At 65.0% G+C, this 115343-nt stretch carries 90 protein-coding genes, 7 other RNA genes and 2 pseudogenes (2 of these 99 running past the window's edge); 51 read left to right on the top strand and 48 right to left on the bottom strand.

The annotated features are described in order from the left end of the window. Both ASF90_RS12000 and ASF90_RS22205 read left to right on the top strand, forming a co-directional pair. On the top strand, positions 1–623 hold the 3' portion of the coding sequence (locus ASF90_RS12000) for a hypothetical protein (protein WP_236699245.1). It extends 361 nt beyond the left edge of the window; the window shows 623 of its 984 coding nt (coding positions 362–984); its start codon lies off the left edge, out of view; it ends in the stop codon at positions 621–623. Positions 624–683: 60 nt separating this feature from the next. After that, positions 684–760, top strand: a non-coding RNA gene (locus tag ASF90_RS22205) — sX9 sRNA. A 44-nt stretch (positions 761–804) separates the two neighbouring features. Here ASF90_RS22205 and ASF90_RS11995 read toward each other — a convergent pair. Beyond that, the gene (locus ASF90_RS11995) at positions 805–2385 is read right to left on the bottom strand and encodes a transglycosylase SLT domain-containing protein (RefSeq protein WP_055850021.1); all 1581 of its coding nucleotides are present in this window, start codon (positions 2383–2385) and stop codon (positions 805–807) included. Between the two features lie 283 nt (positions 2386–2668). On the opposite strand from ASF90_RS11995, the gene ASF90_RS11990 reads away from it, so the two are divergent. Continuing rightward, positions 2669–4174 (top strand): helicase HerA-like domain-containing protein, encoded by a 1506-nt coding sequence (locus ASF90_RS11990; RefSeq protein WP_055850019.1) that lies wholly within the window; start codon positions 2669–2671, stop codon positions 4172–4174. A 30-nt stretch (positions 4175–4204) separates the two neighbouring features. Beyond that, a complete protein-coding gene (locus ASF90_RS22195; protein WP_082473497.1) occupies positions 4205–4765 on the top strand; it encodes a hypothetical protein in 561 nt (186 codons plus the stop codon). A 70-nt stretch (positions 4766–4835) separates the two neighbouring features. Here the strand turns inward: ASF90_RS22195 and nudK are convergent, their stop codons facing one another. Continuing rightward, complete coding sequence (gene nudK, locus ASF90_RS11985) at positions 4836–5435, bottom strand: GDP-mannose pyrophosphatase NudK (RefSeq protein ID WP_055850418.1); 600 nt, start codon at positions 5433–5435, stop codon at positions 4836–4838. 432 nt (positions 5436–5867) lie between these two features. On the opposite strand from nudK, the gene ASF90_RS11980 reads away from it, so the two are divergent. Both ASF90_RS11980 and ASF90_RS22190 read left to right on the top strand, forming a co-directional pair. After that, positions 5868–7142, top strand: a complete 1275-nt coding sequence (locus ASF90_RS11980) for a hypothetical protein (protein ID WP_055850417.1) — start codon at positions 5868–5870, stop codon at positions 7140–7142. A gap of 60 nt (positions 7143–7202) precedes the next feature. Then, positions 7203–7273: non-coding RNA, sX9 sRNA (locus ASF90_RS22190), on the top strand. A 256-nt stretch (positions 7274–7529) separates the two neighbouring features. Here the strand turns inward: ASF90_RS22190 and ASF90_RS11975 are convergent. Further along, complete coding sequence (locus tag ASF90_RS11975; protein ID WP_055850017.1) at positions 7530–8996, bottom strand: rhomboid family intramembrane serine protease; 1467 nt, start codon at positions 8994–8996, stop codon at positions 7530–7532. Between the two features lie 112 nt (positions 8997–9108). Here ASF90_RS11975 and greB point away from each other — a divergent pair, with 112 nt between their 5' ends. Further along, entirely contained in the window at positions 9109–9615 is a 507-nt protein-coding gene (gene greB / locus ASF90_RS11970) for a transcription elongation factor GreB (protein ID WP_055850016.1), read from the top strand. Between the two features lie 282 nt (positions 9616–9897). Here the strand turns inward: greB and rimO are convergent, their stop codons facing one another. Then, positions 9898–11271, bottom strand: coding sequence for a 30S ribosomal protein S12 methylthiotransferase RimO (gene rimO, locus ASF90_RS11965; protein WP_055850014.1), 1374 nt, complete (start codon positions 11269–11271; stop codon positions 9898–9900). 183 nt (positions 11272–11454) lie between these two features. Here rimO and ASF90_RS11960 point away from each other — a divergent pair, with 183 nt between their 5' ends. From ASF90_RS11960 to ASF90_RS11950, 4 genes are all read left to right on the top strand, one after another. After that, positions 11455–12117: a dienelactone hydrolase family protein gene (locus ASF90_RS11960; RefSeq protein WP_055850012.1), complete on the top strand. Its 663-nt coding sequence runs from the start codon at positions 11455–11457 to the stop codon at positions 12115–12117. Then, the gene (locus ASF90_RS11955) at positions 12114–12551 is read left to right on the top strand and encodes an HIT family protein (protein ID WP_055850009.1); all 438 of its coding nucleotides are present in this window, start codon (positions 12114–12116) and stop codon (positions 12549–12551) included. The genes ASF90_RS11960 and ASF90_RS11955 overlap by 4 nt, the downstream gene beginning before the upstream one ends. A 28-nt stretch (positions 12552–12579) precedes the next feature. After that, a complete protein-coding gene (locus ASF90_RS23445) occupies positions 12580–12747 on the top strand; it encodes a DUF5668 domain-containing protein (RefSeq protein WP_005994260.1) in 168 nt (55 codons plus the stop codon). 395 nt (positions 12748–13142) lie between these two features. Next, positions 13143–13328, top strand: a complete 186-nt coding sequence (locus ASF90_RS11950; RefSeq protein WP_055850008.1) for a DUF5668 domain-containing protein — start codon at positions 13143–13145, stop codon at positions 13326–13328. A gap of 161 nt (positions 13329–13489) precedes the next feature. Here ASF90_RS11950 and dcd read toward each other — a convergent pair whose 3' ends face one another. Both dcd and apbC read right to left on the bottom strand, forming a co-directional pair. Beyond that, a complete protein-coding gene (gene dcd / locus ASF90_RS11945; protein WP_055850006.1) occupies positions 13490–14059 on the bottom strand; it encodes a dCTP deaminase in 570 nt (189 codons plus the stop codon). Positions 14060–14155: 96 nt separating this feature from the next. Continuing rightward, a complete protein-coding gene (gene apbC / locus ASF90_RS11940) occupies positions 14156–15007 on the bottom strand; it encodes an iron-sulfur cluster carrier protein ApbC (RefSeq protein ID WP_055850004.1) in 852 nt (283 codons plus the stop codon). Positions 15008–15338: 331 nt separating this feature from the next. Here apbC and ASF90_RS11935 point away from each other — a divergent pair, with 331 nt between their 5' ends. Further along, entirely contained in the window at positions 15339–18329 is a 2991-nt protein-coding gene (locus tag ASF90_RS11935) for a TonB-dependent receptor (protein WP_055850003.1), read from the top strand. A 373-nt stretch (positions 18330–18702) separates the two neighbouring features. Then, positions 18703–21777, top strand: a complete 3075-nt coding sequence (locus ASF90_RS11930; RefSeq protein ID WP_055850002.1) for a TonB-dependent receptor — start codon at positions 18703–18705, stop codon at positions 21775–21777. A 114-nt stretch (positions 21778–21891) separates the two neighbouring features. On the opposite strand, the gene ASF90_RS11925 is transcribed toward ASF90_RS11930, so the two are convergent. Continuing rightward, positions 21892–23487, bottom strand: a complete 1596-nt coding sequence (locus ASF90_RS11925; protein WP_055850000.1) for an NAD(P)/FAD-dependent oxidoreductase — start codon at positions 23485–23487, stop codon at positions 21892–21894. A gap of 362 nt (positions 23488–23849) precedes the next feature. Here ASF90_RS11925 and ASF90_RS11920 point away from each other — a divergent pair, with 362 nt between their 5' ends. From ASF90_RS11920 to ASF90_RS11900, 4 genes are all read left to right on the top strand, one after another. Next, the gene (locus ASF90_RS11920; RefSeq protein ID WP_055849999.1) at positions 23850–25952 is read left to right on the top strand and encodes a M13-type metalloendopeptidase; all 2103 of its coding nucleotides are present in this window, start codon (positions 23850–23852) and stop codon (positions 25950–25952) included. Between the two features lie 305 nt (positions 25953–26257). Beyond that, positions 26258–28360 (top strand): M13 family metallopeptidase, encoded by a 2103-nt coding sequence (locus tag ASF90_RS11915; protein ID WP_055849998.1) that lies wholly within the window; start codon positions 26258–26260, stop codon positions 28358–28360. A 394-nt stretch (positions 28361–28754) separates the two neighbouring features. Continuing rightward, positions 28755–30857 carry a M13 family metallopeptidase gene (locus ASF90_RS11905; RefSeq protein WP_055849995.1) on the top strand — a complete coding sequence of 701 codons (2103 nt, stop codon included), beginning with the start codon at positions 28755–28757 and terminating at the stop codon, positions 30855–30857. A 186-nt stretch (positions 30858–31043) separates the two neighbouring features. Further along, the gene (locus ASF90_RS11900) at positions 31044–33056 is read left to right on the top strand and encodes a M13 family metallopeptidase (RefSeq protein WP_055849993.1); all 2013 of its coding nucleotides are present in this window, start codon (positions 31044–31046) and stop codon (positions 33054–33056) included. A gap of 489 nt (positions 33057–33545) precedes the next feature. On the opposite strand, the gene ASF90_RS11895 is transcribed toward ASF90_RS11900, so the two are convergent. Together ASF90_RS11895 and ASF90_RS11890 are read right to left on the bottom strand one after the other, a co-directional pair. Then, positions 33546–34247: a rhomboid family intramembrane serine protease gene (locus tag ASF90_RS11895; protein ID WP_055849991.1), complete on the bottom strand. Its 702-nt coding sequence runs from the start codon at positions 34245–34247 to the stop codon at positions 33546–33548. Between the two features lie 41 nt (positions 34248–34288). Beyond that, on the bottom strand, positions 34289–34702 hold the full coding sequence (locus ASF90_RS11890) for an MGMT family protein (protein ID WP_055849990.1): 414 nt from the start codon (positions 34700–34702) through the stop codon (positions 34289–34291). Positions 34703–34792: 90 nt separating this feature from the next. Here ASF90_RS11890 and ASF90_RS22180 point away from each other — a divergent pair. After that, positions 34793–34870, top strand: a non-coding RNA gene (locus tag ASF90_RS22180) — sX9 sRNA. Positions 34871–35415: 545 nt separating this feature from the next. On the opposite strand, the gene gorA is transcribed toward ASF90_RS22180, so the two are convergent. From gorA to ASF90_RS11870, 4 genes are all read right to left on the bottom strand, one after another. After that, complete coding sequence (gorA, locus tag ASF90_RS11885) at positions 35416–36786, bottom strand: glutathione-disulfide reductase (RefSeq protein ID WP_055849988.1); 1371 nt, start codon at positions 36784–36786, stop codon at positions 35416–35418. Positions 36787–36907: 121 nt separating this feature from the next. Further along, a complete protein-coding gene (locus ASF90_RS11880; RefSeq protein ID WP_055849986.1) occupies positions 36908–37834 on the bottom strand; it encodes a hypothetical protein in 927 nt (308 codons plus the stop codon). Positions 37835–37864: 30 nt separating this feature from the next. Further along, complete coding sequence (locus ASF90_RS11875) at positions 37865–39109, bottom strand: DUF418 domain-containing protein (RefSeq protein WP_055849984.1); 1245 nt, start codon at positions 39107–39109, stop codon at positions 37865–37867. A gap of 233 nt (positions 39110–39342) precedes the next feature. Further along, a complete protein-coding gene (locus tag ASF90_RS11870; protein ID WP_055849982.1) occupies positions 39343–39822 on the bottom strand; it encodes a peptidylprolyl isomerase in 480 nt (159 codons plus the stop codon). Here ASF90_RS11870 and ASF90_RS11865 point away from each other — a divergent pair. After that, on the top strand, positions 39821–40474 hold the full coding sequence (locus tag ASF90_RS11865) for a C40 family peptidase (RefSeq protein WP_193553003.1): 654 nt from the start codon (positions 39821–39823) through the stop codon (positions 40472–40474). The two genes, ASF90_RS11870 and ASF90_RS11865, sit on opposite strands and share 2 nt — an antisense overlap. A gap of 196 nt (positions 40475–40670) precedes the next feature. Then, positions 40671–41333, top strand: coding sequence for a C40 family peptidase (locus tag ASF90_RS11860; protein WP_311238410.1), 663 nt, complete (start codon positions 40671–40673; stop codon positions 41331–41333). A 199-nt stretch (positions 41334–41532) separates the two neighbouring features. Here ASF90_RS11860 and ASF90_RS11855 read toward each other — a convergent pair whose 3' ends face one another. Beyond that, positions 41533–42024: an acyl-CoA thioesterase gene (locus ASF90_RS11855; protein ID WP_055849978.1), complete on the bottom strand. Its 492-nt coding sequence runs from the start codon at positions 42022–42024 to the stop codon at positions 41533–41535. 340 nt (positions 42025–42364) lie between these two features. On the opposite strand from ASF90_RS11855, the gene ASF90_RS11850 reads away from it, so the two are divergent. Then, positions 42365–43096, top strand: coding sequence for a hypothetical protein (locus ASF90_RS11850; RefSeq protein WP_055849976.1), 732 nt, complete (start codon positions 42365–42367; stop codon positions 43094–43096). Between the two features lie 10 nt (positions 43097–43106). Here ASF90_RS11850 and ASF90_RS11845 read toward each other — a convergent pair whose 3' ends face one another. After that, positions 43107–43946: a class I SAM-dependent methyltransferase gene (locus ASF90_RS11845; RefSeq protein WP_055849973.1), complete on the bottom strand. Its 840-nt coding sequence runs from the start codon at positions 43944–43946 to the stop codon at positions 43107–43109. Between the two features lie 9 nt (positions 43947–43955). Continuing rightward, entirely contained in the window at positions 43956–45296 is a 1341-nt protein-coding gene (locus tag ASF90_RS11840; protein ID WP_055849972.1) for a dicarboxylate/amino acid:cation symporter, read from the bottom strand. Between the two features lie 115 nt (positions 45297–45411). Between ASF90_RS11840 and ASF90_RS11835 the strand changes: the two genes are divergently transcribed. From ASF90_RS11835 to ASF90_RS11815, 5 genes are all read left to right on the top strand, one after another. After that, on the top strand, positions 45412–47145 hold the full coding sequence (locus ASF90_RS11835; RefSeq protein WP_055849969.1) for an alkaline phosphatase: 1734 nt from the start codon (positions 45412–45414) through the stop codon (positions 47143–47145). A gap of 329 nt (positions 47146–47474) precedes the next feature. Further along, positions 47475–48776 carry a tRNA lysidine(34) synthetase TilS gene (gene tilS, locus ASF90_RS11830; RefSeq protein WP_082473496.1) on the top strand — a complete coding sequence of 434 codons (1302 nt, stop codon included), beginning with the start codon at positions 47475–47477 and terminating at the stop codon, positions 48774–48776. 31 nt (positions 48777–48807) lie between these two features. Further along, positions 48808–49071: an exodeoxyribonuclease VII small subunit gene (locus ASF90_RS11825; protein WP_005995187.1), complete on the top strand. Its 264-nt coding sequence runs from the start codon at positions 48808–48810 to the stop codon at positions 49069–49071. Position 49072: 1 nt separating this feature from the next. Further along, entirely contained in the window at positions 49073–49948 is an 876-nt protein-coding gene (locus tag ASF90_RS11820) for a polyprenyl synthetase family protein (RefSeq protein ID WP_055849964.1), read from the top strand. Between the two features lie 473 nt (positions 49949–50421). Beyond that, positions 50422–51519 carry a M35 family metallo-endopeptidase gene (locus tag ASF90_RS11815; RefSeq protein ID WP_055849962.1) on the top strand — a complete coding sequence of 366 codons (1098 nt, stop codon included), beginning with the start codon at positions 50422–50424 and terminating at the stop codon, positions 51517–51519. 67 nt (positions 51520–51586) lie between these two features. On the opposite strand, the gene ASF90_RS11810 is transcribed toward ASF90_RS11815, so the two are convergent. Next, positions 51587–51976, bottom strand: coding sequence for a DUF4870 domain-containing protein (locus ASF90_RS11810; RefSeq protein WP_055849960.1), 390 nt, complete (start codon positions 51974–51976; stop codon positions 51587–51589). Between the two features lie 343 nt (positions 51977–52319). Continuing rightward, positions 52320–53687 (bottom strand): metalloprotease PmbA, encoded by a 1368-nt coding sequence (gene pmbA, locus ASF90_RS11805; RefSeq protein ID WP_055849958.1) that lies wholly within the window; start codon positions 53685–53687, stop codon positions 52320–52322. Between the two features lie 199 nt (positions 53688–53886). Here pmbA and yjgA point away from each other — a divergent pair, with 199 nt between their 5' ends. Then, a complete protein-coding gene (yjgA, locus tag ASF90_RS11800) occupies positions 53887–54465 on the top strand; it encodes a ribosome biogenesis factor YjgA (RefSeq protein WP_055849956.1) in 579 nt (192 codons plus the stop codon). A gap of 349 nt (positions 54466–54814) precedes the next feature. Here yjgA and tldD read toward each other — a convergent pair whose 3' ends face one another. After that, entirely contained in the window at positions 54815–56260 is a 1446-nt protein-coding gene (tldD, locus tag ASF90_RS11795; protein ID WP_055849954.1) for a metalloprotease TldD, read from the bottom strand. 99 nt (positions 56261–56359) lie between these two features. Here tldD and ASF90_RS11790 point away from each other — a divergent pair, with 99 nt between their 5' ends. Next, entirely contained in the window at positions 56360–57115 is a 756-nt protein-coding gene (locus ASF90_RS11790; protein WP_055849952.1) for a DUF6065 family protein, read from the top strand. 5 nt (positions 57116–57120) lie between these two features. Here the strand turns inward: ASF90_RS11790 and ASF90_RS11785 are convergent, their stop codons facing one another. The 3 genes from ASF90_RS11785 to ASF90_RS11775 form a co-directional block, all read right to left on the bottom strand. Continuing rightward, complete coding sequence (locus tag ASF90_RS11785) at positions 57121–61026, bottom strand: YhdP family protein (protein ID WP_055849950.1); 3906 nt, start codon at positions 61024–61026, stop codon at positions 57121–57123. Positions 61027–61198: 172 nt separating this feature from the next. Next, on the bottom strand, positions 61199–62698 hold the full coding sequence (gene rng, locus ASF90_RS11780) for a ribonuclease G (RefSeq protein WP_055849948.1): 1500 nt from the start codon (positions 62696–62698) through the stop codon (positions 61199–61201). Then, positions 62698–63270, bottom strand: coding sequence for a Maf-like protein (locus tag ASF90_RS11775; RefSeq protein WP_055849947.1), 573 nt, complete (start codon positions 63268–63270; stop codon positions 62698–62700). The genes rng and ASF90_RS11775 overlap by 1 nt, the downstream gene beginning before the upstream one ends. Before the next feature lie 130 nt (positions 63271–63400). On the opposite strand from ASF90_RS11775, the gene ASF90_RS11770 reads away from it, so the two are divergent. The 3 genes from ASF90_RS11770 (at position 63401) to ASF90_RS11760 (ending at position 68552) form a co-directional block, all read left to right on the top strand. Continuing rightward, on the top strand, positions 63401–64138 hold the full coding sequence (locus ASF90_RS11770; RefSeq protein ID WP_055849945.1) for an SIMPL domain-containing protein: 738 nt from the start codon (positions 63401–63403) through the stop codon (positions 64136–64138). A 325-nt stretch (positions 64139–64463) separates the two neighbouring features. Further along, positions 64464–67568 carry a TonB-dependent receptor gene (locus ASF90_RS11765; RefSeq protein WP_055850415.1) on the top strand — a complete coding sequence of 1035 codons (3105 nt, stop codon included), beginning with the start codon at positions 64464–64466 and terminating at the stop codon, positions 67566–67568. Between the two features lie 309 nt (positions 67569–67877). Then, positions 67878–68552, top strand: coding sequence for an energy transducer TonB (locus tag ASF90_RS11760; protein WP_055849943.1), 675 nt, complete (start codon positions 67878–67880; stop codon positions 68550–68552). Between the two features lie 405 nt (positions 68553–68957). On the opposite strand, the pseudogene ASF90_RS23440 reads toward ASF90_RS11760, so the two are convergent. Both ASF90_RS23440 and rlmH read right to left on the bottom strand, forming a co-directional pair. Beyond that, a pseudogene (locus tag ASF90_RS23440) lies at positions 68958–69044 on the bottom strand (23S rRNA (pseudouridine(1915)-N(3))-methyltransferase RlmH); the annotation flags it as partial. 64 nt (positions 69045–69108) lie between these two features. Continuing rightward, positions 69109–69579, bottom strand: coding sequence for a 23S rRNA (pseudouridine(1915)-N(3))-methyltransferase RlmH (gene rlmH / locus ASF90_RS11750; RefSeq protein WP_055849938.1), 471 nt, complete (start codon positions 69577–69579; stop codon positions 69109–69111). Positions 69580–69700: 121 nt separating this feature from the next. Between rlmH and ASF90_RS11745 the strand changes: the two genes are divergently transcribed. Then, entirely contained in the window at positions 69701–71236 is a 1536-nt protein-coding gene (locus ASF90_RS11745; RefSeq protein WP_055849936.1) for an alkaline phosphatase PhoX, read from the top strand. Between the two features lie 201 nt (positions 71237–71437). On the opposite strand, the gene ASF90_RS22175 is transcribed toward ASF90_RS11745, so the two are convergent. From ASF90_RS22175 to ASF90_RS11710, 8 genes are all read right to left on the bottom strand, one after another. Then, positions 71438–71514, bottom strand: a non-coding RNA gene (locus tag ASF90_RS22175) — sX9 sRNA. Between the two features lie 182 nt (positions 71515–71696). Beyond that, complete coding sequence (locus tag ASF90_RS11740) at positions 71697–72812, bottom strand: J domain-containing protein (RefSeq protein WP_055849934.1); 1116 nt, start codon at positions 72810–72812, stop codon at positions 71697–71699. Between the two features lie 11 nt (positions 72813–72823). Continuing rightward, positions 72824–73234, bottom strand: a complete 411-nt coding sequence (gene rsfS, locus ASF90_RS11735; RefSeq protein WP_055849932.1) for a ribosome silencing factor — start codon at positions 73232–73234, stop codon at positions 72824–72826. A gap of 57 nt (positions 73235–73291) precedes the next feature. Continuing rightward, on the bottom strand, positions 73292–73969 hold the full coding sequence (gene nadD, locus ASF90_RS11730; protein WP_055850413.1) for a nicotinate-nucleotide adenylyltransferase: 678 nt from the start codon (positions 73967–73969) through the stop codon (positions 73292–73294). Between the two features lie 188 nt (positions 73970–74157). Further along, positions 74158–75186 (bottom strand): DNA polymerase III subunit delta, encoded by a 1029-nt coding sequence (holA, locus tag ASF90_RS11725; RefSeq protein ID WP_055849929.1) that lies wholly within the window; start codon positions 75184–75186, stop codon positions 74158–74160. A 166-nt stretch (positions 75187–75352) separates the two neighbouring features. After that, positions 75353–76000, bottom strand: coding sequence for an LPS assembly lipoprotein LptE (gene lptE, locus ASF90_RS11720; RefSeq protein WP_055849928.1), 648 nt, complete (start codon positions 75998–76000; stop codon positions 75353–75355). 412 nt (positions 76001–76412) lie between these two features. Beyond that, entirely contained in the window at positions 76413–79055 is a 2643-nt protein-coding gene (gene leuS, locus ASF90_RS11715) for a leucine--tRNA ligase (protein WP_055849926.1), read from the bottom strand. A 72-nt stretch (positions 79056–79127) separates the two neighbouring features. After that, positions 79128–79739: a DUF998 domain-containing protein gene (locus ASF90_RS11710; protein WP_055849924.1), complete on the bottom strand. Its 612-nt coding sequence runs from the start codon at positions 79737–79739 to the stop codon at positions 79128–79130. Positions 79740–79901: 162 nt separating this feature from the next. On the opposite strand from ASF90_RS11710, the gene trxA reads away from it, so the two are divergent. From trxA to ASF90_RS11695, 3 genes are all read left to right on the top strand, one after another. Further along, positions 79902–80762, top strand: coding sequence for a thioredoxin (trxA, locus tag ASF90_RS11705; RefSeq protein ID WP_055849921.1), 861 nt, complete (start codon positions 79902–79904; stop codon positions 80760–80762). A gap of 1002 nt (positions 80763–81764) precedes the next feature. Continuing rightward, the gene (locus ASF90_RS11700; protein WP_055849919.1) at positions 81765–82214 is read left to right on the top strand and encodes a DUF4442 domain-containing protein; all 450 of its coding nucleotides are present in this window, start codon (positions 81765–81767) and stop codon (positions 82212–82214) included. A 197-nt stretch (positions 82215–82411) separates the two neighbouring features. Beyond that, entirely contained in the window at positions 82412–83359 is a 948-nt protein-coding gene (locus tag ASF90_RS11695) for a peptidylprolyl isomerase (RefSeq protein WP_193552623.1), read from the top strand. A 45-nt stretch (positions 83360–83404) separates the two neighbouring features. Here the strand turns inward: ASF90_RS11695 and ASF90_RS11690 are convergent, their stop codons facing one another. Continuing rightward, positions 83405–84292 carry a DMT family transporter gene (locus tag ASF90_RS11690; protein ID WP_055849914.1) on the bottom strand — a complete coding sequence of 296 codons (888 nt, stop codon included), beginning with the start codon at positions 84290–84292 and terminating at the stop codon, positions 83405–83407. Between the two features lie 170 nt (positions 84293–84462). On the opposite strand from ASF90_RS11690, the gene ASF90_RS11685 reads away from it, so the two are divergent. The 4 genes from ASF90_RS11685 (at position 84463) to ASF90_RS11670 (ending at position 87907) form a co-directional block, all read left to right on the top strand. Further along, a complete protein-coding gene (locus ASF90_RS11685; protein WP_055849912.1) occupies positions 84463–85398 on the top strand; it encodes a LysR substrate-binding domain-containing protein in 936 nt (311 codons plus the stop codon). Positions 85399–85753: 355 nt separating this feature from the next. After that, the gene (locus tag ASF90_RS11680) at positions 85754–86068 is read left to right on the top strand and encodes a metalloregulator ArsR/SmtB family transcription factor (RefSeq protein WP_055849910.1); all 315 of its coding nucleotides are present in this window, start codon (positions 85754–85756) and stop codon (positions 86066–86068) included. A gap of 30 nt (positions 86069–86098) precedes the next feature. Then, positions 86099–87532 (top strand): DUF2867 domain-containing protein, encoded by a 1434-nt coding sequence (locus ASF90_RS11675; protein ID WP_055849908.1) that lies wholly within the window; start codon positions 86099–86101, stop codon positions 87530–87532. An 81-nt stretch (positions 87533–87613) separates the two neighbouring features. After that, a complete protein-coding gene (locus tag ASF90_RS11670) occupies positions 87614–87907 on the top strand; it encodes a hypothetical protein (protein ID WP_023903350.1) in 294 nt (97 codons plus the stop codon). 323 nt (positions 87908–88230) lie between these two features. Here ASF90_RS11670 and ASF90_RS11665 read toward each other — a convergent pair whose 3' ends face one another. Together ASF90_RS11665 and ASF90_RS11660 are read right to left on the bottom strand one after the other, a co-directional pair. Further along, a complete protein-coding gene (locus ASF90_RS11665; RefSeq protein ID WP_055849906.1) occupies positions 88231–89034 on the bottom strand; it encodes a DUF4349 domain-containing protein in 804 nt (267 codons plus the stop codon). Beyond that, positions 89031–89387 carry a GFA family protein gene (locus tag ASF90_RS11660; protein ID WP_055849904.1) on the bottom strand — a complete coding sequence of 119 codons (357 nt, stop codon included), beginning with the start codon at positions 89385–89387 and terminating at the stop codon, positions 89031–89033. The genes ASF90_RS11665 and ASF90_RS11660 overlap by 4 nt, the downstream gene beginning before the upstream one ends. 234 nt (positions 89388–89621) lie before the next feature. Between ASF90_RS11660 and ASF90_RS11655 the strand changes: the two genes are divergently transcribed. Further along, complete coding sequence (locus tag ASF90_RS11655) at positions 89622–91430, top strand: DUF885 domain-containing protein (protein ID WP_055850411.1); 1809 nt, start codon at positions 89622–89624, stop codon at positions 91428–91430. A gap of 814 nt (positions 91431–92244) precedes the next feature. Here the strand turns inward: ASF90_RS11655 and ASF90_RS11650 are convergent. From ASF90_RS11650 to rraA, 6 genes are all read right to left on the bottom strand, one after another. After that, a complete protein-coding gene (locus tag ASF90_RS11650; protein WP_055849903.1) occupies positions 92245–94077 on the bottom strand; it encodes an ABC transporter ATP-binding protein in 1833 nt (610 codons plus the stop codon). Positions 94078–94251: 174 nt separating this feature from the next. Continuing rightward, positions 94252–94327: non-coding RNA, sX9 sRNA (locus tag ASF90_RS22170), on the bottom strand. Positions 94328–94402: 75 nt separating this feature from the next. Further along, a complete protein-coding gene (locus tag ASF90_RS11645; protein ID WP_055849901.1) occupies positions 94403–94999 on the bottom strand; it encodes a plasmid pRiA4b ORF-3 family protein in 597 nt (198 codons plus the stop codon). 288 nt (positions 95000–95287) lie between these two features. Beyond that, positions 95288–96553 carry a cation:proton antiporter gene (locus ASF90_RS11640; RefSeq protein WP_055849898.1) on the bottom strand — a complete coding sequence of 422 codons (1266 nt, stop codon included), beginning with the start codon at positions 96551–96553 and terminating at the stop codon, positions 95288–95290. Positions 96554–96747: 194 nt separating this feature from the next. Then, positions 96748–98343, bottom strand: a complete 1596-nt coding sequence (locus ASF90_RS11635) for a serine hydrolase (RefSeq protein WP_055849897.1) — start codon at positions 98341–98343, stop codon at positions 96748–96750. A gap of 22 nt (positions 98344–98365) precedes the next feature. After that, positions 98366–98866 carry a ribonuclease E activity regulator RraA gene (gene rraA, locus ASF90_RS11630; protein ID WP_055849895.1) on the bottom strand — a complete coding sequence of 167 codons (501 nt, stop codon included), beginning with the start codon at positions 98864–98866 and terminating at the stop codon, positions 98366–98368. 487 nt (positions 98867–99353) lie between these two features. Here rraA and ASF90_RS11625 point away from each other — a divergent pair, with 487 nt between their 5' ends. From ASF90_RS11625 to ASF90_RS11620, 4 genes are all read left to right on the top strand, one after another. After that, on the top strand, positions 99354–100187 hold the full coding sequence (locus ASF90_RS11625; protein WP_055849893.1) for a DUF72 domain-containing protein: 834 nt from the start codon (positions 99354–99356) through the stop codon (positions 100185–100187). 112 nt (positions 100188–100299) lie between these two features. Next, positions 100300–100375, top strand: a non-coding RNA gene (locus tag ASF90_RS22165) — sX9 sRNA. A 311-nt stretch (positions 100376–100686) separates the two neighbouring features. Continuing rightward, positions 100687–100763: non-coding RNA, sX9 sRNA (locus ASF90_RS22160), on the top strand. Positions 100764–100820: 57 nt separating this feature from the next. Beyond that, positions 100821–101768, top strand: coding sequence for a DMT family transporter (locus ASF90_RS11620; protein ID WP_055849891.1), 948 nt, complete (start codon positions 100821–100823; stop codon positions 101766–101768). A gap of 280 nt (positions 101769–102048) precedes the next feature. Here ASF90_RS11620 and ASF90_RS11615 read toward each other — a convergent pair whose 3' ends face one another. The 3 genes from ASF90_RS11615 to ASF90_RS11605 form a co-directional block, all read right to left on the bottom strand. Further along, positions 102049–102771, bottom strand: a complete 723-nt coding sequence (locus ASF90_RS11615; RefSeq protein WP_055849889.1) for a pseudouridine synthase — start codon at positions 102769–102771, stop codon at positions 102049–102051. Between the two features lie 79 nt (positions 102772–102850). Continuing rightward, the gene (locus ASF90_RS11610; protein WP_055849886.1) at positions 102851–105256 is read right to left on the bottom strand and encodes an EAL domain-containing protein; all 2406 of its coding nucleotides are present in this window, start codon (positions 105254–105256) and stop codon (positions 102851–102853) included. Positions 105257–105520: 264 nt separating this feature from the next. Beyond that, positions 105521–107440 carry a DEAD/DEAH box helicase gene (locus tag ASF90_RS11605; protein ID WP_055849884.1) on the bottom strand — a complete coding sequence of 640 codons (1920 nt, stop codon included), beginning with the start codon at positions 107438–107440 and terminating at the stop codon, positions 105521–105523. Positions 107441–107616: 176 nt separating this feature from the next. Here ASF90_RS11605 and ASF90_RS11600 point away from each other — a divergent pair, with 176 nt between their 5' ends. The 4 genes from ASF90_RS11600 (at position 107617) to ASF90_RS11585 (ending at position 109493) form a co-directional block, all read left to right on the top strand. Next, a complete protein-coding gene (locus ASF90_RS11600; protein ID WP_055849882.1) occupies positions 107617–108111 on the top strand; it encodes a sigma-70 family RNA polymerase sigma factor in 495 nt (164 codons plus the stop codon). 23 nt (positions 108112–108134) lie between these two features. Beyond that, positions 108135–108782, top strand: a complete 648-nt coding sequence (locus tag ASF90_RS11595; RefSeq protein ID WP_055849881.1) for a hypothetical protein — start codon at positions 108135–108137, stop codon at positions 108780–108782. Positions 108783–108933: 151 nt separating this feature from the next. Further along, positions 108934–109176, top strand: a complete 243-nt coding sequence (locus tag ASF90_RS11590; RefSeq protein ID WP_055849878.1) for an RNA-binding S4 domain-containing protein — start codon at positions 108934–108936, stop codon at positions 109174–109176. Beyond that, positions 109173–109493, top strand: coding sequence for a hypothetical protein (locus ASF90_RS11585; protein WP_055849876.1), 321 nt, complete (start codon positions 109173–109175; stop codon positions 109491–109493). Before ASF90_RS11590 ends, ASF90_RS11585 begins: the two co-directional genes overlap by 4 nt. A gap of 209 nt (positions 109494–109702) precedes the next feature. Here the strand turns inward: ASF90_RS11585 and ASF90_RS11580 are convergent, their stop codons facing one another. The 4 genes and pseudogenes from ASF90_RS11580 to ASF90_RS11565 all read right to left on the bottom strand — a co-directional run. Beyond that, on the bottom strand, positions 109703–110104 hold the full coding sequence (locus tag ASF90_RS11580) for an MAPEG family protein (RefSeq protein WP_055849874.1): 402 nt from the start codon (positions 110102–110104) through the stop codon (positions 109703–109705). A 25-nt stretch (positions 110105–110129) separates the two neighbouring features. Continuing rightward, a complete protein-coding gene (locus ASF90_RS11575) occupies positions 110130–110669 on the bottom strand; it encodes a DUF4019 domain-containing protein (RefSeq protein ID WP_055849873.1) in 540 nt (179 codons plus the stop codon). 268 nt (positions 110670–110937) lie between these two features. Further along, on the bottom strand, positions 110938–111192 hold the full coding sequence (locus ASF90_RS11570) for a hypothetical protein (RefSeq protein ID WP_055849871.1): 255 nt from the start codon (positions 111190–111192) through the stop codon (positions 110938–110940). 180 nt (positions 111193–111372) lie between these two features. Further along, a pseudogene (locus ASF90_RS11565) lies at positions 111373–112455 on the bottom strand (hypothetical protein); the annotation flags it as partial. Positions 112456–112600: 145 nt separating this feature from the next. Here ASF90_RS11565 and ASF90_RS11560 point away from each other — a divergent pair. The 3 genes in view from ASF90_RS11560 to ASF90_RS11550 are tightly spaced (at most 36 nt apart) and all read left to right on the top strand, a layout consistent with a single transcriptional unit that may run on beyond the window. Next, the gene (locus ASF90_RS11560) at positions 112601–114064 is read left to right on the top strand and encodes a DNA-3-methyladenine glycosylase 2 (protein WP_055849867.1); all 1464 of its coding nucleotides are present in this window, start codon (positions 112601–112603) and stop codon (positions 114062–114064) included. Beyond that, entirely contained in the window at positions 114061–114606 is a 546-nt protein-coding gene (locus tag ASF90_RS11555; protein WP_055849864.1) for a methylated-DNA--[protein]-cysteine S-methyltransferase, read from the top strand. The genes ASF90_RS11560 and ASF90_RS11555 overlap by 4 nt, the downstream gene beginning before the upstream one ends. A gap of 36 nt (positions 114607–114642) precedes the next feature. Further along, positions 114643–115343, top strand: the 5' portion of a protein-coding gene (locus ASF90_RS11550; RefSeq protein WP_055849862.1) for an ectonucleotide pyrophosphatase/phosphodiesterase. The gene runs 604 nt beyond the window's last position; only the first 701 of its 1305 coding nucleotides appear in the window; it begins with the start codon at positions 114643–114645; the stop codon falls past the right edge of the window.

Raw genomic sequence — 115343 nt, 5'->3', positions numbered from 1 at the left:
TGGCCTACGAACGCAAGCAATGGCCGCAACTGGCGCAACAGTCCAGCGACAGCCTGTGGAAAAACAGCACCGATCCGGAAGGCGACTTCGCCACCTTGGTGATGCTGCACGTGGTGATGGCCTATGCCGCGATGCAGGACAAGCGCTGGGAAAACGTGGTGCTGCATGTCGATGCGATTGCGCTGGCGGTGCGTGCACCGTGGCTGGGCGAACTGGCACGCGCCGGGCTGGACCTGGCCGAGCACCGTTATCTGGCTGGCTTACGCCGTCTGAAACGGCTCAGCGAAAATCCCGGCGTACCGCCGGAGGTGCGCGCCGAACTGCAGACCTTGATCCTGCATGTGGAAGCAGAGAGCGGCGACCTGGATTCCAATCTGGTCATCGCCCGCATCCTCAGCCGTTTCATGTGGCAGGCGATCAAGCAGAACGGCTCGCCGGTGATGCAACAGGCGATGCAGTTTGCAGAGCAGCAGGCGCAGCGCTTTGGTCCCGAGGCGTTGCGCCAGAGCTGGCGTGCGCGGTGGACGCAATGGTGGGACGGCCTCAAGGCACGCTGGAGCGAGGACGGCGGCTCGCCGCCCTCCTCGCAGACAGGTATGGCACCATCTGCGCGACCTGCTTAAACGCCGCTGACAAACGACTGCGCTCGCTGCCAGGCGGGCGCAGCCGATGCTCGGTGCGGCATGGACCACGCGTACACGTTGTTCCTGAGCGCCCCGTCGATACCCACCTGACGGCTGCTCGCCACATTTTTTCAACCGCTCCAAGTGAGGTGCTGCAATCTGCGATCGCAGCACCTCACACTCAGCGGTCGCAGCCTGTCAGCTTGATGCTCTGCCCTGGCTTTAACGCATAGGCCGGTGCCTTCAGGCCATTGGCCTTGGCCAGTTCCTTGATCTCGCACTGGTACTTCTGCGCCACGCGGCCGAGCGTGTCGCCCTTGGCGATGGTGTAGCTGCGTGCCTGCTTTGCCTTCGGTTTGGCGACCACCGGCTGGCCGGTGGCCACGGTGGTCGGCACGCCAGCCATCGGGCTGACATCGCCCACCGCCACGGTGGGCGTGTACTCGGTTGCGCTGCTGCGCACGATGGCGCTGTTGAGATCGGCAGTGATCAAGGTGCGCGCCAGGTCCGCACGTGGACCATTCACGCAGTAACGCGTGTACAGGCTGGCGATGCGGTTGGTGGCATTGATGACGGTGCCGGCCGGAATCCAGCCATCGGGTTCATAGCGCGGGTTGAGGTTGCGCAGTGCGCGCATATAGCCCTCGCGGACGCCCATGCCGCCCAGGCAGATGGTCAGCTCATAGATCGTGGTGGACTTGGCGAGCTTGAGCGTGGCCGGCTGCGCGTCGAGCTTGGGGAAATCGACGCCGTACTGGCGCGGGTGCAGGAAGATCCACGCCGCCGCGATCACCATCGGCACGTAGTCCTTGGTTTCGGCCGGGAACTGGTTGTAGACGTCCTGCTCCCAGAATCCGCGCCCGCCGGTCTGCGAAAACACCCGTGCAGCACGGCCTTCGCCACCGTTGTAGGCAGCCAGCGCCAACTCGATACTGCGGTTGAGGCCGGCCATGCGCTCGTTGAGATAGGCGGCGCTGGCTTCGGCGGCGCTGCGTGCATCGAAGCGCGTGTCGAAGCCGCTGCCGTCCGGGCCCAGCCCGAAACGCCGCCCGGTGGCCGGCATGAACTGCATCAGCCCGGCCGCACCGGCGCGCGAATTGGCGTGCACCTTGCCGTTGGATTCCTTGGCCATGATGCCGAACAGCAACGCTTCGGGCAGGCCGCGTTTCTGCCATTCCGGCCACATCACGCCGCGCAGGTTGCTGTAGTTGTCGTAGCTGGTCATCAACGCCGGGCGCATATCGGTCAGCCAGCGACGGATGCCGGCCTGCACGGCCGGGTTGTACTGCACCATCTTGTCGAACTCGTGGCGCTGGTCGTTGAGCAGGGTGGCCGCACGCGCCGCCTCGGGCACGCCATTGGCGGCCGGGCCGAGATGATCCGGGTCGGCCTGCAGCAGGGTGTCGTCGTCTTCCGGGTCTTCGGCGGCAGGCGCTTCGGCATCGGCACGCGCCTTGAGCAGACGCTTATAGGTAGCCAGCTGATTGGCAACCAGACAGCCGCGCTGCTTGATGCAGGCGTCGATGACATCCTCCATGTCCTCCAGTGCGGCGTCGCCTTCGGCGGTGCCCTTGGGGTCGGAGTTGTTCACCAGCACCAGCGCATCGCGGTAGCGCTTTTCGGCCGCGGCCATGCGTGTATCGAGCACGGCAGCCTTCTCCGTGTCGCGCTTGGAGATGGCGTGGGCGGCGGGGACGACAGACATCAGCGCCACCACAGCCAGGACAGGCCATGGGCGCAAACCAAAATGAGCGAGCGGCATCGGAGACAGTGCAGCGGAAAGGCAGGCAGGGTAGCCGCCGGGACGACACCGGGGCAAGGCGATGCCGCCGGCAGGTCAGTGGCGCGTTAGCTTGGCGCGCCTGCCCGATCCATTGAAAACGGGCGAAGCCGGTTGTCTGGCAGCGGCGAGCACGGTGTCGACCTTGCTGGAGACAGGCGCCGGCTCGCCGCACAGCCTGACTGTCAGAACTCATACGTCGCCCGCCGATTTGTGCGGCAACGTTGCCCGCTAGAATCCGGTCTTTCCTCACCGGATCTGCCCAATGGCCTCTTTCCTGCTCGGCAAAGGTGTCACCGACGATATCCCGGTCGTGCTCGAAGGCCGCTTCGGCAACCGCCATGGTCTGGTGGCCGGCGCCACCGGCACCGGCAAGACCGTGACCCTGATGACCCTGGCCGAAGGCTTCTCGCGCTTGGGGGTGCCGGTGTTCCTGGCCGATGTGAAAGGCGACGTGGCCGGCCTGGCTGTGGCCGGCGACGGCGCGCCCGGCGTGCTGCAGCGCGCCACGGATGTAGGCATCGCCGATTACGCGCCGGCCGCCAGCCCAGTGGTGTTCTGGGACCTGTACGGGCAGTTCGGCCACCCGGTGCGCACCACGGTCAGCGAAATGGGCCCGACCCTGCTCGCCCGCATCCTGGAACTCAACGACACCCAATCCGGCGTGCTGGACATCGTGTTCAAGCTGGCCGACGACCGCGGCCTGCTGCTGCTGGATCTGGACGATCTGCGTGCCCTGCTCGCGCTGGTGGTGGAAGAACGCAAGGAGCTGTCCACCAGTTACGGGTTGGTCTCGGCGCAATCGGTGGCCGCGATCCAGCGCGCGCTGCTGCGGCTGTCGCAGGACGGCGGCGAGCAGTTCTTCGGCGAACCGGCGCTGGAACTGGCCGAGCTGATGCGCGTCGCGCCAGACGGACGCGGAGTAATCGGCATCCTGGCGGCCAACCAGTTGGTGCTCAAGCCGCGGCTGTACTCGACCTTTCTGCTATGGCTGCTGTCGGAGTTGTTCGAAGGCCTGCCGGAAGTGGGCGATCTGGACCAGCCCAAGCTGGTGTTCGTCTTCGACGAGGCGCATTTGCTGTTCGAGGACGCGCCTGCGGCGCTAGTGCAACGCATCGAGCAGGTGGTGCGATTGATCCGCTCCAAGGGCGTGGGCATCTATTTCTGCTCGCAGTTTCCCGATGACATTCCCGACAATATTCTTGGCCAGCTCGGCAACCGCGTGCAGCATGCGCTGCGTGCCTACACGCCGCGCGACCAGAAAGCGGTCAAGACCGCGGCGCAGACCTTCGTGGCAAATCCCAAGCTCGACGTGGCCACCGCCATCTCCAGCCTGGGCACCGGCGAGGCGCTGGTGTCGCCACTGCAGGGCAAGGGCGTGCCAGCGCCGGTGCAGCAAACCCTGATCGCCCCGCCGCGCTGCCGCATGGGCGCCATCAGCGCACCCGAACGCGCGCAGGTACGCGCGGCCAGCCCGGTGGGCACGCGCTACGACACCGCGATCAACCGCGAATCGGCAGCCGAGCTGTTGGCACGCCGCGTCGAACAGGTCGCCGCGCAGACCGCCGCCCCGCCCGCCCGCACCCGCGAGCAAGAGGAAACCCAGGACAGCGGTTTCGGAAAAGCGGTCAAGGACGCGGTGTTCGGCACCGGCCGCCGCCAGGGCATGTTGGAAACGATGGCCAAACAAACATCGCGCACCATCGGCAGCAAGATCGGGCAGCAGATCGTGCGCGGGATTTTCGGCAGTATTTTTGGTGGGAGGCGTTGAGGGCTTTCGAACATGACAAGGACGTAAATCATGCAACGCATCTACCGGTATCGCCTGGGATTTGGCCTATTGCTGCTCATCGCAGCAACCTGCTCCGCACAGCAGTTACGCAATCCCGATTACGACGATACAACTGGTTCCGACTATGAACCGATCGAATGGTCATTACGCAGACAGCATCTGCTGGCCGGACACTACAACGGAAAAATCCAGGTAACGGTAGATCGAACAGACTGCGCTGCAGCCACTGCAGATTTGCGCCTTGACGCGATCAAAGGACGCCCAGAGAGTCGTCACTACACATTGAGTTACACATGTTTATCGGGACAGGATCCGGACTACCGCAAACGAACCGTGACGTTGCGTAGCACCTGGTGGATAGATGAGATCGCAGGTAGCTGCCTGATACTCGAACGGGAGCCGGACGCAGCGCGCAACCCTCCCCTCGCCTATCCGTTATATGGCTTCCGTATCAGCGAAAACACACATCCCAAAGCCGTCACGTGCATCCTGCTCTCGCAGGATGGCTCGGACTGCCAGAGTGGCGGCGCGTCCGAATACGTCGACAAAACACTCAAACGTGTGCGCTGAGCTCAGCGCCACTATTGACTGGCTCCGGCAACCCGCAAGTTGCCGGACGATACGATTGACCGAACTCTGATTACTCCAGCACGCCATGCAATTTGGCGTACTGCAGCAACATGATGGTCTTGGCGTCGGCAATCTCGCCGGATGCGATCATCAACAGCGCAGAGTCGAGCGACAGTTCCAGCACCTCGATCTCTTCGCCGTCTTCTTCCACGCCGCCACCGTCGCTCACCTTGTCGCCGTCGAAGTATTCGCCGACGAAGAAGTACAGGCGTTCGGTGACCGAGCCCGGGCTCATGAAGGCCTCGAATACCTTGCGCACGTTGTCGATGCGGTAGCCGGTTTCTTCTTCGGTTTCCTTGCGGATGCAGGTCAGCGCATCGTCGTGGTCGAGCAAGCCGGCGCAGGCTTCGATCAGCATGCCATCCGGGTTGCCATTGAGCAGCGTCGGCAGGCGGAATTGCCGGGTCAGCATCACCGTCTGCTTGGCACGACTGTAGAGCAGGATGGTGGCGCCGTTACCGCGGTCATACGCCTCGCGCGACACCGTCTGCCAGCGGCCGTCCTTGCGCTGGAAGTCGAAGGTGACCTTGCGCAGCACATACCAGTTGTCGGACAACACATCGATGCTGCGAATGCGAACCTGCGGGGTGTCGGCGACAGATGGATTCAAGCAGAACTCCTTGCGATAGGGGGAATGACTGAGCCACCGCGATTGCACGGCAGCGCGTGCCGCCTGCAGCAACGTCGCCACATGGCCGGCAGCCGACCGGTAGCGAACCATAGGTTCCACGCAGAAGTCCATTGCGCGGCCGATGGTTCCTGATGCCCGATGGCTCGCCCGTCGCAATGCGTTCAATCGTTGTAAGCCAGCTACATGCCGGCGGCACCATCGGCGCTTTTTTGCAGCTGACCATGCAGGACCCGCCTACGCCGCCTGTTAACGCCACGATATCCACGGCGCCAGGCAGCGCAGCCGCAGGATTGCGTGCGGCAGGCAGCGGATCCCACCCAGATCGACGTCCCCGGGCAGCCGCGCTATCCCAATTGCACCCAGCCGCGCATCGCCGCACAATCCCGGCACATCACACGCTTGGGGAGCGTCATGGAAGACCGTTTTCGCGCGCACAGGGTTGCCGCACAGGCTGCACCTGCACCGTTTTGGACCCGCATCCCGGCGATCGCCACTTATCCGCTGCGCGGCTCGGCACTGTATGCGTTGATCGCACTGACGCTGTGCAGCGCGCTGCTGGTGTTGCCGGGCATCCTCAAACTGGTGGTCATGGGCGTGCTGGGTATGGCGACCTACACCTATGCCTTCGACATCCTGCGCCATACCGCCGATGGTCAGCCCGATGCGCCAAGGCTCGGCTACAACAGCTTCGACAGTGCGGTGCTGCGTTTGATCCTGCTGGCCTTTGCACTGGGCATCGTGATCGGCGTCGCCGCCGCGCTTGCAGGTAAATTCGGGCTGACCATCGCTTATCTGGGCACCATGCTGTTGCTGCCCGGCATGCTGATCTCGCTCGCCATCGATGGCAGCCTGCGCCGCGCGCTCAATCCGGCGGTGTCGATCGACATGGCGCTGCGGATCGGCTGGCCGTATCTGGCCGCCTACGGCTTGCTTTACGTGATCCAGGGCAGCGGTACCGCAGCGGTCTTCGTCGCACTGAAATATCTGCCGCCGCTGGTACGCGAGGCGACGGTGATGATGACCTCGATCTGGACCCTGTTCGCCAGTTTTCATCTGCTCGGGTATCTGGTGTACCAGTACCACGAAGCGCTGGGCTATGTCCCTAGCGGCGGGGCTGCGCACGAACGCGCCGACCCGGATCAGCGCCTGCTCGACGAGGCCGAACAGTACGTGCGCGACGGGCATTCCGACGAGGCGTTCCAAGCCCTGCGTGGCGCGGTCCGCTCGCGCGCAGTGAGCCTGGCAGTGCACGAGCTGTATCAACGCCTGCTGCGCCAGCACCATCGCAACGACGAGCTGCGCGAGCACACCCGGCAGTACATCAACCGCTTGTTGCAGGAGAAGCAGGAGCGCCGCGCGCTTGCGTTGCAGCGCGAAGCCCTGGACAGCGACGCCGCGTTTACCCCGCTGCTCCCGGGACAGGCCACGCTGCTGGCCGAGCGCGCCAAGATGGCCGGGCAGTTTCAGCTTGCGACCGATGGGCTACTGGCCGCCATCGCAGGCTGGCCACGCGATCCGATGCTGCCCAGCTGGTCGCTGGATGCCGGGCTGATGCTGGCCGAGCGTTTCGGCCGCGATGAGCAGGCGCGCGTCATCCTGCAAAGCGCCTTGGGGCATTGCGACGATGCCGCACAACGCGCAAAGCTGGATGCGGCGTTACGGGCGGTTGCGATCCAACCGGCGTAGCGCATCTAACAAAAGGAATGCGCTCACCGCCAGGCGCGCGCGGCCGGTGCGCGGTGCGGCATGGACCACTCGTACGCCCTCTCCGCGCAGTCCACACCCACCTGACGACTACTGGCTACATTCTGTTAGCCGCTCTTGGCAGTCCAACACACATCGCCGCAGCCGGACGGTGGCGGCCAGCCCTCAAAACCGGTTTGACCCACCTCATAAAGCGCCTGCATAGCCGAAAGTGCGCGCGCTCGGCTCTCAGAACGGCATGTAGTGAGTACTGAGCGCACCATCCAATCGTACCGACGACCGCTCGCTGGGCTCGGCTGGCCGCTGCTGATACGGCTTTAAAACGCCTGCCACCGATACCTCCGAAATCCACTCGAACACGCAGCTGCGTCAACCGTTCTCAAGCAGGAAACGCGCTTTGACCGCCTGCCCCTGCTCCGGAAATTGATCGCGCACCAGCTGCAACACCCGCGTGCCCTGTTCGCCGGCCTGCAGTTCGCCGTGCCGCAACGCCAGCACAAACCACTGCTGGGCCAGTTCGGCGCGTGGCGCCTCGATGTCGCACTCCTTCAACAAACGTTCGGCATCGGCCAGCAACCCGGTACGCAGGCACGCGCCGACCAGGGCCATGCGTGCCGGTAGCGCAACGGCGATCGTGTCCTTGCTCAGTTCTGCTGCCACGCCCAGCTGGACGCGTGTCTGTTGTGCGTTATGGCTGGGCAGGTGCAACAGCGTCTGCGCGTGGCGCACGGCGTCCTGCGTGCGTCCGGCGTTGCGGGCCACGCGGTAACGGGCCAGCGCAACGTCCGGGCTGTGTGGCGTCTCGCTGGCAAGCTCGGCGAGCAGCCGCTCGGCTTCAAGGTTCTCCATGCGACCCAGATGGCGCTGCGCCCGCTCCCAGCGGTCGTCCACCTGTGCGGCGGCGTCCTCGTCCATGAAGGCCGGGCGGGTTTGCCGCACCGCCACCAGCAACGCACCGAGCAGCGCACCGCTGACCAAGCCGCCGGCATGCGCTTCGAAGGCGACACCGCCGTTATCGCTGCCCAGCAGGCTGTACAACTCCCAGCCCAGCCACAGTGGCAGCAGCAGAATCGCCGGCCCACGCACATAGTTGAAGACCACAAAAAACCAGTAGAAAAACCGCACCCGACGGCGGCCCCACACCACGCAGAACGCCCCCATCAATGCGGCGATCGCACCGGACGCGCCCAGCCCGCCACCGGGCTCGCCCCAGCGCCACCACAGACTCGTCGCGCTGGCGCCAAACCCGCCCAGTAGATACAGCAGCAGAAACCAGCCGCTGCCGATCGCCCCTTCCAGCAAGGTACCCAGCGCCAACAGAAACACCATGTTGCCGAGCAAATGATCGAAGTCGCCATGCAAGAAGGTGGCCGTCAGCATCCGCGCCGGCGACCACTCCGAACTGCGTTGCAGATGACGCAGCGTGAACACCCTGGACAGGCGGGCATCGTAAGGCGCACGTAGACCGCGCCATTCGCGCATCTGCTCCTCGTCCTTAAACAACGCGCCGCCGCGCAAGGCCTGCGCAAAGGCGACATCGTGCAGTGTCAAATGCGCCAGATACGCGATGCGCTGCGGTGCCGGCACGCTGTCCAGCTTGCCCTGTCGCGCGGTGCGCAGCTTGGGGTCGGTAGTCTGCGCCAGGTAGCGTGCGTGGGCCTGCGCTTCCAGTGTGCCCAGCCCCGACGCGACGTAGTAATGCACAGCATTTTCGACCAGCGCATCGTCCTTGCGCTGATAGCCTACATAGACAACGACATTGATCAGCACCAGCAGCAGCGTCACCCACGGAATGTTCTGGCGCGACCAGGGTTTGTGCAGCGGCATGAGCAACATGACAACGTCCGTGTCCGAGAATGGCGCAAAGCTTCGCCGGGCGGCGGCAGATGCGCAAGCCGTCCATGCGCGCTAGCATCGCGCCCCCGCTGTCCGACACTCCAAGCCCGACATGAGCCGCTGGCGCCCGCCCGCCGAAAAGAGCACCGCGTTGATCACGCCCGAGGGTCACACCCGTCTGAAGGTCGAACTGGAAGATCTGTGGCGGGTGCGGCGGCCCGAGGTGGTGCGCGCACTGGCCGCGGCTGCCGCCGAGGGCGATCGATCGGAAAATGCCGAGTACACCTATCGCAAGAAGCAGCTGGGCGAGATCGACCGCCGTGTGCGCTATCTCAGTAAACGCCTGGAAGCGTTGCGCGTGGTGGATACCGCGCCCACCGACCCGCACGCGGTGTTTTTTGGCGCGCAGGTGGAGCTGGAAGATGCCGATAGTGGCGAGCTGTTGCGCTATCGCATCGTCGGTCCGGACGAAACCGATGCCGGCCTGGGCTGGATCAGCATCGACTCGCCGCTGGCGCGCGCGCTGCTGAAAAAGCGTGTGGACGATGAGTTCGAGGCGCAACTGCCGGCCGGGAAGCACACCTTTGTGGTGGTGTCGGTGGATTACGGCAGTCAGTAAGCAGGTGACGCAGGCGGCTGAGCTGTAAAGGCGCCTTTGCGCGATGGTGTTATCGGCAAGAAGCATCGCGCGCTGACATGAGCGACACCCTGTTGGGCGATGCGCTCGGCGCGGAGCAACGCGCAGGCAACTGAAGCGATCGGCTGCGCTATAGGGGCGCAGCGTGCGCGGTTGGCTTGATCGGGAACAGCCCTGTCGCGCTCTGACGCGCCCCTACGATAGGCCTGTGGCGGCTTGGTGTCGCACGTTGCTGTTGCGCAACGTGCGCCGGCTTGCGGCCGGTTACACCATCTGCAGGTTAAGCGCGCGCCCCTGCTGGGCAGCGCCGGTAGGCGGCAATGCGTCGCCGAACAAATCGTGTTCATCGCTGTCGGTGATTTCCACATCGATCAGGTCGCCGACCTTCAGCCCAAGCTCGCCGCCGTTCTGGATATGCACCAGGCCGTCGATCTCCGGCGCGTCCGCGCGCGAACGGGCTACGGCGATGTCGTCTTCGATCAGATCGACCAGGCATTGCTGCACGCTGCCGATCTTGGCTTCCAGCCGCATGGCGGAAATCTCCGCCTGCTTGGCCATGAAGCGCGCCAGGCGCTCCTGCTTCACTTCTTCCGGCACCGGGTCGGGCAGCGCATTGGCACTGGCGCCGTCCACCGGCGAGTAGGCGAATGCACCGACACGGTCCAGCTGCGCCTGATCCAGAAACTCCAGCAGCGATTCGAACTCGGCCTCGGTCTCGCCGGGGAAGCCGACGATGAAGGTCGAGCGCACCGTGATCTCCGGACACATCGCCTTCCAGCGCTGCACGCGCTCGAGGGTTTTTTCCACCGCACCGGGCCGCTTCATCAGCTTGAGGATGCGCGGGCTGGCGTGCTGGAACGGGATGTCCAGATACGGCAGCAGCTTGCCTTCGGCCATTAACGGAATCACATCGTCCACGTGCGGATACGGATACACGTAATGCAGGCGCGTCCACACGCCCAGCTCCGACAAGCCTTCGCACAGCGCCTTCATGCGGGTCTGGTACATGCGGTCGCGCCACGGGCGCTCGGCGTACTTCAGGTCCACGCCATAGGCCGAGGTGTCCTGCGACACCACCAGTAGTTCCTTGACGCCGCCACGCACCAGCCGCTCGGCTTCGCGCAGCACCTCGTCCACGGGACGCGAGGCCAGATCGCCACGCATCGAGGGAATGATGCAGAAGCTGCAACGGTGGTTGCAGCCTTCGGAAATTTTCAAGTACGCGTAATGGCGCGGGGTCAGCTTGATGCCGTAGTCCGGCACCAGGTCCACGAACGGGTCGTGACGCGGCGGCAAGGCCGCATGTACCGCCTCCATCACACTCTGGTAGTCCTGCGGGCCGGACACCGCCAGCACCTGCGGGTAGGCCGCGCGGATCTGCTCGGGGCGCTTGCCCAGGCAGCCGGTGACGATCACCTTGCCATTGGCGTTCATCGCCTCACCGATCGCATCCAGCGATTCGGTCACCGCCGAATCGATGAAGCCGCAGGTGTTGACCACCACCACGTCGGCCGCGTCGTAGCTGGGCACGATGTCGTAGCCCTCCACGCGCAGCTGGGTGAGGATGCGTTCGGAATCGACGAGCGCCTTCGGGCAGCCAAGGCTGACGAAGCCGACTTTGGGGTTCAGCTGGGACATGGAAGCAGGAGCCTGGGAAGTGGAGCGGCCTGGGGCCTGGGCAGGGCCAATTATAGCGGCGTGCGGGCAACGCTCTGAACCGCAAAGACGCGCCAGCCCGGCCGGCTTTGCGAAACCCTCACTTTTCACCATGCCGGTCCGGTCGATAATGCGCGCCTCCCTCGCTGCACATCAGGAATTCCCATGGGTCACTGGACCACGCTCGACACCCCCGACGGCCAGGTTGCCGCCTGGCACGCCACCCCCGCCTCCAGCCCGCGCGGCGGCCTGGTGGTGATCCAGGAAATCTTCGGCGTCAACGAACATATCCGCGCGGTCGCCGACGACTACGCCGCACGCGGCTATGAAGTGCTGGCGCCGGCCTTCTTCGATCTGGAAGAAAAGGACGTGCAACTGCCGTACGACCAGCCCAGCGTGCAACGCGGCCTGGCCCTGGCCAACGCGGTGGGCCTGGAACGCGCAGTGGAGGTGGTCAAATCCGCCGCCACCTTGCTGACCCGCGCCGGCAAGGTGGGCACGGTGGGGTATTGCTGGGGCGGCTCGGTGGCGCTGCTGTCGGCCATCCGCCTGGGCCTGCCATCGGTGAGCTATTACGGCGGCCGCAACACCCAGCTGCTGGACGAAACGCCCAAGGCGCCGGTGATGTTCCACTTCGGCGAACAGGACGCCAGCATCCCGCCGGAAGCGATCCAGGCGCACCGCGAAAAACTACCGCAGATGGAAACCTTCGTGTATCCCACCGGCCATGCCTTCAACCGCAGCATCGACCCCAACCACTACGACGCCGACAGCGCCGAGCGTGCGCTCGAACGCACCCTGGGCTTCTTCGAGGCGCATCTGGGATGAGCGCACCGGCATCGAGCGCCCCTGCGGCAAGCGACTTCGAGCTGGATGCGCGGCTGGCGGCCGACAGCGTATTCGTCGCCGACGGGCCGCTGTCGCAGGTGCGCTTGATGGACGACACCCGCTTCCCCTGGCTGGTGCTGGTGCCGCGGGTGGCCGATGTCAGCGAGTGGATCGATCTGGATGGCGGCCAGCAGCGCTTGTTGCTGGCCGAGATCAACCAGCTCTCGCAGTTGCTGCGCGTGGAGCCTGTCGTGACCAAGCTCAACATCGGGGCGCTGGGCAATATCGTGCGGCAGCTGCATGTGCACCTGGTCGGCCGTCATCCCGGCGATGCGGCCTGGCCGGGCCCGGTCTGGGGCAGCGGCCAGGCACAGCGGTTTGCCGCCGACGCCTTACACGAGCGTGTCGCGGCATGGGCGCAGCGGCTACGATAGGCGCCCGTTCGCCAAGCTGCCCTCTCGCATGAAATCCAATGTCGTCGCCGCGCTGATCCTGATCCTCGTGGGCCTGCTGTTTCTGGCCAACAACCTGGGCTGGACCAATCTCAGTCTGGGCAAGCTGATCGCCACCTGGTGGCCGGCCGCGCTGGTGGCCTGCGGCATCGGCATGTTGTTCGGGCGTGGCAAGTAGGTGGGGCTGGGATTGGGGCGTCGGGATTGGGGAGTCGTCACAGCGGTGCCTCCGCGCTGGTAGTTCCCGTAGCAGTTCAGCCGCAATGCCCACCTTCTCCCCTCGGGAGAAGGTGCCCCGAAGGGGCGGATGAGGGTACGTGCGAAGCCTAGTGCATTCGATGAAGCGTTCTGATCCAGCACCATTTTCTGATCCAACACCATTTCCGATGTTGCAACGACCATGACCATCGCGTCCGTCGTCGTTACCGCGTGCGCCCTGATGACAACTCACGATCAATGCGCACCCGGCAGCAGCGCGACATGACGACTGTCACCCGCAACTGTTGACTTCCGGCACCTGATTGGCGGGGCCATCGCGCGCAGCATGGCCTCACACCCAACGAGGACGCCGCCATGCATTACCGACTGACTTCCGGCCTGTTTTTGATCGTCATGGGCGGGATGTTCCTGCTCAACAATCTTGGCCTGAGCCGCATCGACCTGGGCGACGTGATTGCAGCATGGTGGCCCTTGATGATCATCTGGGCCGGCGTCCACCAGCTGATGCGTCGCCGCAAACCGGTGCTGGCAACCGACTGAGCTGCGGGCCAGGAGCGCTGGGGATAGCGACCTCGCACGCTATGTGCCACGCAGGCACACGACGCATCCCGTGCACCGCACACCCTTGATATGGCCTCCGCGCGTCACGGCCCTGCTGCCGCCGGCTGCCGACGCGCTTACGTCGACACCCATGCAGCGCATCACGTGCGCGGCAAGGTCACGCCGGTCTGGCCCTGGTACTTGCCACCGCGATCCTTGTACGAGGTTTCGCATACTTCGTCGGACTGGAAAAACAGCATCTGCGCCACGCCTTCATTGGCATAGATGCGCGCCGGCAGCGGCGTGGTGTTGCTGAATTCCAGCGTCACGTGGCCTTCCCACTCCGGCTCCAGCGGGGTGACGTTGACGATGATGCCGCAGCGCGCGTAGGTGCTCTTGCCCAGGCACACCACCAACGTATCGCGCGGGATGCGGAAATATTCCACCGTGCGTGCCAGCGCAAAGCTGTTCGGCGGGATGATGCAGACATCCGATTCGACATCGACAAAGCTGCCTGGGTCGAAATGCTTGGGGTCGACAATGGTCGAGTTGATGTTGGTGAAAATCTTGAACTCGCGCGAGCAACGCACGTCGTAGCCGTAGCTGGAAGTGCCGAAGCTGACGATGCGCTGGCCTGCTGCGTCGTGCTTGATCTGGCCGGGCTCGAACGGCTCGATCATCGCGTGCTGCTCGGCCATGCGCTTGATCCAGCGGTCGCTCTTGATGCTCATGCGGTGTTCCTTGAAGACGGTAGGCGGCAGGCCGGTCGGCCCGCGCGAAAGACGGCAAAGTCTAGCAGCGGCCGGCACCAGAGGCCGGCCGGCGGATTACAGCAGCGAGGCGGAAATCGGAATACTGGCGCGCGGACGCTTGCCCAACTCTTCCGACAGCCGCCTGGCTGCCGCCAGGTAGGCCTGCGCGGCAGCAGAGTCCGGCGCGGCGATCACGATTGGCTGGCCGGCATCGCCCTGCTCGCGGATCGCAATCGCCAACGGCAACGACCCCAGCAACGGCACGCCGTACTGCGCCGCCATGCGCTCGCCGCCGCCTTCGCCGAACAGATGCTCGCGATGGCCGCAGTTGCTGCAGGTATGCACCGCCATGTTCTCGATGATGCCCAACACCGGCACCTCGACCTTTTCGAACATCTTCAGCGCCTTGCGCGCATCCAGCGTGGCGATGTCCTGCGGCGTGGTCACGATCACCGCGCCGGCCACCGGAATCTTCTGCGACAGGGTCAGCTGGATATCGCCGGTGCCGGGCGGCAGATCGATCAGCAAGTAATCCAGGTCGTCCCACAGCGTGTCGTTGAACAGCTGGGTCAGGGCCGAGGTGGCCATCGGCCCGCGCCAGATCATCGGCGTGTCCTGATCGACCAACAGGCCGATCGACATCGCCTCGATCCCGAACGCACGCAATGGCTCGATCGACTTATTGTCCGGGCTGTCGGGTTTGCCGCTCAACCCCAGCATCGCCGGCACGCTCGGCCCGTAGATATCCGCGTCCAGCACGCCGACGCGCGCGCCCTGCTGCCGCAGCGCCAACGCCAGATTCACCGCGGTGGTGGACTTGCCCACCCCACCCTTGCCCGACCCCACCGCAATGACATTGCGGATGCGTGGATGCGGCGCCAGCGCGCCCTGCACCGCGTGCGCGGCGATCCTGCGTTCGCCGCTCATGCCTGACTGCCTGCTGCGTGGCCGGTCACTACGCGCGCATTGTTGTCCAACATCATTGCCATTAGCTGTCCCGTTTCGTCGTGTGCGGTCGCGAGGACCAACGCCCAGCGCGCGCCGCGAATGGCGCTCAGTTTACCGGCTCGTGCTGGTTGCCCCCGATATCGCCCTCGCTCCGAGGCACACGACGGCGCCAGGGGCACGCGTGCCAATCCTCGACATATTTCACAATTGTGGACACATGGTGAAGGACTTGTTACGGTCGGGGATCAATTCAGCCCGCACTCAGTGAGCATGGCTGTTGGACTCATCCCAGCAAGGAATCCGCACGTTCATGTCGAGTCGTCTCCCGCAATCTACCCGCCGTCATCGTTTGAGCGCCGCCCTGTTGGTCGCGCTGGTCGCCCCCGCCGGCCACGTCGCCGCGCAATCCGAAAATGGTGTAGCTCCCGGCACCACCGATCTGGACAAGGTGACCGTCACCGGCTCGCGCATTGCGCGTACCGGCTTTGTCACGCCGTCGCCGGTCACCGCGATCACCGCCGAAGAGATCCGCGCCACCGGCGCGACCACCATCAGCGACCTGATGGCGCGCATGCCAGCCCTGGCACCGAGCTACACGCTGGGCAACTCCACCCGCTTCATCGGCACCGCCGGCCTGGGTCTGCTCGACCTGCGCGGGATGGGCACCGACCGCACCCTGGTGCTGGTCAACGGTCGCCGCCATGTGGGCTCCAGCCCCGGCTCGACCGCGGTGGACGTCAACACGATTCCGGTGGAATGGGTCGAGCGCGTGGAGGTCATCACCGGCGGCGCGTCGGCGGTGTACGGCGCCGATGCGGTGGCCGGCGTGGTCAACTTCATCCTCAAGAAGAACTTCACTGGCTTCGAAACGCGGGCGCAAACCGGCCTGGCCGATGAGGGCAACTACAACCGCTCGTTCGCCAGCTTTTCTGCCGGCACCGACTTTGCCGAAGGCCGCGGCAATATTGCGATCTCGGGCGAGTACAGCAAGCAGGATCGCTTCGGTCGCGGCAACCGCGCCATTGGCCGCGAGTATCTGGTCAGCGTGCAGAACCCCAGCTTCGATCCGACCCGCCCACCGAGCGAAAGCAACCCGCAGACCGTGCTCAGCGGCCCGGGCGGCAACCACAGCACCTCTTACGGCGGCACCTTCAACCTGGGCACGTTCGATTTCCGCAATCCGGCCACCTACGGCAACCGCTATCTGTTCGGTGAAGATGGCAGCTTCCGCCGCAACCGTTACAACGGCACGGTGGTCAGCAATACCTCGTGCGTGGATTGCGATTTTGTCGATCTCAATGCGGTCGCCGACCTGCAGCCGGGCTTCGATCGCAAGAGCGTCAACACGATGGTGAACTTCGAACTGAGCGAAAACCATCGCCTGTTCTTCGAAGGCAAGTACAGCGAGACCGATTCGGAATTCTTCGGCCAGCCCGCATTCGATAGCTCGCTGCGCGTGCGCCGGCAGAACCCGTATGTCAGCCCGCAGCTCGGCGCGCTGATGGATTCGCGCGGCGCCACCCAGATCCTGATGAACCGTTTCAACGTCGATGCCGGCCGTCGCGGCGAAAACATCGAGCGCAAAACCTACCGCGCCGTGCTCGGTGCCGAAGGCAACTTCACCGACAACTGGACCTACGACGTGTCTGCCAACTATGGCAAGACCACGGTGGACCGCCTCAACCTCAACAACCGCATCAACGAGCGCTGGCAGGCTGGCATCGATGCTGCGCGCGATGCCAGCGGCAATATCGTCTGCCGCACCACGCTGGACCCGAACGCGATCAACCCCAACACCAATCGTGTGTATTCGGCACTGGCGCGCGAAGGCTGCGTGCCTTTCAGCGTCTTCGGCAATGGCGCGGTCACGCCGGAAGCTGCCGCCTGGTTCAACACCACCGCGCGCGCGCAGGCCAAGATCCAGCAAACCGTGTTCAGTGCGTCGGTGGCCAACAGCAATCTGCTGTCGCTGCCGGCCGGCGACATCGGCATTGCCGGCGGCGTGGAATACCGCAAGGAACAAAGCGAGGAAATCACCGATCCGTTGGCAGCCTCGGGCGTGACCTTCCTCAACGCCATCCCCAACAGCGGCGGCGAGTACACCGTCAAGGAAATCTTCGTCGAAAGCACCATTCCGTTGCTGGCCGGCCTGCCGGGCGTAGACCGGTTGGCGCTGGATGTGGCCGGGCGCTATTCGGACTACGACAGCATCGGCTCGACCAAGACCTGGAACATCGGTCTGGACTGGACCATCATCCCGTCGCTGCGGTTGCGCGGCACGCTGGCGCAGGCGGTGCGTGCGCCCAGCATCGGCGAGCTGTACGACTCGCAGAGCGAGAACTTCGCCACCATCAACGACCCCTGCAACTACCTGCCGACCAATTCCAATCGTCCTGGTACCGCCGGCGATGTGGGATTGCGCCAGTCCAACTGCAGCGCGTTGGGCGTGCCGGTCGGCTGGATCGACACCTTTACCTCGACCCGTCCCGGCGTGAGCGGCGGCAATCCGGAGTTGAAGCCGGAGCGCGCACGCAGCCTGTCGTACGGACTGGTGTGGCAGCCGGAGTTCTTCGAAGGCTTCGGCATGTCGATCGACTACTGGCGCATCGATCTGCGCGATGCCATCGGTACGGTGACGGCCGAGACCAATGCCACGCGCTGCGTGGACAACCCGGGCGGCGTCAACAACAGTTTTTGCGGCTTCGTACAGCGCGCCCCGCTGGGCGGCTTTACCGACCCACAGGGCCGCATCTACCCCGAGCACAGCATCATTGGTTGGCAGGCTTTGAACGAAAACCTGGCCCGCTCGCGCCGCGTCGGCGTGGATCTGGAAATGGATTACCGCTTCCAGATCGGCGAAGGCAACACGGTGCTGCGGCTGGTCGGTACCCGGCTGATCCAGTCGCGCGAATGGGTCTTTCAGGATTTCCCGCAGGAATACGACGAATACGTGACCTACGTGACCGACCCGCGCTGGCGCGCGCAGTTCCAGACCAAGTACAACTGGAACGAATGGCGCGCCTCGTGGGACATGAACTATGTGGACGGCAACCTGCGTGTGACCCCGGAGAGCTACAACAGCAACCCGGGTTCGGCCAGCCCGATCAAGAACGGCTCGTACACGTATCACAACTTCCAGTTCGGCTATCAATTCCCCGGCTCGAAGATCGACGTCTACCTCGGCATCGACAATGCCTTCGACAAGGATCCGCCGCGCAACTACTTCGGCTCGGATTTCAACTCGGCGCTGTATGACAACGTCGGCCGGTTCTTCTACCTGGGAACGACGGTGCGGTTTTGACCGGGAGTGACACGTAGGAAAAAGCCCCGCTTGTCGGGGCTTTTTTTTGGCGGCGACGTGGCGAGCTGGAGCGCGATGCGTCTCCCAAGAGGCCGATTCTCGCGCTGTGGTCGCGCTTGCTTCGCGCCACCCAGCTTATCTGTATCGAATGTAACTACCGAATCCCGCTTGTTGTTGAGGTTGTTTCTTTGCATGTGTCGCACGGCTTGAATGTGTGCCGAATTCCTCACTTCGGATGCGGATCCCGCCTATTTCATTAATAAATCGTTTCAACTGCTTGCGCTGCAAAGCAGACATTCATTACGTTCGGGTTAAGGCCATCTGACTCCCCGATGACCGTCCCTTATCCGCACTCCCAGTTGAAAGGTCAGGAATGAGCAATCAGTTTCGTCGCCAAGTCCTCAAGCGCACCGCTCTCGCCGTCGTGCTCGGTGCTTGCCTAACCAACGGCGCGGTCTACGCGCAGAGCACCACCGGCAGCATCTACGGCAGCGCCCCCTCCGAAGCCGGCAGCACGATCGTCGTGCAGAGCGACACCGGCCTGAGCCGCACCATCACCATCGACGCAAACGGCCGCTACAACCTCGGCTCGCTGCCGGTTGGCGCCTACACCGTCACCCTGAAGCGCGGCGACCAGGTCGTCGATACCCGCAAGAATGTGCAGCTGCGCGTCGGCTCGGGCACCGAAGTGTCGTTTGCAGGCGCCAGCGCCGCGAGCAACGCCGATGCGACCACGCTTGGCGCGATCACGGTCACTGCCGCCAACGCACCGAAGATCGATGTGAGTTCGACCAGTTCGCGTTCGGTGATCACCTCCGAGCAGCTGGCCACTCTGCCGCTGGGACGCAGTGCAGAAGCGATTGCGTTGTTGGCGCCGGGTGCTATCTCCGGAAGCGGAGCGTTCAACAATGGCTCGCGCTCAACCATCTCCTTTGGCGGCGCGGGTGTGACGGAAAACGCTTATTACATCAACGGCGTTAACGTCACCAACCCGTTCAACAACCTCGGCGGGCTCAGTCTCCCTTACGGCGCCATCGACCAGCAGGAAACCTATACAGGCGGCTACAGCGCAAAGTACGGCCGCTCGACCGGCGGCGTCATCAGCCAGGTGGGCAAGCGCGGCACCAACGAGTGGCATTTCGGAGCGCAAGCGGTATGGGAACCCAAATCGCTGGCGAGCTCACGCGGCGATGCTTGGTATCCGAATAGCGAACTTCCGGCGAATTACGGTTATGAAGATGATGAACTGCCCGGCACGATCTATCGCCGCGGCAAGGGCGACGTGCAGAACAGGACCGTTTACAGCGCGTACGCAGGTGGCCCGCTGATCGAGGATCGCCTGTTCCTGTTCGTGGCCGGCGAAACGGACAAGGTCGACGGAGCAACCACCAATATTGCGACGGCCGCCAGCGACCAAGGACGCAGCCATTATGAGAACAGTTCGCCGAAGTTCTACGGCAAACTGGACTGGAACATCAACGACAGCAACATCCTCGAATATACACGCATCGAAAATAACGACCGACGTTCGGGCGTATACAACAATTACGACTATGCAACACTTACGGATCAGGGTCCTTCCGGGCTGTTCACGGATACGTACAAGCTAAAAGACAGTGTCGATATCGTAAAGTTCACCAGCTACATCACCGACGACCTGACCCTCAATGCAACGTGGGGACGCGATACTCAGCACAACCAACAGTTCAACCCTGGCGCATCCGCATTACCCAATATCGCCAGTTCGACTCTGCAGGACCCGGCAATCACCGGCGGCCGGCGTATTACCAACCGGCAGGCCACCACGACTGTCAAGGCAGCAGACCCGATCAATAAGAGCCGCAATCTGCGTCTGGAGCTGAACTATCGTCTGGGCGATCATGACTTGACCGCCGGCGTGGACAATATGTCCTTCAACGCCTACGACGAAGGCGTATTTACCAGTGGTCCAGGGTATCGCTGGATCTACGGCAGCCAGGACGATCCCAGCGAACCCATCAATGGTGCGCTGGGCGTTGGCCCCTCCGGAGGTAATGGCTACTTCGTGAACCGCCGTATCTTCACTACAGCTACCAGCATGTCAGTCGAGCAGAAGGCCTACTACCTGGAAGATCGGTGGCAGGTCAACGATAACTGGCTCCTCACGCTGGGTATCCGCAACGACAAGTTCACCAACTACAACAGCGATCATGTGGCCTACGTGGACAGTGGTGACCAATGGGCGCCACGTGTTGGGGTGAGCTGGGATGTCTTTGGCGACTCTTCCTTCAAAGTGTTCGCTAACGTCGGTCGTTACTATCTGGCGCTGCCCAATCAGGTCGCCATTCGTGGAGCATCGGCCTCGACGTTCACGAACGAATATTTCACCTACACCGGGATCGACGCCAACGGTGAACCAACTGGCCTGACTGCGCTCGGCCCCGGACCGGTTTCCTCCAATGGTGAATATGGTGAGGCACCGGATCCGAACTCGTTCGCCCCAAGCGATCTGAAGTCGCAGTATCAAGACGAGTTCCTGATCGGCTTCGAAAAAACGCTTGGCGAAAAATGGAATTCAGGCGCCAAGGTCACCTACCGCAAATTGCAGACCGCGATCGACGATGTCTGCGATCCAGGACGCATGTCCGATGCGCTCCAAGCAGCAGGCGGCGACCCGAGCAGCGTGAGCATTCCTGGTTGCGTGATGTTCAACCCTGGCGAAACCAACACCTTCAACCTTGCCAACACCGATGGCTCTGGCTATACCCAGCTGCGTATGTCGCAGTCCGATTGGGGCTTCACCGACAAAGCCAAGCGCAACTACGTTGCCGTGGATCTCTTCATCGAGCATCCGTTCGATGAAAAGTGGTACGGCCGCGTCGATTACACCTGGTCGCACCTGTACGGCAACACAGAAGGACAGGTGAAGTCAGATCTTGGGCAATCCGACATCTCCAAAACTCAGGACTGGGATGCAGCCCAGCTGATGTACTACGCAGGTGGCAATCTGGCCAATGATCGTCGCCATCAGTTGAAGGCGTTCGGTGCCTACCAATTCACTCCAGAATGGCTGGCATCTGCCACGGTCAGGGTGATGTCGGGCACACCGAAGTCCTGCCTGGGCTATTACGCCGGCCCCGACGCTGCAGCGCTGGATTACGATCCGGTCGGTTATGGCTCGTCGTATCACTACTGCTATGGCCAGCCTGTATCTGCGGGCGGCGCTGGCGAGACTCCATGGATCAAAAACCTCGATCTAGGTGTCACGTATCGTCCAGGCTTCGCCGATCACAAGCTGGCGTTTTCGCTGAATGTATTCAATGTACTGAATGACCGTTCGGTCAATCGCATCTCCAGCACCAATGAGGTCACTCGCCGGACCGTGTCCAACACGTACGGGCTTGGCACCGAAGCCTGGAGCTACAACCAGCCGCGCTACATGCGTCTGACTGCGTCATACGATTTCTGATCGTTTGATCGCGTGCAAAGGCGAAGGTGGGTTCACTCACCTTCGCCCTGCAGACGTACTGTCTCTGGCCCCGGTTCTTTCGGGGCCTTTTTTTGGCTGCCATCGCTGGCCGCATCATCCCCCCAAAATCACCCGCGCCGCATTATGTCCAGGCGCCCCTGTCACCCCGCCACCAGGGTGTGTTCCCGCGCCGCAGAGATATAAACCCGGAACCGCACCGCGATAGGCACCCTGCCCCAGCATCGGGCGTGCGCTGAACAGTTGGTTGAGGCTGAGTGCGCCGTGGAAGATGTCGCCGCCGACCAGGCCAAAGATACGTTCCAGGTCCAGTGGACTCAGCACCTGGCGGCCCAGGATCGATGCGGTAAATCCCGGTGCGTAGCGCTCCACGGTGGCGATCATCAGATCGGCGACTTCGTCACGATGGTCGTCCCAGTGGCGGCCATCTGGCAATGTGGGTGCCACGTGCTGACAGAACAGGCTGGCCACATGCTGGCCGGGCGGTGCCAGCGAGTCGTCCAGCGTGCTGGGTATCAGCAATTCGACCACCGGTTCGCGCGACCATCCCAAGGCGCGTGCATCCTGCCAGGCGCGGTCCATGTAATCGAGATTCGGCGCCAGGATGATGCCGGCAGTGAGATGGTCGCCGGCGCCGGGCAATGCAGTGAAATCGGGAAGACGCGACAGTGCAACATTCATGCGGAACGTGCCGGATCCGCAGCGGTAATGGACGATGCGTTCGCGCGTGGCCTCTGGTACGTCCTCGGCTCGCATCAAACGCTGGTAGAGCAACTTCGGGTTGACGTTTGCAACCACGGCACGCGCGCGCAGCGTTTCGCCATCGACCGTCACCACGCCCACCGCATCCCCCTGCTCCACCAACACCCGATCCACCGCACAGCCGGTGCGAATCTGCGCGCCGTATTCGCGCGCACTGGCGGCCATCGCCTGGGTGATGGCGCCCATGCCGCCGATCGCGTGGCCCCAGGCGCCTTTGACGCCGTTGCTTTGCCCGAACACGTGATGCAACAACACGTACGCCGTGCCCGGTGTGTACGGGCTGGCGTAATTGCCGACGATGCCGTCGAAGCCGAATAACGCCTTGATCGGTGCGCTTTCGAACCAGCGATCCAGATACTCGGCGGCCGAAATCGTAAATAGATCAAGCAGGTCTTGTCGCAACGCAAGCGTTAAGTCCTGCAGCTGTAGCCCCACTTTGCCCGCGCGCCACAGCTGCGGCAACGCCTGCAACCATCCGCCCTCGGTCACATTCGGCGGCGCCTGCAATGCCAATGCCCGCAACACGTCGGCCAATCGTTCCAGATGCGCTTCGTACGCTGGCAATGCAGCTGCATCGCGCACAGAGAACTTGGCGATTTCTTCAGCGGTACGCCCCGCGCCAGCCAGCAGATACTCGCCATTGGGCTGCGGCAAAAAATTATTGATGCGGCGCGCAACCACGCGCAACCCATGCCGTTCCAACGCGAGATCGGCGATGACCTTGGGCTGCAACAACGACACGGTGTAGGACGCGACGGAGTTGCGGAAACCAGGGTGGAACTCTTCGGTAACAGCTGCGCCGCCAACGACGTCGCGCGCTTCCAGTACCAGCACGCGTTTGCCGGCCCGGGCCAAATACGCAGCACATACCAAGCCATTATGGCCGGCGCCGATGATCAAAGCGTCCAACGGTTGGGAAGCGGTAGGCATGCAGCCGTATATAGCACCGCTTGCGCAGCCGGACCATTCGAGCAATGGCGGCTGCCTCGATCGCTATGCGCTGTCCGCTCACCTCCATAGACATCGACGACCAGGCCAAGCGACCACGAGTGTGGTCCGGAGCCGCGGCGCGTGGAACGCGACAGCACCGGACTGCCGCTAGGTGCAGTCCCATGCGCGCGCAGCGGCACGCAAGCGCACCCCGAACCCGCGTTTCTACACACCCCGCATCCATGACCTTCGACACCATGCCTGTCGGCTGGCGAGGCGTAGAGTGCCGGCCACGGCCCCGTGACGGGGCTTCCCAATCGACTGTCGCTCCTGGAGCCTTTGTGATTCGAACACCTCATCTATTGACGCTGACCCTGGCCGTAGCGGCCGCGCTGAGCGGTTGCAAGAAGTCCGACGACGCCGCGCCTGCGGCCCCGGCTGGCGATACTGCAGCGGCCGCGCCCGCCGCGCCCAAGACGCTGACCCTGGACCAGAGCAAGCTGCCGGCGGTGAACCAATTCACCGCGGCCGATCTGGATGCCAATGGCAACGCCTGTACCGATCTGAACGCCTACGCAAACGCCAAGTTCCTGGCTGCCAATCCGGTGCCGGGCGACCGCACCAGCTGGGGCGCGTTCGAAATGCTCGACGAGCGCTCCAACGCAATCCAGCAGCAGCTGGCCGAACAGGCCGCGGCCGACACCGGCGCCACCGGTGTGGAAAAGATCGTCGGCGACCTGTGGTCGACCGGCATGGACGAAGCCAAGATCAACGCCCAGGGCATCGAGCCGCTGAAGCCGCAGCTGGGCGCCATCGACGCCATCAGCGACCAGGCCAAGCTGGTCGACTATCTGCGCAGCAGCGCCGCCAAGGGCGACAACGCGCTCTTCAGCTTCGGCGCCGAAGCCGATTTCAAGAAGTCCAGCCAGAACATCGCCTACGCCATGCAGGGCGGCCTGGGCCTGCCGGACCCGGAGTACTACACCAGCGCCGGCAACAAGGCCAAGCTGGAGGCATACCAGGCGCACATCGCCAAGGTGCTGGAGCTGTCCGGCGTCGCGGCAGCCGATGCCACCGCGCAGGCCAAGCAGGTGGTCGCGTTCGAAACCCGCCTGGCCAAGGTCTCCAAGACCAGCACGCAGATGTCGCGCGACGCCTCGCTGGCCTATAACCCGATTTCCCCGGCCGATGCCGACAAGCTGACCCCGAACTGGTCGTGGACCGAGTTCTTCAAGTCGCAGGGCGTGGCCACGCCGGAGATGTTCTCGCTGGCGATCCCGGCCTTCCATCAGGAAGTGAGCAAGATGATCGCCGACACCGACCCGGCGATCTGGCGCGCTTACTTGCGCTTCCACGCCGTCGATAGCGCTTCGCCGTTCCTGAGCCAGCCGTTCGTCGATGAGAACTTCGCGTTCTACAACAAGACCCTGCGCGGCCAGAAGGAAATCAAGCCGCGCTGGAAGCGCGTGCTGGCCACCATCAACGGCCAGGCCGGCGAAACGCTGGGCCAGATGTACGTCAAGGTCGCCTTCCCGGCCGATTCCAAAGCCAAGATGGAAACCCTGGTGAGCAACCTGCGCACCGCATTGAAGGCGCGCATCGAGAAGCTGGACTGGATGAGTCCGGAGACCAAGGCCAAGGCGATCGCCAAGTGGGAAAGCTTCACGCCCAAGATCGGCTTCCCGGACAAGTGGCGCGAGTGGAACGGCCTTGCCACCAGTCGCGATAGCTACCTGGGCAACGTGTTGGCCGCGCAGGAATTCAACTACAAGTGGAACCTGTCCAAGGTCGGCAAGCCGGTGGACAAGACCGAATGGGGCATGAGCCCGCAGACGGTCAATGCCTATTACAACCCGCTGCAGAACGAGATCGTGTTCCCGGCCGCCATCCTGCAGCCGCCGTTCTTCGACCCGAATGCACCGGAGGAAATGAACTACGGTGGTATCGGCGCGGTGATCGGGCATGAAATGACGCACGGTTACGACGACCAGGGCAGCCGCTTCGGTGCCGATGGCAACTTCATCCCTGATCCGGGTTGGTGGACGCAAAAGGATCTGGATGCGTTCAAGGGCCGCACCGGCAAGCTCGTCGCGCAGTTCGACGGCTACCGCACGCCGGCTGGCGACAAGGTCAAGGGCGACCTGACCCTGGGCGAAAACATCGCCGACCTGGGCGGCCTCAACACCGCTTACGACGCCATGAAGACCGCTACTGCCGGCAAGGACGACCCCAAGACCGACGGCATCACCCGCGACCAGCGCTTCTTCCTCAACTGGGCCACGGTGTGGCGTCGCAACTTCACCCCGGAAGAACTGGTAGTGCGGTTGAAGACCGACCCGCACGCGCCAGCCAACTTCCGCGCCATCGGTGCACCGTCGAACATGCCGGCATTTGCCGCCGCGTTCTCGTGCAAGGCAGGCGATGCGATGGTGCGTCAGGGCGATCAGCAGGTTGTGATCTGGTAATTGCGCACGCGTGGTAAATCAGGCGGGCGGCGATCGAAAGATCGTCGCCCGTTTTTTTTGATTCTGTCGCTTTTTCTTTTGCTTGGTAGGTGAATCACGCCGGCCAGCCACATGCATTGCGACCGACAACAATTCAACCAACCGCGTCAAGCATCCGACCGCCGCCCTCGCGGCACACTGCACGCGGTTGGACCTGCATCCATCACGGTATCGGCGCATAAGCCTCAACAAAGCTCAACGTGTACGCAGGCAGGGCCGCGCCCGCTTATGCTCGGCGTTCCTCGTTTCTTACACGGCCGACGTTCATGCCATTGTTCAAGACTTCCACGCTCGCCGTTGCACTGCTTGTGGCACTGGCGGGCTGCAAGCGCAACGCCGAAGACATCGGCACGCCGGCAAACACCGCACCGCAGACATCTGCGGCTGCCCCTGCTACCCCGGCAACGCCTGCGTTCGACATCAGCGAACTCGGCCCAGCAGCCAGCGCCTGTCAGAACCTTGACGAATTCGTCAACGGCAGCTGGGCAAGCACCAATCCGATTCCGCCCGACCACACCAGCTGGGGCGTGGACGAAATCCTGTCCGAAAAAAGCAAGGCTATTCAACGCAATATTGTTGAAACTGCCGCCGCCCAGCCAGGCAAACATCCAACGTCGCTGGAGCAGAAAATCGGCACGCTCTATGCCGCCGGCATGGACGAAGCCGCCATCGAAGCAGCTGGCGCTCAGCCGATCCAGCCACAGCTGGACGCCATTGCCGCATTGACGTCCGGCAAGGATGTCGCCGCTTACATCATCAGCCGTCATGGCGAAGGCGATGCTCAGGTGTTCGCATTCGGTGCGGGCGCGGACTTCCACAATGCCGCGATCCAAATCGCCTTTACGCAGGAAGGCGGTCTTGGCCTGCCGACCAAGGACTATTACACCGACGCAGAACACGCGCCCATCCGCGCGGCCTATCTTGCCTATATCGCCAAGTCGTTCGAGCTCACCGGCAGCACCGCCGATGCCGCCAAGACGCAGGCGAAGGATGTACTGGCACTTGAAACGCGCCTGGCCGCCGCATCGCTGGCACCGGTGGACGCACGCGAACCCAAGAACCAGTACCACCTGCTCAGCATCGCCGAGGCTGACAAGCTCACACCGCATTTTTCCTGGAAGGATTTCTTCGCCGCCCAGGGTGTGGACGCCGGCAGCGGATTCTCGCTGGCACAGCCGCGCTTTTTCGCGGCGTTCGACCACGAGCTGGCCAGCGCGCCCGTTGCGCAGTGGCAAGCCTACCTGCGCTTCCACGCCATCGATGGCGCCTCTTCGCGACTCAGCAAGGTTTTTGTCGACAACCAGTTTGCCTTCTACGACGAGACCCTGTCCGGGCAGCCGGAACAGCCGCCGCGCTGGAAGCAAGTCCTGCACGCGGTCAATGGCGCAATGGGCGAAGGCGTGGGTCAGCTCTACGTCGCCAAGGTGTTTACGCCCGAGGCCAAACAGCGCGCCGGCGAGCTGGTGGACAACGTCCGCGCCGCGCTCAAGACGCGCATCGAGAACGTCGACTGGATGAGCGCGGAGACCAAGGCCAAGGCCATCGCCAAGTGGAACACCTTCCTGCCCAAGATCGGCTATCCGGATACCTGGCGTGATTGGTCCGGGTTGGAGATCGTCCCCGGCGCGTATTACCGCAATCTGCAGGCAGCGGCCAAGTTCAACTATCGCTACGACATCGCGCAGATCGGTAAACCGACTGACCGCACACGTTGGCAGATGACCCCGCAGACAGTCAACGCGTACTACGACCCTGGCACCAATTCGATCAATTTCCCTGCGGGAATCCTGCAGCCACCGTATTTCGACGCCGCCGCAGACGATGCATTGAACTATGGCGGCATTGGCGCGGTGATCGGTCACGAGGCCAGCCATGGGTTCGACGACGAGGGCAGCCAGTTCGATGGTGCAGGCAACAACGTCAACTGGTGGACGGCCGAGGATCGACGCAAGTTCGAGCAGCGCAGCGCGCAGTTGGTCAAACAGTTCGATGCCTATACCCCAATGCCGAAACACCCGACACTGCACGTCAACGGCAAGCTCACCCTGGGCGAAAACATCGCCGACCTGGGCGGCACCAACGTGGCCTACGACGCGCTGCAGACCGCCCTGCATCAGCATCCCGAGCGGGCAAAGGCGATCGACGGCTACAGTCCCGAGCAACGTTTCTTTCTGGCTTTTGCGCGCAGCTGGCGTCAACGCGTGCGCGAGCAACAGCAGATGGTCGCCCTGGCCTCGGATCCGCACGCGCCAAGCATGCTGCGCGCCATCGCCTCTCCCGCCAACATGCCGCAGTTCGCCACCGCCTTCGCCTGCAAGCCGGGCGATGCGATGGTGCGGCCCGACAAGGACCGCGTGGTGATCTGGTAAGCGCGGCTGCGAGCGCTGTGCTGCTGGACCCACTGCATAGGCCCGCTCACGCGGGCCTATCGCATTCGTTGCAAACGGCCGGTACCGATGACAGACGACAGCGCGCACCTGTCTGTGCAGCAAGCTGTCTTGATCACCCGGCGCCTTGGGTTGGCCACTCTTGTTCTCGATGCCACCCTTGGCACGCTGACCTTCGCTCCTCATTGGGTCGCCGTTTTCTTGCGGGTATCGGCCAGTGCCGCCAGGTACCGCCAGCCCTGCACTCCTCCCACCAGGTACGCTGCAGCCGCTGCGTGAACCGCGGCTGCCAGCAAAGCCTCAACAAAGCTCACCGCATGCGCCCGCAAGGCCGTGCCCGCTTACGCTGGGTGCTCTTTCACCCGACTGAGCTTCCATGTCACCGATCAAGACCTCTACGCTCGCTCTGGCACTGGTTGTGGCCTTGGCGGGCTGCAAGCGCGAATCCGACGACAGCAACAAGCCGGCGCAACCGACTGCGCCGACGCGCGCATCGGCAACCGCCGCCACAACGAAACCCTCGTTCGACATCAACGAGCTGGACACGGCAACAAGCGCTTGCCAAAACCTGGATACGTTCGTCAACGCCAAATGGGCCAAAGCCAATCCGATTCCAGCCGACCGCACCAGTTGGGGCATGTTCGACACACTAACGGAAAAGAGCCTGATCACGCAGCGAGAGATCGTTGAAAGCGCCGCGAGGCAGGCAGACAAGCAAACCGACCCGCTTGCACGCAAACTTGGTCTGCTCTACGCCACGGGGATGGACGAAGCCGCCATCGAAGCGGCGGGAGACCAGCCGATCCGTCCGCAGCTGAAAGCCATTGAGGCGCTGAAATCCGCCAAGGATGTCGCCAGCTACATCACCAGCCGCTATGCGGAGGGCGATGGCAATGTCTTCGAATTCGGCGCGAGCGCGGACTTCCACAAGGCAGACCAGCAAATCGCCTTTGCCAGCGAAGGTGGCCTGGGCCTGCCGACCAAGGACTACTACACCTCCGCCGAATACGCTCCCATCCGTGCGGCCTATCTGGCCTACATCGCCAAGTCGTTCGAACTCACAGGCAGCGATGCCGACGCGGCCAAGGCGCAAGCCAAAGACGTGATGGCACTGGAATCGCGACTGGCTGCCGCCTCGCTTACCCCGACCGATGCACGCCAACCCAAGAACCAATACCACTTCGTCAGCGTTGCCGAGGCGAACAAGCTCACCCCGCACTTTTCATGGAAAGACTTCTTCGCCGCGCAAGGCGTGGATGTCGGCGCAGGCTTCTCGCTATCGCAACCGCGCTTCTTCGCGACGTTCGACCAGCAATTGGCCAGTGCGCCGATCGCACAGTGGCAGGCCTACCTGCGCTTCCATACCATCGACGCGGCATCCAGACAGCTCAGCAAGGCATTCGTCGACAACAACTTCGCCTTCTATGGCAAGGCCCTGTCCGGACAACTGGAGCAACGCCCACGTTGGAAACGCGTGCTGCGCGCAGTCGACGGAGCCATGGGCGAAGGCCTTGGCCAACTCTACGTCGCCAAAGTCTTCACGCCCGAAGCCAAGCAACGCGCCACCGAATTGGTCGACAACGTGCGTGCAGCGCTCAAGACGCGCATCGAAAACGTCGACTGGATGAGCAACGAAACCAAAACAAAGGCGCTTGCAAAGTGGGAGGCCTTCCTGCCCAAGATCGGCTATCCGGACACCTGGCGTGACTGGTCGGGGCTGGAGATCGTTCCCGGTGCCTACTACCGCAATCTTCAAGCCGCTGCCAAGTTCAATTATCACTACGATATCGCCCAGATCGGCAAACCCACCGATCGCAAGCGTTGGTCGATGCCTCCGCAGACGGTCAATGCGTACTACAGCCCAAGTACCAACACCATCAATTTCCCGGCCGGCATCCTGCAACCGCCGTTCTTCGATGCCAACGCCGACGACGCCCTGAACTACGGCGCCATCGGTGCGATCATCGGGCACGAAGCCACGCATGGATTCGACGATCAAGGCAGCCAGTTCGATGGCGCGGGCAACAACGTCAATTGGTGGACTGCGCAGGATCGCAAGGCATTTGAGCAACGTGCAGACGGCTTGGTGAAGCAGTTCGATGCCTATGTTCCCTTGCCCAGTCACCCCAACATGCATGTCAACGGCAGACTCACCCTGGGCGAAAACATCGCCGACCTGGGTGGTATCAACATTGCCTACGACGCGCTGCAGACCGCGCTGCGTCAGCACCCCGAGGGCGTTGCGACTATTGACGGGTACAGCCCCGAGCAGCGGTTTTTCCTGGGCTTTGCGCGTAACTGGCGTGGACTCACACGCGAGCAGCAACAGCTGGTCTACCTCGCAAGCGACCCCCACTCACCCGACAATCTGCGGGCCATCGCCGCACCTTCGAACATGCCGCAGTTCGCCACCGCGTTTGCGTGCAAACCTGGCGACGCAATGGTGCGGGCTGAGAAAGACCGCGTGGTGATCTGGTAGGCGCTGCGCGAGTCACTACCTGCAAACGCTTCCAACACGATAGCTACACGCACAGGCCCGCACCCGCGGGCCTGTCGCATTCATGCAAATTACCGGTACCGATGACGAACGGCGGCGGGCCCCCGCCTGCGCGAGGCGCAGCCTTGCTAAACTTCGCCGACTTTACTCTGGCCACCCTTCTTCTCGATGCCCACCATTCGCCCGCTTGCCCTCGCTCTTGGCTTCAGCCTGATCACGCTGCTGTCCGCCCCCGACGCCGACGCCGCTCGCAAGAAGAAGGCAGCCCCCAAGGCCCCGGCCGTGTCTGCGGCCTGCACCAATTTCTACGACTACGCCAACGCCAGCTGGCTCAAGGCCAACCCGGTGCCGCAGGCCGGCGCCGTGACCGCGCTGGGCCAGCTGTCCGAGCGCGCCCTGCAGCAGCAACGCGAATTGCTGGACGCGTCGATGAAGACGCCGCAGGGCAACGTGCAGAAGCTGCTGGGCGACTTCTGGGCCAGTGGCCTGGATGAGGCGGCGGTGGAGAAGGACGGTTCCAATCCGATCGCTCCCTTGCTGTCGCGTATCGACGCAATCAAGAAAGCCAAGGATGTGTCCGCTTCGATCGCCGCACTGCATCAGGTCGGCATCCCGGTCGGCTTCAACTTCGGCCCGGACGTGGACCTGAAGGCGCTCGACCGCCACATCGGCTACTTCATGCAAGGCGGCATGGGCCTGCCGGACCCGGCCTTCTACACCCGCACCGATGCCGATACCCAGGCGCTGATGGGCCGCTACCGCGCCTACGTCAAGCAGATCCTGGCGCTGACCGGCACCCCGGCCGACAAGCTCGACGCCGATGCCGCCTCCGTGCTGCAGATCGAAACCGCGCTGGCGCGTAGCGCGCAGTCGGTGCAGGGCATCAACAACCCGTTCAACAACTACGCGCCGATCGCCACCAAGGAGCTGACCAAGCAGTACAAGAACCTGCGCCTGGCCGACTTCCTGGAAGCGCAGGGCGTCAAGGACGACCTGGTGTCGATGGCCGACCCGGCGATGTTCAAGCAGCTCGACAGCATGATCGTCAGCATCAAGCCGGAGCAGTGGAAGGCCTACCTGCGCTGGCGCGTGGGCGATGCGATGGCGCCGTACCTGTCCAAGAGCTTCCACGATGCCGAATACCAGTTCCGCGGCCGTCTGCTGCGCGGTGATGCGATGCCGCCGCAGCGCTGGCAGCAGGTGCTGGACGCCATCAACGTGGCTGCCGGCCCGATGCTGGGTCGCGAATACGTCGCGCGCTACCTGAGCAGCGACACCCGCCGCCAGGCCGAGGCCATTGCCGACCAGGTGCGCGATGCGCAGCTGGCCGCGCTGGAGCGTACCGGCTGGGGCAATGGCGAAGCCGTCGCCGAAGCCAAGGCCAAGCTGGCCGCGATGAAGATCGAAGTCGGCGCGCCGCGACGCGATCTGGACTACACCGTGCAACCGATGGGCCGCGGCAGCTTCGGCGGCAACATGCTGATCGCCTCGACCTGGCGTCACCGCGAGGAAATGAAGCGCATCGGCAAGGGCAACGCAGACCGTCGCTGGGACGTGCTGCCGCAGCAGCCGGCAGTGGCCTACGACATCGCGCAAAACCGCCTGATCGTCACCGCTGCGGTGTTGCAGGCACCGGTGCTGACCACCGGCGGCACACCGGCGGCCCAGTACGGCGCCTACGGTGCACTGGTCGCGCACGAACTCACCCGCGCGATCGATGCTAAGGGCTCGCTGGTCGACGCCAAGGGCGAGCTGCGCAGCTGGTGGACACCTGCCGAAAAGAGCAGCTGGACCGAGCTGACCGGCAAGGTGGCCAACCAGTTCGCCGCCTACCCGTACCCGGGCGTGCCCAACGTCAAGGTCAACGGCGCGCAGACCGCCGAAGAGAACCTGGCCGATCTGGCCGGTGTCGAACTGGCCTGGCAGGCCTTCAGCAAGGCGCAACCGGCAGCCACCGAAGCCGACAAGCAGGCGTTCTTCACTGCCTGGGCCGGCCTGTGGGCACAGCAGTTGTCGCCGAACGAAGCGGTGCAGCGCGCAAGCGCCGACATCCGCGCACCGGGCCAGTGGCGCACCAACGGCCCGCTGTCCAACCTGCCGGAGTTCGGTGCAGCCTTCACCTGTAAGGCAGGCCAGCCGATGCAGCGCGTGGACGCAGAGCAGATCAAGATCTGGCGCTGAGCCCCGACACGATCGGCAGTACAGATCGGCAATAAAAAAAGAGCGCGGATTTCGCGCTCTTTTTTTGTCCCAGATATCCGTGACGGAAAATGCCTGCTCTGTTTTTCCGCTTGATCCGTTTCGGATTGATTTGCGTTTTGCTCAAGCCGTCGTTGCTTGATCTGCCTTTCGCCTGATCTGCTTTTCGCCTGATCTGCTTTTCGCCTGATCTGCCTATCGCCGGATCCGCTTTTAGCTCGACTCGCCTTCCGCTAGATCCGCTTTCTGCCTAGCCAAGCCTCTCTCCGGACCTGCATTTCAGCCAACTCGTTGCCTAATCCGCTGGTCGCTAGATCCACGATTGCCTTATCTACTTCCACCGCGACAAGCCGTCCGCCACCCTGCTCTCGTAGGAGCGGCCCTGGCCGCGATGCGGCCTTACCGGCCACCTTTAATCGGGCCTAGGGTCACTCCTACAACTCATGCCGACCCGGCAAACCGTCGCCCGACTCAGCGCACCACGCGCAGCGGCGGCTTGCGTCCCTTTCCGCCGCCACCCTTACGACCACCACTACCGCCAAACGGCGACTGGCCGCGCCAGTAGCGGATCATCAACCAGCCGAACAGCATGCCGCCCAGGTGCGCAAAGTGCGCCACGCCCGGCTGCCAGCCGGTGGCGCCGAGAAACAGTTCGATCGCGCCGAACACGATCACGAACGTGCGCGCCTTCATCGGGATCGGCGGAAATAGCAGCATCACGCGCTGCGTCGGGAACAGCATGCCGTAGGCCAACAACAGCCCGAACACGCCACCGGAAGCGCCCACCACCGGTGCACCACTCTGGGTAAACCACGCCATCAGCAGCTGGCAGAGACCAGCGCCAGCCACGCACACCAGGTAGTAAGTCAGAAAACGTTTCTGCCCCCAGGTCTGTTCCAGCGGCGCGCCGAACATGAAAAGCGCCAGCATGTTGAAGAACAGATGGTTGAAACCACCATGCAGAAACGCATAAGTCAGCAACTGCCACGGCATGAAGCTGGCGCCGGGCGAGAACGCATCAAAGCCGTTGGAAATCGGCCACAGCATGAGCCACGACAAGGTGGAGTCGGATGGCAACACCCCCGCCCCCAGATCGCCCAAGGCCCACTGCAGCAAGAACAAACCGATATTGGCGATCAACAGTGCTTTGGTGACGGGCGGCAATTGAGGCATGGCGGCATTCCTTCTGAATGCTGTCGATGATAACGGCAGCGTTATGAAGGACCCCACACGGCCGCATCCAGCCGCTGCGCGGCCGTGGCGCGGCGTACCCGCCCCTGCACCACCGGCACCCCCTCGGAACGCAGCCGCTGGCACTGCTCGTCGTAGCCGGGCGATCCCGGCGGCAACGCAATCCGGCCATCGCTACGAAGCACGCGATGCCAGGGTAGATCCGGGTCGTCATTGCCACTGAGCACACGCGCCACCATGCGCGCACGCCCAGGCAACCCGGCACGCGTAGCGACCTCACCGTAGCCGGCAACCTGACCGACAGGAATGGCGCGAATGACGTCAAGAATGCGCAGCCGTGCCTGCTCGCTTGAGAGCGCTACTGGCTTTTGAGAGGCAGGCTCTGCGGACTTGGCAGATGCAAATGGACGCAACGCGGGCTGGCGAGGTTTGGACATCCGGCAAGAATGCCAGCTGACGCGACTAAGGACAGCTAACAGCACGACTGTGCTCACCGCCAGGCGGGCGCGGCCGGCGCTCGATGCGGCATGTGCCACTCCGTACACACCGATTCTAAACGCGCCGTCCGCACCCACCTGACGACGGCTCGCGACGTTCTTTGAGCCGTCCTAAATGACAGCAGCGCCACGAAGCTTCTGCGACCGAGCGCGTTGCCCGATGCGTTCACGACGTAAAAACTCAAAAGCCCCTCTCCCGCCGGGAGAGGGGTTGGGGTGAGGGTACGGGCGAAGCCACACAGAGCCGAGCAAGCAAGGCATCAAGCAGTGCGCAACATTGAAAGCTGCGGCATCACAATCCATCTCTTGAGAGAAAGACTCAAAAGCCCCTCTCCCGCTGGGAGAGCGGTTGGAGTGAGTGTCCGTGCGAAGCCTCGGACATCCAAACAGCAAAGCGCTTAGAACCCGGCGCTACGTCGCATGAGCACATGGTCGGTATCGCCAAGCGCAGCGTCAGCGTTGCCTAAGCTCCCTTGCTGACCAACCGTGCCCCCAGCCACTCCCCGCCGGAGGGGGCCTAGTTGCGCTTCACGCTTCGCCTTTTGCTTCCACCTCGCGCTCCGCCTGCCTTACCTGCGCCGCTTCCATCCCTTCCCGCACGCAACTGAAGACGCCGTCGTTCATTGCGCAACACACGCCCACACATCAATGCATCAATGCATCAACACGATCTCTTCCGACGACGTGGGATGGATCGCCACTGTCTCATCGAAGTCGCGCTTGGTCGCGCCCATCTTCACCGCCACGGCAAAGCCCTGCAGTATTTCGTCGGCGCTTTCGCCCAGCAGGTGCACGCCGACCACGCGCTCTTCCTCGCCCACGCAGATCAGCTTGAACAGGCTGCGTTGCGGCGCGTCGGCCAGGGCATGCAACATCGGACGGAAGTTGCTGCGATACACGCGTACCGCGCCATCGTAACGCGCGCGTGCCTGCTCTTCAGTGAGTCCGACATGGCCGAGCGGCGGGTGCGAAAACACCACGCTCGGCACGCCGTCGTAGTCCATGCGCGCATCCGGTTGATTGCCGAACAGCCGATCCATCAATTTACGTCCGGCGGCAATCGCCACCGGCGTCAGCCCGACCTTGCCGCCAACATCGCCGATTGCATGGATGTTCGGCACACTGGTGGTCTGAGCATCGTCCACCACTACTTCGCCCTTCTCGCCCAGCGCCACACCCACCGTATCCAGACCCAGGCCTGCGGTATTGGCGCGTCGGCCAATGGCGAAGAACACCTTGTCGAACACATCGTTGCCCTGCTCGCGCGGGTGCGCCGGATGGCCATGCACGCGCAGCCCGCCCTGCGCATCGCGTTCGAGGGCAGTAGTGGTGAAACCGAAATGCAGGCGCACTCCCAAATGGCGCAGGTTGTCGGCCAACTGCAGCGTCAGTTCCGCATCGAAACGTTCCAGCAACCGGTCGCCCTGCACATAGAGATGCACGCGACTACCCAGTGCCTGCAGCAGGCCAGCGATTTCCACCGCGATATAGCCACCGCCGATAATCGCCACCTGCGCAGGTGCATGACAGAGATTGAAAAAGTCGTCCGAGACTTCGCCGTGTTCGGCGCCGTCCACGTTCGGGCGTAGCGGATGCGCACCGGTTGCGATCACGATGTGCTCGGCCGTCACCGGCACCCCATCCTCCCCCATGAGCGTATGGCGGTCCTGCAACACGCCGCGTTGCGGAATCAGCACCACGCCGTCTTCATCGAGTCGACGCCGATAACTGGCGTGGATGTTGGCGATATAGCCCTGCCGATGGGTGACCAGTTCCTGCCATGCCAGCGTCGGTCGCGGCACATCGAAACCGAGCGCACTAGCGAGCTCGATCTTGCCAGCCAGATCGGCCGCCAACCACATCGCTTTTTTCGGCACGCAACCAAGATTGACGCAGGTACCGCCTAATTCATTAGGCTCCATGATCGCCACGCGTGCGCCGTACTTTGCCGCGCGAAATCCGGCCGCCAGGCCGCCGGAACCGCCACCCAGAATCACCACGTCGTAGTCGTAGCGCGCACTCATGCAGGACGCTCCGAGTGGCAAAGGTGGAGCTCGCGCGCAGGCAGGCGGCGCGTCATCGGGTTAGTCATTGGTTGTTTGCTTTCAGTCCTGACACACAATCAGCTTAGCGTGAGGCAGCGGATCATTCGGTGAATATGCTGCCGAACTCCTCTTCGATCTTGTCTGGATCTCCGCCAATCTTCCGGAATGGGTCCTTGCTCCGGTAGGTATTGACGACAGTGTTCTCGATGTTCGGGAAGTTTTCTTCAAGAAATTCGCACGGCAGATGCGTTGCCCAGAAATTCCGCAGCGTTTCGCTCCTGAGGCCGTCCCAACCTTCCAGCTTGTTTTTGCCTTCGAAGCGCACCGAACGTAGCGTTGCGAGCTGCGAAAGTGATGAAACGTCGCCCGCAATACGACAGGAGACGAACTGCAAGACTTCAAGTGATTTGTAACGTGCAATCTCAGCGATATTCTTGATCGTTGACGCGATCAGGAAAAGCTTTCGGATAGGCCGGTCGTCGAACACGTGAAGCGACCCACTCAACCCGTGGATGGACAGACGCGAAAGCCTGGCCCAACTGCCGTTGAGCGAATGAAGCGTATTGCTTTTCCACCCAAGGTTTTCCCATGCTTCCAGCTTGGGAAAAAGCATTGGCAGCACAGGTCCAAACGATACCCCATGCGTCGTCAGCGCTTTGACATTCTTAAAGGTTTTGAACACGTCATAATCGAAGTCGTCGGCAAAGGCGCCTTCGCCCTGTATGCCGATCTCGACAATCGCGTCGCGTTTTTTCACCTTGCCAAAATCGGGGGAAAAATGCGCTTTCAGCTCGCCCTGCACGACGTCCTCAGGCGCGATCGAAAATCCGTCGCACGCATACGTATCGATGAGTTGGCTGTATTTTTCGAAGCCGCTCTTGTTGAACAACGCAATCCTGCGCGACGGTCCGTAGGATTTTTCCTGGATGATGACCCAAGGGCCCTCCATCAGGTTCTCCATCGCGCGCTCATCGGCCTCGAATAGAATTTCCACCATCCGGCTTTCTCCTTTCATCGAACGCAGCATGCGCACAACATACGCGCATCAGCGTGTGCGCTATTGCGCGCGCGCGTTGCCGCGCCACATCGGCGGCACCCGCAGATAGGTCACGCTACGCCACAGCCATTCAATCGGCCCGAAGCGGAACCAGCGCAGCCACAGCTGGCTCAACACCACCTGCAAGGCGAACAGCCCTACCGCGAATGGCAGTTGCCACACCCGCGGCAGCTGCTCGAAATATCCCAGCCCGTAGCTGTAAAACATCCAGGTACACAGCAACGACTGCAGCAGGTAGTTGCTCAACGCCATGCGACCGGCCGGCGCAAGCCAGGCCAGACGCGCAGCAAAGCGCACCACCCATGCGGCGTAGCCCAGGCTCATCAGCGGACCGGCCACCAACGCCAGCGCAAACGCGCCGGACAGGCGCATGCTCAACCGCGCCGGGTCCATCCAGGGTTCCATGGCATAGCTCAGCAACATCACGCCCAACCCAAGCGGCAAGGCGCCGTAACGCAGCACACGGAACAGCCGCGGGAAGCGTTCGGGCGCGGCAATCGCGCCGCTGCGCACGAACCAGCTGCCCAGCAAAAACATGCCGAGCATGGCCGGGCCGTTGATGCTCAGCCCGCTCATCGCTTCGCGCAGGTCATGCCAGCGCTGCGTGGTGGCCTGCAGATAGGTGCCGTGCCCAAGTGCGGCGCGCTGCGCCTGCACGTTGGCCACAGCCTGCCGCGCAACATCGGCCATCGCCGTTTTCCACTCCACTGCCGAAGCCGGGTCGGCCTGCATCAGCGCACCCGCAGCGCCGTACAACAGCACCAGGGCCGGCGCGCACAGGTAGACCAACGCGGCAAGCCACGGCAGCGTCACCGTCGGCGCATTGCGGGCGCCCAGCAGCAACACTGCCAGCATTGCGTACGTCACCAGAATGTCGCCGGACCACAGCAGCAGCGCGTGCGCCAGACCGATGACCAGCAAGCCGGCCGTGCGGCGCAGATACATGCCAAAAAACCCGCGTCCGGTGCGTTCGGCGCGTTGGGCCATGACCGCAAACCCCATGCCGAACAGCATCGAAAACAGCGTGTAGAACTTGCCCTGCACAAAGATGTAGACCAGCGCATCGGCAACGCGATCGGCGCCGTGCCAATGCGGCTCCACACCGCTGAGCGCCAGATCCAGCGGGCCGACGAAGGCCTCGATGTTCATCAGCAAGATGCCGAGCAACGCAAAGCCGCGCAGGACGTCCAGCACGACGATGCGCTCGCTCGCGGCAGTGGGAAACAGCAGATCGCGGTGTGTCATCGCAGCTCAGGCAACCGGATGCGGCGTGGCGCGCCGCAGAAAGCAGACGGCCCGCCGAAGGGGCGGGCCGTCAGGAAGACAGACATCACTGGCTGCGGCCAACACCAGGTTGCGCATCATCGCCAACCCGCTGTGGGTGGCATGCCGCCCTCAGCGTGCACGCGCGGCGTGCGCTGGTTGCCACGGCTGGGCGTACCCGGCCAGTGGCCACGCAGCGGTGTTGATCGTCGCGCTTAGTGGTGATGACCGCCGTCGCCGTGCACGTGCCCGTGGTCGCGCTCTTCCTGCGAGGCTTCGCGCACTTCGATGATTTCCACATCGAAATGCAGGTCCTTGCCGGCCATCGGGTGATTGAGGTCGACGTCGACCACGCTCATGCCGACCTTCTGCACGGTCACCGCACGCGGGCCGAAGTTGGTCTGCAGCACCACCTGGGTGCCCGGAATCAGCTTGGTCGCGCCGAAGTGCTTCTTGGGCACGCGCTGACTCAGGCCTTCGCGGTATTCGCCGTAGGCCTCGGTGGCCTTGACGTCCACGCCGAAGCTCTCGCCGGCTTCCTTGTCCATCATGGCCGCTTCCAGGCCCGGAATGATGTTGCCGTGGCCGATCATGATCGCCAACGGGTCACGCTCCTTGGAGCTCTCGATCGGCTCCTGGCCAATCTCCGAAACGGTGTAGTGGAAGCGGACGACGCTGTCTTTTTCGATCTTCATGCCTGGCTCTGAATGGGCTGCCCGGTGGCAGACGGTGGAAGACGGCTTGTCGGCCGCCGGGTGCGCCGCCATCATGGCGACCTTTCGAACCGCCCATTATCCCGGCTCCATGCATATCACGCCAGTTTTCGCCGCTCGCGCACATCGCGCCGCGGCCTGTTTGTTGCTGGGACTGCTCCTGCTGGGCGGTTGCACGCAGGCACCGGTCAAACGTCCGGCCGCCGCGTCGCCGCCGTCGTCACGCGTGTGGCCGCAGGTGCCGCCTGCAGATCCGGCTGCCGCCAACAACATCCTGATGCGCGCCCTGGGCCTGGTCGGCACGCCGTACCGGTTCGGCGGCAACACGCCGGAAACCGGTTTCGACTGCAGCGGCCTGGTCACCTATGTCTACAAGGATGTGCTGGCGCTGTCGTTGCCGCGCACTTCGCGCGACCTGGCCGCAATTCAAGGCCCGCGGATCGCGCCAGAGAAACTGGCGACCGGGGATCTGGTGTTCTTCGGCGCCGGCGGGAGCGTGAGCCACGTCGGCATTTATGTCGGTGAAGGCCGCTTTGTGCATGCCCCGACCACCGGCGGTACAGTCCGCTTGGATTTCCTCGATGGCGCGTACTGGCGTGACCATTATTCAGGTTCAAAGCGGGTTTTACACTAAAATGTGACGACCATCACAAGTAACCAAACGGAAATTTAACTTTTTTTGAACGTAACGATTCGTTCACCAAGGCATCATCCCGCATCGACAGCAGAATTGTGATTCCCGCGTGACGAACGACGAACAGATCAAAACTGGCGCCGCACCGCTTCCGCTCCGGAAACCGCTCCGCCTGCTATGCGCTACCGCTCTGTGGATTGCCGCACTGCCCGCTCTGGCGCAGACCGCCAATACCCCCCCATCCGCTGCACAGACGACCACGCCAGACAGCGCCGTCGCCGCCGAAAAAGCCGCAACCCGCAGCCGTGCTGATGCCGCTGCCACCGCTACGCTGGCTGCCCTGCTTCCGCATCTGGCCGCCAATGACGCCATTCCGCTGATGGACCGCTCGGCGATGTTCGCCGGAGACCTCAGCCGCCTGCTCGCCAATTACGATGTCTCGCAGAGCGCGGCCAATGCTGCGCAGAACGCCGTTGCCGACAGCCGCGTGCAGGTGATCCTGCAGCGTGCCATGGCCCTGCTGGGTACCCCGTACGTGTGGGGCGGCGAGTCCACCGAGGGCTTCGATTGCAGCGGCTTGGTCGGCTACGTCTTCAAGACCGCACTCGGCATCGACCTGCCGCGCGTCTCGCGCGACATCGCCCGCGATGAATCGGCCGAACTGATCAAGGACCCGAACGCGTTGAAAGCCGGCGATCTGGTGTTCTTCGGCAAGCGTGGCCGCATCGATCATGTCGGCCTGGTGGTCGGCGACGGCAAGTTCCTGCACGCCCCCAGCCGCGGCAAGGACGTGCGCGTGGATTCGCTGGCCAGTGGCTACTGGAGCGAGAAGTTCATCCAGGCGCGCCGGGTGCTGTAAGCCTGAGTGCTTCGAACGATTAAAAGAAAGCCGCGGCGAACCCGCGGCTTTTTTGTGTGCGTCGTCATCGAAACGGTCATGTGACTGCCCTATGGCAGCCGCTACCGCCAGCGTTGCCGCAATGGGACCTGATAAGCGCTCGCACGACAGCGCACCCTGTCCGCGGCACTGCGCGAATGGGTCCGGACAGCGCCTGTGCTTAGCCCGACGTATCGGCCCTGTAGTGCGCCATGGTGTCCTCGATGCCCTTGCTCAGCTCCATCACCTTGAGGGCGTACTCGGCCAGGCGCTGATCTTCGGGCGTGTCCGGCCGCCAGGAGGGGACTTCCACCGGCGTGACGCCGTCCGGATCCATCGCCACGAACACGATGATGCAATGGGTGCACAAGCGCGAGTCACCGCCCATCGGGCTGCGCGCACGCACATCGATGGCGAAATGCATGCTGCTGCGCCCGGTGTAGACCAGCTTGGCCGACACCGCGACCAGATCGCCGATCCGTACCGGCGCCACAAAGCGGATGCCGCCCACCGCCACCGTCACGCAGTAATGCCCGCTCCAGCCACTGGCCGCAGCAAAACCGACCTGGTCGATCCACTTCATCACCACGCCGCCATGCACCTTGCCGCCGAAGTTGACGTCGCTGGGCTCGGCCAGAAAACGAAATGTCAGATCACGCTGTTGGCCAATCACTGCACGCTCTCACCAGGGGATAGGCTGAAAGTGTGCCATGCGCGCGCGTTGAAGGGATTGGCCCCGCGCACGCGGATGCGCTGACGGAAAGCGCGGCTCTGCGCCTGCCTTGCAGGTCTCTTACACTCGCCGCACGTGATGACAAGACTCACACACACCGTAGGCGCGTCCCCCAGGACTTCGCGCGTGCTCGCTTATGCGCTCCGGAGCGGCCAGATCCTGGCCGGCCACCGGTCCCTGGGCAAATCGCACATCTGCAGCAAAGCGCGTGCAAGCCTGATCGAAAGTCACTTACTCTCGGCATCCGGGCAAGGCTGCCCGCAGCAGGAGGCAGCGCGTCATGTCGGACCGAAGACGATTCACCATCGAGCATGCAAGGCAGCATCTGGAACGCGACGGTTGGCCGCGCTTGCAGATGAGCGCCATCGTGTTGACCACGGCAACAGGCGGGCTGCTGGCCTCGTTCCTGCTGCGCAATGCCGGCGTCGATGCGATGGTGGTGCGCTACCCGATGGCGACGCTGGTCGCCTATGGCCTGTTTCTGCTGCTGATGTGGGCATGGCTACGCTGGCGCAACGACCTAGACGATGAACTGGCGGGCGACTGCGTCGACCTCGCCAGCAGCGAGACGCAGGACACCTCGGGATGGGCCGGCCACGGCGGCAACTCCAGTGGCGCGGGTAGGTCCGGCACATGGAGCACGCCATCCCGATCCAACTCGAATGTTTCGGGGGACGGCGCACTGCCGGATTTCGTCGATGGCGACGCCGGACTGCCGATCCTGGCGATAGTGGCAGTGCTGGCCGCCGCTGCAGTCGCAATCGTTGCTGCCGCCTGGGTGGTGTGGTCGGCGCCGGTGTTGATGGCCGAGCTTCTGGTGGACGCGGCGCTGGCAGGCGGGCTGTATCGACGCATGCGCGGCGTGCAGGCGCAAGGCTGGTGGTGGTTATGCGTTCGCCACACGCTGTGGCCACTGATCGGCGTGCTGACGTTTTTTATCGTGGTCGGCGCGGTCGCGCAGCACAAGGCGCCGCAAGCGACGACGTTGATGGAGGCCCTACAAGGGCGATGACGCCAGCGAGCTACCGCCCCTGGTTGTCCTGCTTGCGAAGACACAACCACGGAAAATGCGGTTGCCGCAGTTTGAGCAGGCGGCGCACACGCGCACGCAGATGGCGCGGATCGAACAGCCATTGCACTGCGAACGCGTCGAAGGCGGCATAGGTGTGCTGGTGGTATTGCTCGGCCAATGCAGGAACGCCAAGGCCGGTGAAATAACGCAGGCTGCGTGCAGCGCTTTGGTCGGCACGCTGCCGATCTGGATACAGGGGGCTGTCGAGGATGTGCAACTCGCCGCCGTCGCGCAGTTGCGCAAGCAGGTGACGCACCAAGGCCGCAGGATCGGCAAAATACTGGATGCATGCCGGCACCACGATGACATCGAAGACATCGTGTGGCAGCGCCAGGGTCTGGATATCGGCAGCGACAAAACTCAGCCGTTGGTCGTGGCCGAACACGCGCGCGGCCTGCGTGAGCTCGGTGCGATTGACGTCGATACCGCACACGTCACGCTGCAGGGATTGCGCCAACAGTTGGGATAACCAGCCATTGCCGCAACCCAGTTCGAGAATGGCGCCCTCGCCTGCACCTTCGCTTGCGCGTGCTTGCAGATGCTGCACCAGCAACCTGCTGGACAGCGCGCGCACCTGCCATTCCAGGCTGGCACCAAGCTTGCCGCTGGGGCGCGGCAGGCTGCGGACCTGCGCATCGGTATATAGGCGGCCTTCCTTGCGCCGCACCTCCAGATAGCGATCCTCGAACGGATCGTCGGCAAGCGTGCGTTGAACGAACACGCCGTCCACGCTGTCCAGCGCGGGCAGCTGCGCCAGGCGCTCACGCAATACGGGAAATGCAACCGTCATGCGTGCCGCTCAGCGCAGCGGCTTGGCGCTGTCGGCGGGCGGATCTTCCAGCCCCACGTTGGTGGATGCCGACTCATAGACCGCCTTGTCCAACAAACCGGTTTCCTTGGCCACCAGCACCGGCACCAGCATCTGCCCGGTAACGTTGGTCATCGTGCGCATCATGTCGAGAATGCGGTCGATGGCATACAGATACCCGATCACTTCCAGCGGCAGGTTGGCCGCGCTGAGCACTACGGTGGCCATGATGACTGCGGTGCCCGGCACACCAGCAGTGCCGAAGCTACCCAGCACCGAGGCGATCAGCACCACGAAGTATTGATTGGCCGTCAACGGCACGCCGGAGTATTGGGCGATAAACACCGCACACAGCGCCGGATAGATCGCGCCGCAGCCGTCCATCTTGATGCTGGCGCCCAGCGGCACCGCAAACGCGGCGTAGTCCTTGCTGACGCCCAGATTGTGGGTGATCGAACGCATCGCCACCGGCATCGCGGCAAAGCTCGACGAACTGACGAAGGCCACCTGCATACCAGGCGCTGCACCGCGGAAGAACTTCCACGGGTTGAGCCCGTGCACCAGCAACAGGCTGCTGTAGACCACCAGGATATGGATGGCGCAGGCCACGTACAGCGCGAGCACGAAACTGCCGAACGGCAGCAACTTTGCGAAGCCATAGCTACCGACCAGCCCGGCAATCAGGCCGAAGGTGCCGAGCGGAGTCATCTCCAGCACGAAGCGCGTCACCTGGATCATGATGTCGCTCAGTTGCCCGGTGAGCTTGCGCGCCTCGGCCACCCGCTCGCCAAGCTTGACCATCGCAAAGCCGAGCAACGCGGCAAAGAAGATCACCGGCAGGATCGACCCGCGCCCGGCCGCCAGCACGGTTTCGCCGGCCGCGTTGGTCTTGGTGCCGATGCCGGTCAGTGCGTAGAACGGGTTGGACGGCACCACATCCAGCAATACCTGGATCGGGCTGGGCACATCGCGCGGCTTCCACGCCGAGTCCACACTCAGGCTGAAATGCCCGGCGCCCGGCTGCATGAGCGTGCCCACCGCAAGGCCGACGCCGACCGCCAGCGCGGCGGTGATCACGAACCACAGGAAGGTGCGCCCGCCGAGCGCAGCCACCGACTTTTGCCCGTGCAACGACGAGATCGCATTGATCACCGCGAAGAACACCAGCGGGATCGCAATCATCTTGATCAGGGTGACGTACAGATCGCCGAGCGGACCAAACCACACCTCGGCCGCCGGGCCCATCGCCGCACCGGCAATCGCGCCGAGAACGAAGCCGGCCACCACGCGCTGCCAGAACGGAATGCGCAACCAGGCCGCAACCAGTCTCATGTCGTCGAATCATCCGGGGGGAGAGTGCATGCACCTTAGCGCAGGCCTGGCTTGCCCGCGAGGCCACGACTGGAACAGCAGCGTGTCATCTGTGCGACGGACACAGGCCGGCATAATGGGCGCTGATTCAGCCACGAGTTCGAACCCGATGCGTTACCGCCTGCCTGCCCTCGCCGCCCTGACCACCCTGTGCGTGGCCGCCTGCGCCTCCACTGCCGGAACCACCGCGTCCGCACCCGCCGCCATCCGCGTGGATGTGCCGCCGGTGACACACCCGGCCGGCGAGACCCCGCAGTGGTGGTACCGCTCTGGCGCCGCACGTGCGGCCGGCAACGGCGCCATGGCCGGCAAGGCACGCAACGTGATCCTGTTCCTGGGCGATGGCATGAGCCTGACCACGGTGGCAGCCGCGCGCATCCTGGACGGCCAGCGCAAGGGCGGGCCGGGCGAAGAGAACCTGCTGTCGTGGGAGCAGTTCCCGGCCACCGCCTTCAGCAAGACCTACAACACCGATTCGCAGACGCCGGATTCGGCCGGCACCATGACCGCGATCACCACCGGCGTGAAGTCGCACATGGGCGCGATCGGCGTCAGCAGCGGCAACCGCAGCGACTGCGCCGAGAGTTTGAACAAGGGGCTGCTGAGCTGGTTGCAGTTGGCCGACAGCGCCGGCATGGCCACCGGTGTGGTCACCACCACCCGTCTCACCCACGCCACCCCGGCAGCGACCTACGCGCATTCGCCGGACCGTAACTGGGAAAACGATACCGACCTACCCGAGGCGGCGCGCGCGGCCGGCTGCCAGGACATCGCCCAGCAGTTGTTGTCCACCGCCCGCTACGGGCGCGGCCCGCAGGTGGTGCTCGGCGGCGGCCGCAGCCAGTTCCAGACCGTGCAGGAGCGAGACCCGGAGTACGACGACAAGGTCGGCCTGCGCCTGGACGGCCGCGACCTGGTCGCCGAATGGAAGCAGGCGCATCCGCAAGGTGCGTACGTCTGGAACGAGCAGCAGCTGCAGGCCGCTGCCGGCGCCCCCGCGCTGCTGGGCCTGTTCGAGCCGGACCACATGCAGTTCGACCACGACCGCAATCGCGGCCCGCAGGGCGAGCCCAGCCTGACCGAGATGACCCGCACCGCGATCCAGTCGCTGTCGCGCGACCCGAATGGTTTCGTGCTGATGGTCGAAGGCGGCCGCATCGATCACGCCAACCATGCTGGCAACGCCTACCGCGCGCTCGACGAAACCGTCTCGCTATCCGACGCGGTGCGCGCCGCAGTGGAAACTGCACCGGCCGACACCCTGATCATCGTCACCGCCGACCATTCGCACACGCTCAACTTCGTCGGCTACCCTGTACGCGGCAACCCGATCCTGGGCAAGGTGCGCGGCACCGGCGGCGAAGAAGGCGACCGCAGCCAGTTGGCCACCGACCTGGCCGGCCAGCCCTACACCACCCTCAGCTACGCCAATGGCCCCGGCCACACCGGCGCGACCAACGCACAGCCGGCCGGCCCGAAGAAGTACCCGCACGAGCCCAGCAGCAGCGAGCCGGCCCACGGCCGCCCCGACCTCACCCATGTCGATACCGAAGCGCCCAGCTACATGCAGGAATCGCTGGTACCGACCAAGTCCGAAAGCCATGGCGGCGAAGACGTCGGCATCTGGGCCACCGGCCCGGGCAGCGCGGCATTCCGCGGCACGTTGGAAGAGAACGTGATCTACCACGTCATCGTGCAGGCCACCCCGCGTCTGCGCGAGCGCCTGTGCAAGGCCGGCACCTGCGACAGCGCCGGCGTCCCGGTGCAGTTGCCCACGCCGACCACGTTCGAGGCGGCGGCGAAGCGTTGATGTGCAGATGGCAGCACAGCGGCGGCTGGTGGGCATGCGATCAGCACCACCGTGCCGGACACGTCTGCCGCATGGGCGGACCGCGTCTCGCATGACGTACGGCGATGTGATCGTTTCGCGGCATCGGCGCGTGGTGGCCAATGCGCCACGTGCTGCGATGAGCATGACATGGACATGGACATGGACATGGACGTGGATGTGGACGTGGATGTGGACGTGGATGGAGCGTCGATGTTCCCAAGCCGCGCGGTGCGGTCCACGGATCGCAACTGTTCGCGCACATCGGTGGTTTGCCCATCCAGCACTGTTCCGCATCGATTGAGCACCCGGTGACCGACACACCGCCCCTGCTGCCAGCCATCCCACCCGGCCCGGTGCTGATCGCCTACAGCGGCGGCATGGATTCGAGTGTGTTGCTGCACGCGCTGGCTGCCATGCCGGCGTACCGCGATTACGGCCTGCGTGCGCTGCACGTACATCACGGCCTGCATGCCGATGCCGATGCCTGGGCCGCACATTGCCAGCGCACCTGCGAGGCGCTACAGGTGCCGCTGCACGTCGTGCAGGTGCAGGTCGCGCGCGATAGCGGCCTGGGGCTGGAAGCAGCCGCACGCCAGGCGCGCCACGCCGCCTTTGCCGACCTGCTCGCACCCGGCGAGTGGCTGGCGCTGGCCCACCATCGCGACGATCAGGCCGAAACGTTTCTGCTGCGCGCACTGCGTGCATCAGGCCCTGACGGCTTGGCGGCCATGCGTGCGCAGCGGCCGTTTGCCGCCGGCACGTTATGGCGCCCATTGCTGGCACATCCGCGCGCCGATCTGCACGCCTATGCACGCCTACACGCCTTGCACTGGATCGAAGATCCCAGCAACGCCGATGCCTGCTACGACCGCAACTTCCTGCGCACGCAGGTGCTGCCATTGCTGCAGCAACGCTGGCCGCAAGCCGCCGCTGCGCTGGCACGCAGCGCGCAGCTGAGCGCCGACGCCAGCGATCTGCTGCAGCATGACGATCAGGCCATGCTGCCCGGCCTGATGACCGCGAGCGGCGCACTGGACCTGCACCTGCTGCGTGCACAGCCAGCCGCACGCCGGCCGCGCTTGCTGCGTGCGTGGGTCACCGCGACCGGTGCACCGCCGCTGCCCGCGCAGGGTGTGGTTGCGCTGGAACGGGAAATCGACATCCACGCGCCGGATCGCCAAGCCTGCTTTGCCTGGCAGCAGGTCGAAGTGCGGCGCTGGCGGCATTGCCTGTACCTGCTTCGTCCAACACCGGCATGGCCGGCGCAGTGGTCAGCGCAGTGGGATGGCGCGCAGCCCTTGCTGTTGCCCGATGGCGCACAGCTGCACTTGCATGGCCGCTCAGGGCTGCGCTTCGCGCACCCGCTGCTGGTGCGTGCCCGACACGGTGGGGAGCGCATCGCGCTGCCGCAACGCACGCATTCGCATCGGCTCAAGCATGTGCTGCAAACGGTCGATCTGCCGCCTTGGCACCGCGATCGCCTGCCAATTCTGTGGGCCGACGACCAGGTGCTTGCCGCCGGCGATCGCATCGTCTCCGCTGCATTGACGGACTGGCTGCAGGCCAATGGCGCACGTCTGCAGTGGCGCGTCGACGCCGACGCGAATTGACCCGCCTGCGCGCGCGCCGCACACTTTAGCGATGGCCAAGAAGTCCTTGAACGAAACATCCCCGGTTGCCCGCTTCGAACAGTCGTTGGAAGAACTCGAGCAACTGGTGCAGAAAATGGAAGTCGGCGACCTGAGCCTGGAACAATCGCTCAGCGCCTACGAACGCGGCATCGGCCTGTACCGCGATTGCCAACAGGCGCTGGAACAAGCCGAACTGCGCGTCCGTCTGCTGACCGACCCGGCCCGTCCCGAGCTTGCCGAAGCCTTCGAGCCGCCGTCGCTGGACGGCGGCTGAGGTGAGTCCCGCGCTGTTCGAACACTGGATCGCTCGCACCGAACGCAGCCTCGACGCAGGCTTGCCAAGCGCCACGCTGGCACCGCAGCGTCTGCACGCAGCGATGCGGCACACGGTGTTGGGCGGTGGCAAACGCATGCGGCCGCTGCTGGTGTATGCCACCGGTGCGCTGTTTGGCGCCGATGAAGACACGCTGGACACCCCCGCCGTGGCGGTCGAACTGATCCACGCCTACTCGCTGGTGCACGACGATCTGCCGGCGATGGACGACGACGCGCTGCGACGCGGCCAGCCCACCGTGCACATCGCCTTCGACGAGGCCACCGCCATCCTGGCCGGCGATGCACTGCAGACCCGCGCCTTCGAACTGCTGGCCACCGCGCCAGTCAGCGCCGAGCTGCGCGTGGGCTGGTTGCAGAGCCTGGCCACTGCGGCCGGTGCGGCGGGCATGTGCGGCGGCCAGGCGCTGGATATCGATGCCACCGGTCAGTTGCAACCGCTGGATGCACTGCAACGCATGCATGCGCTCAAGACCGGCGCACTGATTCGCGCCGCAGTGCGCATGGGCGCGTTGACCGGCAGCGCCGCGCCGGCCGACCAGCAGCGCGTGGACGACTTTGCCGATGCGCTGGGCCTGGCCTTCCAGGTGCGCGACGACATCCTGGATGTGGAATCGAGCTCGGCGCAGCTGGGCAAGACCGCTGGCAAGGACGCTGCGCAATCCAAATCCACCTACCCGGCCTTGCTCGGCATGGACGGCGCCAAAGCCAAGCTCGCCGAGCTGGCGACCCGCATGCACGACGTGCTGCAGCCCTATGGCCCACCGGGTGAAACCCTGGCGACCCTGGGCCGGTTTGCGGTGGACCGCGCGCACTAGGCGCGGCTAACCACGCTTGGCGAGCCGCCGTCAGGGTGCGATCAGCGCGCGGGCAGCGGAGAACGCACAACGGCCGTGCCAGATCACGGCACTGCAAGACGGCAACGCATTCAGAGCGGATGCCGCACGCACCACCCCACCCTCAACTTCGCCTCGCACGACAGGTTTGCGCATTCCGTGCGCCACCGCACGGTCGATTGCCTGGGTCCATTCAGGCTACAGGGGAGCCTGATCACAGAACGGCACATTGGTCAGTAGAGTTTGTGTCAGTCGGCGACACACAACTAGCGTCGTTTTATGACCAGCCACACACTTTATTGCTGAATTATCTACACCAGTGATGTATTTTGATGAATAACCAATGCGCGACATCCAGAAATATCGCTAATTGAACAACTTGTCGCGCCCGCTCGCTCTACCTAGGTTTGGGCTGCCCGCGCTTGCGGGCATCCCCCGACCAAGGAGAGTCACTGGTGAAGAATGTTTTTCTCGCATCGTTTGCAGCAGGTACGCTCGCCGTCGTCGGCGTGCTCGGTTCGGCGCAGGCGCAGTCCGTGCGCGGCCCGGTTCCGTTGACCATCGAACTGGCGCCAGTGGCCGACCAGGCCGGCCGGCATCAAGGCAAGATCGCAGTGACGGTCACCAATAACGGCAGCCAGGTTGCCCGCGTACCGACCTATCAGCTTCCGCTCAAGTCGCTGGACAACGGCATCCTGGCCGTGAGCCGCGATGGCAAGCCGGTGGATTACACCGGGCGCCTGGTCAAGCGCGGCCTGCCCAAGGCAGCCGACTTCACCATTCTGCAGCCGGGCCAGAGCGTCAAGGGCGAGGTGGATCTGGCCGGTGCCTATGACCTGTCCACCAGCGGCAACTACACCATCCAGGTGCGCTCGTCGCTGCAATACGCCTCGTTGTCCGATGGCAGCCTGATGAAGGCCGCCAACGGTTTGCCTGCAGTCGCCACCAGCACCCCGCTCACCGTCTGGCTGGACGGCGCCAACCGCGGCGTGCAGCGGCAGCTGACCATCGGCCCGACCGCCGTGGTCAACGGCATCAACTATCTCAACTGCAGCACCACGCGCACCAACCAGGCCGCCAGTGGCGTCACTGCCGCGCGTAATTACTCGCAGAACGCGCGCAACTACCTCAACGCCGGCAGCACCGGTGCGCGCTACACCACCTGGTTTGGCGCCTACAACGCCTCGCGCTACAGCCGGGTCAGCTCGAACTTCGTCAACATCGACAACGCGCTGGACCAGAACAACGGCCAGCTCACCATCAACTGCAGCTGCGAAGCGGATCTGGCCGACGCATTCGCGTACGTCTATCCGAATCAGCCGTACGAGATCCATGTCTGCAACGCGTTCTGGAGCGCGTCGACAACCGGCACCGACTCCAAGGCCGGCACGCTGGTGCACGAAACCAGCCACTTCACCGTGGTGGCAGGCACCGACGATGTGGTCTACGGCCAGAGTGGCGCACGCAGCCTGGCACGTAGCAACCCGGCGCAGGCCATCACCAACGCCGACAGCCACGAGTACTTTGCCGAGAACACCCCGGCGCAGAACTGATCGCGTCAACGTCTGAAACGACAAAGGCCCGGCAGCGATGCCGGGCCTTTGCGTTACGCGGGCCGGATTACTTGATCAGGCGCAGCGTGAACGGATAGCGGTAATGCTCGCCGTTATTGGCCTTGACCGCGGCCAGGATGCAGAACACCAGGTTGGCGACCCACACCAGCGTCGGCACGAAGAACAGGATGCCGAACGACACCACGGTCAGGATCACGGCCAGCACATAAGCAATGATCACGGTGATCTGGAAGTTCAGCGCTTCCTTGGACTGATCGGTGGCAAACGGCTTGGACGGACTGGCGTCCTTGCTGATCAGCCAGATCACCAACGCGCCGATGAAGGACGTCAGGATGCCCAGCAGATGTGCGGCGAGCGCGAGGGTGCGCTCCTCCGACGGCGTGCTGGTGCCGACCGGCGGCGGTGGCGGCGCGGCGTGTGTCTCGAATTCGCTCATAGATCTCCCCGAACATGATTGTGGTGCGGCGGACTATAACAACGATTCAGTCAGCCACCAGTGCGGGAAGACATGGTCTGGTTTGCGTCACCCACCAGGAGCGATGGCACGCCCCCTACGTCGAGGCGATGACGCTAGCGATCGCGCTGCGGCATGGCGCAGCGGCGTTGGGGTCGACTCTTTGTTTCTAAGCACTGGATAGGCCCACACCATGCATCTATGGCGGGGAGCCCGGACAGCACGCGTGCATGGCCGGCCGGGGGCTCAACGCTGCATGGTCGGCGCGGACCAGTGCGCCGACCATGCCCGTCAGGCATGGCCAGACCTCAGCCCGAGCGACGGCTCAGCTGTCGCCCGCCACGGTCATCCGATTGACCAGCACCGAGCCGATCTTGACGTGCGAGCGCGGGTCGACGTCGCTACCGACCGCTTCGATGCCGGCAAACATGTCGCGCAGATTGCCGGCGATGGTCAGGCCGTCCACCGGATAGGCGATGGCGCCGTTCTCGACCCAGAAGCCGCCGGCACCGCGCGAGTAATCGCCGGTCACCGGGTTGACGCCGTTGCCCATCAGTTCGGTGACCAGCAGGCCGCGCGACATGCCGCCGATCATCGCGGCCAGATCGCCCGCGTTGGCGGTGACCTGCAGGTTGTGCACGCCGCCGGCATTGGCGGTGGTCTGCAAGCCCAGCTTGCGTGCCGAGTAGCTGCCCAGCACATAGCGCTGCAGCACGCCGTCGGTGATCAGCGCCGACTGCCGGGTAGCGACACCTTCGCCATCGAAGGCGGCCGAGCGCAGCCCGCGTCGCAGATGCGGCAGCTCTTCGATGTTGAACCAGTCCGGAAACAGCTTGGTGCCGATGCTGTCGAGCAGGAAGCTGGCGCGGCGATACAACGCGCCACCGGAGACCGCACCCAGCAGATGGCCGACCAGCGAGCGCGCCACTTCCGGCGCGAACAGCACCGGCAGCTGGCCGGTGGGCAACGAACGTGGCGCCAGGCGCGCCAGGGTGCGCTCGGCGGCATGTCGGCCGATGGCATCCGGCGCTTCCAGGTCTTCGCGCGCCAGCGCGCTGCTGTACCAGCCATCGCGCTGCATGCCGTCGCCCTGCCCGGCGATCAGCGCGCAGCTGATCGAATGGTGGGTGCCGCGCTCGCGCCCGATGAACCCGTGCGAATTGGCATACACCGACAGGCTGAGCCCGGTGCTGGCCGAGGCGCCATCGGAATTACTGATACGTGCGTCCGCATCGCGGCCGGCGGCCTCGCAGGCCAGCGCCAGGTCCACCGCGGTGTCGGCGTCCAGCGCCCACGGGTGCCAGCTGTCCAGGTCGGGGAAATCGTGCGCCATCAGCGCCGGGTCGGCCAGGCCGGACGCCGGGTCGTCTTCGGTGTAACGCGCAATCGCGCAGGCCTGGGCCACGGTGGATTCCAGGCTGGCATCCTGCAGGTCGGCGGTGCTGGCACTGCCCTTGCGCTTGCCGAAGTAGACCGTCACCGCAATGCCGCGATCGCGGGTGGATTCGACCGTTTCCACATCGCCCAGGCGCACGTTGACGTCCAGGCCGCGCTCTTCGCTGCAACTCACTTCGGCCTGGGTGGCGCCGGCCGCACGGGCGCGCTCGAGCAGGCGTTGCGAGATATCGGTCAGTGCGTCCAGACGCTGCAGGCTGTCGTCGGCGACACGGGTTTCGGAGGAGAGTGCGTTCAATGCTTTATCCTTTGGATGCGGATCCGTCCGCGAAAGCCCGGCCATCATGGCCGGACTGTCTGAATGTGGATGCGGATCCGTCCGCAGAAAGCTCGGCTATCCATGGCCGCAGTGTCTGAATGTGGTGCGGAGTCTTCCGCCGGAGTCCGGCCGTTCGTGGCCGGAAATTTAACTAACCAAGTTTTGGGATGTAGTGGCAATGCGCGGACGCGATGAAGATACCGGTGAATTTCGTGGCACCAGCCGCAGCCAGCAACGGCGCGAGGCGCTGGAAATTTTCGACCTGGGCGAAAAGCTGGTGGCGCTCACCCCGGCGCAGCTGGCCAAGTTGCCGGTGCCCGAGTCGCTGATCCCGCATATCGAAGAGAGCAAGCGCATCACCTCGCATATCGCGCACAAGCGGCAGCTGGCGTTTCTGGCCAAGCACATGCGCCGCGAGGACGACGAGACGCTGGCCGCCATCCGCGATGCGCTGGATGCCAACAGCGACACCGCGCGCCGTGAAGTGGCGGCGATCCATCGCGTCGAGCGCTGGCGCGAGCGCCTGCTGGCCGAGAACGACGTGGCGCTGGCCGAGCTGCTGGAAGCCTACCCGGCTGCCGATCGCCAACAACTGCGCCAACTGGTGCGCAACGCGATCCACGAACGCGCCAAGAACAAGCCCCCGCGCGCCTACCGCGAACTGTTCCAGGTGCTGCGCGACCTGTCGCAGGAGCAGGGAATCGAGAGCGAGGAGCCGGACCTGGAAGACGATCTGGACCCGGAAGACGACACCTAGGCATCGACCGGCGCAAAGGCGGAGCCGCGCAGCACTCGCCTCCGCCCCCGCCCAGCCCGACGCACGGCTCTCAACAGCCTGCGTCCGAACGGAAGACGCACAAACACCCGACACGCGATGCCGCGCACCCGCCGTCGCAACGGTCCAACCTCGGTTACCGAATCGCCTCCCGCGAACCGACGAATCGCAACCGCCAGACGCACTGCTTAGCGCGCCTGCCGTTGCGAATCCCCCATCCCGACGCACCAATCCACGCCACCGCCGAACCGGAGCTCCGCAAACGCCAAACACCCGGAAAGGCGCTCTTGCCGTTGCGATTCCCGATTCCCGATTCCCGATTCCCAGCATCTCAGGCCTGCGTTCCGCCGACCGTAATGCCGTCGATCAACAGCGATGGCTGGCCGACGCCGACCGGCACGCTCTGCCCGTCCTTGCCGCACACGCCCACGCCTTCGTCCAGGGCCAGATCGTTGCCGATCATGCGCACCTTCTGCATGGTTTCCGGGCCATTGCCGATCAGCGTGGCGCCCTTCACCGGCGCGGTGACCTTGCCGTCCTCGATCAGGTAGGCCTCGGTGGCCGAGAACACGTATTTGCCGCTGGTGATGTCGACCTGGCCACCGCCGAAGTTCACCGCGTAAATGCCCTTCTTGACCGAGCGGATCATTTCTTCCGGGTCGTGCTGGCCGGCGCGCATGTAGGTGTTGGTCATGCGCGGCATGGTCAGGTGCGCGAACGATTCGCGGCGGCCGTTGCCGGTGGGCGCCACGCCCATCAGGCGCGCGTTGTGGGTGTCCTGCATGTAGCCCACCAGCACGCCGTCTTCGATCAGCGTGGTGCACTGCGTCGGCGTGCCCTCGTCATCGATATTGAGCGAGCCACGGCGGCCGTCCAGGGTGCCGTCATCGACGATGGTCACGCCCGGCGAGGCGACGCGCTCGCCCATGCGCCCGGCGTAGACGCTGGTGCCCTTGCGATTGAAGTCGCCTTCCAGCCCGTGGCCCACCGCCTCGTGCAGCAGCACGCCGGGCCAGCCGGGGCCGAGCACCACCGGCATCACGCCGGCCGGCGCGGGGATGGCATCCAGATTGACCAGCGCCTGGCGCAGCGCTTCGCGCGCAAAGTCTTCCGGGCGGCCATCGGCAAATAGTTCGGCGTAGCCGTAACGACCGCCGCCGCCGGAATAACCGGACTCGCGACGCCCGCCGTGTTCGACAATGACCTGCACGTTCAACCGCACCAGCGGGCGCACGTCGGCCGCCAGCACGCCATCGCTGCGGGCGATCAGCACCGTGTCCACACCACCGGACAGGCTCACCATCACCTGTTTGACGCGCGGATCGGCGGCGCGCACGTACTGGTCGATGCGGCGCAGCAGGTCCACCTTGGTGGCACTGTCCATGTCGTCGATCGGGTCGGTGGCCGGATACAACGCGCGGCCATTGCCACGCACCAGCGCACGGGTGGATTGCGCGCCGCCGTCGCGCGAGATCGCACGTGCCGACTGCGCCGCTTCCAGCAAGGTCTCGCGCTGGATGTCGTCGGAATACGCAAAGCCGGTTTTTTCGCCGGCAATCGCGCGTACGCCCACGCCTTGTTCGATGGAATGCGCACCGTCCTTGACGATACCGTCTTCCACGCTCCAGCTCTCGCGTCGCGAATGCTGGAAATACAGATCGCCGAAGTCGATGCCCGGGCCCAACAGGGCGCCGAAGGTGCGGTCCAGATGGCCGGCATCCAGGCCGGAAGGAAGCAGCAGCCGGGTTTCGGCCAGAGTGAGAGCGTTATCGGTCATGCGGTCAGGATGGGGCCCGCGCGCCGGGGAGACAAGTCGTCCGGCTGAACATGTGGCGCAGCTATCATCGCCGGCTCGCTCTGTAACCATCGCCTGCGCATGAAGCTCATCGCCCACGTTCTGGATGGCCACACCCTGGACATCCGCCCTGCCCCGCATGCGCGCGACTGGATGGACGCCACCGATCAACGCTATGCATACCGCTGCCTGCCGCTGGCGATTGCGAACGCGCATGGTTGGGAGCTGCTGTGCCAGTCCGGTTTCCAGGCCAGTTGGGATGGCCGCGACGGGCTGGACGCGCTCCAGATCGCGACCGATGCCGGCAACGCAGCGCCGGCGATCAGCCACTTCGGCTACGGCGTGCTGACCTTCCATGTGCCGTGCCTGTTTCGCACCGACGAAGGCGTCGACCTGTTCGTCACCGGCCCGTTGAACCGGCCCAAGGACGGCATCGGCGCGTTGAGCGGCCTGGTGGAAACCGACTGGAGCCCGTACACCTTCACCATGAACTGGCGCTTCACCCGGCCCGGCCAGGTGCGCTTCGACGCAGGTGAGCCGTTCTGCCATCTGTTCCCGCTGCAGCGGCAGGTGATCGAACAGATGCAGCCGCAGTGGATGCCGCTTTCCGAAGCGCCGGAACTGGCGCAGCAACATGCCGACTGGACGCACAGCCGCACGCGCTTTCTCGATGAATTACCCGATACGCAATCGGCCGCGGCGCGCGAGAAATGGCAGCGCGGGTATTTCCGCGGCGTCGCGGGGCCGGAGCAGCCGGTGGTGCCGGGCCACCGCGCGCGACTGCGCCTGCCGATGTTCACGCGTGCCGGCAGCGACGATGACACTGCCGCCGACTGAGTGCGTCAGCGCGGCGGCGCAGCGGGTTTGCCGGCGGGCGCAGGTTTGCTCGGTGCACGCTCGCGCGTTTCGCGCTCGACCACGTCCACCTGCGGGTCTTTCCACGGCCCGGTGACGTGATAGGTCTTGGCGCCAATTGCGCCCAGCGGCTTGCCGAGCACCGCGTTGGCGGCCGCGCCCACTGCCGCGCCCACCGGCCCGCCGGCCACCGCGCCGACCACGGTCAGCAGGTTGCCGGCCTTGGGGTTCACATCCACGGTCTGGTCGAAGGTCTGCGCACGCAGATCGGTCTGGCCGCGGATGGCGATCTCGGCAGCGGGGCCTGCGATGCGAATGGCGTCGGTGCGCGCGAAGCCGTCGCCGAAGCGCACCTCGCCGTCCAGCGTGTTGAAGGCCAGGCCCTTGGAGAAGAAATCGCGGAAGTCGAACATCAACCGGCGCGGCAACTGCGCCACGCTGAGCAAGCCGAGCACGCGGCCGGCGCCCGGGTCCACTTCCAATAGCTGGCCGTTGCGGACATCCACCTTCAGGTTGCCGTCCAGCGAGCCGAGCGCAAAACCGGTCGGCGAGCCCTGCCAGCCGGCGTTGAGTTCCAGCTGGCCTTCGCCGCCGCGCAGCTGGCCGCCCAGGGTGAGGTTTTGCAAAAGGTTGCCAAGGTTGCGGCTGTCCACCCGCGCCGACAGCCGCGTGCTGGCGGCATCGCCCTTGCCGCGCCAGGCGCCGGTCAGGCCGATGCTCTGGTCGTCCGAGCGCAGTTGCAGCTGATCCACCTGCATGCCGTCGGTGAGCCGGCTGCTGCGCAGGATGGCCGCACCCAGGGTCATTTTGCCCACGCGCAGGTCGTCGATATCCAGCGCCAGCGGCGGGATGGAGACCGGGTCGAACTCGGCGACCGCGCGGCGTGCCGGTTCCGGCAGGGCACCAGCCAGCGGGTCGCCGGGCTCCGGGGCTGCAGGCTCGGGCACGTCGGCCACCGGTTGCCAGCGCACGGTGTTGAGCTTGCCTTGCACGATGCCGCCGTCGGCGTTGGGCACGGTGAGTTGACCGGCCAGCGAAGGGCCATCCAGGGTCACCGCCACCGCATCGCGGGTCGGGCGCAGCCGCAGCCGCGTCTGCGGAAACACCCCGCCGATCATCAGCAGCTTGTCTGCCTGCACGTCCACCTGCTGCAGCGGCACAGCGTCTTTCTTGGGCGTTGCCGGCTGGCCCGGCAGTGGTGGCATGTCCTGATCGCTGCTGCCGCGCGCCAGGCTGATCCAGTCGATCGCATCCAGCGAGGCGGTGCGTCCGGTCACCACCAGTCCATTGGCGGGCGGGCGCTCGGTCACCGTGTCGGTGCCCATGACCACGCGCACGCCGGTCTGCTCGCCATGGCTGCTGGCCTTGAGCGCCACCAGCTTGCCGAAGGCGACGTCGATATCGCCATCGCCGACCGGCAGGGCCACCTTGACCTGCGTGTCCAGCGCCTGGGTGGCCGGCTTATCCAGCGGCGCGGGCAGGTCCAGCGTGGTGCCCACCAAATCCGAGCGCAGCGTCAGCAGCGCCTGCGCATCCGCTTGACCCGGGTTTGGCAGCGGCACATTCACCCCCACCTGCCACGGCGCGCTGCCATGCACGTACGGGCGCAACCATTCCATCTGCGGGGCGCGGTCGAACAATTCCCTGGCATCCAGGGTGGCGTCAAGGCGCGCTTCGAAGGCCTGCCTGGGGTCCTGCACAAAGCCACCGGCGCGCAGTGCCAGCTCGCCGCTGCGGCCCTGGTGCTGCACGCTCAGATGCTCGGCCGCAAACCCGGTATCGCGATACTCGGCCTGTCCGCTGACCTGGTCGAAGGCCAGATTCCAGCGCGCGTCGGCCAACTTGGCGCCCTGCAAGGCCACCGTGCCCTGCAGATGCCCGCCCACGCCCTTGGTGCGCAACGGGCGCAGCAGATCGAAGCTCACCGCCGCCGGGCCGGACACGGTGAGGTTACGCAGGGTATCGCCGTAGCGGCGCTCCAGCGGACTCTTGCGCAGCATGCCCAGCAGCTGCGCCGCGTCGGCCTGGGTGGAGGCGCGCACGTAGAGCTCGGACGTCTTGAAGCTGGGGATGCCCGCGTCCAGTTGCGCGATCGGGGTACCGGCAAGATCGCCACTGCCCTGCAACGAAAAGCCATTGCCGATGAAGCGCAGATCGGCCTGCACCTGCTCCATCGCCGGCCACTCCGGATTGAAGCGAATTACGCCGTCGCGGATCTGCCCGAACGCTTCGAAGCGCCCGTCGTTGTCGTCGAACGGCCATTGGTCCAGATCGCCACTGACCAGGCCGGTGCCACCGGTGATCACGCCGCCGGCCACGGCCATGTCCAGCCAGTCGATGGCAGCCTTGCTCATCTTCGAGCGGATCCAGAACTTGCGCGCCACCGGCAGCGCCACATCGTCGAGTTGCGCGGCAAGTTGCAGGCGCGGGCGGGTACCGTCGTTCTGGAACCACAGCCCGCCGCGCAGGTTGGCGCCGTAGTCCTTGGCCTGCACACGCAGGGCCGGGGTGGCGACCTGCCAACCCGCTCCTTCGCGCCAGCCGACGATCTTGCCGGCCAGTTGAATCTCATGCACCACGCCAAAGCCGGTGGGCCAGTCGAAGCGCACCGTGGCGTCCGGCGCGGTTTCCAGCTCGCCGCCCTGCGCGTCGCCGTCGACGCGGCCGCGCAAACCGCTGATCCCCGGCGAGTTGCCCACCGGCAGGAAAGCGAGGTCCTCGATCTGCCCCTGCGCACGCACGGCGCCGCCCTGCTCACCGGCGATCTGCAGATCGGCCACACGCAGCTGCGGTTTGGACAGGATCAGCCAGCGGCGCAGCGCAGGCGACAGCTGATCGCTCAATGCGGCGGCTGCAATCAGGCCGGAGACATCGCCCTGTCTGGCGGCCACCGCATAGCGACGCCCGCCGCCAATACTCAGCCCGTCCAGATGCTGCAACGTGGCCGCCTGCCCCAGCCGCAGCAACGGCGCGTCCAGCCGCCAACCGCCATCGATGGTCTGCCAGCGCGCACGTGCCTGCAGGCGCTCCCAGCGCAGCGTGCGGCGGGCGGTCTCGTCCGCCAGCGGCGCCCCGGACAAGGCGACCTGGGAGAGGTCGGCATCGACGGTGACGCCGGTAATGCGGCGCGCATGCAGCTGCGCCCAGGCCTGCAAACGCCCACCGCCGCCTTCCACGCGCATGCCGCCGACCTGCAGCAGCGATGCCCACGCCGCCAGATCGACCGGCTCGGCCTGCACATACGCGCTGCCGTCGCCGCTGTCACGGTCGAACTCCAGCACTGCGGTCAGCGGCGCACGTGTGAGATCGATCCAGCTGCGGCTGCCCACCCTGACCGTCGAACCGCTCACGCGCAGGCGCAGGTCGATCCTCGGCAAGGCGGTGTCCAGGCCGATCGATGGCGCGTTCACCTTCAGGCGTGCCTCGGCCAACTGGATCTCGCCAAGCCGACGCAGTGCATCCAGCGGGTCGGCACCTTTCCCGCTCGGCAGGCCCTGCACCGACCACACGCCGTCGTCGCTGCGTTGCAAGGTCAGCGCCAACCCACGCAGGCGTACCTCGGTCAACGAGTGCCCAGGCAACAACCCGGCGTACATCGCCAGCAGGATCTCCGCCTGCCCCACGCGCACCTCGCCCTGCGGGCCGATCCGCAGGCCGTCCAGCCGCAGCAGCGGGCCGCGCCGGGTCCACTCGGTCTCCAGATGATCGAACGCGATCTGCTGCCCGGCGCGCTGGCTCAACCAGTCGGCGATCTGCTGCGGATGCTCCTCAGCCAACGGCAACGCCTGGCTGGCCGCGCCCACCAGCAACGCGACCGCCACCAGCGCAAGCGCGCAGGCAGTGATCGCATAGCGGCGGAACAGACGCAGACGGCGGCGCAGCGGGGTGGGCATTAGACGCGGGGAGTGGGGAATCGGGAATCGGGAATCGTAAGAGCGCGCATCGCGCAAAGCGCACGATCATCTGTTCGCGCGCGGCACCATTCTAAAAAAGATCTCAGTCGCGTCCCGAAGAGTGGCTTTCGCTCCACCCCCATTCCCGATTCCCGACTCTCCATTCCCCGCCTCACAGCAACACCACGTCGAACTGCTCCTGCAGATACTGGTCGTCGGACTGGAAGCGGATGCTCTTGCCCAGGAATTCTTCCAACTCGGCCACCGCTGCGGATTCTTCGTCGGTGATACGCGCGACCACCTTCGAGGACGCGATCACCAGCAGCCGCGCGGCATCGAACTGGCGCACCGCACGGGTGATCTCGCGGAAGATCTCGTAAGTCACCGTTTCGGCGGTCTTGATGGTGCCACGCCCGCCGCACTGGCCGCAGGTTTCCGACAACTGCCGCTCCAGGCTTTCGACGGTGCGCTTGCGGGTCATTTCCACCAGACCCAGCGGCGAGAACTCGTACACCGTGGTCTTGGCGTGGTCGCGGGCCAGCGCCTTTTCCAGCGTACGCAGCACCTGGCGGCGGTGCTCGGGATCGTCCATATCGATGAAGTCGATGATGATGATGCCGCCCAGGTTGCGCAGCCGCAGCTGCCGCGCCACCGCCTGCGCCGCCTCCAGATTGGTGCGGAACACGGTTTCTTCGAGATTGCGCTGCCCCACGAACGAACCGGTGTTGACGTCGATGGTGGTCATCGCTTCGGTCTGGTCGATCACCAGATAGCCACCGGACTTGAGCGGCACCTGCTTGTTCAACGCGCGCCCGATCTCGTCCTCGACCCCGTACAGGTCGAAGATCGGCCGGTCGCCGGTATACAGCTCCAGCCGCTCGGCCAGCACCGGCATGTACTTGGCCACAAACGCCTGCAATTGCACGAAGGTCTCGTTGGAATCGACCTTGACCTTTTCCACATCCTTGCGGATCAGGTCGCGCACCGCACGCAGCGGCAGGCTCAGGTCTTCATAGATGATGCTGCACGGCGGCGCTTCGCGGCCGCGCCGCTCGACCACGTTCCAGACCCGCGACAGGTAGGCGATGTCCTCGGCCAGTGCTTCGGCTGGCTGGCCTTCGGCATTGGTGCGGATGATGTAGCCGAAGCCACCGTGCTGGGCCGAGACCTCGCTGACGATGGTCTTCAGACGCAGGCGCTCGGCCTCGTCCTCGATCCGCGCCGACACCCCGACGATCTTGGATTGCGGCAGCAACACCAGGTAGCGCGAGGGAATGCTGATCTGCGTGGTCAGCCGGGCCCCCTTGGTGCCGATCGGGTCCTTGACCACCTGCACCACGATGTCCTGGCCGTCGCGCAGCAGCTCGACAATCGGAACGGACGCTGCCGGCGGTGGCGGGATCGGGGTTTCTTCGGTATCGACCACGCTGGCCGGTGCCGGTGCCGGGCGCACCACGTCGTTGGCGTGCAGGAACGCCGCGCGCTCCAGCCCGACTTCGACGAACGCCGCCTGCATGCCGGGCATCACCCGCTGCACCTTGCCCTTGTAGATGTTGCCAACCACGCCCCGGCGCCAACCGCGCTCGATATGCAGCTCCTGCAGCATGCCGTTCTCGATCACCGCCACGCGGGTTTCGCGCGGAGTGACGTTGACCAAAATCTCTTCCGACATCAATGTGCTCCGAAGGCTGTGAGCAACTGCGAGGTGTGATGCAGCGGCAATCCCATCACGCCGGAATAGCTACCGGACAAATGGCTGATAAAACGTTCTGCTCGCCCCTGGATCGCATAGGCACCGGCCTTGCCCATGGGCTCGCCACAGGCGGCATAGGCAGCGATCTGCGCGTCATCGAGCGTGTCGAAGGTCACCTCCGACACCACCAATGCCTGCGCCGGAGCGCGCTGTGCACAGACTAGAACCACCGCCGTGAGTACCTGGTGGGTGCGACCGGACAACACGCGCAGCATCGCGATCGCATCGTCGACATCGACCGGTTTGCCGAACACACGCTCGCCCAGCACCACTTCGGTATCCGAGCCCAGCACGATCGCATCGGGGTCGCGTGCCTGCACCTGCGCAAGGCCGGCGCGCGCCTTGTCCAGCGCAACCCGCTGCACGTACTGTTCGGGCGATTCAGCGCGCGCGCGCAGCTCGGGCACGTCCAGTTCCAGGGTCTGGAACGGCACATCCAGGCGTTGCAGCAGTTCTTGTCGGCGTGGCGAACGGGAGGCGAGATAGAGCATCCGCCCAGCATACCTGTTGGCCGTGCTCGCCCGCTGACTTCGCACCCGCGCGGCGGTGGCACGACGGCGTTCGACTCACAACATATTCATCGACATCCCAACACGCTCGCACCACAGACAAGGAGATCTCATGCGTACCACCCTCAAGCCGTTGTTGCTGGCCCTGTCCATCGCTGCCGGAACCGCCATGACCGCACACGCCCAATCCGCGTCGAACTACACCATCCCCAACGACGGCACCCTGCTCAACGTGTCGGCCGAAGCGGAAGCCAAGCGCGTGCCGGATATCGCCACCCTGTCTGCAGGCGTGGTCACCCAGGCTGCCGACAGCAACGCCGCCATGCGCCAGAACGCCGAACAGATGAGCAAGGTCATGGCTGCCGTGAAGGCCGCCGGCATCGCCGACAAGGACGTGCAGACCAGCGGCATCAACCTGAGCCCGCAATACGCCTACAAGGAAAACGAAGCGCCGAAGATCATCGGCTATCAGGCCAGCAACACCGTCAGCCTGAAGGTGCGCGACATCTCCAAGCTCGGCAAGGTGCTCGACACGCTGGTCGCCCAGGGTGCCAACGACATCAACGGCCCCAGCTTCTCCGTCGACCAGCCCGAAGCGGCCTACGACGAAGCCCGCGTGGCCGCTCTCAAAAAAGCCCAAGCCCGCGCAGAGACCTATGCAAAATCGCTGGGACTGAAGGTGCGCCGCATCGTCAGCATCTCCGAAGGCCGCAGCGGCGGCGGCGTGGTGCGTCCGATGATGATGGCCGCCTCGATGCGTTCGGCCAAGGCCGAGATGGATACCCAGGTGGCGCCCGGCGAAAGCACGCTGTCGATCACGCTGGAGGCGACATTCGAATTGGGGCGCTGAAGAAGCGGATCTCGGCCCAAAGCTTTCCCCACTGCCCTCTTCGGAGGGCAGTGTCGTTTCTGGAATGCGGTTGCGAGGCTTCTCCAAACGGAAGCGCGAAATCGGAGCGCTATAACAGGACGCAAGTTTCACTTAAAACTTGAAATAGGTAACTTTCAAGTGCCCAAGGTCACACATTATCAATGTGAATAGGCGACTTTTAAGGGTTGTGCTTAAAAGAACATGAAATTTAGCGAAATCATTCTTTAAGCGAGCGCTACAGCGCTCTAGCATCGGTTGTCAGCGCACCGTCATATTCGTGATGGCGCTCCTCTGGAGAGAGATGATGACCGGCCACCCTGCCTCGAAGCGCAGCTTCCATCCACCATCGCGCGCACGCCATGCCCGCATCAGCGTGCTCGCGCTTGCGTTGAGCGGCGCGGTCGGCGTGCTGACGTCCGGCACTGCCGCTGCACAGAGCACCACCGCCGGCATCTACGGGAGCGCGCCCGCTGCTGCTGGTGCAACCATCACTGCACAAAGCGATACCGGTTTTGCCCGGACCGCGACCGTCGACGCGAACGGGCGATACGCCATCGGCAATCTTCCCGTCGGCACCTACACGGTCACCTTGCAACGCGACGGACAGGCCGTCGAGACACGCAAGAACATTGCCCTGCGCGTCGGCGCGGGCACCGATGTGTCGTTCGCCAGCAGTACCTCGTCCGAGGCCACCAACCTGGGCACCATCACGGTGACCGGCAAAAACATCTCACCGGTGGATGTGTCCGCCACCGCCTCACGCACGGTGATTACCGCCGAGCAGCTGCAGCGTTTGCCGCTGGCGCGCTCGGGTGAGGCGATTGCGCTTTTGTCACCAGGAGCCGTGCAAGGCAGCGGTTATTTCGGCAATGCCATTTCCTTCGGCGGTGCGGGCGTCACCGAAAATGCCTATTACCTCAACGGCTACCTCAGCTCCAATCCGCTCTCCAACATCGGCGGCGTCACCTTGCCGTTCGGCGCGATCGACCAGCAGGAAACCTATACCGGCGGTTACAGCGCGCGTTACGGCCGCTCCGCAGGCGGCGTACTCAGCCAGCTCGGCAAGCGCGGCACCAACGAATGGCATTTCGGCGCGCAAGTGCTGTGGCGTCCGAAGTCGCTGTCCAGCGACAACAAAAATGTCTTCTTCCCGAATGCAGCCCCACCTGCCGGCTATGAATACAGCGACGACAGCCTGCCCGGCACTCTTTACCGTAGCCGAAAGGACGACACCTTTTGGAATACGGTCTATAGCGTTTATGGCGGCGGCCCGCTGATCGAAGACCGCCTGTTCGTCTTTGTCGCCGCAGAGCAGGAACGCACCGAAGGCGTTTCCACCGCACGCAGGGACGACCCGGTGATCGGCCGCAACAACTACCGCACCGATGAGCCGAAGGTCTACGCAAAGATCGACTGGAACATCAACGACAGCAACATCCTCGAACTGACCGGCGTCAAGAATAATTCGCGCGATGGCGGTGCTTACAGCGATTTCAACGGATACCAGGGCCTCAACGGCGACGCCAACGGCGCATTCGCCGATACGGTCAAGGTCAACGACCGCTATTACATCGGCAAGTACACCAGCTACATCACCGACGATCTCACCTTGAGCGCCACCTACGGCAAGAGCCGTCAGACCGATTTCCGCAACAACCCCAGCACCGCACCGCTGCTGACCAACACCAATCTGCAGGATCCGGCCATCACCGGTGGCAGCGAGATCCGCAACAACCAGACCTCCAGCCAGGCGCGCGATGGCGAAAACAAGACGCGCGGTCTGCGCATCGACCTGGAATATGTGTTGGGCAGCCACACCCTCACTGCAGGTGTGGACAACATGTATTTCAATGCCAACAACGAAGGTGTCATCACCACCGGCCCGGGCTTCCGCTGGATCTATGGACGCTCTTCGCGCCCCGCCTCGCCCATCAGCGCTGCGCTGGGCGTGGGTCCGGCCGGTGGCAATGGCTACTACGCCTATCGCTCCGTGTTCAATACCGCGACCAGTATGTCCGTCGAGCAAAAAGCCTACTTCCTCGAAGACAAATGGCAGGTCAACGACAAGCTGCTGCTGACGCTGGGTATCCGCAACGACAAGTTCACCAACTTCAACGACGCGGGTGTGCCCTACGTGACCAGTGGCGATCAGTGGGCGCCGCGCTTGGGGCTGAGTTGGGACGTGTTCGGCGACTCCTCGCTCAAGGTCTACGGCAACGCCGGTCGCTACTACCTGGCGCTGCCTAACAGCGTGGCCATCCGTGGCGCATCGCCGTCCACGTTTACGCGCGAGTACTTCACCTACACCGGCATCGATGCGCAGGGCAGCCCGACCGGGCTGACGCCGGTCGCGGTCGATCCATCCGCCGGATTCTCCTGTTCGGGCAATGTCGTCTCCTCCAATCTGGAATGCGGCCAGGCACCGGATGCCGCCGGCATCGCCGCCACCGATCTGAAGTCGATGTACCAGGACGAGTTCATGCTTGGCTTCGACAAGACGCTTGGCGAGAACTGGGTGACTGGTGCCAAGGCCACTTACCGCTCGCTCGGCGCCACCATCGACGACGTCTGCGATGCGGATCGGATGCGCACCAAGTTGACCGCGATCGGCGTGGATCCCAGCACCGTCAACGTGCCCGGCTGCATCATCTTCAATCCCGGCGAAACCAACTCCTTCAGCCTGGCCAACCTGGATGGCTCCGGCCGCACGTCGGTATCGATGTCGCCGTCGGACTGGGGCTTCGACAAGAAGGCCAAGCGCACCTATCTGGCGGTGGACCTGTTCCTGCAACATCCGTTCGACGGCAAGTGGGAAGGCCGCATCGATTACACCTGGTCGCGCAATTTCGGCAATACCGAAGGGCAGATCAAATCCGATATCGGCCAGACCGATGTCTCCAAGACCCAGGACTGGGATGCCGCTGCGCTGATGTGGTACTCGGGCGGCTACCTGGCCAATGATCGCCGCCATCAGATCAAGATTTACGGTTCCTACCAGATCGCGCCCGAATGGCTGATTGCGGGCAACATCCGCGTGCTGTCCGGTACGCCGAAATCCTGTCTTGGCTACGTGAGCATCAACGGCATCAGCGAGGATTCCGATGCCGGCGATCCGGTGGGTTATGGCTCCGCGTACCACACCTGCAACGGCCAACCCTCGCGCCCGGGCGACGCAGGTCGCCTGCCCTGGACAAAGATCGTCGACCTGGGCCTGACCTATCGCCCCGCGTTCGCCGACAACAAGCTCTCCATGACGCTGCAGGCCTTCAACATCTTCAACGAGCGTAAACCGCTGCAGGTCGATTCCACCTGGGAAGACAGCGCGTTCACGCTATCCAACACCTACGGTATGGGCGCGTTCTTCACCCAGCCACGCTACGCGATGTTCTCGGTGGCGTACGACTACTGACGCACTCTCCCGTCAGCGTCGTTTCCCCAGCCTGGCAACGGGCTGGGCTTTTCTACCACAACGCCCAGCTTCGGCTGGGCGTTTGCATGCGCGAACGCTGATCCGCGTTGTCACCGCAAAGAAACTCAGCTGGCTATCGACATCACCGTCGTGGCGATATCGATCCGCCATCGTCGGCGATGTAGCAAACCCGTCGCAGCTACGCGTCGTACTTGTGCAGCCGCACGCGCTGCGGTAAACCTACGCTACCGGATGGTGTAGTGCGTCCGGGCCGCGCAGGTCCTTTCCGCAGTTCCGTTTTGGAGGTGGATGATGGTTCGCACGCAATCGCAAGTTTCTTCCCGTCCCCTTGGCATCGACACCTCGCGCGTTCTGGCGATGAGCACCGCCGTGGCGCTGCATCTGCTGGCCGGTGGCTTGTTGCTGATCCCGCTGTCCTATCGGGCGGTTCCGCAAGCGCCCCCCGAGCCGCGTTGGGTCATGCCGATCACGATACCGACCGCCCCACCACCGCCGCTGGTAATCCCGGTCACTGTGAATTTCACCCCGAAGACGCATACACCACCCAAGACCGTGCCGGTCCCGGTGCAGGTGCCGACTCCTCTCATCGACCAGACATCCGTGGTCGACACCGCGTCAGTTACCCTCCCGGCGACCGGCACCGCGATGGACAGCGCGCCCACCATCGCTGCACCGAGCGGGCCGATCGAGGCGGGGCAGTTGCAGTATCTGAGTTCGCCCGCACCGAGTTACCCGGTGGCTGCATTGCGTGCGGGGCAGCAAGGCACAGTGCTGCTGCGCGTGCTGGTGGGGACCAATGGACGCCCGGCCGAAGTGAGTGTGCAAACCAGCAGCGGTCATCGCGCGCTCGATCTGGCCGCGCGTAGCCAGGTGCTGCGCAGCTGGCGCTTCCAGCCGGCGATGCAAAACGGCCAGGCCGTGCAGGCCTACGGGTTGGTGCCGGTGAGCTTTTCGTTGAATTGAAGCTTCGTTGAATTGAAGCGTGGACCGACGCGGCGGCCCGCAACTGCGGCCGCCGCACCACTGCGAACCTCCATGCACCCGCTGGCGGCAACTATCCCGCTACGAACGCACGCGCCAGGCAGCAAGCGTAGCGGCCACGCTGCAGTGTCCGTCGCCTGCCGCATGACCACTGGGAGCGCCAGTGACGACCCGCCGCATCAATGGGCTGGGGGCGGCCAACAGAAGGAAGCGAGCGAGCGGCACGACGGCTCCCGCCGACGCGATCAAAACCGGCAACAACGCGCGACACACCTCGGCCATCGCTTCGGACCGCATTCGTCTGGAAGCTGAGCAGGCGTTGCGCAGTCGCGCTATCGAGCAAGCCGTTGCGTGCTGACTCAGATGCCGTCCAACGCGCTGAATCGAGTGATTGGCCAGCATCGCCGCAGCGCGATGCAACTGCTCGGCCACACTCAAATGCACCTGCATGTGCAGCAGCGTGAGCGGGCCGATCTCGCGGGTTTGGGTGATCAGCCGCTCCGATGACGCCAGCTGCACCGCGCTCGGCATGACGCCATTACGCCCGGTGATACGGATGATTGGCCAGCATCGCCGCAGCGCGGTACAGCTGCTCGGCCACGATCAGGCGCACCAGCATGTGCGGCAAGGTGAGCGGGCCGATCGACCAGCTTTCGTTGGCATTTTTCAGCACCTCGGCCGCGTGGCCTTCCGGCCCGCCGATCAGGAAGGCCAGGTCGCGCCCCTGTCCGCGCCAGTGTTCCATGCGCTGGGCGAGTTGCTCGGAACTCAGCGGACGACCGGGCACATCCAGCGCCACGACATGCGCGTTCTTGGGCAGCGCGGCGATGACGCGACGGCCTTCGTCGTCGATGGCGCGTTGCCCATCGCGTCCCTTGCCACGCAGACCGGGTTCGATCTCGACCAGCTCCAGCGGCATCCAGTGCGACAGACGTTTTTGATATTCGGCAAAACCTTGCGCCACCCAGGCCGGTGCGCGTTCGCCGGTGGCGATGAGTCGGCATTTCATCCGTACATGATATCCGCGTCACAGCCTGGGCACTCCGTGGCGATTTGTCGTTGCGTGTCATGGCGTGGTTACAGCCGGCAATTAGTGTCGCCCGACCACCCAGCCACGCAGGAGTCGTTCGATGCCGATTTTCGATCCCGCCCGCCGCCAGGTTCTCAAGGGCAGCGCCGCCGTCATGGCCGCCGGTGCCCTTGGCAGCTTGGGCGCATTGCAATCGCGCCAGGCACAGGCCGCCACGTCACCGTCGGTGCGGCTCGCACCGGTCCCTAGCCGTTACGGCCCGCTCGCCCCGGTCGCCGACCAGAGCACCGGCCTGCCGCTGCTGCAGCTGCCGCGCGGTTTCAGCTACCGCTCGTTCGGTTGGAGCGGCGACCGCATGGACGATGGCCAGCCCTGCCCCGACCGCCACGACGGCATGGCCGTGGTCGGCCTGCGCCGGCCGGATTGGCGCCCGGGCAGCGACCCGCTGCGCGGCCTGGAATACGTGTTGATCCGCAACCACGAACGCGGCGCCGGCAGCCCGTTCCGCGCACCGGCCATGTACGACACCGGCATCGTCAGCGGCACCCAACAGGCCGGCGGCGGCACCACCACGCTGAGCTACGGCCGCCGCGGCTGGGGCAGCCTGGAGCCGAGCCTGGGCGGCACGCTGGTCAACTGCGCCGGCGGGCCGACCCCGTGGGGCACCTGGCTGAGCTGCGAAGAGATCAAGACCAACGCGGTCTCCAGCACCGGCCGCAAGCACGGCTATGTATTCGAAGTAGACCCGGACAGCCATCGCACCACCGGCCGTCCGTTGGTGGGGCTGGGCCGTTTCAGCCATGAGGCGGTGGCGATCGACCCGCGCACCGGCACCGTCTATCTCACCGAGGACGACCGCAACAAGGCCGGCCTGTACCGCTTCATTCCCAACGACCGCCGCGGACGCAATGGCTCGCTGGAAAACGGCGGCCGGCTGCAGGCCGCGCGCGTGCGCGGACGTCGCAATGCCGACCTCACCGTGGCCAGCATCGGCCAGCAGTTCCAGCTGGAATGGGTGGATATCAGCGAGCCCGATCTGGACAGCATCGCCGCACCGGCGGGCTTTGCCGACATCGGCGCCAACGACACCCTGAGCGGGCCGTTCGCGCAAGCCTGGGCCGATGGCGCGCTGCGCATGAGCCGCGGCGAAGGCATCTGGTACAGCTACGGCAAGATGTTCATCGTCGACACCAGCACCGGTGTGGATGCGCAGGGCCGGCGCGGTTACGGCAATGGCGCGGTGTGGGTGCTGGACCTGTTCACCCAGCGCCTGAGCGCGCTGTTCGTCAGCGGCAATCAGCTGGCGGCGCATAACCCGGACAACGTCACCGTCAGTGCGCGCGGCGGCGTGGTGCTGTGCGAAGACGGCGGCGAAAGCCCGGACGAATACGGCCCCGGCGCGCGCTTGCTGGGCCTGACCCGCAACGGCGAATCGTTCTACCTGGCCAAGAACAACGTGCAGCTCACCTCGCAGCAGATCGCCGATGCCGGCAAGACCATTGCTGAAGGCGATTACCGCGACACCGAGTTCTGCGGCGCCTGTTGGGACCCGTTGGCACGCACCTTGTTCGTCAACATCCAGACACCGGGGATTACCTTGGCCATCACCGGGCCATGGGAACGCGGGCCGTTGTAAGCCTGTTCTCTGCACGACGCGACACCTGCCGGAGGGCGTATCACCGCTCATCCGGCAGGTGTCAAGCGTGCCGAAAGACCCGCAGGCCAACAGCGAAAACGTAGCGCATGCAGGCGCACAGTCGATGCGCCACCTCCGAATGTCGCGCGTGGCGGCAGGCTGGTCGCACGGTCAGTGTGGTCGGTCGCTGCAGCCAAGAGCGGCTAACAACACGTAGCGAGCAGTCGTCAGGCGGGTGTGGACAGCGCGCTCAGAACCGGCGTGTACGCGTGGTGTATGCCGCACCAAGCACCGGCCACGCCCGCCTGACGGATGCGCAGTCGCTGTGCTGGCCACTCTAAAGCCTCGCTACCGGCGCCCGGTTGGCATCACCGGTTGGCACCACCGGCTGCTGGGAACCGCGCACATACACGCGCGTTCGGTCGCGCAGCGCAGCCGCTCGCGTCGTTGCCGCGCGTGGTCAGAACCAGGGCGCTTCGGGCACGCTCGACAGGACGCGCTGCATCTTCAACCAGCGCTTGAACAATTGCGGATCGCCCAGTTCGCGCAGGCCCTGGCGTGCCTCCATCAACTCGTCTTCGACCTCACGCTTGAGTTGCGCCATCAATCTGCCCAGCCGCTCCGGCTTCGGGCGCGACGGCAGGTCCAATCCATACTCGGCGCAGAAGTCGCCCGCTTGCTGCTGCACCTGCTGCTGCAGGTCCTTGCACTGGCGATCCAGTTCGCGGTTGTACTCCTGCAACCGCGCCGGGTTCATCGCGTCCACGCCTTGCGCGTCCATCAGGCCGATCTCGGCCTGCAGTTCGAGCAAACCCAGCAGATCGCCAGCCTTGTAGGCGGCATTGAGCCGCTGCATCAGGATGGTGCGCGAGGCATGGTCATCGTCGTTCTTGGCGCGGTCCGGATGCAGGTTGCCGGCCAGCTTGCGATACAGCTCGCGCAACGGCGGGGGTTCGGCAGTGGCGGCAGTGGCCTTCCGCTCGGCGCGTTTGCGGCGCTGCGTCTGGCGTTGCTGCTGCTGGGCGTGCTCTTGCTCCAGGCGCTCGCTCACGCGCTCGAAGAGTTCTTCTGGCGAGTCGATCGCATCCAGTTCGTCGGCATCCAGTCCGTAGGCCTGGCCGAGAATCTGCTTCATCAGCGCATCGGATTCGGAGACGTCCTGGTCATAGCCGACGACACTGTGGCGATCGTAGATCGGCCGCAGCGCTTCGTGGCCGGCTTCGATCAGCGGACCGGCGATGTTGCACAGCAGATCCGACAAAAATTCGCGATCGGCCTTTCCCAGCTTGTAGGAAGCGTGCGCGCGATCGAGTTCCTCGACCAGGGCGATATCGGCATCGCGTCGACGGTCGAGCAAGGGCTGCAGCTCGCTGTTGTAGCGCTCGCGCCATTGCGCAAGCGCCACTTGCCAGGCCTGCAATTGGGCGCGATGCAGTTCCAGGTCACGCAACAGCCGGTCAAAGCGTTTGCGGGCCGGCGACGCTGCCACACCGGACGCCTGCGCAGCGCCACTCTGCAACCGCTGCAGCGCGTGCGAAGCAGCGGTATCCGGGGTGGCTTGCAGTTTTCTCGCCATGCCGGGGGCAGTTACTCCTCGGAATCGGCAACCACATCGTCCGGACGCTGGTCGCCCACGGTCCACAAACGCTCCAGCGCGTAGAACTCGCGGACGCGCGGCAGCATCACGTGCACCACGACATCGCCCAGGTCGACCAGCACCCACTCGGCTTCGCGCTCGCCTTCCACACCCAACGGCATCACGTCCAGGCGCTTGGCGAACTTGACCACTTCTTCGGCGATCGATTTGACATGGCGGGTCGAGGTGCCCGAGGCAACCACCATGTAATCGCAGACGCTGGACTTGCCGCGCACGTCGATCTCGACCACGTCCTTGGCTTTCAGCTCCTCCACGGCCTCGCGCACGGTGGCCAGCAGGGCCGGCACGGACGGCGGCGGATTCGGGATGGAGGTCTTGATGACTTGGGCTTGACTGGTCAAAGCGGGCAACTCGATGGAATTAGCGTGAATTATAGGCCGGTCCGGGCGGATGCGTGTTCAGCTAGGCGCGCGGGGGCAGCCGTACAGGCCTTCCCGGGCGATAAAGCCAGCCACCGCAGCCGGCACCAGCGCCTGCCAGGCGCCGCCGGCAGCGATCTGCGCGCGCACCGCGCTGGCCGATTCGCCGCGCAACGGCTGGTGCAATTGCCACAACCGGCCGGCCGGCGCGGCGAGCAGTGCATCGGTGCTGGCGGCCCAGCGCCCCTGCACCGCAGCGGCCAGGTGCGGCGCATCGCTCAGGTCCAGGGATGTGCCCGGCCGCGCGGCAATGACGAAGTGCGCCAGCTCAAACAGGGCCTCCCACTGGTGCCAGCGGTGCAGTCCAACGAAAGCATCGGCACCCAATAGCCAGGCAATGGGCGTGGTCGGCCCGAGTGCCTCGCGCAGCTCGCGCAAGGTCTCCACGGTGTAGGACGGCGCCAGCTGTTGGCTGGCGCGCTGCAGCTCGCGGCTGTCCAGCTGCAGCCCGGGCTGGCCGGCAAGCGCAAGTTCCAGCATCTGCGCGCGCTGCGCGGCCGTGGCACCGGGTGCGGCGCGATGCGGCGGATCGGCGGCCGGCACCAGATGCACGAGCGCACCCAGTTCGTCGCGCGCCGCGCAGGCGATGGCCAGGTGACCCAGGTGGATCGGGTCGAAGGTGCCGCCGTAGTAGAGGTGGAGCCGGGAATCGGGAATCGGAAATGGGGAATCGGAAGGGCCAGGAGCCGGTGCGGCCGGCTGGGGGCCGGGAACTGACGCGCTGGTCGCAGTGCTGGTGGGAGCGACAACCTGCGTGTCTTGGCTCGTCGGTGCAGTGGTTCGGGTTTCGGATCCCGTGTCCGGGATCGCGGACGCGCGGTTTCCAGGCCCGGCCTGCCCCGCTGTCACGCCAGCAATCTCACCGCGCGTGCTTCGGCCACCGCAACCAGGAGGCGTTCCAGGCCAACCCAGGCATCGCCGTCGGCGCGGCCCTTGGCCATGCGGTCGACCAGGCCGGCCTCGGCGACGAAGCGCTCCCAGCGGCGCGCCTCGGGATGACGCTGCAGCGCGCGCTTGAACGGGGCCTGGCGAGATTCCCAGATGCCCTGCGATTTCATTTCCGCCGCAAGGTTGCCGCCATTGGCTTGCACCTTCGCCAGTGCTGCGGTGCGCAGCAATTCCTTGATCAGGATCGGCATCAGCGCGGCGACGGCTTCGCCTTCGGCGCGCAGCCCGGCGAGCATGCGGATCACCGCGGCGGGCTGGCCGGAGAAGGTGGTTTCAGCCAGGCGGAACACGTCGTAACGCGCGGCATCGGCCACCAGCGATTCCATCGCCTCCAGATCCAGCGTCTTGCCGTCGGCCAGCAAGGCCAGCTTGTCGATCTCCTGCGCGGCGGCCAGCAGGTTGCCTTCCACCCGCTCGGCCAGGCGCTGCACCGCGGCTGCGTCGGCGCGCAGGCCCTGGGCGCGCAGGCGGCGCTCGATCCAGTCGGACAATTCATGCGGCTTGATCGCCCAGGCCACCGCAATGGTGCCGATGCGGCCGATCGCCTCGGCCCACTTGCCCTGGTGCGCCTTGCTCCAGTCGTTGGCGGTGATCAGCAGCACCACGTCCGGCGGCGGGTTGGCGCAGAAGCGGGTGATGACCTCGGCGCCGTCCTTGCCCGGCTTGCCGCTGGGCAGGCGCACTTCCACCAGCCGGCGCGGGCTGAACAGGCTGGGCGCGTTGAAGCTGGCGTCGAGCTGGTTCCAGTCGAACTCGCGACCGTCGGCATCGAATACCTCGCGCTCGCCGATGCCTTCGGCGCGCGCACGTGCGCGCACCGCATCGGCTGCTTCGAGCACGCGCAAGGTTTCCGGACCGGCGATCAGATAGGCCGGCTGCAACGGCTGATTGGACTGGCCGGCCAGCTGCTCTGGGCGAAGTTCCATGCCTACAACCGCGCGCCAGGTCGCAGGCTAGCCGACACGCCGTCACGCGCTGCCGGCAGGCGAGCGCCGACGGGACGCTGGTCACGGCAAGCACGCGCCGCGCCTGTCAGTTCCGGACAGCCGCTGCGCCTGCCTGACAGAGACGCAGGAGATGCGATCGCCACGCTCAGTTGTTCGACGACGGCTGCGGCGCTGGCGGCAGCGAGGCCGGCACGCTGGATTCGGGCGTCGACGGCTGCACCGGCGGCGTGGTGGCCTGCGGCAGCGGCGCGGTCGGCGTGCTTTCCAGGCTCTCGCCACGCTGCACGCGGGCGCGCACCACGCTGTCGATACGGCGCAGGATCGAGGCCGACATGTCCTTGCGCAACTCGTCGGCCAGGATCTCGCGCTCGGTGGCGGTACCGGTGGCGTCCACCGGCGGCGACACGTAGTCGCGCGACAGCTCGATCACCTGCTGCGGCACCAGCACCGCACCGTTGGCGGTGGTGACGGTAAAGATGGCGGCGTAGCGCAGGCTGTATTCCTGTGCACGGCCCTGGCTGTCGATGGCGATCGGCAAATCGCCCCAGCGCTCGGACAACACCTGCACCTGCGCAAAGCCGGTCTTGGCGTCTTCGTCCGCCAGCGTGGCGCCGGCAGCCTTGAGGCCACGCCGCAACAATTTGGCCAGTTCGCTGTACTGCACTGCGGACTGCACCTTCACGGCCGGGGTATCGGGCGGCAACGCAAGCGAATTGCGCAGGTGGAAGCCGCAGGCGGTGAGGCTGGAGACCAGCACGAGGGACGCAGCGAAAGCAGTAGGAAATCGAATCATGGGCACAGTCTGGATGAGCGCCCCGGCGGCGGCAACAGGCGGCTAGCCTGACGCAGCCCGCGTGAACGGGGCTTGATAGGGCGCCGCGGAACAACGCGGCGCCCAGGAATGACAAACGCGTCGCCACGCGCCGGTGAAACGAATGACCAGAAGCCACCCCAACAATCTCACCTGCACGTCGCCAAGCGCGACTGAAATGAAGTACCTGAAACCATCGCGGCAACTTCACCCATGCGTCGCGACGCACCAGCGCAGTTAGTCGCAGAGAACCACTGCAGCATGCGGACCTGCGCAGCACCACGCGCCAGTGCAACACGTTGCCAACACCGCCGCAGCAACCTTGCACCGCGTCGCCACGCCGCTCCGGGAAACTACCCGGAGCGGCAATGGCAACCGGACCGATCAGCCGCCATCACCCCGCCACGATGTTCACGATCTTGCCCGGCACGATGATGATCTTGCGGATCGTCAGCCCATCCAGGAATTTCGCGGCATTGGGCTCGGCCTGGGCCAGCGCTTCGATGTGTTCGCGCGCTGCGTCCGCCGTCACCTCGATGGTGCCGCGCAGCTTGCCGTTGATCTGCACCGCCAGCGTCAACGCATCGCGCACCAAGGCGCTGGCATCGACCTGCGGAAACGCCACGTCTTCCAGCAGCGTTTCGCCACCGCCCAGCACCTGCCACAACGCGTGGCTGGCATGCGGGGTGATCGGATTGAGCAGCAGCACCATCGCTTCCAGTGCTTCCTGCCGCACCGCCCTGCCCTGGTCGCTGGCGTCGTCGAATTTGGCCAGCGCGTTGGACAACTCCATCACCGCGGCAATGGCGGTGTTGAAGCTGTGGCGGCGGCCGTAGTCGTCGCTGACCTTGCCGATGGTTTCGTGGGTCTTGCGGCGGATCGCCTTCTGCTCGGCGCTCAGGCTGGCGGCGTCCAGCGCAACGGCCGCGCCCTCGCCCACATGCTTGTGCACCTGTACCCACAACCGGCGCATGAAACGCGCCATGCCGTCGACGCCGGCTTCGTTCCACTCCAACGACTGCTCCGGCGGCGCGGCGAACATCGAGAACAACCGCACGGTGTCGGCGCCGTACTTGGCCACCATCGACTGCGGATCCACGCCGTTGTTCTTGGACTTGGACATCTTCTCGGTGCCGCCGATATGCACCGGCTGGCCGTCGGCGATCAGCACCGCGCCGGTGACGCGGCCGCGCTCATCGCGCTGGACCTCGACATCGGCCGGGTTGATCCAGTCCTTGCCGCCGTTGTCGGCGTCACGATAGAACGTGTCGGCGATAACCATGCCCTGGGTGAGCAGGTTGGTCACCGGCTCGTCACTGTCCACCAGCCGCGCGTCGCGCATGAGCTTGTGATAGAAGCGGAAGTACATCAGGTGCAGGATCGCGTGCTCGATGCCGCCCACGTACAGATCGGCCGGCATCCAGTAATTGGCGCGGCGGTCGACCATGTCGCGTGCGTTCGGGCTGGTGTAGCGCGCCACGTACCAGCTCGATTCCATGAAGGTATCGAAAGTGTCGGTCTCGCGCTCTGCCGGGCCACCACAGTCCGGGCAGGTGGTCTGGCGCCAGGTCGGATCGGTCTTGATCGGCGAACCGGTGCCGGCAAATTCCACGTTTTCCGGCAATACCACCGGCAGCTGGTCTTCCGGCACCGGCACCGCGCCGCACTTGGCGCAGTAGATCACCGGAATCGGGCAGCCCCAGTAACGCTGACGGCTGACGCCCCAATCGCGCAGACGGTAGTTGATGCGGCGCTGGCCCTGGCCCTTGCGCTCGAAGCGCTCGGCCAAAGCCTCGAAGGCGCCGCCGAAATCCAGCCCGTCGAACTCGGCCGAATTGATCAGCTCCAGCTCGCGGCTTTTTTCGGTGTACCAGTCGCGCCACTGGGTGGCGTCCCAGGTCTGTTCGTCTTCATTGCGCGGCTCGCGCAGCTTGACCACCTGCGCGATCGGCAGGGCGTACTTGTTGGCGAACTCGAAATCGCGTTGGTCGTGGCCGGGCACCGCCATCACCGCGCCGGTGCCGTAGCCCATCAGCACGAAGTTGGCCACCCATACCGGCACCTGCTCGCCGCTGATCGGATGCACTGCGCTCAGGCCGGTGGCCATGCCGCGTTTTTCCTGGGTTTCCAGCTCGGCTTCGGAGACACCGCCATGCTTGAGCGTTTCCAGCAGCGCTGCCAGTTCCGGATTGGATTTGGCCGCATGCAGCGCCAGCGGGTGCTCGGCGGCGATCGACACGAAGGTCACGCCCATCAGCGTGTCCGGGCGGGTGGTGAACACGCGCAACGGGTCCAGCGGAGCGCCGTCGGTGTCGCGCACGTCGAACTGGATTTCCAGCCCTTCCGAGCGGCCGATCCAGTTGCGCTGCATCGTCTTGACCGAGTCCGGCCAGCCGTCCAGCTGGTCCAGGCCGTCGAGCAGTTCCTGTGCGTAATCGGTGATGCGCAGGAACCACTGCGGAATTTCGCGTTTTTCGACCAAGGCACCGGAGCGCCAGCCGCGGCCGTCGATCACCTGCTCGTTGGCCAGCACGGTCTGATCGATCGGGTCCCAGTTCACCACCGCGTTGCGGCGGTATGCCAGGCCCTTGCGCATCAGCCGGGTGAACATGCGCTGCTCGTGCACGTAATAGTCCGGCGTGCAGGTGGCGAACTCGCGCGACCAATCGATGGCGTAGCCCAGCGATTTCAGCTGGCCGCGCATGTGCTCGATGTTGGCGTAGGTCCACTTGGCCGGCGCGGTCTTGTTCTTGATCGCGGCGTTTTCGGCCGGTAACCCGAACGCATCCCAGCCCATCGGCTGCATCACGTTGTGGCCGGTCATGCGCTTGTAGCGGCTGACCACATCGGAGATGGTGTAGTTGCGCACATGGCCCATATGCAGCGCACCGGACGGGTACGGCAGCATCGACAGGCAATAGAACTTGGGTTTATCCGAGTTCTCGTCGACCTGGAAGGCGCGGGTGGCGTCCCAGAACTGCTGGGCGGAGGATTCGACCTGCTGCGGGTCGTAGGCGTTGGGTTCGACGGTGGACATTGGGAGCGGATGCTCGGGCGGTGCAAAGCGGGACAGGGTACCGCAGTGCAGCAGGTGCTCCAAACCGCTCGCTCAGATCGCAGGCTTTGCCGGCCAGATCCAGGCCGCCACAGCCAGCCAGCCGACCCAGGCCAGAAACGCCAGGCGTTGTGCGATGGCCTGCCGCAGCAGGCCGGGCGGGCCAAATGCCAGCACCGCCACCAGCAGCCCGGCCGCCAGGCTGAGCCAGGCCAGCGCGCGGGTCTCGGGAGTATTGAGCAGCGCTGCGGCAATCAACAACATGCCCGGCACAAACGCCACCGCCCACAGCAACCAGGCCGTGGCATGCGCCTGACTGGCGCGGCCGTCCAGATCGGTGGGATCCAGCGGCAGCATGCCCATGCCGACAAAAGCCAGCCCGGCCAGCACGATGAGCTGCCCGCCCACGCGCAGGCTCCAGCCGGCCTTGGGGGGCATGCGCGCCAGCAAGCTGACGCCGGTGATCATGCCCAGCGCACCGACCAGCACGAACGCCAGCAAATTGAAGCCCAGCGCATGCGGCACACCCTGCGCGCCCAGCAACGCGACCGGGTGGCTGGCCTGCAGATAGCCCGGCAGCGTGGCCCCGAACCCGGCCAGCGCCAGCACGAACACGGTTGCCGCGATCAGGCCCAGGTAGCGCTGCGCGCTGTCGGTACTTCCCATTGTGGTGCTCCGCTGCGGGGCGCGTTGGCGCCACCAGGACGCGGCATTGTCGTGCCGGGCGCACACGGCGTGAACCCCCTTCGGCGTCCCGGACTGGCCTTGTGTCGGCCGGGTTTGCCACCATTACCACCCATTGTTGCCGTCACCTCATACAGGAAGCCCATGTCCGACAAGCCGCATGTATTCGATGCCACCACCGACACCTTCGAGACCGAGGTCCTGCAGAAATCGTTGACGACACCGGTACTGGTGGATTTCTGGGCCACCTGGTGCGGGCCGTGCAAGTCGCTGACGCCGATCCTGGAAAAGCTGGCAGGCGAGTACAACGGCGCATTCGAGCTGGGCAAAGTCGATGTGGACAAAGAACAACAGATCGCCGCGGCGTTCCAGATCCGCTCGGTGCCGACGGTGTTCCTGGTTAAAGGTGGCGAGATCGTCGACGGCTTCCCCGGCGCGATGCCCGAAGGCCAGGTGCGCGAATTCCTGACCCAGCACGGCGTGCTGCCGGCCGAGCCGCAGATCGCCGAAGAGCTGCTGCCCGAGGCGCCGCTGGACCCGCAGGCACAGGCCGCCGCGTTGCGCGAGGCGATCGCTGCCGAACCGGACAAGGACGAGCTCAAGCTGGATCTGGCGCTGGCGCTGCTCAAAACCGGCGACACCGCCGAGGCCGAGCAGTTGATCGACGCCCTGCCCGCCAACCTGGCCACCGACGACCGCGCGGTGCGTGCCAAGGCGCGCCTGAGTTTTGCCAATGTGCTCAAGGACGCCCCGGACGCCAGCGCGCTGCAGGCCACCGTGGATACCAATGGTGCCGACCTGCGCGCGCGTCACCTGCTCGGCGTGCGCCATCTGCTCGACGGCAACGACGAAGCGGCGCTGGAACAGTTCCTGGAAATGCTGCGGCAGGATCGCGCCTTCGACGAGAACCTGCCGCGCCGCAGCCTGATCGATGCGTTCCGCGTGATCGAAGACGAAGACCTGGTCGGCCGCTACCGCCGCAAGATGTCGGCGCTGGTGTTCTGATAGCGATGGGCACTGTGGCGCGAGCCGCGGCTTCGTACGCCTGAGAGCAGTTGCATGCGCTGAGATCGGTTGCATGCAGCGTGTCGATTGCACGCATTGCACGCAGCGTGTCGGTCACAGGGTCCGGCACGCCGCGGTGCGATGCGGTGCGAGGCCTGCATCCTGCCGCTACCAAGGCGCGCAGACCTGCCTATCCAAACAGGTCCCCGCCCCACAGTTCCGGCATCCTGAAGACCGACCCGACGAAGACGGCCGACCCCATGAACGCGTAGGAGCGGACCTGGCCGCGATGAGGCATTCCTCGTCGCGATGAAGTGTCATGCGATAACGGTAACGGTCACGCACCGTCGCGGCCAGGTCCGCTCCTACAAGCCCTGCCGCGCCGCCGCTTAACGCGCAAGGCAGCGTTGCAATAAAGCGTGAGAGCCGGTCCCCCGCCAGATTGCGCAGACGGCACCCGGCGCAGCGACGACGACTTCAAGCCACCCCGCATTCTCTCGTAGGAGCGGACCTGGCCGCGATGAGGCATTCCCGCGGTCGCGATGAAGCGTCATGCGATAACGGTAACGCACCGTCGCGGCCAGGTCCGCTCCTACAAGTCCTGGCGTCCTGCCGCTTCACGCATAAGGCAGCGCTGCACTAGAGCGTGAGAGCCAGTCCCGCCAGATCGCGCAGACGGCACCCGGCGCAGCGACGACGACTTCAAGCCACCCCGCCCCCTGACGCGTAGGAGCGGACCTGGCCGCGATGAGGCATTCCCGCGGTCGCGATAAATCGTCACGCGGTAACGGTGACGCAACGTCGCGGCCAGGTCCGCTCCTACGAGAGAATGCGGGTGGTCGAGCCTTCTGCGCGAGGCGGCGCGACTTGCGCGGCCGGAGATGACGCGACGCCTGGACAGACTCACATGACGGGCAAAGTCGCTTCCCCGGACGTTCATCGCCAACCATACGCATGCGAATGTTATGCTGCAGACCCGACCTGCCATGGAACCCGGCCCGCATGCGCGCTTCACTGTTCAAGCTCGGCATCAACCTGTGGCCGCCGTATCTGTTTTCAGGCATCCACGTCACCGTGTTGTCGGCCGACTATCGCTTCGCGCGTGTGGAACTGCGGCAGCGCCCATGGAATCGCAATTACGTCGGCACCCATTTCGGCGGCAGCCTGTTCGCGATGACCGATCCGTTCTGGATGCTGCTGGTGATGCAGAACCTGGGGCGCGACTACTACGTGTGGGACAAGGCCGGCAGCATCGACTTCGTCAAACCCGGGCGCGGCACGGTGAGCGCGGATTTTGTGATCGACAACGCCATGCTCGCCGAACTGCGCGACGCCACCGCCAGCGGAGAGAAGCATCTGCGCTGGTTCGAAAACGCGATACACAACCGCGATGGCGAGGTCGTTGCGCAAGTGCGCAAGCAACTCTACGTCAAGCGCAAACCGGCACAGTAACTGCAGCACTGTCGCTCTGCTGCAAAGCAGGAGAGCGATAAATCCATGCGCCAATCGGACATGACGCGCCCGCTCGATGCGGGCACGTCATGTCTGCGCAAGGTGCGCCGCAATGGCATGCAATCATCATTGCCACGACGCTGGCGTAGCGCATCGGCGTCGTGGCGTGCGCATCACCGCTTTGCGTCCTTGCGCGCATTGGTCAAGAATCAACCACCTTTCCTTCGCTGGTTGCCTTCATGCTGCTGCGCACTGTTGTTTCTGCCTGCCTGCTCGCGCTGGTAGTGCCCGCTGCCGCGCATGCGGCCTACCGCAGCCCGCAACAGATCCTGGACAGCTCGCCGGCCAACGCCTGGCGCGTGCTCGATCCCGATCGCACGCTCTACCTGGAACTGGATACCGGCCGGGTGATCATCGAGTTGGCGCCGCAATTTGCGCCCGAGCACGTGGGCAACATCCGCACGCTCGCCCACGAGCGCTTCTGGGATGGGCTCAGCATCTATCGGTCGCAGGATAATTTCGTGGTGCAGTTCGGCGACCCCGATGGCGAGACGCCGGACAAGGCCAAATCATTGGGCTCGGCCAAGACCCATCTGCCTGCCGAGTTCGAACGCGCCGCGCAAGGTCTGGATTTTCAGCGCCTGCCCGATAGCGATGGCTGGGCGCCACAGGTCGGCTTTGTCGAAGGCTTCCCGGCAGGCCGCGACAGCGCCACCGGCAAAGCCTGGCTGGCGCATTGCTACGGCACGCTGGGCGCGGGGCGCAACAATGACGAAGACAGCAGCATCGGCGCCGAATTGTATGTGGTCACCGGGCAGTCGCCACGGCAGTTAGACCGCAACATCACCGTGGTCGGCCGCGTGGTCAAGGGCATGGAGTTGCTAAGCGTGATCCCCCGTGGGCCGGACCCGATGGGCTTCTACGAAGACACCACGCAACGCTCTCCGATCCGCGCAATACGCCTGGCCAGCGAAGTGCCGGCCCCGGAGCGCACGCCGTTGCAACTGTTGCGCACCGACAGCCAGAGCTTCCGCGATGTGGCCGAAGCACGCCGCAATCGCAAGGACGACTTCTACAAGCGTCCGGCCGGACATATCGATCTGTGCAACGTGCCGCTGCCGGTGCGGACACCGCCCGCGGGCTGAGTCGGGAATCGGGAATCGGGAATCGCAAAAGCGGGGCGCGCGTGCTTAGCGGGCGCGCTGGCTGAAAGCGACGCTGCCCAGAATCAGCACCGCGGCCAGCAACATGGTCCAGGTCAGCGGTTCGCCCAGCAGCGACCACGCCAGCAGCGCACCGAACACCGGCACCAGGTAGGTCACGGTGGATGCACGCGCCGGACCGATGCGCTGGATCAACCGGTAATACATCAAGAATGCCAAGCCGGTGCAGACCACGCCCAATGCGGTCGCACACGCCCAGGCCACTGCCGGCACCGGCGTGGTCGGCCACTGCAGCCAGGCCAACGGTGCCAGCAGCAATGCACTGCACCCCAGCGTGGACGCCGCCGATGCAGCCGGTGGCAGGTCGCCCATGTGGCGCTTCACCAGGTTGTAGCCGATGCCGTACAGCAGCGAAGCGGTTGCGCCGGCCAATGCCGCCGGGCCCACGCTCAACCCGGCTGACTTGCCGGTCGCCAGCACCAGCACGCCGATGAATCCCACCAACAAGGCCAGCGCGCGCCGCGTACCTATGCGTTCGCCAAAGAACAAGAACGCGATCAACGCAGTGAACAACACCGTCATCGCATTGCAGATCGCACCGACGGCGGCCGGCGCATGTTGCGCGCCCCAGGCAAACAGCAGAAACGGCAGCGCGGAGTTCAACACGCCGATCGCCGCCAGCATCGGCCAGCGGTGCAAGGGGAACCGATCGCGCGCCAACCACAGAAACGGCAGCAGGACCGCCGCGCCCAGCGCCAGGCGAATTTCCACCAACGCCACCGTGCCGAACTTGGGCGCCGCCACACGCATGAACAGGAACGAGCACCCCCACACGATGCCGAGAAAACCCAGCTCGAGCGGGGTCCGCCATTCGCGTGTTGCAACGACCGGCTGCGTCGACGAGTGCGCGCTCATGGCTGTGCTCCCGCGGCATGCCGTGCGGCGCTGAAACGGCAGAAGACAAGCTCGGGCGGACAGCTGGACATGGCACGATCATCGCGACGGGATGACGCAGCATCGGCTGCCGCCGCAGGCCCGACAAGCGCGTAGTATCGCGGTCAGCCACAAATCTGACTCATGTCTCGATGAATCTGCGCCCGACCCTGCTGCCCGCATTGGGCGTGTTCGCCGCCGCCGCGCGCCATCAAAATTTCGCGCATGCGGCCGAAGAACTGCATCTCACCGCCAGCGCGGTCAGCCACCATGTGCGCAAGCTCGAAGCGCTGCTCGGTGTCACTCTGTTCCAGCGGCTGCCGCGCGGGGTCAAGCTCACCGCCGAAGGCCGTCAGCTGGCCGATGCCGCCACCGCCGCACTGGCCGAGATCGCCGCGGTAGCCGGCAACCTGCATCCGCGCGAAGACGCCATCCCGCTGCGGGTGACCACGCTGCGCTCGCTGTCGTACTGCTGGCTATTACCGCGCCTGCCGCGCTTTTGCCACGCCCATCCGCATGTCCGCCTGGACCTGCAATCGGACCCGGCGTTCTCGCGTTTCGAAGAAGGCGGCCCGGAACTGGGCATCCGTTATGGGCAAGGCGCATGGCCGGGGCTGACCTCGCACCATTTGATGGACGATGAGCTGTTCCCGGTGGCCTCGCCCTCGTTGCCGGAAGTGGCGGCACTGCGCACGCCGGCGCAGATTGCCCAGTTGCCGCTGCTGAGCGACATGTCGCCGCAAGGCTGGCGCGACTGGTTTCGCGCCGCCCAGGTGCGCGGCACCACGCTGCCGCCGATGCATACCTTCAACGACAGCACCGATGCGATGCGCGCAGCGGTGTACGGTCTGGGCGCGGTGCTGGCACGCAAACACATCGCCCAGCCCTATCTGCAACGCTACGAACTGGTGCGGCTGCCAGGCCCCACGCTCAAGGCTCGGTACGCGTATTACATCGTGCACCCCAGCCACCGCGAGCCAAGCCCGGCGGCGGCGTTGTTCATCGACTGGCTCAAACGCGAAGCGCTGGACGAACGCACCCCGATGCCCGCGTTGCCGGCAGAACTGGTGGCACTGCCGGCCGCGTGAGAGTGGCCGCTTGAACCGCTGCAGTCTCGCCGGCCAGACGTCGCATCATTGGATCACCTGAGCGTGACGTTCTCGAAGCGCGCGCTATTGTTCCTGGATTGAGGTGGCCTGCCAGTCGTGCAGGCCACTGGCGACAAAGGCGCTCATCGCCAATCGGCCGCACCCTGCGCCACAGCGTCGGTAGATCCCGTGCGCTCCCGGCGTGAGCCGCCGCGGCATCGTCCATCGCAGCAATGCTTGCGGCATTCGCCAGATGCACCCGGCCGTAGCCCGGGAGCGCCCCCCAAAAAAAACGCTTGACATCGGCCGCCATAAAGTCAATTAATTAGCTAATTCGTTAATTACTTAAACCCTTATGTCCATCGACCGCGTCTTCGAAGCCCTCGCCTCCCAACCCCGCCGCAAGATGCTGGCGTGCCTGGCAGACCAGGAACTCACCGCCGGGCAGATCGGGCAGTTGTTCGAAATGAGCGCGCCGGCGATCTCGCGGCATCTGTCGGTGCTGGAAACCGCCGGGCTGGTGTCCAGCGAGCGTCGCGGCCAGTTCGTGATCTACCGGCTCACCCCGGACAACCTGGTCAACACCCTCAGCAGCTTTGCCTTCGAGGTCTGCCCGGCCTCGGCACCGATCAAACGCAAGGCGCGTGCCTTGACCAAGAAGACCTCCTGACTCACCTCCGGCCGCAAAGGACTCATGCCGATGTTCAGCACACCCCAGCACCGCCCTGCCGACGCACACGCAGGTTTTCCGTCCGTCCGTCTGGAGTCCTACAGCGGCGGCCTGCCGGTGGAGGTCACGCTGATCGCACAGCTGGGAGTGGGCGCCGGCAACCCGTTGATCGACCAGGCCTGCCGCCGCCAGCGCGCGCATCCCAGCTTTCACGATGCGCTGGACGAGCCATCGGCACGCCTGGCCGGCACCGATTTTGCGCACGGCGAATCGACCGCGCTGTTCTCGTTTGCGGTGGGCGCCAATGGCCACCCGTTCCATCGCCATGCCGGGCATCGCATGTTCACCGCCATCACCGGCAGCAGTGGCGCGCAACTGCGCTTTTGCACTGCCTCGATGGAGCAGATTGAACAGGACCCGCAGCACTTTTTGGCGGCGTTGCGGCATATCGATCTGCCGGCCGATTGCCTGTTTACCGTGCGCTTTGGCGGCGGCACCTGGCACCAGTTCGCACCGCTGAAAGCGCAGGCCGCACACCCGGCGTTTTTTGCACTGTCCTGCCACAGCGATGAGGCCGGCGGTGAGTTGAGCGATGCGGTGCGCGCACGCGTGCTGGCCGGTACCGCCGATATCGCAACGCTCACCGAAACGCTGCCCGAGTCAGTGATTGCGCTGCTGGCCTCGGCGCAGGCGCGTGCGCTGCAGATTCCCACCGTGGGTCTGTCGCTGGCCGCATCGCCGGGCAGCAGCCGGTTTGCCTGGTGCGGCCGGCTGCGCTCCTTCAGCGGCAGGCTGCGCCAGGCAGTGAGCCGGCTGCGGCGGCCGGTGGGGTTCGTTGCGCTTGCACCGCAGCGGGCGCAGGTCAGCGTGCATGCCGAGCCCAAGCCCGGCTCGCTGCTGACCCGGCATCTGCAACGCTTCGACCATCAGGACAGCGTGCGTCTGCGCCTGCAGCCGCATCAGTTACGTCAGCACGGTGCGCACACCTTGATGGCGTTGCTGCTGGAAGGATTCACCGAGCGCGCCCCGCCGGGCGTGACCTGGTTGATGCGGCTGCGCAATGCGCTGGTGGCGCCATTGCAATTGCGGACCTCGCCGCTGGGCTGCCCGGTGTCGTCGTTGCTGTCGGCGCAGCGCGACTGTCTGTTCGCGGGCCGGTTCCCGGTGCTTGCGCAAGACACCGCGCCACTGGACCGACGCGTGCAGGTACTGCTGGGCGCCGACGACCGCCACCTGGTCTTCCGTAGCAGCGTGGGCGTGGAGGTACTGGAGGATGGCAGCGTGGAGCTGAGCCTGGAGACGCGGGTGGCCTGCCGTAATACGTTTGGCCGCGTCTACATGGCCTTGGTGGACGGCGTGCACCATCGCTACATCGCGCCGGCACTGCTGCGCACTGCCGCGCAGGCGCTGCTGGTGCCGGTGCTGGATACCGCCCCGGTACAGGCGACAGCCAAGCGCGCGTGAGCAGCCGGCGCACGCAGCCATCACCCGATCTTGCCTGACCGCTGCCTAGGCTTTGGGTCCCCAATCCAAGGAAGCTTTCCCATGCCGACTCTTCGCATGCGTATCACCGGCACCGACGACGACGCACGTGCCATCGCCAACCTGCTGCAGAGCATCGAAGGTATCGAGCACGTCGAAGAAGTGGACGACCTGATGCCGCATCTGGACGACGACGATTCCAGCTCGGCCGGCCTGTCCGACGACGAAGGTCCGGGCAGCCACGAATTCGAAGTAGAAGCCGGCAACGAAGCCACCGCGCAGAAGGTGCGCGACGCGGTGCAGGAACTGGCCTTGCAGCTGGACGTGTTTGTCGAATACGAAGTCGACGAAGGCTGAGCCTGCGCTGGGCAAGACTGCAGCATCGCTCGATGCCTGCAGTCGGCCTGCCTTTTTCCCGACGAAGCCTACGGCCCGCTGGCGCCTTGGTTTCAGCGAGCGGTGCTCGCACCGGAGGCTTACAGCACGCTGGAAGCGACCTGGTCGAACAGCGCTGTTAACACGCGGCCATGTCGATGCACATACCAGATTGCATGCGCTTTGCAATTGCATGCGCTTTGCACATGCGTCCTGCACTACTTTACCCAGCGCGGCTTCAAAAGACATACGCCGGCGCCAGTCACGCGCGGCTGGTGCGGCAGTGCCGCCCAGCCGCGCGCAGGTCAGGACATCCGGCGACGCCGCGCGCGCCAGCGCCACGCCTGCAACAGCAGCCAGCCGACGATCGCCGCCACCAGTGCCACTGGCAGCAATGCCGCAACCGCACGGATCACGAACGCCACGCTGGACGAAAACACCTGACCGAACTCGGCAGCTGCCTGCGCAATCTCGCTTCTGCCCTGCTCCCCGCCGGTACTGCGGAAGTTGAGCGTCAGTAACTGGGTGCGGATACGGCGTTGCTGCTGCGCCGCTTCTTGCTGGGTTTGCTGCGCTTCGGCCTCGATCTCGGCCAGGCGCTTGGACAATGCAAGCAGATCGCTCACCGCCAGATCGCGACGTTGCTGCAATTCCAGCAGACGCGCGTGTTCTTTCTGCAGCCGCGCCTGTGCCAGACCGGTATCGGCAATCTGCTGGGCCAGATCCTCGGCGTGCGTGCTGCGTGCCGCCACATCGCCATGCTGGCCGGCCAGTTGCACCAGTGGCTCGATGCCCTCGGGCACCATGCGCATGCGAACGCTGCCGCTGGGCTCGCGCCCACCATCCTGTTCCACCGCCAACAGCGCGCAGGTGCCGAACTGTGCGCTCTGACAGGCTGCACGGACCGCCGCGATGCGCTCGCCGATCTGATCGGCTGGCAACTCGATCCGCACATCGTGTTCGTAAGCCAGTGCATTGCCCTGCGCAGCTGGCGGCGCCGGCGCTGGCGCACCGCCGTCTGCGGCCATCTCTCCCTGAGGCCGCGCACATCCGCACAGGGCCCAGCCGACCAGCAGCGCGATGCCGGGCCAGCGCACGCCGCGCCTCATCGGCTGGCTCCATCGACCTGTTGCACGCGCAAGGTGGTCAGATCCAGCGCGGGCAGGCAGCGCACGTTGACCGCAACGCTGGCTTCGCCGGTCTTGGGGTTGGCCCCCTCGCTGAAGGGCGCAATGCCGCAGTGCGGGCAATGATGATGCTCGATATGGTGATGATTGAAGCGGTAGGTGCCAACCGCCTCCGCGGCCGCCTGCAGGCGCAGTTGGGTGCGTGTGCCGAACCAGAGCAGACCACCGCGGCGACGGCAAAGCGAGCAATTGCAGTCGTAGACCTCGGTGATCGGCGCATCGGTCTCCAGTTCGAACGCGATACTTCCGCAATGACAACTACCGGCATACAGCATGGGTCTTCCTCCTTGGAAAGCGCCACCTGACTGTGGCGTACAACGGGCAAACGGTAGGTCGCGACAGCGGGCATGGCAGCGGCGAGGATTCGCCCGCTACCGGCCGATGCCGGACAACGGCTGCGGCCGCCTTGGTGGGCGGCGCACCGATTCGATCGCCACTCTAAACCAATGGTGGATGCGGACAACCGCACAGTTGCCTATGCTGGCGGATTGATTCCATCAGGACCCACCATGCGTCAACGCCTGCTTGTCCTCGCCCTGATCGCCGGCCTGAGTGCCTGCCAACAGCAGCCCGCATCGCCGAGCGCCGGCACCACGCCGCCCGCCGGCGCGCACGACGCGCAGACCGCGGATGCGCGCTTTGCCGCGCTCTCCAAGCAGGCCCTGGACACCTGGATGCAGCTGTCGCCGGTCACCGCCACCCAGACCGGCGATCACCGCTTCGATACGCAGATCGACGATCTCAGCACCGCCGGGCGCCAGCGCAGCCTGGATGCCGGCAAGAAGCTGCTGACCGAGCTGGAGGCGATCGACATCGCCAAGCTGTCGCGCGAGAACCAGGTCGATGCAGCGATCTTGCGTAACCAGTTGCAATCGGAAATCTGGAATACCGAGGTCCTGCAGAGCTGGGCCTGGGACCCGCAGGTCTACAACGGCCTGGCCGGTAGCGCGTTGTACGGCCTGATGGCGCGCGAGTTCGCACCGCTGCCCGAGCGCCTGGCGTCGGCCACCCAGCGCATGGAAAAAATCCCGAGCATCTTTGCGCAGGCGCGCGAGAACCTGGACCCGGCGCGCGTGCCCAAGATCCACGCCGAGACGGTGGCCAAGCAGAACAAGGGCATCCTGAGCATTGTCGATACCTTCATCGCGCCCAACATCGGCCAGCTTGGCCCGATCGAAGCGGCGCGCGCGCAGGCCGCCATCGACAACCTGCGCAAGGCCGTGACCGAGCAGCAGACCTGGCTGGACACCGTGCTGGTGCCCAATGCCAAGGGGGACTTCCGTGTCGGTGCAGAAAAGTACGATCAAAAGCTGAAATTCGCGCTGCTGTCGTCGCTGTCGCGCGCCGACATCAAACAGCGTGCGGAGTCCGAGCTCAAACGCGTGCGCAGCGAGATGTACGGCATTGCGCGCACCTTGCTCAAGGACAAACCGGGCGCACCGAAGCTGCCCGCCTCGCCGACCGACGATCAGCAACAGGCTGCAATAGAAGCCGCGCTGGAACTGGCGTATGCCGACAAGCCCGCGCGCGACAAGGTGGTGGACGAAGCCAAGGCAGCGCTGACGCAGTCCACCAACTTCGTGCGTCAGAAAGATTTGATGACGCTGCCGGATTCGCCGGTGGACATCATCCTGATGCCGGAATTCCAGCGTGGCGTGGCGGTGGCGTATTGCGATTCGCCCGGCCCGCTCGACAAGAATCTCAAGACCTTCTATGCGGTATCGCCGATTCCCGACGACTGGAACGATAAGCAGGTCGATTCGTTCCTGCGCGAATACAACACCCGCATGATCCATCTGCTCAGCATCCACGAGGGCACGCCGGGCCATTACCTGGAAGGCTGGCACTCGGCCAAGTTCCCCTCCACGCTGCGCGCGGTGCTGCGCTCGGGCATGTTCGCCGAAGGCTGGGCGGTGTACACCGAGCGCATGATGCAGGAACAGGGCTACCTGGATAACGACCCACTGTTCCACCTGGTGCAGCTCAAGTTCTACCTGCGCACCATTGCCAACGCCATTCTCGACCAGGGCGTGCATGTGGACGGCTGGGACCGCGACAAGGCGATGCACCTGATGACGCACGACACCTTCCAGCAGGAAAGCGAAGCCTCGGGCAAATGGGTGCGTGCGCAGCTGTCGTCGGCGCAACTGCCAACCTACTTCGTCGGCTTGCAGGAACATCTGGACACGCGCAAGGCGGTGCAGGACAAGCTGGGCAAGGACTTCAACCTAAAGGCCTACCACGACAAGATGCTGTCCTACGGCGCCCCGCCGGTGCGCTTTGCACGCGAGCTGATGCTGGATCAGCCGATTAAGTAAGCACTCCCTTCTCCTCGCGGGAGAGGGGCTTGGTCCAACAGACGGATGAAGTGCTGACTCTCTTCCTTCCTTTCTCCCGCACGCGGGAGAAGGTGCCCCGCAGGGGCGGATGAGGGCGCGAGCGAAGCCTGGTGTGGCCGAACTAGCGAGCGGCTCCGCCCCGTACCCTCACCCCAACCCCTCTCCCGCTAGGAGAGGGGCTTGCTCCAACAGACGGATGAAGCGCTGACTCTCTCCCTTCTCTCGCATGCGGGAGAAGGTGCCCCGCAGGGGAGGATGAGGGCGCGAGCGAAGCCTGATGTCGCCGAACTAGCGAGTGGCTCCGCCCTATACCCTCACCCCAACCTCTCTCCCGCTGGGAAAGGGGCTTGCTCCAACAGACGGATGAATCGCTGACTATTTCCCTTCTCCCGCACGCGGGAGAAGGTGCCCCGCAGGGGCGGATGAGGGCGCGAGCGAAGCCTGGTGTCGCCAAACTAGCGAGTGGCTACGACCCGCACCCTCACCCCAACCCCTCTCCCGCTGGGAGAGGGGCTTGCTCCAACAGACGGATGAAGCGCTGACTATCTCCCTTCTCCCGCATGCGGGAGAAGGTGCCCCGCAGGGGCGGATGAGGGCGCGAGCGAAGCCTGGTGTCGCCAAACTAGCGAGTGGCTCCGCCCCATACCCTCACCCTCTCCCGCTGGGAGAGGGGCTAGATCTCGACGTTACGACTCCCGCGTGCGACCTCACTTCTCTCGCATCGAGCACTCAAGCACTCAAGCACTCAAGCACTCAAGCACTCAAGCACTCAAGCACTCAAGCATCGTTCCCCTCACCCATCCGCCGCAACAAATCCACCGGTCTGCCGCGCCCACAGGCGTGCATACAGCCCGCCCTGCGCGATCAGCTCCGCATGCGTACCGGTTTCGACGATGCGGCCGGCGTCCATCACCACCAGTCGGTCCATGCGCGCAATGGTGGACAGCCGGTGCGCGATCGCGATGACGGTCTTGTTGCCCATCAATGCGTCGAGGCTGTCCTGGATCGCCGCTTCCACTTCCGAATCCAGCGCCGAGGTGGCTTCATCCAGAATCAGGATCGGCGCATCTTTCAACAGCACGCGCGCAATGGCGATGCGCTGGCGCTGACCGCCGGAGAGTTTGACGCCGCGCTCGCCCACATGCGCATCGAAGCCGTGGCGTCCTTCGCCATCGACCAAGGCCTCGATAAAGCTCTCCGCGCGCGCCTTGCGCACGGCTTCGAGAATCTGCGCGTCGCTGGCCTGCGGCCGGCCATACAGCAGGTTGTCGCGGATCGAACGATGCAGCAGCGAGGTGTCCTGCGTCACCAGACCGATCTGCCCGCGCAGGCTTTCCTGTGTGACCTGCGCGATGTCCTGCCCGTCGATCAAAATACGCCCCTGCTCCAGGTCGTACAGCCGCAGCAGCACGTTGACCAACGTCGATTTACCCGCACCGGAAGGGCCCACCAGGCCGATCTTTTCGCCCGCGCGCACCTGCAGATCCAGCCCGGCGATCACCCCGCCGCGCTTGCCGTAGTGGAAATGGACCTGGTCGAAGTGCACCTGACCCTGGGTGACCCGCAGCGGTACCGCATCCGGCACATCCTGCACGGTCAGCGGCTGCGCGATGGTTTGCATGCCGTCCTGCACGCTACCGATGTCTTCGAAGATGCCGTTGACCGTCCACATGATCCAACCGGACATGTTGTGGATGCGAATCACCAGTCCAGTCGCCAGCGTGATCGCACCGACGCTGATCTGCCCGCGGTTCCACAGCCACAGCGACAATGCGCAGGTACCTACGATCAGGAACCCGTTGGCCACCGCGATGGCCGTATCCATGGCGGTGGTCACCCGTGTCTGCCGGCGATGCTTGACCGCCAGCTCATCGAGCGCGTCGTGCACATACGCTTCTTCGCGGCCTGCATGGGCGAATAACTTGAGCGTGGAAATATTGGTATAGCCATCGACGATGCGCCCGGTGGCCTTGGAACGCGCGTCAGATGCGACCCAGGCACGCGCCTTCATGCGCGGCACAAAGAACGCCATCAACGCGACATACACCACCAGCCAGATCAGCAGCGGCGCCATCAACCACGGGTCGGCCTGCGCAAATAACCACAAGGCACTGCCGGTATAGACCACGATGTACCAGAGCGCATCGACCATCTGCACCGCCGATTCGCGCAACGAGGTGCCCGTCTGCATCACCCGGTTGGCGATGCGGCCGGCAAAATCGTTGTTGAAAAAGCCCAGGCTCTGGCGCACCACGTAGTTGTGCATCAACCAGCGCGAGCGGTTGCTCAGGCCCGGGACAATGGCCTGATTGACCAGCAGATTGTGCAGCCCGGTGAACAGCGGCCGCGCCACCAGCGTGATCGCTGCCATCCATAGCAACTCGCCCGCATGACGACGGAAGAAGTCCGGTCCCGGTCGCTCGGCCAGCATATCCACGATGCGAGCGAGGAAGTCGAACATCGCCACTTCCACCAGCGCCAGCAGCAGCCCTGCGACCAGCGTGGCCAACAGAATCGGCCATAACGGACGCAAATAATGCAGATAAAACCGCCACACACTGCGGGGCGGCATCTCGCGCTCGATGGGCGGAAAGATATCGATCAGGGACTCGAACCAGCGGAACATTGCACGCACTTCGCTAACACCGGGCGGTCAGGCTAGCCGATTGGGCGTCAAACCGCAGTGCGTTGATGCGGCGAGTTCCGCGTGGGAGGTCGCGCTGCGGGTGCCCAGTGCTGCTGTGGATGCCGCGGCGCCGGCACTGCATGGCGCAGCCGTGTAAGCATCCGCCTTTAGAGCGGCTAACAAATCTAGCTAGCAATCGTCAGGTGGGTGCGGGCAGCGCGCTCAGAATCGGAGTGGACGCGTGGTCCATGCCGCACCGAGCGCCGAGCGCCGAGCACCAGCCGCGCCCGCCTGACAGCGAGCTCAGTCGGTTTGTTCGCTGCTCTTAGTCGCGAACACGCGCAAGCAGCCGGTTGATCTCGACCAGATCGAAGTGACCCGGATCGAAACGCCCACCGAGCGTGGCCAGTTCCTGCACATGCTGCGGGTGATCCGGGTTGGCGATGATCTGCAGAAATTCCTGATAGTCATCGATCCCGCCGCGGCTTTCCGGCGGGCAGGCATTAGCACCATCGATGCAGCGTGCCACGCGCAGCCCGGCATCCGGCGGCAAGACGGCCTGCACCTGCACGGTGTGCTGCCAGCCGGCGCCGGCCCCATAGAAATAGCCAAATGCATCGAGCTCGCCCAGCGCGCTTTCCAGCGTGACCCGCGCGGCATGCTTGAGTCGCGCGCGATCCGGCACATCCAGGCCGGACTCGCCATAGCGCCCGCCACCAACGTCGAATTCGTACGGATGCACACCGCTCCAGCCCATTACCGGCTGCAGCACGCGATGCAAGGTCGCCAGCCGCACTGCACCGGACACCAGCACGCTGCGCCACACCAGCGGTGCACTGCCCGCCAATGCGATCTGCAACTGATAGATCGGCACAGGAACCTGCACCGCCTGCTGGGCGGCCTTCTTTTTTGCCTTGGTCATGACGACTCGATGACTGATATCTGACGCCAGTATGGCGGCGGTGGCATGCTCGCCTCAATGCGCCTGCACTGCGGCTGCGCCAGCAACCAAGCCGACATCGCTCCATCCTGGTCAAGCAGGTGCGTTCATTCGGAGCACGCAGCGCACGGCGCGGTGCGCTCGCGCGCACTGTGCAGCAGCCAATGCGCAGCCTTCAAACGTCAGGATTGCCCGCACGGCCAAGCAACCGACAAGCGCTACATCTCACCAGCAGCGCAGCTGCCTCGCCAGCGCAGCAGCTGCCGGCGCTCAGCGCTGTTGCAGGCTCGGCACCGCGTCGGTCACGCTGGCGTGGCGACGCATGATCCAGTTGAACAGCGGCGTGGCCATCAGCGTGGACAGGATCGCCATCAGCACCAGCACCGAGAACAGGCCCTGCTCGATCACCCCGGCCTGTAAACCGATATTGATGATGATCAGCTCCATCAGGCCGCGTGCATTCATCAGCGAGCCGATCGCCATCGCGTCGCGGTTATTTTCGCCGGTGGCGCGCGCCGCAGCCCAGCAGGCCACGCCCTTGCCGATGAACGATGCCGCCAGGATGGCGACGCCGGCCAGCATGATCTGCGGCTGCAGCAACACGCTGAGCTGGGTTTTCAGGCCCGAATAGGTGAAGAACAACGGCAGCAGCAACACCACCACAAACGGCTGCATCATCTCGCGCAGCTTCTCGGTCAATGCGCCCTTGGGCAGACAGACGCCCAGCAGGAAGCCACCGAACACGGCATGGATACCGATCGCATCCATCGCCCAGGCGCTGAGGCAGAACAGCATCAGCACGATCGCCAGCATACTGTTGCTGAGCGGCTGATCCGGCACGACATGATCGGCCAGGCGACGCAGCAGATGCCGGCCGACAAACAGCATGAACAGCGCATAGGCGACGCCGCCGCCGATGGCCAGGTACGCACTGCCCCAGCTGCCGCCGAAGCTGGCCAGCACCACCGCCAGAATGCACCACGCCGCCGCATCGTCGAACGCACCGGCGGTCAGCGCCAGCGTGCCCAACGGGCTATTGGTCAGGCCGCGCTCGTGGATGATGCGCGCCAGCATCGGGAATGCGGTGATCGCAATGGCCGCGCCCAGGAACAGCGAGGCTTCCATGAGCTTGGCCTTTTCCGAGAACAGGCCTTCCACATTGAGCAACCACGGGCACATCGCAAATGCCAGCGCAAACGGCACCGCGATACCGGCCAGCGACACGCTCATCGCGCTGCGATAGCGCGCACGGAAGTGATCGCCGCGGAAGTCGGTACCGACCAGAAACATGTACAGGCCCACGCCGAACTGCGCGAACACGTACAGCACATCCATGGTCTGCTTGGGGAACAACGCTGCCTGCGCACCCGGTGCCAGCAGGCCGAACAACGACGGCCCCAGCATCACGCCGGCGATCATCTCGCCCACCACCTGCGGCTGCCCGAGGCGCTTGGCCAGCATGCCGACCAACCGGCATACCAGCAGGATCGCTGCAGCCTGCAGAAAAAAATACACCGACATCTGCGGAGTGGTCATGCGTATGGGGACATCCCTGAGAAGTGCGCGGATCATAGCGAGCCGCGCCGGTGGACGGTAGCCGTATGGCCACCGAGCGCGGCGATTGCCTCGCCAGCAGGCCAATTCAGCTGTTCTGGATGGACACGGCACCCCTCCGCTTGGCGTTGAGCGCACCGCATGGCAGATGCGCTGGCGCCGCACTCAGACGCGTGTCACTGCGATGCGGGCGATGCCGCCTGCACCGGGGTCAGCACCAGATCCTGAAAATCGAAACTGAAATCGGTCAACGGCGAGATCGCCTCCATGCGCATCTCGCGCACCGCGCCGTCCGAAGTGAGTGCGAAGTTGACGAAAGCATCGGCGTTCAAGGAACGGTCGTCCCAGCGCACGATAAAGCTGTCGTGCTGCCAGTGCTCCAGCGTGCCGATCAGCTGCGCCGTCTTGGCAAACTGCAGCCGCAACCGCTTGCCATCCTGGCGGATCACCACATCGCCATACCACGGGTCGCGATAGGTGGCCGCATAACCGCGCAGCGGCAACGACGGCGTCGAGCGTGCGGTGCGTGCATCCTGATGCTTCTTCCAGCTGGTGTCGGCATCGCTGTCGGCCTTGGCCACGGCCTTGGCGTACGCGTCGGTCCAGTCGGTGGGCGGCACTTGCAAGAACGCATCCAGCACCTGCAGCGTCACCGCGTTGAACGCCGCACCCACTTCCTGATTGGTCAGCACCACCACGCCCAGTTTCTGGTCGGGTACCAGGGTCAGGCGCGACACCATGCCGGGCCAGCCGCCGGTGTGCCACACCAGCCGATGGCCACGATAGTCGCTCAGGCTCCAGCCTTCGCCGTAACCGGCAAAGTTGGGGCGTGCCGCCGCCAGCTCCGGCACGGCCGGGTCGGCGATCGCGATCGGAGTGATCATCGACCACATCTCCTGCTGCCGTTTGGCGCTGAACAACGCTTTCCCATCGGGCAATACCCCACCGGCCAATTGCACGTTCATCCACAACGCCATGTCGTGCGCACTGGAATAGATGCCGCCGGCACCGGAATTGTTCGACCAGGTCAGCGGTGCGGCCGTGCGCAGCTCGGTGAAGTCGTACTTGGCATGGCCCACCGCCGCGGTGTCGCCGGGCTGCAACTGGTCGGCATTGAAGCGCGTCCCACGCATGCCCACCGGAGCGAAGATCCGCTGCTGCAAAAACGCGGCATAGGACTGCCCGGAGACCTGCTCGATCACCTTCTGCGCGACGGCGTACAAAATATTGTCGTACGCGTAGCGGTCACGAAACCCGCCTTTCAACGGCACCTTGGCCAAGCGCTGCACGACCTCTTCGGTGCTGTAGCTGGTGGTTGGCCAGAACAACAGATCGCCGGCACCCAGGCTCAGCCCGCTGCGGTGCGCAAGCAGGTCGCGCACGCGCATTTCACCGCTGACATAAGGGTCGGACATCCGAAACCACGGCAGGTGGTCGATGACCTTGTCGTCGAGCGACAGCTTGCCCTCGTCGGCCAGAATCGACAGCGACGCGGCAGTAAATGCCTTGGTATTGGACGCGATCGCAAACAATGTGTCTGCCTGCACCGGCTCGGGTTTGCCGATCTCGCGCACGCCGTAGCCGCGCTCCAGCACTACCTGACCATCCTTGACGATGGCCACCGCAATGCCGGGCACATCGAACTGCTTGCGCACCCGTTCCATCTGCGCATCGAACTGCTGCATGCCGGCCGGTAGCTCGGCCGCGTGCGTTGTTGTCACCAGGGTTGCCAGCATCAGCACGCCTCCCGTCAGCCATCCGTTCAAGGTCATTCTCACGCTCTCTTAGTGTCGATCAGATTGCGACGCTGGCACTGTCCAACAACAGCGGCAGCGGCGTTACCAGCACGCCGTTGGCATCGGCGTACAACCAATGACCGGGCACGAACGGGACACCGGCAAAGTTCACCGGCACATCCACATCGCCCAGATCGCGTCGCTCGGTGCGCCGTGGGCAGGCGGCCAGTGCCAGCACGCCCAGCGGCAACGTGGCCAGGATCTCGACATCGCGCACGCAGCCGTGGATCAACACGCCGGCCCAGCCATTGGCCACCGCCTGCGCCGCGATCTGGTCGCCCAGCAGCGCGTGCTTCAACGAGCCCTGGCCGTCCACCACCAGTACCCGCCCATCGCCCGGCGTAGAGGCCAGCTCGCGCACGCGCGAGTTGTCTTCGAAACAGCGCACCGTCGCGATCGGCCCGGAGAACACGCTGCGCCCGCCAAAGTGGCGGAACAACGGCTCGGCAACGGTCACCTCGGGAAAGCGGTCACACAGATCGGGCGTGGTCCAGGTCATCGGCGCGGTCTCAAGCGGCTGAGCAGGCATGGTAGCCGGCTGCGATGGGGTCCGGGTGTCGGTTGATGTCGTCTCGGCGCTGACTGCTCGGCAGCCTCTTGCTGCGCTGGCATCGCGCAGAACGACCGACAGACGACTGCGGCCACCGATAGGCGCGCGTGGACCGGGCTTGATCGGGATATCGGGCTTTGCGGTAAAGATTCGCTGGCGCTGCCGTCCTCGCTTGGTGCCGCGCCAACGGTGCAATGCCGGTCGCACGTCATCGCGACCTGCGTCAGGGGGAACGCTAGCGAAGATGCCGCCTGGCTGTGCGTCGTCGCGCAGACTGGCACGGCGAGCGCTGCCGTTGGCCGCATTGCCAGCCGGCGGCTTCGCTGTCACACCGCATCCAATCCCGCTACGCCACGCGATAGGCTGTGACTGCCACTCCGCGCCGCACCAATGCGGCACCTCATCGTGCACACCTTTGCCAGCGAGTCTCCCTGCGATGTCTGATCTGTTCGCTTCCGCACCGCCCGTCCTGGACGGCATCCATGTCGGTATCGGCGGCTGGGTGTATGCGCCATGGCGCGCAGGCATGTTCTATCCCGACGGCCTGGTGCAGCGGCGCGAGCTGGAATACGCCAGCCGCCAGGTCACTGCCATCGAAATCAACGGCACCTACTACGGCGCGCAGAAACCGGCGACCTATGCGAAATGGCGCGATGACGTGCCGCCCGGCTTCGTGTTTTCTGCCAAGGCGCCGCGGCGCATTACCCAGTCACGCACACTGGCGGGAACCAAGGCGCAGGTGGACGACTTCGTCGGCGGCATTGTCGAGCTCGGCGATACCCTGGGGCCGCTGGTGTGGCAATTCGAGCAAGGGCATCGGCTGCAGGCCGACGACCTGGAAGCCTTTTTAGCATTGCTGCCTCAACGCGCAGGCGGTCGCACGCTGCGGCATGTGCTCGAAATTCGCGACCCTGCGGCGGTGGATGCGTCGCTGCTCGCGCTGGTGCGCCGCCACGGCGTGGCCACGGTGTTCACCGATTCGGACGAACATCCCTCCTTCGCCGATCTCTCCACCGATTTCGTCTACGCGCGTCTGATGCGTAGCCAGGCACGTCTGCATGCCGGTTATCCGGCGCCGGCATTGGAGCGTTGGGCCGAGCGGATCCAGGCCTGGCGACGCGGCGACGACCCGGCCGACCTGCCGCATGTCGACTCCACGCCACAGGCCACAAATACGCCGCGCGAGGTGTTCGTGTTCTTCATCAGTGCGGCGAAGGAGCGCAATCCGGCTGCGGCGATGGTGCTATTGAAAGAACTGTCTGCCAGATGACGTGTTGCTGGCAGCGATATCTCCCTGGCCGGCTGGCGTGTGTGGCGAACACGTTTTAGAGCAGCCAACAAAACGACTGCGCTCACCACCAGGCGGGCGCGGCCGATGTGGCATGGACCAGGCGTACACGCGGTTCTGAGAACGCCGTTCGCACCCACCTGACGACTGCTCGCTAGGTTTTGTGAGCCGCTCTTGGTGAAGCCACGAGTGATTGCGCGTATGCGTGGTCGACTGATGTTCGACAGCGCATGATCCAGCGGCTATCTGCATGGTCTTGAGCAATGTGGTCGTTGGGCGCCAACGTCTTGAAAACATTACAACGTGCGTGCTGTGGGACGCGGCCTTCTTTGAGTTGCCAAGCGGCCTGCGCACGATTGAGTCAATCGCTGGAGTAGACCGTACCCTCACCCCAACCCCTCTCCCGCAGGAGAGGGGCTTAGAGCAGCTGACAAGATGACTTTGCAGCCGCCAGACGAGCGCGGTTGATGCTTGGTGCGGCATGTACCACGCATACACTCCGGGTCTGACCGCGCCGCCCCTACCCACCTGACGACTGCTCGCCAGGTGTTGTCAGCCGCTCCAACAAGGCTCATTGCACAGCGCCGATCTACGGCTTTTCGGCGACAATGGCGCATGCCCACGACCGACCTGCGCAAGGCGCAACTGCAAATTCATTTCTGCGTGCTGCTTTGGGGCATCACCGCGATCCTGGGCAAGTTGATCACGCTGCAGGCATTGCCGCTGGTGTGGTGGCGCATGTTGATCGTGGTGGTGGCCTTGGCCTTGTGGCCGCGGGTGTGGCGCGGCTTGCGCGGCTTGTCTGGCCGTGTGGTGCTGGGCTATTGCGGCATCGGCGCGTTGGTGGCGCTGCACTGGCTGACCTTCTATGGCGCGATCAAACTGGCCAACGCTTCAGTGGCGGCCACCTGCATCGCCTTGGCGCCGGTGTTCACTGCCGTGATCGAGCCATGGGTGACGCAGCGGCCGTTCCGCCCGCGCGAGTTGCTGTTCGGCCTTGCCGTGTTGCCGGGAGTGGCGCTGGTGGTCGGCGGCGTGCCCGATGGTATGCGTGCAGGGGTGGTGGTCGGCGCGATTTCGGCCGTGTTCGTCGGGCTGTTCGGCTCGCTCAACAAGCGCATGGTGGCGCATGCAGACCCGCTTACCGTCACTGCATTGGAGCTGGGCGCCGGCACGCTGACCCTGACCGTGCTGGCACCGGCCATGCCGCTGCTGCTGCCATCGCTGCATGGCGATCTGTTGATGCTTCCCAGCCTGCACGATGGCGTGTTGCTGCTCGTCCTGTCGCTGGCCTGCACCCTGCTGCCGTTTGCGCTGGCGCTGGTCGCGCTGCGTCATCTCAGCGCGTATTCGGTGCAGCTGGTGACCAATCTGGAACCGGTCTACGCCATCGTGCTGGCCATCGCCCTGCTGGGCGAACAGCGCGAGCTCACCCTGCAGTTCTATCTTGGCGTGGCGATCATTCTGGGCGCGGTGTTTCTGCATCCGGTGCTGGAACGCAGGCGCAAGGTGGTGCACCCGGAGTTACTGGGCACTGCAGAAGCCAAGAACATCGTCGACTGAGCGAATGACACCACATCCCGCGACACGGCGTTGGCCGACAGCGACCGCAGTGTCGCGTAACACCCGAGACCGACGCGTCGCAGCGAACGCGTGAGCGCTTCAGCGGCCGGCGCTTACCGACGATGACCAAGCCCGCGCCCACAAGGCGCCAAGCGCAGCGTTTCGTCAGCTATTCGCACCCGGCGGGCCGCACGCGAACGCCCATAACGACTGCAGCGGAAGCACCCGATGGCGACCACTGCGCCTGGCGTCCGGCAGCGTATCCAGCCGGCCGGCCGGTTTACCAGTCGGTACGCTGCGGCAGCAGGCCGCGTAGTTCCGCATCGCTCAGGTTGCGCCATTGCCCAGGCTTGAGCGCGGCAAGCTTGATGTTGTCGATGCGCACCCGCCGCAGTTGGGTGACCCGGTAGCCGAACTCGGACGCCATCAGGCGGATCTGCCGGTTCAACCCCTGCTCCAGCACGATGCGGAAGCCGAACTTGGCGATACGCGCGGTGCGGCACGGCAACGTGGTTTCGTTATGGATGCGCACACCGCGTGCCATGCCACGCAAGAATTCGTCGGTGACCGCCTTGTTGACCGCCACCAGATACTCTTTTTGATGGCGGTTTTCCGCGCGCAGGATCTCGTTGACGATGTTGCCGTTGCTGGTCATCAAAATCAGCCCTTCGGACTCCTTGTCCAGGCGGCCGATCGGGAAGATGCGCTGCTCGTGGCCGACGAATTCGACGATATTGCCCTTGACCGAACTCTCGGTGGTGCAGGTGATGCCCACCGGCTTGTTGAGCGCGATATAGACGTGCTTGCGGCCGCCGGGCTTTTTGGCCTCGCGTGCGCGCAGCGGTTGGCCATCCACCAGCACGGTGTCTTCGTCGCCCACCACCGCGCCGGTGCCGGCCACCACACCGTTGACGGTGACGCGGCGTTCGCCAATCAGGCGGTCGGCCTCGCGGCGCGAGCAGAAGCCGGTGTCGGCGATATGTTTGTTGAGTCGGATTGTCATCGTTCGATTATCGGCGATTTACAGCCGGCAACGCACTTTTGCGCAGTCACAGCGTGGCGCCCGGCTCTGCCGGCAGGCCCTATCCGGTCACCGCCAGCAGCGGTTGTGGCGCGATCAGGTCTTCCAGCGGGCATGGACGGTGCAGGCTGAAGCCCTGCACCTGGCCCACGCCGGCATCGCGCAGGCCGGGGATATCCGCCTCCGACTCCACCCCTTCGGCCACCACTTCGATGCCCAGTGCCAGGCCGACCTGGGCAATGGAATGCACCGCGGCGCGGTCCACCGCGTCATGCGCGTAATTGCGCACGAAGCCGCAATCGATCTTCAGCACATCCACCGTGAATTGCTTGAGGTAGCCGAACGAGGCCAGGCCGCTGCCGAAATCGTCCAGCGCCACGTGGCAGCCCCGCGCACGCACGCTCTGCACGAAGCGCTGCGCATGTTCCAGATCGCCGATGACCGCAGTTTCGGTGATCTCCATGCACAGCTTGGGCACCAGCGTGGGATAGCGCTCGAACAAGGCGCAGACAAAATCGAGAAAGTCCGGCTGCGCGATCGATTGCGCAGACAAATTGACATGGCACAGATCCAGCGTTGCCACATGCATCGGGTTGTCGGCCAGTTGCGCGCACAAGGTTTCCAGCACATAGGCATCGACCATGCGCCCAAGCCCGTAACGCTCCACCGCAGGCAAAAATTCGCCAGGGCTCAGCACACGCCCATCGCGCGCGCGCATGCGCACCAACACTTCGTACTGCAGACGACCGGGGTCGCTCAGCACCTGGATTTTCTGTGCGTACAGCAGCAGCCGCTGTTCGGCGATGGCCTGCTGCACGGCGCTGATCCAGCCACCGTCATGCCGACGCCGCGCCAATGCCAGATCGTTCTCGCCAAAACACCGAATCCGGTTGCGCCCTTCTTCCTTGGCCGCGTGACAGGCCAGATCGGCCGCAGTCATCAAGGCATTGACGTCGCTGGCGCCCTTGCGAATTTCCACCACACCAAAGCTGCAACTCGGCGTCAGCGGCCGGCCGCCCTGATGGCTCCATGGCTGCCCGAGCACACCATGCATGCGTTCCAGCAAGGCCTGCGCCTGCACCAGATCGGTATTGGCCAGCAGAATCGCGAACTCGTCGCCACCCAGCCGCCCCAGCCAGTCGCCCGGACGCAGCTGCATGGTGATCACGTCGGCGAAGTGGCACAGGAACTTGTCGCCGACCGCATGCCCGAAGGTGTCGTTGACCAGCTTGAAATGGTCCAGATCCACGAAGCACAACGCATGGCACAGCTGCGGCGATTGTGGCGGCTCGATCAGACGCAGCAGTCGGCGCTCGATCTCGCGCCGGTTGATCAGGCCGGTTAAGGAATCGTGACGCGCGTGGAAGGCGACCTCGTCGGCCAGCTCGTGCGCGTGCGAGACATCTTCGATCACCGCCAGCACCAGCGTGGGTTCCTCCGGACCCGGCTCCACCAGCGAGGCGCTCCAGCGGCCCCACATCACTTCGCCATCGGCCCGCAGGAAGCGCAGCTCGCCGGACTGCATCAGCCGTGGCCAGTCGATCATGCCGCGGCTGTCCAGCACTATGTCGTCCGGATGCACCACCTCGGCCAGCGTGCGGGCCTGCAGTTCCTCCGGGCGGTAGCGCAGGATATTGGCCATCGAGGCATTGGCATCCAGCACGTGGCCACGCAGATCGAACTTGACCATGCCCAGTGCGGCTTGTTGAAACGCCGTGCGAAAACGGCCCTCGTGCGACAGCAGATAGTCGCGGATACGGCGCATCGCCAGCACGCAGGTGGTCAGCACCAGCAACAAGGTGGCAAGGCTGCAGGCCGCCATCACGTCGTGCAGCAGCCGCGCGCAGCGGATCAGCAGCGCCTGGAACTGCGCCGCATCGCCGCGCATGCGCCCATCGAGCAGATGCAGATCGTCGCGCAAGGCCTGCAGCGCGCGCGGATCCGGCGTATTGGCGGCCTGCACGGAGGCGGCACGGTCGGCCAATGCACTCAGCTTCAACAGGTCGGCATCGGTGTGCTTCCACATCGCGATGGCGTCGCTCAGATACGGAAAGACATGGCCGTAGCGGTACAGACGCACCATTTGCGGCATGTCCTCAGGGGCATTGCGGCCGGCCGCCAGTCCGGCATAGACCGCCGTCCAGGCGATCACCGGCTGTTCGACTGCTTCGCGTGCCGCGCGGTCGCCCAGCGGCACTTCCAGCGCGCGGCAGGCGGCCTGCAGATCAGCCGGATCGCCGCTCACCAGATAGCGCTCCAGCCAGTACACCGACTCCTGCTGGGCGTTGGACCAGTGGCTCTGGCCGACGATCCAGGCGGTGGCACCGGACTGGATTTCGATCGCCAGTGCCGAGAGCACGGCCATGCCGACAGCCACGGCAATCAGCAGTGCCAGAGGGAGCGTCAGCCAACCGCGCACCATGTGCATGGTCCGGTCACTGCGTGTGCTGCGTGCTGCCTGCGCCATTGCCGTCCTCGTCCACCGCCGCCCGATGCGATTCAGGCGCCCAGTGGGCGCCTGAAGGCAGTAGCGGCCGTCATGGCCGAGTCTGTATGGCGGCGTCCGTTTGCCGGACGGCCGGCGGAAAAGGTCAGCCTGACTGACCATCCGCCGTCTGCGGTCCCTGTCGGGACACGCTTGCTTGCATTGCCAGGCTATGCCTTGAAAGGAATAGCGGCACTGACACCGGCTGCGTCCGCGCTTCGCCGCGCAGCCGATTGTCAGCGGGGCTTACTCGCCGCGCGGCTTGGGCGGACCCTTACGGTGTGGCGCGCCGGCGCGATCCATCGGACGCCCCGGGCCGTTCGGACGACCGGACGGCTTGCCACCACGCGGGAAGCGCGGCTTGGACGGCGACGCCGCCGCCTCGCCTTCTTCCAGCTTGCGCATGTTGAGCTGCTGGCCGGAGACCCAAACCTTCTTCAGGTGCGTCAGCAACTCGCGCGGCATGTCGGCCGGCAGATCCAGAATCGAGTAATCGTCCTGGATATCGATGCGGCCGATGTAGCGACTTTCCAGACCGGCTTCGTTGGCGATGGCGCCGACGATGTTGGCCGGCTTCACGCCGTGGGTGTGACCCACTTCGATGCGATAGCTCTCCATGCCGAACTCCGGCTCGCCACGCGGGGCCGGGTCACGACGCGGACGCTCGCTGCCGGCGTCCTCGCTACGCGGCGGACGCGGTGCGCGCTCGCCGTCGTTGGCACGCGGGCCACGCTCGAACTTCGGCTCGAAACGCGGACGCTCGCCGCGGTCGCTGCGATCCCCACGGTCGGCACGCTCGGTGCGCTGCGGGGTGAACTCTTCGCGCGCGCCACGCACCGGCGGGGTCAGCAGGAACGGCGCATCGCCCTGCAGCAACTTGGCCATCGCCGCGGCGATCTCGATCGCCGGCACGTTGTTTTCGGCCTCGTAGCGCTGCAGCAGATCGCGGTACATATCGATCTGGCCACTGGCCAGCGTCTCGGTGATGCGGGTCATGAAGCGCGCCACGCGGGTGTCGTTGACGGCATCCACGCTCGGCAGCTGCATTTCTTCGATCGGCTGGCGGGTCGCGCGTTCGATCGAGCGCAGCATGCCCTTCTCGCGCGGGGTGACGAACAGAATGGCGTCGCCATTACGGCCGGCACGACCGGTACGACCGATGCGGTGCACATAGCTTTCGGTGTCGTACGGGATGTCGTAATTGAGCACGTGGCTGACGCGCTCCACGTCCAGGCCGCGAGCGGCCACGTCGGTGGCGACCAGGATGTCCAGCTTGCCGTCCTTGAGCTGGGCAATGGTCTTTTCACGCGCAGCCTGCTGCATGTCGCCGTTGATGGCAGCCGCGGCCAGGCCACGGGCCTGCAGCTTCTGCGCCAGCTCTTCGGTACCGGCCTTGGTGCGCGCGAAGATGATCATGCCGTCGAACGGCTCGACCTCGAGGATGCGGGTCAGCGCGTCCAGCTTGTGCAGCCCGCTCACCCACCAATAGCGCTGGCGGATGTTGGCCGAAGTGGTGGTCTTGGCCGCGATGGTGACTTCGGCCGGGTCCTTCAGGTAAGTCTGCGCGATACGGCGAATGGCCGGCGGCATGGTGGCCGAGAACAACGCCACCTGGCGCTTTTCCGGCAGCTTCTTCAGCACGGCTTCGACGTCGTCGATAAAGCCCATGCGCAGCATTTCGTCGGCTTCGTCCAGCACCAGCGTCTTGAGCTGGGACAGATCCAGGGTGCCGCGATCCAGGTGATCGATCACCCGGCCCGGGGTACCCACCACCACATGCACGCCGCGCTTGAGCGCGCTCAGCTGCTGGGCATACGGCTGGCCGCCGTAGACGGGCAGCACGCGGAAACCGGGAATGGCTTCGGCATACTTCTGGAAGGCTTCGGCAACCTGGATGGCCAGTTCGCGGGTCGGGGCCAACACCAACGCCTGCGGCTTGAGCTGGTTCAGATCGGCGTTGGACAGCACCGGCAGCGCGAACGCGGCGGTCTTGCCGGTACCGGTCTGCGCCTGGCCGAGGACGTCGCGGCCGGCAAGCAGCGCGGGAATGGTGGCAGCCTGGATCGGCGACGGCGACTCGTAGCCAACGTTGGCAACGGCTTTCATCACAGCGTCCGAGAGGCCGAGGTCTGCAAACAGCAGCGGCGCGGAAGATTCTTGGGTCATGGGTAACTCCGGAGGCGCCGCACGGAGCCGGCAGGCGCAAAGCAGGGTATTGTGCGCCCTTACCCCCCTTCGTGTCGAAGGGTCGTGACGTTTTGTTCAGGTTGTGAGGATTCGCCCGCCCCGGCGAATCATCCTGGCACGCACTCCCCGCCTTGCCCGGCACCTGAGCCAAGCCCGTGGATACAGACCTGCAAACCCGCTTCAGTGTCCTGCTTGGGCAGCACCGGGGCATCGTGCTGAAGGTGGCCGCCAGCTATTGCCGCAATCGCGACGACCGCGACGAGCTGGCCCAGGAAATCGCGGCCCAGCTGTGGCGCGCATTTCCTGGTTACGACCCCAGCCGGCGTTTTTCGACCTGGATGTATCGCATCGCGCTGAATGTGGCGATCAGCGACCTGCGCGGCCGCAACCGTGCACCGGATGCGCCGATCGCCCTGGATGCGGTGGTGGACCAACTCGCGGACCCGGCGGCGCGCGACCCCGCACGCGAGCAGCAGGTCGCCGCGCTATACGCCTTCATCGCGCAGCTACCCACGCTGGAGCGCGCCTTGCTGCTGCTCTATCTGGACGACCACCGCTACCGCGAGATCGCCGAGGTGCTCGGCATCAGCGAAACCAACGTCGCCACAAAACTCAGCCGCCTGAAGGCGCGCATCCGCAACGAACTTTGACCCAAGACACCACCGGAGCCGCAATGGAACTCGACGACATGCAACACTCCTGGCACGCCCTGGAACACCGATTGGATCGCCAGGCCGCAGACATGCATCGCCTGCTCGGCGCCATCCGCAGCGATGCAGCGCATGCCAGCCTGCGCCCGCTGTGGTGGCGCCAGGTGGCACAGCTCGTGTGTGCACTGGCACTGAGCCTTGTGTTTGTTCGTGGCTGGCTGGGAGAACCCCATCAAGTTGCGGCCATCATCGGCGGCGTGCTGCTGCAGCTATGGTGCGTGGCGCTGGCGCTCTCGGCGAGCCGTCAATTGCAGCTGCTGTCGCAACTGGATTTCGCCGGGCCGCTGGTCCAGACGCAACAAGCACTCGCCCAGCTGCGGCGTTGGCGCACGCGCGTCGCGCCGTGGTTGGGCATCGCGTTCTGGGTGCTCTGGGTGGCCGTCGCCGACAGCGCCTGGCGCAGCCTCACTGGCACCACACTGCCGCACGTCTGGCTGCTGCTCAACGTGCTGGTGGGCGTGATGGGCGCCTTCGGCACCTGGTACGGCTATCGGCGGCTGCAGCGCGCACAGCACCCCTGGCTGGACCGCATCGACGATGCGCATGCCGGTGGCAGCCTGACCCGCGCGCAGCGCCTGCTGGAGGAGATTGCGCGGTTTCGCCGCGAGTAGGCGGCCACTCTGTCGACGCCGGCATCGCCCGCAAGGTGGCAGCGCGCTGCGGCCGCCTGCGCGCAGCCATGTGTCTGGTGCGGGCTTGCGCATGGTGGTGCCGGCGGCGGCTCCGGGCGGATAATCGGTTTCTTTTTCGACCGAGTGCAGCATGCAATTCCTGGAATTCGACCTGGACGGCGAGTACATCGAACTCAATCAGTTGCTCAAGCTGGCCGGCATTGCCGATAGCGGCGGCCAGGGCAAGGCCATCGTCGCCAGCGGCGCGGTCAGCGTCGATGGCGTGCAGGAGCTGCGCAAGACCGCGAAGATCCGCCCCGGTCAGCTCGTGCAACTGGACGACGTGGAAATTCGCGTCATGGCCATGGACCCCGAGTCCGAGTCCGACGAATGAGGGTGATCGAGATCGGACAGCGCAATATCGCGCCGTCTTCCGAAGATCCGAAGCACGACGTCTACGTCTTTTCGATCGAACTCGGCGCGGCGCGCCCGTTCTGGCTGGAGCAATCCATCCATGGCGGCCATGCCGACCGTGGCGGTTGCATCATGCTGGCGTTGCACGAGCTGGACGGCTGGCGAGGCGATTGGCGCGTGCATCTGACCCATGCAGGGTGCGCCTGGACGATTCCGCTGCTGGAAGAGGCCATGCGCAACGGCGATACGCAGGCGGCGATCGATGCGATCGTGGCGCGGGTGCAAATGCGGCACTGATGCGTTCCAGTGCGGCGGCCGTGCTTGTAGCGCCTGCCCACTTGCATGCTCATGCCCGTCTAAAAACGGCGGATGACGACATCCAGCGATTGCATGCTGCGTACCGGCTACCGCCGATGCACCCAGTCTGGAGCCAACGCGCGACGCGGCGCTCGATCGGGATCAAGCGCCATGCACGGCAAGCGTGCACGCGCCAGAACCGTAATGCCTTACCAACCCAGCAGCGCGCGTACCAGCTTGACGATGCCCCAGAACGACACCACCCAGATTGCGCTGCGCAGATAGGGGATACCGGCCGCATAAACCGGCACGTACGCCACGCGCGCCCACAGATACAGCTGCACGCCCAAGGCGGTTTCCGCATTGGTGCGACCGGCTACGGTCACCGCCAGCACCGCTGCGGCAAAGATCGGAAAGGTTTCCAGATAGTTGCGAAACGCGCGATCCAGCCGTGCGGCGACGCCGGTCAACGGCTTGGCATCGCCATCGCGCGGACTGGCATTCCATTTGGTGCCGCGCTGCGCGGTCATGCTGACCGATGCAGCCAGCAGCTGTACCAGCCCGAGCACCATGGCCCAGCCCAACATCTGCAGTTCGATAGTCAGTTGCATGCAAATTTCCTGGTGGGCTGCCGCATCACTTGGCCGCCGTGCGCAGGCTGTAGCCCGCAACGCGCCAGGTCTTGTCTTCGTCCAGACGGAACGACACCAGCTCGCGCACCGGCTGCGGCGCGTTGGCAAACCGGGTCGGGAAGCTGACGTTGACGTACAACCCTTCGGGCACCTGCGCGCCGGGTCCGTACTTCACCCGCGTCACCGAGCCCTGACCACGCCCGACCATCGCACCCAGACGCGCACGCTCACCGGCGAGCTGGGCGACGAAGGCATCGCGCTTGACCGCAGTCTTGGCCACGCTGGACGCACCGTCCCACAGCGAAGCGGCCTTGTTGGCATCGACCATCTGCGCCACGCGCAAGGCGGCCTGGGTCATCTCCACGTCCTGCTTGGCGACCTGCGCCTGTTGGGCCGCGCTGGGCGCTGGTACGGGCTGCCCCGCCGCCGGTTTTTGTGCCGCGGGCGCCGGCTGGGCAGTGGCCGCGCGGGAAGGTTGCGGTTGTTGAGCAAACGCCAGCGCTGGAGCCAACACCAACGCGACAAGCAAACGAGGACGGAGCATGGGACAGCACCTTGAACGGGTTGGAAAGAGATGGACCGCACACATTGCGGCGGGTAGCGCAGTCTATGGCGGGACCTGCGCAACACAAGCGGCGCGCGATCCGGACGGGAGCGGCTGACTGCATGATCCGGACGGCACTGTCGCGTTGGCGTGTAACCGCGCCGTGGGGCCATAGCAGAAGGCGAGTCGAACCTGCGCAGCCAGTGCGGACCGCGCCATCAACGCGGCACCCACCCGCAAGCAGGGTCGGTCGGCCTGGATCGAATCGCTAGAGCTCTCCGCCGGGAGCAGGCGGCACGGCAGCCACGCCGCGCGGGCGCCACAGGCGCCAGCTGACCCAGAACGCGCGTGCGATGGCCGCAACCAGCGCCGCCAGACTCAGCCACATCCCCAGCGTGGCCGGCCATTGCGCATGCAGTGCGGTGGCAGCAACGCGTAGCAGCTCAGCCACGCCGAAGCCCACCAGCACCAGCAACGCCGATGGCAGATACGCCAGTACAACGCCCTTGGTCTTGCCTCGCATAGTGCCCCCCCGGCCCGGTTGTGATGGGGCGACGATAGGCAGCGCGCAGTGCGATACGCGTGAAACTTGACGCCGCCCTCAGCCTTCGGCGTGCGCGGGCGTCGAAGGCTCCGTCTCTGCGGCATCCGGCGCCGCGGCGGCGCTCGGTTCTGTCGGTGGTCGCTCATCCGCTGCGGAACCGGTCTGCGTCTCGGCCGCCGGGGTTGCCGGCAAGGCGGCGGCATCGGTCTCGGCCAGCGGGCTTTCTTCCGGGCAAGCCGCATCCGGAAAACCGAAGCGCTGCTTCAGCGCCAGGCCGCAGGCGTTGACCGCATCCAGATCTGCGCCCTCGCCTTTGCACTTTTGATCGAACGCCACCAGGAACGCATCCTTGCGGCGCACAAACGCATCGCCGCATTTGCGCATCTGCCGGATGCGCTCCAGGTCGTCCTGTACGGCATTGGTGCCGTCCAAACCGTACTCCCGCAGTTCTTCCATCGTCAGCAGCCGCAGGCTGCGGTTAGGCACGGTCATCATCAGATCGGCCACCGCCACTGCCACACCGTTGCGCTCCAGATAATCCTTGACGTTGCCGTAGACCTCGCGCAATTCGCGATTGAGCTCTGCGCGCGACGTCGCCTTGGAGCTGATCCGCATCATCCGGTGGATGCCGACCTTGCCAGCCACCAGGCGGTTATCGCCGGCCGCCAGCACGAACACGCAGGCGCTGTGGCAGACCGAACCCTCGCGCACCCAGATGGTCCAATTGGATTCGCCAATGGTGTCGCCGGCGCGGATCGCCGCCTCGACCTGCCCGCCGCTGGAATCCAGATCCACAATGCGATGCGGCAACCGCAGTTGTTCGGCCACCGCCGCCAGGCGCCAGACCAGCGCAGCGAAGCCGGCATTGATCTTGCCCGCGTAGCGCACCCGCACCAGCCCGGTCTCGCGGCACGGCGCCAGCGCCGCCTCCACGCTGGCCCGATCCAGTGCCGGCAGCAGCGTGCCGTCGCCGGCCTCCTTGCTGTAATCGGTGGCGCAACTGATCCACGCCTGGCCCGATTCCAGCTGTGCCTGCGGCCAACCTACCTCGCCCGCCTGCGCGCGCGGACGTGGCGGCGGCGCCACCGGCTCGGGCGTATCCACCGACACCATATGGTCGCCATCGCCCGCCTGCCCGGCATTGTTTTGCTGTGCCGCCCCGGCATCGGCAGACGTCGCGCTGCGTTCGCACGCCACCAGCAAGAGCAGACACGCAACGGACAGGCAAAGCGATTTGAGCATGATGGGGATTGTGAGCGCGACGGATTCACCGTCAGTCTATGGCTGAATGGGCCACGGGTTTGACCCGACGGTGAACACGCCGCGCTGCGGCAACCCTGTCCGAAAACGGCCAGCTGCGGCCGACGCCAGGGCATAGACTGGCGCCATGCAGATGTTGACGCCCGATCGAATCCAATGCGACCGCGCCCGGTTGGCGCGCGATGCGCGCTTCGACGGGCTGTTTTTCACGGCGGTGCGCAGCACCGGCATTTACTGCCGGCCAGTGTGTCCGGCGCCGGCACCCAAGCCAGGCAATGTCAGTTATTACCCGAGCGCGGCGGCGGCCAGTGCGGCCGGTTACCGGCCGTGTCTGCGCTGTCGTCCGGAGCTGTCGCCGCAGGCGCAGCAACATCTGGGCGAAGAAAGCGTGCAGCGTGCGCTGGCGATGATTGCCGAAGGAGTGCTGCAGGAGCAGCCGGTGCAGACGCTGGCCGATGCGGTGGGGGTGAGTGCGCGGCAGCTGCAACGGCAGTTCGTGCAGCAGCTTGGCGCCACCCCGATCCAGGTGCACGGCACGCGCCGGTTACTGCTGGCCAAGCAGTTGCTGACCGAAACCGCCTTACCGGTTACCGAGGTCGCACTCGCTGCCGGCTTCAACAGCCTGCGGCGTTTCAACGCGGCCTTTCTGCAAGGCTGCGGCATGCCGCCGTCGGCGCTACGCAAGCAGCGCAGCGAAGTGCCAGGCGGCCAATTGCGTCTGCGTCTGGGGTATCGCCCGCCGCTGGATTGGGCAGCGATGCTGGGCTTTTTGCAGCGCCGCGCGATTCCGGGGATCGAGCAGGTCGATGCCAGTGGCTACCGGCGCGTGATCGGCACGCCTGGAAACGCCAGCTTGATCGAGGTCGTCGCCGCGCCGCAGCGGGCGGAACTGCTGCTGCGCATCGATGCCACCGACCCGCGCCAGATTCCGCAGATCGTGCGTCGCGTGCGTCGCGTGTTCGATCTGGATGCGGACCTGCAGGCCGTCCATGCCACGCTTGAATCCGAACCGCTGTTGGCCGAGGCGATCCAGCGCCGGCCCGGCCTGCGCGTGCCGGGGGGATGGGATGGTTTTGAAGTGGCGGTGCGCGCGGTACTGGGCCAGCAGATCAGTGTGGCCGGCGCCGCAACGCTGGCGGCGCGGCTGGTCGACCGCCACGGCGGCCATCATGCCGACATGCCGCCTGGGCTGGACCGCAGTTTTCCCACGCCCGAACAGCTGGCCGACGCGCCACTGGAACAGCTCGGGCTGCCACGCGCACGCGCGGCCACGTTGCGCGCACTGGCATTGGCCTGCGCACAAGGCCGGCTGCATTTCGGCGCCGGCCAGCGCCTGTCGGACTTCGTTGCCGCCTGCACCGCGCTGCCCGGGATCGGGCCGTGGACTGCGCATTACATCGCGATGCGCGCGCTCTCGCATCCGGATGCGTTTCCGGCCGGCGACCTGATCCTGCAGCAGGTCCTCGGCGCGCCGGAACGTTTAAGCGAACGGGCCACCGAGGCACGTTCGCAGGCATGGCGCCCATGGCGCGCGTATGCCGTGTTGCACCTGTGGCATCTCGCCGTCGATCGCAAGGACACCCGCCCATGACCACGCTGTACTACGACACCTTTCCCTCGCCGATCGGCGCGCTCACCGTGGCCGCCGATTCCACCGCCGTGCACCATATCCTGTTCGCACAGAACCGCTACGACGCGCCCGGACGTGCGCGCTGGACGCACGCCCCCGATACCGCACTGGTGCGCGAAGCGCGCGAGCAACTGCTGGATTATCTGCATGGCGGGCGACGCAGTTTCGACCTGCCGCTGGCACCGGCCGGCACGCCCTTTCAGCTGCAGGTCTGGCACACGTTGGCGCAGATTCCGTTCGGCCAGACCTGGAGTTACGCGCAGCTCGCGCAGGCGGTAGGCCGCCCCGCCGCCAGCCGCGCGGTGGGTGCCGCCAACGGCCGCAATCCGTTGCCGATCGTGCTGCCCTGCCACCGTGTGATCGGCGCCAACGGCACGTTGACCGGCTTTGGCGGCGGCCTGCCGACCAAGCAGGCGTTATTGCAACTGGAAGGCTGGTCGCCGCGCCAGATCGCGCGTGCCGACGATCTGTTCGGCGACCAGCGCGCAACCCAGGCCCCCTGACTTCGCGAGGTCATCGCTGCGCCGTAAACTGGCGGCATGATCGATCGACGTCTTGTAGTTGCCACGATAGCCACCGCGTTGCTGGCGGCCTGCTCCACCCAGCCCGGTATGCGCAGCGCCTCGACGCAGCCCACCGCATCGCCGCCAACATCGGCCGCCGCAATATCCGACGACACGCCGCACACCTTGCTGCTGATCTCCATCGACGGCCTGCGCGCAGACATGCTCGATCGCGGCATCACGCCGACGCTGTCCCAACTTGCGCGCGATGGCGTGCGTGCGCGCTGGATGACGCCGTCGTATCCGTCGCTGACCTTTCCCAACCACTACACCTTGGTCACCGGTCTGCGCCCGGACCACCACGGCATCGTGCACAACAGCATGCGCGACCCCGCGTTGGGCAGCTTCTGGCTGAGCAAGCAGGACGCGGTGGGCGACGCGCGTTGGTGGGGTGGCCAGCCGCTGTGGGTGGGCGCAGAACAATCCGGCCTGCATGCGGCGACCTGGTCGTGGCCGGGCAGCGAGGCGGCCATCCAGGGCGTGCGCCCCACGCAATGGCGTCACTACGAAGAAGGCGTCGGCCTGGACGCCCGTGTGGACGAGACGCTGGGCTGGCTCGCGCGCTCCGGTGCGCAGCGCAATCGTCTGGTTACGCTGTACTTCGAACACGTGGATGAAGCCGGCCACGATCACGGACCGGAATCGCGCGAATACGCCGACAGCGTGCGCGCAGTCGA

Origin of the sequence: Xanthomonas sp. Leaf148 (assembly GCF_001423585.1) — a bacterium.
GTDB lineage: Bacteria > Pseudomonadota > Gammaproteobacteria > Xanthomonadales > Xanthomonadaceae > Xanthomonas.
Note: the sequence above shows the minus strand (reverse complement) of the source record. Positions and strands in the feature narration are given on the sequence as shown.

Coding starts and splice junctions, on each gene's coding strand:
- ASF90_RS11555 (WP_055849864.1), top strand. CDS start 114,061: ATGACCACGCTGTACTACGACACCTTTCCCTCGCCGATCGGCGCGCTC.
- ASF90_RS11690 (WP_055849914.1), bottom strand. CDS start 84,292: ATGAGCGCGCACTCGTCGACGCAGCCGGTCGTTGCAACACGCGAATGG.
- ASF90_RS11845 (WP_055849973.1), bottom strand. CDS start 43,946: ATGACGGTTGCATTTCCCGTATTGCGTGAGCGCCTGGCGCAGCTGCCC.
- ASF90_RS11785 (WP_055849950.1), bottom strand. CDS start 61,026: ATGCCCACCCCGCTGCGCCGCCGTCTGCGTCTGTTCCGCCGCTATGCG.
- ASF90_RS11760 (WP_055849943.1), top strand. CDS start 67,878: ATGATGGTTCGCACGCAATCGCAAGTTTCTTCCCGTCCCCTTGGCATC.
- ASF90_RS11710 (WP_055849924.1), bottom strand. CDS start 79,739: ATGGGAAGTACCGACAGCGCGCAGCGCTACCTGGGCCTGATCGCGGCA.
- ASF90_RS11580 (WP_055849874.1), bottom strand. CDS start 110,104: ATGCAACTGACTATCGAACTGCAGATGTTGGGCTGGGCCATGGTGCTC.
- ASF90_RS11670 (WP_023903350.1), top strand. CDS start 87,614: ATGCCGACTCTTCGCATGCGTATCACCGGCACCGACGACGACGCACGT.
- dcd (WP_055850006.1), bottom strand. CDS start 14,059: ATGAGCATCAAGAGCGACCGCTGGATCAAGCGCATGGCCGAGCAGCAC.
- ASF90_RS11635 (WP_055849897.1), bottom strand. CDS start 98,343: ATGACCTTGAACGGATGGCTGACGGGAGGCGTGCTGATGCTGGCAACC.
- ASF90_RS11765 (WP_055850415.1), top strand. CDS start 64,464: ATGACCGGCCACCCTGCCTCGAAGCGCAGCTTCCATCCACCATCGCGC.
- ASF90_RS11770 (WP_055849945.1), top strand. CDS start 63,401: ATGCGTACCACCCTCAAGCCGTTGTTGCTGGCCCTGTCCATCGCTGCC.
- ASF90_RS11825 (WP_005995187.1), top strand. CDS start 48,808: ATGGCCAAGAAGTCCTTGAACGAAACATCCCCGGTTGCCCGCTTCGAA.
- ASF90_RS11570 (WP_055849871.1), bottom strand. CDS start 111,192: ATGCGAGGCAAGACCAAGGGCGTTGTACTGGCGTATCTGCCATCGGCG.
- ASF90_RS11605 (WP_055849884.1), bottom strand. CDS start 107,440: ATGACCCAAGAATCTTCCGCGCCGCTGCTGTTTGCAGACCTCGGCCTC.
- lptE (WP_055849928.1), bottom strand. CDS start 76,000: ATGATTCGATTTCCTACTGCTTTCGCTGCGTCCCTCGTGCTGGTCTCC.
- ASF90_RS11560 (WP_055849867.1), top strand. CDS start 112,601: ATGCAGATGTTGACGCCCGATCGAATCCAATGCGACCGCGCCCGGTTG.
- ASF90_RS11925 (WP_055850000.1), bottom strand. CDS start 23,487: ATGCCTACCGCTTCCCAACCGTTGGACGCTTTGATCATCGGCGCCGGC.
- ASF90_RS23445 (WP_005994260.1), top strand. CDS start 12,580: ATGAAATCCAATGTCGTCGCCGCGCTGATCCTGATCCTCGTGGGCCTG.
- ASF90_RS11675 (WP_055849908.1), top strand. CDS start 86,099: ATGTTCAGCACACCCCAGCACCGCCCTGCCGACGCACACGCAGGTTTT.
- ASF90_RS11810 (WP_055849960.1), bottom strand. CDS start 51,976: ATGAGCGAATTCGAGACACACGCCGCGCCGCCACCGCCGCCGGTCGGC.
- tldD (WP_055849954.1), bottom strand. CDS start 56,260: ATGACCGATAACGCTCTCACTCTGGCCGAAACCCGGCTGCTGCTTCCT.
- ASF90_RS11615 (WP_055849889.1), bottom strand. CDS start 102,771: ATGACAATCCGACTCAACAAACATATCGCCGACACCGGCTTCTGCTCG.
- ASF90_RS11850 (WP_055849976.1), top strand. CDS start 42,365: ATGTCGGACCGAAGACGATTCACCATCGAGCATGCAAGGCAGCATCTG.
- apbC (WP_055850004.1), bottom strand. CDS start 15,007: ATGAGCGGCGAACGCAGGATCGCCGCGCACGCGGTGCAGGGCGCGCTG.
- rimO (WP_055850014.1), bottom strand. CDS start 11,271: ATGTCCCAGCTGAACCCCAAAGTCGGCTTCGTCAGCCTTGGCTGCCCG.
- ASF90_RS11585 (WP_055849876.1), top strand. CDS start 109,173: ATGAGGGTGATCGAGATCGGACAGCGCAATATCGCGCCGTCTTCCGAA.
- ASF90_RS11790 (WP_055849952.1), top strand. CDS start 56,360: ATGAAGCTCATCGCCCACGTTCTGGATGGCCACACCCTGGACATCCGC.
- ASF90_RS11640 (WP_055849898.1), bottom strand. CDS start 96,553: ATGACCACTCCGCAGATGTCGGTGTATTTTTTTCTGCAGGCTGCAGCG.
- greB (WP_055850016.1), top strand. CDS start 9,109: ATGAGCCGCTGGCGCCCGCCCGCCGAAAAGAGCACCGCGTTGATCACG.
- ASF90_RS11895 (WP_055849991.1), bottom strand. CDS start 34,247: ATGCCTCAATTGCCGCCCGTCACCAAAGCACTGTTGATCGCCAATATC.
- yjgA (WP_055849956.1), top strand. CDS start 53,887: ATGCGCGGACGCGATGAAGATACCGGTGAATTTCGTGGCACCAGCCGC.
- ASF90_RS11980 (WP_055850417.1), top strand. CDS start 5,868: ATGGAAGACCGTTTTCGCGCGCACAGGGTTGCCGCACAGGCTGCACCT.
- ASF90_RS11955 (WP_055850009.1), top strand. CDS start 12,114: ATGAGCGCACCGGCATCGAGCGCCCCTGCGGCAAGCGACTTCGAGCTG.
- ASF90_RS22195 (WP_082473497.1), top strand. CDS start 4,205: ATGCAACGCATCTACCGGTATCGCCTGGGATTTGGCCTATTGCTGCTC.
- ASF90_RS11975 (WP_055850017.1), bottom strand. CDS start 8,996: ATGTTGCTCATGCCGCTGCACAAACCCTGGTCGCGCCAGAACATTCCG.
- ASF90_RS11745 (WP_055849936.1), top strand. CDS start 69,701: ATGCCGATTTTCGATCCCGCCCGCCGCCAGGTTCTCAAGGGCAGCGCC.
- ASF90_RS11905 (WP_055849995.1), top strand. CDS start 28,755: ATGTCACCGATCAAGACCTCTACGCTCGCTCTGGCACTGGTTGTGGCC.
- ASF90_RS11995 (WP_055850021.1), bottom strand. CDS start 2,385: ATGCCGCTCGCTCATTTTGGTTTGCGCCCATGGCCTGTCCTGGCTGTG.
- leuS (WP_055849926.1), bottom strand. CDS start 79,055: ATGTCCACCGTCGAACCCAACGCCTACGACCCGCAGCAGGTCGAATCC.
- ASF90_RS11915 (WP_055849998.1), top strand. CDS start 26,258: ATGCCATTGTTCAAGACTTCCACGCTCGCCGTTGCACTGCTTGTGGCA.
- ASF90_RS11840 (WP_055849972.1), bottom strand. CDS start 45,296: ATGAGACTGGTTGCGGCCTGGTTGCGCATTCCGTTCTGGCAGCGCGTG.
- ASF90_RS11575 (WP_055849873.1), bottom strand. CDS start 110,669: ATGCTCCGTCCTCGTTTGCTTGTCGCGTTGGTGTTGGCTCCAGCGCTG.
- ASF90_RS11990 (WP_055850019.1), top strand. CDS start 2,669: ATGGCCTCTTTCCTGCTCGGCAAAGGTGTCACCGACGATATCCCGGTC.
- ASF90_RS11610 (WP_055849886.1), bottom strand. CDS start 105,256: ATGGCGCAGGCAGCACGCAGCACACGCAGTGACCGGACCATGCACATG.
- gorA (WP_055849988.1), bottom strand. CDS start 36,786: ATGAGTGCGCGCTACGACTACGACGTGGTGATTCTGGGTGGCGGTTCC.
- ASF90_RS11740 (WP_055849934.1), bottom strand. CDS start 72,812: ATGGCGAGAAAACTGCAAGCCACCCCGGATACCGCTGCTTCGCACGCG.
- ASF90_RS11890 (WP_055849990.1), bottom strand. CDS start 34,702: ATGTCCAAACCTCGCCAGCCCGCGTTGCGTCCATTTGCATCTGCCAAG.
- ASF90_RS11950 (WP_055850008.1), top strand. CDS start 13,143: ATGCATTACCGACTGACTTCCGGCCTGTTTTTGATCGTCATGGGCGGG.
- rraA (WP_055849895.1), bottom strand. CDS start 98,866: ATGACCTGGACCACGCCCGATCTGTGTGACCGCTTTCCCGAGGTGACC.
- ASF90_RS11620 (WP_055849891.1), top strand. CDS start 100,821: ATGCCCACGACCGACCTGCGCAAGGCGCAACTGCAAATTCATTTCTGC.
- rng (WP_055849948.1), bottom strand. CDS start 62,698: ATGTCGGAAGAGATTTTGGTCAACGTCACTCCGCGCGAAACCCGCGTG.
- ASF90_RS11835 (WP_055849969.1), top strand. CDS start 45,412: ATGGGCGCTGATTCAGCCACGAGTTCGAACCCGATGCGTTACCGCCTG.
- ASF90_RS11665 (WP_055849906.1), bottom strand. CDS start 89,034: ATGAGGCGCGGCGTGCGCTGGCCCGGCATCGCGCTGCTGGTCGGCTGG.
- ASF90_RS11900 (WP_055849993.1), top strand. CDS start 31,044: ATGCCCACCATTCGCCCGCTTGCCCTCGCTCTTGGCTTCAGCCTGATC.
- ASF90_RS11870 (WP_055849982.1), bottom strand. CDS start 39,822: ATGAAGATCGAAAAAGACAGCGTCGTCCGCTTCCACTACACCGTTTCG.
- ASF90_RS11680 (WP_055849910.1), top strand. CDS start 85,754: ATGTCCATCGACCGCGTCTTCGAAGCCCTCGCCTCCCAACCCCGCCGC.
- ASF90_RS11865 (WP_193553003.1), top strand. CDS start 39,821: ATGCCTGGCTCTGAATGGGCTGCCCGGTGGCAGACGGTGGAAGACGGC.
- ASF90_RS11595 (WP_055849881.1), top strand. CDS start 108,135: ATGGAACTCGACGACATGCAACACTCCTGGCACGCCCTGGAACACCGA.
- ASF90_RS11880 (WP_055849986.1), bottom strand. CDS start 37,834: ATGCTGCGTTCGATGAAAGGAGAAAGCCGGATGGTGGAAATTCTATTC.
- holA (WP_055849929.1), bottom strand. CDS start 75,186: ATGGAACTTCGCCCAGAGCAGCTGGCCGGCCAGTCCAATCAGCCGTTG.
- ASF90_RS11775 (WP_055849947.1), bottom strand. CDS start 63,270: ATGCTCTATCTCGCCTCCCGTTCGCCACGCCGACAAGAACTGCTGCAA.
- ASF90_RS11685 (WP_055849912.1), top strand. CDS start 84,463: ATGAATCTGCGCCCGACCCTGCTGCCCGCATTGGGCGTGTTCGCCGCC.
- ASF90_RS11930 (WP_055850002.1), top strand. CDS start 18,703: ATGAGCAATCAGTTTCGTCGCCAAGTCCTCAAGCGCACCGCTCTCGCC.
- ASF90_RS11875 (WP_055849984.1), bottom strand. CDS start 39,109: ATGACACACCGCGATCTGCTGTTTCCCACTGCCGCGAGCGAGCGCATC.
- ASF90_RS11590 (WP_055849878.1), top strand. CDS start 108,934: ATGCAATTCCTGGAATTCGACCTGGACGGCGAGTACATCGAACTCAAT.
- trxA (WP_055849921.1), top strand. CDS start 79,902: ATGTCCGACAAGCCGCATGTATTCGATGCCACCACCGACACCTTCGAG.
- ASF90_RS11700 (WP_055849919.1), top strand. CDS start 81,765: ATGCGCGCTTCACTGTTCAAGCTCGGCATCAACCTGTGGCCGCCGTAT.
- ASF90_RS11625 (WP_055849893.1), top strand. CDS start 99,354: ATGTCTGATCTGTTCGCTTCCGCACCGCCCGTCCTGGACGGCATCCAT.
- ASF90_RS11960 (WP_055850012.1), top strand. CDS start 11,455: ATGGGTCACTGGACCACGCTCGACACCCCCGACGGCCAGGTTGCCGCC.
- rlmH (WP_055849938.1), bottom strand. CDS start 69,579: ATGAAATGCCGACTCATCGCCACCGGCGAACGCGCACCGGCCTGGGTG.
- ASF90_RS11655 (WP_055850411.1), top strand. CDS start 89,622: ATGCGTCAACGCCTGCTTGTCCTCGCCCTGATCGCCGGCCTGAGTGCC.
- ASF90_RS11650 (WP_055849903.1), bottom strand. CDS start 94,077: ATGTTCCGCTGGTTCGAGTCCCTGATCGATATCTTTCCGCCCATCGAG.
- ASF90_RS11935 (WP_055850003.1), top strand. CDS start 15,339: ATGTCGAGTCGTCTCCCGCAATCTACCCGCCGTCATCGTTTGAGCGCC.
- ASF90_RS11645 (WP_055849901.1), bottom strand. CDS start 94,999: ATGACCAAGGCAAAAAAGAAGGCCGCCCAGCAGGCGGTGCAGGTTCCT.
- ASF90_RS11660 (WP_055849904.1), bottom strand. CDS start 89,387: ATGCTGTATGCCGGTAGTTGTCATTGCGGAAGTATCGCGTTCGAACTG.